We start from the raw sequence: 111,198 nt of genomic DNA, 5'->3' as shown, positions 1-111,198 counted from the left end.
CGCTGGCGGCGCTGAGGCCCGATGTGCCGCCGGAGGCGCCGGGTGCGCCGCCGATCCCGGGCAAGCGCTATGACATGGACGACCGGGGGCTGGTCGTCGCCACGCCGGACGGGGCCGAGACGCCTTCGGGCGTGCTCGTCTTCACCGGCGACCCGGACGTGGTGCCCCCGCCCCGCCCCGAAGAGGCCGGCGGCGGCGACCCGGTTCCCGGCGCGGCGGACGATGCGGCGCTGACGCCGGCCCCGGCCGCGGTGCCCGGTCGCGATGCGGAAGCCGAGGCGCAGCGCGCGGAGGTCGAGATCGTCAAACGCCCCCGCCCACGTCCCGCCGGGCCGGCCGCTGGCACCGAACTTGCCGTGGCCGGGCAGAGCACGGCCGATGCGGATGCAGCGGAGGATACCGTGGCCCTCGCGGCGGCCGAAGCCGCCGCGGAAGCCGTCGCGAGGGCCTCGGCCGCCCCGCGCCCGGCGGCGCTGGTCGAGGACGGGCCGCGCGGTTCGGTCGCCGCAGGTCTTGCGGGGGCGGGCGCAGCCCGGGAGGATACCGCGCGCGCCGAAGCCGCGGAGATCGACCGGCCCGAGCCGGAATTCGTCGCCCTGCGCCCGCTGCCGCGTCCGGGCAATATCGCGGAACTGGCGGCCGTGGCCCGCGCCACGCCGGAGCCTCCGCCGAGCGTGGTGCCGGCGGTGCCCTCGGTCGCGTCGGTGACGCGGCAGGCGACCCTGCGCAACGCCATCGACCTGAGCGAGATCAACCTGATCGGCGTCTACGGCCAGCCCGCCGACCGGCGGGCGCTGGTCCGTCTGGCCAACGGGCGCTATCGCAAGGTGAAGGTGGGGGACCGGATCGACGGCGGCCGGGTGCTGGCCATCGGCGACGCCACGCTGCGGTACCAGAAGAACGGGCGCAACATGACGCTCGACATGCCGAGCAGCTGACCGGGCCGTGATCCGGAATGCGCGCCTGCGGCGCATTCGATTCCCAAGGATCGCCGGAGGCGATCCGGGCCTCCGGCGGGAGTACTTCCGGCAAGATGAAGCAGGGGCCGCCTATTCGGCGGCGATCTCTCCGTTGTCGATCTGCTCCTGTTCAATGGATTCGAAGAGCGCCTTGAAGTTGCCCTCGCCGAAGCCGTCGTCGCCCTTGCGCTGGATGAATTCGAAGAAGATCGGGCCGATCACCGTCTTCGAAAAGATCTGCAGCAGGATGCGGGTCTCGCCGCCGTCCACCACGCCTTCGCCGTCGATCAGGATGCCGTGTTTCTTCATCCGGTCGATCGGCTCGCCATGGTCCTTCACCCGATCGTGCGACATGTCGTAATAGGCGTCGGGCGGTCCGGGCATGTAGGTCACGCCGTTTTCGGCGATGGCATCGGTGGCCGCGTAGATGTCGCGGGCGCCGACGGCGATGTGCTGGATCCCCTCGCCGTTGTACTTCTTGAGGTAGGCCACGATCTGGCCCGTCTCGCCCCGGTCCTCGTTGATGGGGATGCGGATGCGGCCGCAGGGCGAGGTCAGGGCGCGGGAAAAGAGGCCGGTGTACTTGCCCTGGATGTCGAAGAACCGGATCTCGCGGAAATTGAACAGGTCGCCGTAGAAGCGGAACCAGGTATCCATGTTGCCCTTGAAGACGTTGTGGGTGAGGTGGTCGAGATAGTAGAAGCCCACCCCGCGCGGCTTGGACTGGGCCAGCCAGTCGAATTCGGCGTTATAGGGCGAGGTCTCGTAGTAATCCTCGATGAAGTAGATGAGCGAGCCGCCGATGCCGAGGATCGCCGGGACGTCCATCACCTTGCCGTCGCCCTCGTAGGGGGTGGCGCCGTTCTTCACCGCGTGATCGAAGGCGTGCTGCGCATCGACCACCCGCCAGCCCATGGAGGGGGCGCAGGGGCCGTGTTCCTCGATGAACGTCGCGGCATGGGTGCCCGGCTCGGCGTTGATGATGTAGGTGATGTCGCCCTGCTGCCAGAGTTCGACATCCTTGGACTTGTGGCGGCCGACCAGTTCGTAGCCCATCTTCGAGAAGAGATCGCGCAGTTCCTGCGGATCGGGATGGGCGAATTCGACGAATTCGAACCCGTCGGTGCCGGCCGGGTTCTCGTCGGTGATCTCGGATTTCGGTGCGTCGTGGGGGAACGGTCCCATGGAAACCTCCTGTTTGCGCGCGATTTCCGCAATTCTACGCGCTCGCGCGCCGGAAATCTGCGCATTCTGATGGCTTCCTTGTGGTCGGGATGCGGATGTTTTACAAAAAAGGCCCGAGTTGTGCGAGTTCTCCGCAAATGCTGGATTCGACCGATCTGCGCCTTCTGGCAGTCCTGCAGAAGGACGCCCACCTGACGGCACAGGAACTGAGCGAGATGCTGAATCTCTCGCCCTCGCAGGCCGGGCGGCGGCGGCAGAGGCTGGAGGCAGAGGGCTACATCTCGTCCTATGTCGCGCGGCTCGATCCCGAACGGCTGGGGCTGGCGATCCAGGCTTTCGTCCAGGTGCAGCTGGGCACCCACGGATCGGACCAGGCGCGCGCCTTCGCCGAGCTGATCGGTTCGCGCAGCGAGATCACCAGCGCATGGACCCTGACCGGCGAGGCGGATTACCTGCTAAGGGTCTATTGTGCCGATCTGGCCGCGCTGCACGCCCTGATCCACGAGGTCCTGCTGCCGCACCCCACCGTCACGCGGGTGCAGAGCCAGATCGTCATGGACCAGTTCAAACAGGACGGGCCGCTGCCGACCGCGATATTCTAGACCCGAAGGACCGATGCCCCCATGGAAGGCTTTCTCTATCAGGCCACGATCTACCTTGCCGCAGCGGTGATCGCCGTGCCGATCGCCGCGCGGCTGGGTCTGGGATCGGTGCTGGGCTACCTCGCCGCCGGGATCCTGATCGGACCGGTGCTGGGACTGGTGGGGCACGAGACGCACGACCTGCAGCATTTCGCGGAATTCGGCGTCGTGATGATGCTGTTCCTGATCGGACTGGAACTCGAGCCCCGCGCCCTGTGGGACATGCGCCACCGGCTGATCGGGCTGGGCGGATTGCAGGTCGGGGTGACGACGCTGGCGGTCATGGCCGGGTTCATGGCGCTCGGATACGTCTGGCAGATCGCGCTGGCGGCGGGGATGACGTTGGCCCTGTCCTCGACCGCCATCGTGCTGCAGACCCTGTCGGAAAAGGGGCTGATACGGACGGCGGGCGGGCGGTCGGCCTTTTCGGTGCTGCTGACGCAGGATATCGCGGTGATCCCGATGTTGGCGGTCCTGCCGCTGCTGGCGCTGCCCTCGCTCGGGCTGGTGGCCAATCCCGACGGTTCGCTCACCCGGTCGAGCCTGGAGGAGGACGCGCATCACACCCTGTCGCTGGTCGAGGGGTTGCCCGGCTGGGGCGTCACGCTCGTCACGCTCGGCGCCGTCGCAGCCGTCATCCTGACCGGCGTCTACCTGACCGCCCCGGTCTTCCGGTTCATCCATTCCGCCAGGCTGCGCGAGATGTACACCGCGCTGGCTCTGGTGATCGTGGTGGGCATCGCTTTCCTGATGAACCTGGTGGGGCTTTCGCCGGCGCTCGGCACTTTCCTGGCAGGCGTGGTTCTGGCCAACAGCGAATTCCGGCACGAGCTGGAATCGGACATCGAGCCGTTCAAGGGACTGTTGCTGGGCCTCTTTTTCATCACCGTCGGCGCGGGGATAGATTTCGGCGTGCTGCTGCAGGCGCCGGGGACGATCCTCGGCATGGCGGCCACGCTGATCCTGATCAAGGGGGTGATCCTGTTCGTCATCGGCCGGGCGTTCGGGCTGCGGCGCCGGCGGCTGATGCTGTTCACCCTGTCGCTGGCGCAGGCGGGCGAATTCGGTTTCGTCCTGCTCTCCTTCTCGTCACAGCAGCAGGTGATCCCGCCGGTGCTGGCCGAACGGCTGCTGCTGGTGATCGCGCTCTCGATGCTGATCACGCCGCTGCTGTTCCTGCTGTACGAATGGCTGTCGAAGAAGATGGGCGATCCCGCGACCGAGGCGCAGGAGGCGGACGAGATCGACGAGGACGGGCCGGTCATCATCGCGGGCATCGGCCGTTTCGGGCAGATCGTGAACCGGCTGGCGCAGTCGTCAGGCGTCAGAACGGTGGTTCTGGACAATGACATGCGCACGATCGAGGTGATGCGCCGCTTCGGCTTCAAGGGGTATTTCGGCGATCCCACCCGGCCCGACATCCTGCGCGCCGCCGGGCTGGAGAAGGCGCGCGTTCTGGTGGCGGCAATGGACAGCCCGGCGGCGGTCACGCAGCTTGTCCACTATGCCCGCAAGAGCCGCCCGGACCTGCACATCATCGCCCGGGCGCATGACCGGCGCCATGTCTACGAGCTGTACCAGGCGGGGGCCGACGACATCGTGCGCGAAACCTTCGATGCCAGCCTGCGGGCGGGGCGCTACGTGCTCGAGAACGCGGGGTTCTCGGATTACGAGGCCGCGCGGCTGGAACAGGCCTTCTACCATCACGACCGCGAGGCGATCCGCGAACTGGCGGAGCTCTGGGATCCGGAGGTGCCGGCCGACCAGAACGCGGACTACGTTACGCGCGCCAAGGAACTGGAAAAGGACCTCGAGGCCGCCCTGCACGCGGTGCTCAGCGATGACGACGAGGCGGCCTAGCCGTCGCTGACACCGGCTTCGGCAAAGGTGGCCATGCCGGAATGGCAGGCGATGGCGCCCTTGAGGATGCCGATGGCCAGCGCCGCGCCCGAGCCCTCGCCCAGCCGGAGCCCCAGCGACAGGAGCGGGTCGAGCCCCAGCCTCTCGAGCATGGCGGGGTGGGCCGACTCGGCGCTGACATGGGCGGCCGCGCAATGATCCAGCGCATCCGCACGCAGGGCGTGCAGGCAGGCGGCGGCGGCACAGCAGATGAAACCGTCGAGAAGCACGGGAATCCGTTCGGTCCGGGCGCGCAGGATGGCGCCCGCCATGGCGGCGATCTCGCGGCCGCCGAGCCGGGCCAGGGTGTCCAGCCCGTCGCCGCCCGAATGGCGCGCGACCCCGGCCTCGACCACGGCCGTCTTGCGGTCCAGCCCCCCGGCATCGACGCCGGTGCCGCGCCCGACCCAGTCCGCCGCCGCGCCGCCGAAGAGCGCGTTGGCGATGGCCGCCGCAGAGGTCGTGTTGCCGATCCCCATCTCGCCGGTCACCAGCAGGTCGGCCTGCGGATCGACCGCGTCCCAGCCGGTGGCGAGCGCGGCGAGGCATTCGTCCTCGGACATGGCGGGGGCCTCGGTGAAGTCGGCCGTGGGGCGGTCGAGCTCGAGGGCGTGGACGTCCATCCGCGCGCCGAACGTCTCCGAAAGCTGGTTGATCGCCGCGCCCCCGGCCCGGAAGTTCGCGACCATCTGCACCGTCACCTCGGGCGGGAAGGCCGAGACGCCCCGCGCCGCGACGCCGTGATTTCCGGCGAAGACCACGACCTGCGGCCGATCCAGAACGGGCCGTCCGGTGCCGCGCCATCCGGCGTACCACTGCGCCAGCCCCTCCAGCCGGCCCAGTGCGGCGGGGGGTTTCGTCAGTTGGGCGTTGCGCTCCTGCGCGGCGGCGACGGCCCCGGCATCGGGGCCCGGCAACTCCGCCGTCAGTCTGCGGTATGCGTCGAAGGTGGAAGGCGCCTGCATCGTCTCGGTCCCCATTGTGCTGTCTGTTCGGCACGTGTCTAAAGAAGGCACCAGCAGGAGCAACCCATGGACCGACACGCGCGACGCATCCGCGACCACTTCCTGACCGCCGCCGGTCTGCTGACCCGCCTGCCCCTGCCCCGCCACGAGGCAAGCGGCACGGGCGCGGCCTGGGCCTGGCCGGTCGTGGGGCTGGGCCTGGGGGCCCTTGCCGGCCTCGCGGGCTGGGTGGCCCTGTCGCTCGGTCTGCCGGCCCCGGTCGCGGCGGTGGCGGTATTGGCCGTGCAGGTCGTGCTGACGGGGGGGCTGCACGAGGACGGCCTGGCGGATACGGCCGACGGGCTCTGGGGCGGCTGGACCCGTGAAAGGCGGCTCGAAATCATGCGCGACAGCCGGATCGGCAGTTACGGCGTCATCGCGCTGATCCTGGGCTTTTCCGCGCGCTGGACGGCGCTTGCGGTGATGCTGGACGAGGGGGGCTACTGGGGCGCCCTCATCGCCGCGGCGGCCCTGTCGCGCGGGGTCCTGCCGGCGATCATGGCGCTGGTGCCGAACGCCCGGACAGACGGGCTGTCGCGCGGCGTCGGCCGGCCCTCTGGCCAGATCGCGGCCCTGGCAGCGATGCTGGCGCTGGTTGTCGGGGTCCTCGCCGTCGGCACCGGCGTGATCGCCGCGGCGCTGGCGGCCGCCCTCGCCGCGCTCGGCCTCGCCGCCATGGCCAGCCGGCGCATCGGGGGACAGACGGGCGACATCCTTGGGGCGATCCAGGTCCTGGCGGAAATCGCCGTGCTCCTCACCCTCGTGTAGAGCGCCGCGCCGTGGGGTGCGTGCTCCGCCCGCACCGCCCGGAACGCAAAAAGGCCGCCCCGGTCCCCCGGAGCGGCCCCTGAATCACGTTCCGCCGGTCAGGCCGCGCGGGAGACCAGGACCTCGTCCACCTTGCGCGCGGCATCGACCTCGTCCGCGCCCGAGACGGCGGCGACTTCGCGGGTCAGCCGCTCGAGCGCGGCCTCATAGAGCTGACGCTCGGAATAGGACTGCTCGCGCTGGTCGTCGTTGCGGTGCAGGTCGCGGACCACTTCGGCGATGGCCACCAGATCGCCCGAGTTGATCTTCTGCTCGTACTCCTGCGCCCGGCGCGACCACATCGCGCGCTTGACCTTGGCCTTGCCCTTGAGCGTGGACATGGCCTTGGAGACGACATCGGGGGTCGAGAGGGACCGCATCCCCACCTCGGTCGCCTTGTTGGTCGGCACGCGCAGGGTCATCTTGTCCTTCTCGAAGGAAATCACGAAAAGCTCGAGGGAAATCCCGGCGATCTCCTGGCTCTCGATCGAGACGATCTGGCCGACGCCGTGCGCGGGATACACGACGTAGTCGTTCGGACGGAATTCGGCTTTTTTCGCTTTGGTCATGCTTTTTGATCCTCACATTGCCCGAGGATGACATTCGACACGAAATCGGGCGAGGCCATAAGCCCCGTCCGGCTGCAGGTTCTGATGTCTATGTTCGGCAGCGGGTGGCAGCATCCGCTACGATCGGGCAGGCAGTCTTCATCATACGTAAGACCTACCAATACCACAAAATCGCGCAAAATGGAAGCACCATGTCGCGATGCAGCGAAACCAGCGGCCAAAAACGGTGTTACGTTGCGTCAGCCGCCCTCGCCCGGCTTCTCGGAAAAGTACTTTTCCAGCTTCCCCGTCTCGCCGTCCCGTTCCTCGGCCTCGGGGAGAGGGTCCTTGCGCGTGATGATGACCGGCCACATCTCGGAGTACTTGCGGTTGAACTCGACCCATTTCTCGGTGTCCGGCTCGGTGTCGGGCCGGATGGCATCGGCAGGACATTCCGGCTCGCAGACACCGCAGTCGATGCATTCGTCCGGATGGATCACCAGCATGTTCTCGCCCTCGTAGAAACAGTCCACGGGGCAGACCTCGACGCAGTCGGTGTATTTGCAGGCGATGCAGTTGTCGTTGACGATATAGGTCATGGAGGACTCCGCTCGGGCCTTTGCGGCATTTCGGCTTAGCTAACTCGCGCTGCCGGATCATTCAAGCGCGTCATCGCCCATGCCCTTGCGATAAAGATCGAGTTTCCGGCGATCCCGCTTCGTGGGACGAGAATTGCCCTCGTTCCGGGCCCCTTGCGGGATTTGCGTCTTCTCCTCGGGGGGCGACATGTCCTCGTAAAGCGCCTGCGCCTCGGCTGCCGGTCCACGGCGCGCGGCGGGGGCGAGGATGCGCACGACGCGGATGCGGTCGCCCTGAGGAAAGGTCAGCACATCGCCCGGCTGGACCCCGTGCGAGGGCTTGGCCGCGCGCATACCGTTGACGCGGACGTGACCGCCGGTGACCAGCCCGGCGGCCAGGCTGCGCGATTTCACGAATCGCGCCTGCCATATCCACTTGTCGAGCCTGAACTTGGTCGGTTGCTCAGCCACCGGTCGGATCAATCGGTCTTGAGCCCCTTGAGCGCGGCGGCGAAGGGGTTGTCGGGGTCGATGGCCTTTTCCTTGCGCTTCGGACCCGACTGGAACGACTTGGGCCCGTCTTCGCGCCGGGGTTTGCCCTTGCCGCGCGGCTTGCCTCCCCCCTTCTTGCCCTGCGGCTTGCCGCCGCCGTCCTCGCGGCGGCCGCGGCCCTTGCCGTGCTGCTCGCCCGGGCGTTTCGACCGGCCCCCGCCCCAGGTGAAGGTGTAGTAGTGCTCCATTTCCGGCGCGGTCTCTTCGGCCGGGCGCAGCTCGGCCCCCGCGTCGGGCGTCGGCGTCTCCGGCGTCTCTCCGGTCTCGGGCCCGGCGTCGGGCGTCACCTGGGCGATCACCTCTTCCGAGGACAGGCCGGCGGTGGTTTCCTCGGATTCCAGCTTTTCCGGCGCGCCGTCGACCGAGACGCCCTCGACCGCCGGTTCGGCGGGCGTGGCGCTGATGGCGGTGTCGTCGTCGGGAGCGGCCTCTTCGGGGGCATGTTCCGGCGCGACCGGCGGCTCGGCCGAGGCCGCGCCCTCCTTGTGCGGGGTCTCGCCGGTGGCGGTGGCCTGCTGGCCGTCGGGCGTGGTCGCCACCGCCTGCGGGCGGACCTTTTCACGTTCGCCCCTGTCCGCCTTGTAGCCCAGCCCCTGCATGAGATCGGCGAACTGGTCCAGCGTCATACCGGTGATCGACAGCATGTCGGCCTTGGCCTCGAACCCGCCGCGGCTGTCCTCGGCCCGCAGCATGTCGGCGAGACGTTCCAGCATGTCGATACGGATCGAGCGTTCTCCGGCGGTGCGATAACCGGCCATCGCCGCATAGCCCTCGGGGGCGGAGGTGTCGGTGGGAACGGTGACCAGACCCGGTGGCGGGGCCTCGGGGAATTCGTCCAGCCCGGCGGCAAGCGACCACAGGACAAGGCGCAGCCGGGTCGGCGCCGGTTTCAACAACAGCGGCATGAAGACGGTGAACTGACCGAAGCGGACCCCGTGCTTGCGCAGCGCGCCGCGGGCGTCCTGGTCGAGTTGCTTGACCTCGTCGGCGACCTGCTGGCGTGGCAGAACGCCCAGTCCCTCGACCATGCGGTAGGCGAAGCCCCGGGCCAGGCCGGTCAGCGTCTCGTCCCGCGACATGTTCAGCAGCGGCTCGAACAGCGCGGCGATCTTGCGGTCGATGAAATGCTGCAACCGGCGCTGGACCTTCTCGGCCACGTCCTGGCCGGCCTCGTCATCGACGAAGACCTGGACCTGCGGCTTCAGCGGCTCCGCGCCGGCGACCAATTTGCCGACCGCCTGTTCGCCCCACATCAGGCCGCCCTGTTCGGTAAAGTCGATCTCGGTGTCCGGTGCATTGTAGAACCGGTCGGCCCGCAGATGGAAATGCGGTGTCAGCGCCTGCAGCGCCGCGCGGCTGATCGTCCTGGCCTCTTCCCCCGACGCCTTCGCGTCCTGTCGGAAACGGAAGCCCTCGAGACGGCCGACGTATTCGCCCTCGACCGTGACTTCCCCGGTATCGCTCACTTCGGCCAAGAGGGCCTCCTTCTGCTTGAGCCGCCGCAAGAGCACGCTGGTGCGCCGGTCCACAAATCTCTGCGTCAGACGCTCGTGAAGCGCATCCGACAGGCGGTCTTCTACCCCGCGCGTCTCGTCACGCCAATGACTTTCGTCGTCGACCCAACCGTGTCTCTGGGCGACATAGGTCCAGGTCCGGATGAAGGCCAGTCGTTTCGACAGGGTATCTATGTCGCCGTCCGTCCGGTCGATGCGCTTGATCTGGCGGGCCAGCCAGTCGTCGGGCACCCGCCCCTTCTCGTGCAGGAAGGCGAAAATCTGGGTCAGCAGGCTGGCATGTTCGGCATGGCTGATGCCGCGGAAGTCGGGAATGCGGCACACGTCCCAGAGCAGCTTGACCGCATCCGCCGTGCCCGCGCGCGCCCGGACCTCGGCATCCCCCGAGAGGGTCCGCAGGGCCGAGAGGTCGTCCGCCTCGCGGGCGCGGACCAGCCCGTCGCGGCCGGGCGGCTCCTCGAGCGAGGCGACGAGCGCCTCGGGCGAAGCGAAGTTGAGCCGGGGGTTGCGCCATTGCAGGTGGCTGATCGGCGTGAAGCGATGATCCATGATCGCCTCGGCCACCTCGTCCTCCAGCGGCGCGGCCTCGCCGGTGACGCCGAAGGTGCCGTCGGCCATGCCGCGCCCGGCCCGCCCGGCGATCTGGGCCAGTTCGTTCGGCGCCAGCGGGCGCATCCGCCGCCCGTCGAACTTGGAGAGTGCGGAAAAGGCGACGTGATTGATGTCGAGGTTCAGCCCCATCCCGATGGCGTCGGTGGCGACGAGATAATCGACGTCGCCGTTCTGGTAGAGCGCGACCTGCGCGTTCCGCGTCCGGGGCGAGAGCGCGCCCATCACCACCGCCGCCCCGCCCTTCTGCCGGCGGATCAATTCGGCCATGGCATAGACATTATCGACCGAAAACCCGACGATGGCGCTGCGCGGCGGCATCCGGCTTATCTTTTTCGAACCGGCATAGCTCAGGTGCGACATCCGCTCGCGGCGCATGAAGGTCGCCTCGGGGACCAGATCGGCGATCTTTCCCCGCATCGTGTCCGAGCCGAGAAAGAGCGTTTCGTGCTGGCCCCGCGCCCGCAGCAGCCGGTCGGTGAAGACATGGCCCCGCTCGGGATCGGCGCAGAGCTGGATCTCGTCTATGGCGAGGAAATCGGCCCCCATGCCCTCGGGCATGGCCTCGACTGTGCAGACCCAGTAGGCGGTGCGCGGCGGGACGATGCGTTCTTCGCCGGTGACCAGCGCCACGACCGAGGGGCCGCGCAGGGCGACGATCTTGTCATAGACCTCGCGTGCGAGCAGGCGCAGCGGCAGGCCGATGACGCCGGTGCGATAGCCCAGCATCCGCTCGATGGCATAATGTGTCTTGCCGGTATTGGTCGGTCCGAGGACCGCCGTGATCCTGCCCTGCGCGGCCATGCGCGGCCCTTCCCGTTCTCGGATCAGAGCGATATGCCCGTGACCTGCGCCTGCAGACGATCCACGGCCTCGAGCGCGCGTTCATGCGTCGGATAGAGTTCCAGGACCTGCGAATAGGCCCTGAAGGCCGGGTCCGGCCGGTCCAGCGACTCGAGGATCACGCCCAGGCCGTACATCGCGTTGAAGTGCTGCGGGTTGAGCGCCAGCGCCCGGCCCAGATCCGAAATGGCGAGACCGAATTCCTCCTGCCGATAGAAGGCCGTGGCGCGGCGGTGCCAGGCCTCGGCGAAATCCGGCGCATGGTCGATCAGGGCCGAGAAATGCCCGATGGCGGTCTCGACCTCGCCCGCCTCGAGCGCGTCCTGCCCGCGCGACATCAGCAGGTCCATCGCCGGCGAACCGGAGCGCCGCCAGACCAGGTCGAGCTCGCGCTCGATCGTCCGCGCGTCGGCGGGATCCGCATCATGCAGTTGTTGCAATAGCTCGTCACCGGCGTCACTCTGATCCTGTGCGGCAGCCAGCGGCGGGACCAGGACGAGAAGTGCCGTAACGACAGGTTTGAGAATTCGCATTGAGACGACCATAACACCTTTGAGTGCCGGTGCAGTATCGGCAATTGTGATACCCGATGTAACCCCCGTGGGCCAAAATTCCAGGAAAGGTGAACCATGAGTGAAGTCATCAACGGCGCCGTCGCGGCGCTGCGCGAAAAAATGAGCGGCAGCTTCGACGGCACCGCCAAGTTCGTGATCGAGGGCGAAGGCGCCATCATGATCGAGGGCGACGAGGTCCGGCCCGGCGACGAAGAGGCCGACGTGACCATGACCGCCGATACCGAGACGTTCCAGGAAATCCTCTCGGGCGAGCTGAACCCGACCTCGGCCTTCATGAGCGGCAAGCTCTCGGTCGACGGGGACATGGGCAAGGCGATGTCGCTCGGCTCGATGCTGAGCTGAGGGGCGGACGCGGCTGCATGGAACAGGCCCCCTTCTTCGCCGATATCGCCGAAGGCCCGCCGGGCGGCCGGGCGGTCTGGACGACCGCCTCGGACGGCGTGCGCATCCGCGTCGGCTGGTGGCCGGCGCGGGACGGCGGGACGGCGAAAGGCACGATCCTGATCTTTCCCGGCCGGACCGAGTATATCGAGAAATACGGCCGCGACGCCCGGACCCTGACCGAGGCCGGCTTTGCCGTGCTCGCAATCGACTGGCGCGGCCAGGGCATCGCCGACCGGCTGGTGGCCAATGCGCGCGTCGGTCACGTGGACCGGTTCCACGACTATCAGCTGGACGTCGCCGCCGCTCTGGCCGTGGCCGAAGAGGCCGGGCTGCCCAGGCCGTGGCACCTGCTGGGCCATTCGATGGGCGGCTGCATCGGCCTGCGCTCGGTGCTCGAGGGGGTGCCGGTGAACTCGGCCGTCTTCTCGGCGCCGATGTGGGGCATCCGGCTTGCCGCGCCGACCCGACCCGCCGCCTGGGTCCTGACCTGGGGCGGCTCGCGGCTGGGGCTGGGGCACCTGATGTCGCCCGGCACCAAGGAGGCCCCCTACCCGCTCGACGTGGCGTTCGGCGAGAACAAGCTGACCTCGGACCGCGACATGTTCGACTACATGCGGCGGCAGCTGACCGAACAGCCCGACCTCGGGCTGGGCGGCCCGTCGCTGCACTGGCTCAACCAGGCGCTGACCGAGACGCTGGCGCTGGCCCGGCGGCCCGCGCCCGACCTGCCCTGCCTGACATTCCTCGGCGCGGACGAAGCCATCGTGGACCCGGCCCGGATCCATGCCCGGATGGAAAACTGGCGCGAGGGCGACCTGGTGGTGCTGCCCGGCGCTCGACACGAAGTGCTGATGGAGACGCCCGAGACCCGTGCGCGCATCTTCGAACGGATGCTGCCCTTCCTCGACGCCCACGCCGCCATCGCCGCGCCGCCGGCGCGCAGCGCATAAGCCCCCTCGCGGGGCCCCTTTCACGGCGGGGCGCCGCGCTCGGGCCGCTGTTCGCCTGCCGCAGGGTTGTCCGATGCTCCCGCGCCGCATATCTCTGCCGCAATCAATTTCAGGAGAAACCATGACCGCACATCCGGCACCGCTATTCGACGCCAACGCCACTTCGGGGGGCAGAGACCTCGGGAAGTTGCCGGAATGGGATCTCACCGATCTCTACGCCTCGCCCGAGGATCCGGCGATCGAGAGGGACCTCGACTGGCTGCGGGAGGCCTGCGCCTCCTTCGCCGCGGATTACGAGGGCAAGCTCGACCAGCTCGACGCCGAAGGAATGCTGACCTGCATCCGGCGCGACGAAGAGCTGACGACCGTCTCGGGGCGGCTCATGTCCTATGCCGGGCTGCGCTACTACCAGGTCACCACCGACGGCGCGCGCGCCAAGTTCATGTCGGACATGCAGGACCGCATCACCACATACACCACGCCGCTGGTATTCTTCACGCTGGAACTGAACCGCCTGCCCGACGACCGGCTCGACAGCCTCTTCGCGGCCAGCGACGACCTCGCCCGCTACAAGCCGATCTTCGACCGCATCCGCGCGATGAAGCCCTACCAGCTCTCGGACGAGATGGAGAAGTTCCTGCACGACATGGGCGTGGTGGGCGATGCCTGGGAGAAGCTCTTCGACGAGACCGTCGCCGGGCTGACCTTCACCATCGACGGCGAGGAGCTGGGGCTCGAGGCCACGACCACCCTTCTGACCGAGCCCGACCGCGACAAGCGCGAGGCCGCCGCGCGCGAGATCGCCCGCGTCCTCGGCGCGAACATCCGCACCTTCGCCCGCGTTCACAACACGCAGGCCAAGGAGAAGGAGGTCATGGACCGGTGGCGCGGCATGCCGTCCGCGCAGACGGCCCGCCACCTGTCCAACCATGTCGAACCCGAGGTGGTCGAGGCGCTGCGCAATGCCGTCGTGGCCGCCTACCCGCGCCTGTCGCACCGCTATTACGAGCTGAAGCGCAAATGGCTGGGGCTGGACAGGATGCAGGTCTGGGACCGCAACGCGCCGCTGCCGATCGAGCCGCCCAGAACGGTGGACTGGGACACGGCGCAGGAGATGGTGATGTCCGCCTATGCGGGCTTCGATCCGCGCATGGCGAACCTGGCCGAGCCGTTCTTCACCCGGGGCTGGATCGACGCGGGCGTCAAGCCGGGCAAGGCCCCCGGCGCCTTCGCGCATCCCACGGTGACGACGGTGCATCCTTACGTGATGCTCAACTACCTCGGCAAACCGCGCGACGTGATGACCCTGGCGCATGAGCTGGGCCACGGCGTCCACCAGGTGCTGGCCGCCGATCAGGGAGAGCTTTTGTCCTCGACCCCGCTGACCCTGGCCGAAACGGCGAGCGTCTTCGGCGAGATGCTGACCTTCCGCAAGCTGCTGGACGAGGCGAAATCCGATGCCGAACGCAAGACCCTGCTGGCGGGCAAGGTCGAGGACATGATCAACACGGTCGTGCGGCAGATCGCCTTTTACGATTTCGAGTGCAAGCTGCACGCCGCCCGCCGCGAGGGCGAACTGACCCCCGAGGACATCAACGCCATCTGGATGTCGGTGCAGGCGGAATCGCTCGGGCCGGCCTTCGACTTCATGGACGGCTACGAAGTCTTCTGGTCCTACATCCCGCACTTCATCCACTCGCCCTTCTACGTCTATGCCTATGCCTTCGGCGACGGCTTGGTGAACGCGCTCTACGCCGCCTACCAGGAGGCGCCCGAGGGCTTCCAGGACAAGTATTTCGACATGCTCCGCGCGGGCGGGTCCAAGCACCACAAGGAGCTTCTGGCGCCCTTCGGCCTCGACGCCTCGGACCCGAAGTTCTGGGACAAGGGCCTGTCGATGATCGAAGGCTTCATCGACGAGCTCGAGGCGATGGAGGACTGACATGCCCGAGCGCGGACCGGAACCGCCGACCTGGCGCGACCGGCTGCGCCATGGGGTCGACCGGCTGAGGACCCGCGTCCCGCCGGGGCTGCGCACGGTGCTGGGCCTGCTGCTGATGGTCGGCGGCGTCTTCGGGATGCTGCCGATCCTCGGGTTCTGGATGCTGCCGCTCGGGGCGACGTTGATCTGGTTCGATGTGCGCGCGATCTGGCACTGGTTTCGCCGCGGCTGACACCGCGCGCGTGTGTCGCGCCCCCTCCGCCTCCGCGTCTGGCGGTCCTTGCCGGTGGCATGCCCGTCAGCGCCGTCCGAGGGGCGGTGTTGTCATGGTCGGGACGACCGCTGCCCACGTCATCGCAGGTTCGCACGACCCGGAAGGCGCCCCGGGCCGCGGGCCCGGTTCCCTATCGCAACTCTCCGGTCTGCGTGCCGTTCTTCCCGGTCAGGGTAAAGGTGCTGCCATCCACGGCCCATCTGAAGCAGTCGGTCCCTTGGTCGGTCTTGCCGACAATAAGCCGGCGGCACCAGCGCCCTTTGTCCCAGACCCAGTTGAGCGTCAGCCGATGACCATCGTCCGTCTTGCCCGCCGCTGTCCCGTCGGCCTTGATGACAACCTGGTAGCCCGGCCCATCCACCGTCTTGCCCACGACGTGTTGCGAGAATTCCGACGCTGTCCTTATCTGTTTCGGCGCAGCAACGGCCATTGCGGGGACCGCGGCCATTAAAATTCCGACTACAAGAAATTTTCCAGACATTTCCATCCTCCATGCAAATGTCCCATAAGCGTAGGCACGAATGATCAATCAGTCAAAACATTGCCCTTGCCGGCCTCGTTCCAATTCTTGCGCGACCAGCGCCCCAAGCGACGCGGCCGATCGGGACAGACGCATTATCTTGTTGATCTGGTTGACCGAAGTCACATCCCGACAAGCAAAAGCTCCGGCCTGACGCGACAGGACGGTTCCCCACCTGCGGAAAACAGGTTTAACTCTCGCCGAGAGGAGAATTTTCATCATGTACCGACTGCTTGTCTGGATCGTCCGCGGCCTGCTCGGGCTTGCGCTACTGGCGGTGCTTGCCGTCGTCGCCTTCTGGGCCTTCGCCCCGTCCTATGTCGGCTCGGCCCGGAACAACGTGATCGAGCATGAGCCCTATCCCGTCAGCGAAGAGGCCCGCGCGCTGCACCGCTCGCTGACCATCGGCGACTGGCACGCCGATCCGCTGCTGTGGAAGCGCGACCTGACGGAACGCGGGACATGGGGCCAGGTGGATTTTCCCCGCCTGATCGAGGGCAACGTGGCCCTGCAGGTCTTCACCGCCGTGACCAAGAGCCCGGCGGGCCAGAACTACGAGGAGAACTCGGCCGAGGCCTTCGACAACATCACCCTGCTCGCCTTCGGGCAGCGCTGGCCGATGCGCACCTGGCAGAGCCTCTACGAACGCGCCGTCCATCAGGCGCAGAAGCTGCACCGCTTTGCCGAAGAGGACGGCCGCGTGACCATCATCAAGGGCGCGGACGATCTCGAGGCGGTGCTCAGGGCCCGCGACAACGGCGAGAACCGGATCGGCGCCATCCTCGGGATCGAGGGGGCGCATGCGCTCGAGGGCGAGATGGCCCGGCTCGACGGTCTGGTGGACGAGGGCTACCGGCTGATCGGGCTGCACCATTTCTTCGACAACGAACTGGGCGGGTCGCTGCACGGTCTGGGCCAGGCCGGACTGACCGAATTCGGCCGAGCCGTCGTCCGCGAGGTGGCCGGACGGCCGCTGATCCTCGATCTCGCCCATTCCAGCCCACGCGTGGTGCGCGAGGTGCTGGAGATGACGGATATCCCGCTGGTGATCAGCCATACCGGCGTGAGCAGATTCTGCCAAACGCAGCGCAACCTGCCCGACGACCTGATGCAGGCGGTGGCCGAAACCGGCGGCGTGATCGGCATGGGCTATTGGGACGAGGTCGCCTGCGGCCGGATCGACCCCGCCGGCATCGCCGCGATGATCGCCGCTGCGGTGGACCTGGTGGGGGCCGAGCATGTTTCGCTCGGGTCCGATTTCGACGGATCGGTCGAGACGGCCTTCGACACGTCGGAGCTGGTCGCGCTGACCCACGCCCTGCTTGGGGCGGGGCTGTCCGAGGACCAGATCGCCGCGATCATGGGCGGCAACATGGTGCGCGTGCTGCGCGACCGGCTGGGCGGCTGAGGGCCGGTCGGAGGTCCACGGCGGAGCGGCGATCACGCTCTTTCCGAACGCGGCTTGTTCGACCGTGGTGCTCGCGCGCGCGTCCATCCTCCGCGAAGAAGATTAGGCGTTCTGCGTTCAACGCCACTTCGTCGAGGCGCCGGATCCGGTCCGGCGCCGGCGGCACCGACAATCATCGTGTGGCGATGAAAAGAACAACCCGGCGCGCCACTTGGCGGCCGGGTCATTGGGGACCGGTGGCGGGTCAATCGGCCGATCACGCGGCCGGCAACATGCCCTTTTCCTGCGCCAGTTCGCGCATCTGAAGCTGCAGCTTCTCGAAGGCGCGCACCTCGATCTGGCGGATACGCTCACGGCTGACGCCGTATTGCTCCGACAGATCCTCGAGCGTGATGGTCTCCTCGCTCAGGCGGCGCTGCGTAAGGATGTCCCTCTCGCGGTCGTTCAGCACGGCCATCGCCTCGGCCAGCAGTTCCCGGCGCGAATCCATCTCGTCGCGCTCGGCATAGTCGCCGGCCTGGTCCGCCTCTTCGTCCTCGAGCCAGTCCTGCCACTCCATGGCGCTTTCCGCATCCATGCCGACCGTCGCATTGAGCGAGGCATCGCCGCCCGACATCCGCCGGTTCATCGAGATCACCTCGGCCTCGGTCACGCCAAGATCGTTGGCGATCTGCTTGACGTTGTCTGGGTGAAGGTCGCCCTCCTCGAGCGCGCCGATTCGCGCCTTGGCCTTGCGCAGGTTGAAGAAAAGTTTCTTCTGGGCCGAGGTCGTGCCCAGTTTCACCAGGCTCCAGGACCGCAGGATATACTCCTGAATCGAGGCGCGGATCCACCACATGGCATAGGTCGCGAGGCGGAACCCCTTTTCGGGGTCGAAGCGCTTGACCGCCTGCATCAGGCCCACATTCGCCTCCGAGATCACCTCGGCCTGGGGCAGGCCGTAGCCGCGATAGCCCATGGCGATCTTGGCGGCGAGACGCAGATGCGAGGTGACCATCTTGTGGGCGGCCTCGGTATCCTGTTCCTCGACCCACCTCTTGGCGAGCATGTATTCCTCTTCCGGCTCCAGAAGCGGGAACTTCCGGATTTCCTGAAGATAGCGGTTCAGACCGCCTTCCGGCGACGGTGCCGGCAGATTTCCATAATTACCCATAACCCTGTCCTTCGTCTCCAGCCCAATGTTTATAGGCTTAACATGGCAGATAGGGACCGTGCTGATCGCGTTCAAGATCAGTACGCTCAGTTTACTAACGCACGGTGAAGGGTTTTCCGTTGCAACCGCATCCATATTTCGGCGATTTCACGCGGATGTGTCGGCGAGTGACCTGAGCAGAAACGCTTTTCTCCAGGCACCACGCCGCAGCACCGCCCTTGCTGACACATGCGAAAACGCATGGGATCGCTGCGGCAATGGCGAATTACGCGGAATTCCCGCATGGGTTATACAGGCCCCGACCTCAGCAAAGGACACGCCATGCACGCCCGTACCGCAACCCGCCTCGCCGGGGGCCTCTATCTCGGCATCATCATCCTCGGCCTGACGGCAGAGCTGGCCCTGCGCGGCCCGATCGCCTCGGCCGCCGACCAGGCCGCGGCGCTCGCGGGGGCTGTGCCGCTCTGGCGGGCGGCGCTGGCGGCCGACCTGCTGATGGCAAGCTTCGACATCGCGCTGGCCCTGCTGCTCTACCGGCTCTTCCGCCGCTTCGGCCCGGACCTCGCGCTCGCCGCGCTCGTCCTGCGCCTCGTGCAGATGGCGGTCATCGCGGCGCACCTGCCCCTCCTGCTCTCCGCCATCGGGGCAGCCGATCCGGCGCCCCTCATCGCCCGGCACGGGGCCGGCTATGACCTGGGCCTGTGGTTCTTCGGCCTCAACGCGCTGGTGATGGCGCTGCTCCTCCGCCGCACCGGCACGGCCTGGCTCGCCTGGCTGATCGCCGCGGCGGGGGCGGTCTATCTCTTCGGCAGCCTGACGCGCTTTGCCGCACCAGAGCTGAACGCGGCGATGCAGCCCGCCTACCTGGTTCCGGTCGTGGCCGAGCTCTCCTTCGCGATCTGGCTGCTCTTCGGGGCGAAAGCGCTGCGCTCAGCCGCGTAGCACCGCCAGCAGCCCCGCCATGTCCGCCGGCAGGTCCGCCTCGAACCTCAGCGGCCGGCCGTCCTCGGGATGGGCAAAGCCCAGAACCGCCGCATGCAGCGCCTGGCGCGGAAATCCGTTGAGGGCTTCGGCCGCCGCCGCGCCCATGGCCTTGCCGGCCCGGCGCCGCCCCCCATAGACCGCGTCGCCGATCAGCGCATGGCCCGCATGGGCCATGTGCACGCGGATCTGATGCGTGCGCCCGGTCTCGAGCCGGCATTCCAGCAGAGCCGCGCCGCCGAAGCCCTCGAGCACCCGCGCCCGGGTCACCGCATGCCGCCCGCCCTCGAAACAGACCGCCTGCCTCTGCCGGTCCGTGCGGTGCCGGGCCAGCTGCGTGGTCAGCTTCAGCACGCCGCCCGGCTCGAAACTCGCGCCCCGCACGCCGCGCAGACGTGGATCGGCGGCATCCGGCACGCCGTGACAGATGGCCAGATAGGCCCGCTCGGCGCTGTGCCTCTCGAACTGCGCCGCCAGCGCGTGATGGGCCCGATCGGTCTTGGCCGCCACCAGCAGGCCCGAGGTGTCCTTGTCGATCCGGTGCACGATCCCCGGCCGCCGCTCGCCGCCGATGCCCGAGAGGCTGTCGCCGCAATGGTGCAGCAGGGCGTTGACCAGCGTGCCCTCGGGCGTACCGGGCGCCGGATGCACGACCATGCCGACGGGCTTGTCGACCACGATCAGCGCGGCATCCTCGTAGACCACGTCGAGCGGGATGGCCTGGGGCCGCGTCTCGACCTCCGCCGCCGCGCCCAGCGTGATCTCGATCACATCCCCCTCGGCGACGCGGGCCTTGGGATCGGTCACCGCGGCCCCCGCCCGCGCCACCGCGCCCCCGGCGATCAGCCGCGCGATCCGGGTGCGCGACAGGGCCGCCGCCTCTGGCACATCCCGGGCCAAGGCCTTATCAAGGCGGGCGGGGGGATCGGCCCCGATGCGAACGGACAGGCAGTCAGTGGACACGAACACTCCTGAAGACGAACCGGACATTCCCCAGCTGCGCTTTCTGCGCGCCCTGGTGACTGTGCTGGCGGGCGTGATGATCGTGGGGCTTCTAGTCCTGATCGTGCTGATTGTCATCCGTTTCCGCGAGGACCGCACCGCGCCCGCCCTGCCCGCGCTCCCCGAGGCCATCGCCCTGCCCGCCGACGCGCGCCCCCTGGCCGTCACCGCCGGTCCCGGCTGGTACCTGATCGTCACCGAGGACCACCGCGCCCTCGTCTTCAGCCCCGACGGCACCCGCATCTCGGAAACCGCCCTCACCCTTCCCGAATGACCGCTTCTTTGGTCCGCCAAATATCCCGGGGGTGAATTGAGCCCGCAGGGCTCAAGAGGGGGCAGCGCCCCCTCTTGCCCCTAGGATCGCGCACCTCCGGTGCGACAGGGGGCAGCGCCCCCTCCTCGCCCTCTCCCGCGCATCTCCGGGCCGAACACAAGCCGAGCCTCCCGCGTGCGCCGCGCCCGGCGGCAATGCCCGGGAGCCACGCGCCCGGGCCGGGGGCGACGTCCTGGCGCACTCCGCGCGCAACCGGTGCGGAGCGCGGCGCCTGGGCGCAAGGTGGCAGGTACGAGAACTGTTGGGAGAGTGGTACCGCCTCCCTGGCTTGAACAGGGGACCTCTGGATCCACAATCCAGCGCTCTAACCAACTGAGCTAAGGCGGCACGTGCAGGGGCAATTACAGATACCGTGCGGCAATTGCAAGACCGCCCGCGCCGGAAAGACGCGCGACGAGGCGAGCGCCCGACGCGAGGCGCCGCGCGCGCCTTCGTCGGCGCCTCCTGCCCGCCGTCTTGAAGTTTCCCGACCCTTGCGCTAGCCAATCGCATCCCCAGACGGAGGGCCCCATGGGCATCGACACCGAACGCGATATCGAGGCGAACCTTCAGATCGGTCCGACCGACAAGGGCATGGTCCGGCTGTTCATCGAGGCGGGCGCAACCGAGATCCCGATGGACTTCGAACCGGACGAGGCGCGCGAGATCGCCGAGGAGATCATGGCCGCGGCGAAGACCGCCGAAGGGCTGGGCCGCAAGCGCCGCTAGAATCGTCAGAGCAGCGCCGAGGGCCCTGCCGGGTCCCGCAGGGCCTGAAGCCGGCGCGCCGTGTCGCGGGCCAGTTTCAGCGTCATCGCCTTGCGCCGCGCCCCCGCGAGGCGGGAGACATCGGGGTAGCGCAGGATCTCTCCGCCCCAGGCATCGGCGAGGATCAGACCGGACTGCGCGGGCAGCAGATCGACCGGGAATTCGGGGTCCACGGCCCAGAAGAACCGGTCGCAATAGTCCAGATAGCCCTGCCACTTGGTGTCCGACATGAAATCGGCGCGGCTCGACTTGCATTCGACGCACCAGAGCTCGCCCTTCGGGCCGATCGCCATGACATCCATCCGCAGTCCCCGGGCGGGCACGAATTCCTCGAGACACCAGAAATCATGGCTGGCCAGCAGGCGGCAGACGCCCCGGGCGATGAGCTGGCCGGGTTGCAGAAGGTTCGTTTCGGACGCTGTATCGGTCATGCCGCAATCATGAACATTTAGTGAACAAATGCAAGCGCCGGCGGCCGGGGCTGGTACAAACCCCTGTGCGCCCCTATTTTTTGCAGGATTGCCAGGCTGGGGGACCGATGTCGGAGAGAACGGATCGCGGCGCGCGGATGGCGCGCGAATTGGAAGGGCACCTGGGGTGGCTCGACAGTTTCACCGGCGCCGCGCTCGGGGTGCTGGCGGTGGCCTCGGGCATCTACACCTATCTCGGCGTGTCGTCGCTGCTGGACGGGGACGGCGCGATGAAGGCCTTTGCCGCCATCGCCTATTCCGTCGCGGTCTCGACCGGCATCTTCGTCTTCTGGTCCTACATGATGCGGCTGTTTCCGGCGATGCGGACGGCGCGCGCCAGAACGGGCCTTCTGGGCGCCATGGGGCTGGGGTCGCTGGCGATCGTCGCCATGTCGTCCTGGCTGAACGCGGCGGCGCTTGCGGGGGCGGCGGCGGTCGAACAGCACCTGGCCGAGACGGTGCAGGACTACCAGGGATCGCTGGAGCGGGCGCACGAGATCGCGCTGTCGGCCCAGGGGCTGGAACGGGACGTGGCGCGGGTGCGGCAGAGTTTCGAGGATCTGTCGGAACAGGAGGCCGCCGGGACCCTGTCGGGGCTGGCGGGGCGTGGCGCGGTCTTCCGGGTTCTGCGGCAGAAGAGCGCCGAGCTCGAGGCGCTGGAAGAGCAGATCGCCAGTCAGGGGCCGCTGGTCGCCTCGGCCTTTGCCGAGGGCAACGCGCTGCTGTCGCGGATGCGCGCGCTGACGGTCGAGCCGGGGCCGGTCGAGGCGCGGTCGGTCGAGTTCTCGGAGCAGGCAGTGCAGCTGGCGGGAATCATCACCCGGCTGCGGCAGCTCTCGGTGGCCACGCTGGTGGAACGGGCGGCGCAGGATCTGGCCGCATCGGTCGTGCTGCCGGAACTGGACGGGCGGACCGAGGCCAACCGGAGCGACCAGTCCGCCACCATCACATCGGTTCTGGACGTGCTGGGGCGGCGGGCCGAGACGCTGCGGCAGGCGGCGGCCGAGGTCTCGTCCATGCCGCCCCCGCCGGAAAGCAGCTATACGCCGATCTCGGCCGCGGATGCGGTGATCCTCTATGCGCGAAACTTCATCCCGTCCTGGGCGGGGGCCATCGCCATCGACCTGCTGCCGGCGGTGCTGGTGATGATCGTCGCGATCACCCAGGGGCTGATCCGGCAGGGGCGCGAGGGGGCGCCGGTCGAGGACACGATGACCATCGCCGAACTGCGCGCGGCCCTGCACGCCGCGCGAGACGTGGACCGGGCGCTGCTGGTGCCCGAGAGCGCGCGACCGGTGCCTCCGTCTCGGTCGGACAGGCCTTCCGAGGCTGGGGCCGAAACGGGGCGGAAGGACGGTGAGCCATGACCTCGGATCAGGAAAAGCTGCGCCCTATCCGGCGGATGCTGACGGGCGTGCTGGCCTTTCAGCTGGTGCTGGCGGGGGTGCTGTTCCTCGGGGATATCGGACGGGACTTCGCCCTGCCATCGACCGGGCCGCGGGCGCCGCGATTCGACATGCCGACACAGCCGGGCGACCAGACGCGGCGCTATGACCCGTCGCTGCCGACCGCGCCGGGCACGCAGATCGACGGGCCGATGCCGGAACGGCTGGTGCTGCAACCGCTGGACGACGGGCGGGCGCTGCTGACCGGACAGATCGAACGCGGCGACGGAGAGCGCATCGCCGCGCGCATCGCCGCCTCGGAGGCGAGCGAGATCGTGCTGCATTCGCCCGGCGGCGCGGTGGCCGACGCGCTGGAGGTCGGGCGCGCGCTGCGCACTGCCGGACTGACCACCCGGCTGCGGGCGCGGGACGTGTGCCTTTCGGCCTGCCCCTACATCCTCGCCGCGGGGACCGAACGGCAGGTGGACGAGGGCGGCCGCGTCGGCGTGCATCAGCACTACTACGGCGAGAACACGCTGCTGCCGGCCTTTCTTGCGGTGCAGGACATCCAGCGCGGCCAGGGCGAGGTGATGCGCTATCTCGACGAGATGGGGGTGGATCCGATGCTGCTGACGCATGGCCTGTCGACGCCGCCGCAGTCGATCTACCTGATGACGCGCGAAGAGCTGGAACGGTACGACCTGGTGACGCCGTGACGGCAGACCGGAAAGATCCTCATCTTTACAGCACCTTCGCAGAGTTCAGAACATAAATTCTGAAACCCTCGATCCGCGCCGGTCGGCCACCTCATAACTTAGCCCTTGCTATAAGTATCTGACTGTCATTAATTAGCCATATGGCTAAACGTGACGCCGACCTCGACCTGTTGTTCCAGGCCCTGTCCGATCCGACCCGCCGGGCAGTGCTGGACCGGCTGGCGCAGGGGCCCGCCTCGGTCGGCGAACTGGCCGCGCCGCATGACATGGCCCTGCCCTCGTTCACCAAGCATATCGGCGTGCTCGAGGCGGCCGGGCTGATCCGGACCGTCAAGAAAGGGCGGGTGCGGACCTGTCACCTCGTGCCGAAACGGTATCAGCCGGTGGACGACTGGCTGTCGCGTCACCGCAAACTGTGGGAGCGGCGGACGGATCGCCTCGGGTCGCTCGCGCAATCGCTTTATCGGAAGGATTAACAGAGATGACCCAAAATGACCTCGTGATCGACCGCACCATCGACGCCCCCGTCTCGTTGGTCTGGCGATGCTGGACGGAAAAGGACCTGTTGTCGCAATGGTGGTGCCCGGCCCCGTGGCGGGCCGAGGTCACGGCGCTGGAGCACGTGCCGGGCGGCGCCTTCGACACGGTGATGCACGGCCCCGATGGCGAGGAATTCGCGGGCGAAGGCTGCATCCTGGTGTCGGACCCGGAGCGGCGCGTGATCTTCACATCGGCGATGAAACGGGGGTTCCGGCCCCAGCCCTCGGATCTGCCTTTCACCGCGCGGATCGAGATGTCCGGCCGGGGCGAGCGGACGCACTATGTCGCGACGGTCATGCACATGACCGAAGAGCACCGCAAACAGCATGAGGACATGGGGTTTCTCGACGGCTGGGGCGCGGCGATCGGTCAACTGGAGAAACTTGCCGCCCGCCTATAACGGAGCGGTCGGCGGAATAGCGGCCCCTCCCCTTGCCGAAGCGGGGGCGACCGACTATGTGACGTCGAGGCGGGTGCTGCCCTTCTCGTGAACGGTAACATTCCGGTGGCCTTAAGCAAATCCGAGGGAGCTGGCTCTGTCCGGACCGTGGTCCGGTTACCCGGCGCCCACCTGTAGATACAGGTCCTCGGGAATGCGTCTACCAAACGGTCGCGTGCGGGCCCGCCGCTTTTCCTTTCCTTTCGCCGGTTACGGCACGATCCCCGCGTGCCGTGGCGCAGGTGCGGCCCCGCGCCGTCAGTGACGCCGCCCGGCCCGTCCGCCGCGGCGCTTCTGCGTCGACAGGCTCTGGCGCCCCTCGATCAGCAGGGCCGACATCGGGTGCCCGGGGTTCGGATCGGCGTACCGGGCGATGAGGCCGGTCAGGGCGTCGGGCTGGCTCACGTCGTCGGGCAGGCTCAGCGCCCAGTCCATCAGGATCGATCGGCATTCGGCGTCGGATATGCCCTCGATCCGGTAGGATTCGCGGATCAGCCCCTTTGGGTCATGGGGGTTCCTGGGTTCAGCCATCGTCGGGTTCCGTCTTCAGGGCCGCGTCGATCTGGTCGCCCGAGCGGGCCACCATGCCGTCGAGGCGTGTCTTCAGTTCGTCCAGCGTCTCCGCCCCGACCTCGCGCAGCAGAAAATCGCAGCCCCCCCGGCCGAGGTCGCCGGGGACAAGCTCTCTGTCGGTGAGCAGGCGGGCGGTCAGGGTGAGGTTGCGGAAGCTGCGCCAGGCCTCTGTCAGCTGGTCGGCCGCCACCTCGTCGATCCAGCCGGCATCGGCGGCATGGGCGAGGCCCCGGGCCATGTCCGACCCGGCCTCGCCCGCGGCGAGCGTGCCAGCCTGGGCCAGCAGTTCGATGTCCTGCGCCTTGCCGCGGCCGATCTTCATGTCCCAGGCGCCCCCCTGCCCCTTGGCCGAGGCGATCCGGGCGCGCATCTCGGCCAGGTCGCGGCGCAGCCGGTCGGGGTTTGGAGCCGCGGAAAGGGTCCGGCGGCGGAAGTCTTCGACATTTCGCATGAAGTCCGGCGGGCCGGCGACGGGGCGGGCGAGCGTCAGGGCAAGGTGCTCCCAGGTCCAGGCCTCGGTGTCCTGGTAGTTGCGGAAGGCCGACCACGAGGTCGCGACCGGCCCCTGGTTTCCCGAGGGGCGCAGCCGCATGTCGACCTCGTAAAGCCGCCCGGCGGCGGTCGGGGCGGACAGCGCGGTGACCAGCGCCTGTGTCAGCCGGGCATAGTAGGTGCGCGTGGCGAGGGGGCGGCGGCCGTCCGAACCCTCGGCCTCCTGCGGGTCGTAGATGATGATCAGGTCGAGGTCCGAGCGCGCGTTCAGCCGCCGCGCGCCCAGGGACCCCATGCCCAGGACCATGGCGCCGCGCCCCGGCGGCGCCCCGTGACGAAGCGCGAATTCCTCCTGCACCGCGGGCCAGAGCGCGCGCAGCGTGGCGTCGGCAATGTCGGTATAGTGCTGCGCGGCATCGGCGGCCCCGATCAGGCCGCGCAGGTGGTGGACGCCGACGCGGAAATGCCATTCCTTCTGCCAGCGGCGGGCGGCGTCCAGCCGTTTCTCGTAATCCTCCTCGGCTTTCAGCAGGGCGGAGAGGTCCTCGGCCAGGCTGTCGGCGTCGGGCCAGGGATCGAAGAACGACCCGCCGATCACCGCGTCGAAGACCGAGGCATTGCGCGACAGGTACCGCGCCAGTTCCGGCGCTGTGCCCGCGATGTCGGCCAGAAGATCGATCAGCTGGGGATTGGCCTCGAACAGGGAAAAAAGCTGCACCCCCGCCGGCAGGCCCGCCAGAAAGCCGTCGAAGGCCGAGAGCGCCTCGTCCGGGCGGGCCGAGCGCGACAGGGCGGCAAGGAGGCGCGGTTTCAGGCGCTGGAAGATGTTCTGCGCCCGCTGCGAGCGCAGGGCGGGGTAACCGCGCCAGCGGGCGATGGTTTCGGAATCGAAATCCGCCTCGGCCTCCGGGGCCTCGTCGCGGGCCTTGCCGGTGTCGCGGGCGAAGAACTGTTCGCAGATGCCGTGCACCTCTTCGAGCCGGGCGCGCAGGTCGCGGCGGAAATCGTCCGGATCCTGTGCCGAAAGCGCGGCGATGCGGTCGAGGCCCGGGTCTGTCTGCGGCAGGGCGTGGGTCTGAGCGTCGTTGACCATCTGGATCCGGTGTTCGACCTCGCGCAGGGCGCGGTAATGACCGACCAGCTTTTCGGTGATGTCTTCGGGGATCCAGTTGTGCACGGTCAGCAGGCGCAGAGCCTCGACCGTGCTGCGCACGCGCAGGTCCGGGTCGCGGCCGCCGGCGATGATCTGGTGAAACTGGGCGAAGAACTCGATCTCGCGGATTCCGCCGCGCCCCAGTTTCATGTCGTGCCCCGGCAGGGTGATGTCGCCGTGATGCCCCTTGTGGTCGCGGATGGCCTGCCGCATGTCATGCGCGTCCTGGATCGCGGCGTAATCGAGGTGCCGCCGCCAGACGAAGGGCCGCAGCGCGGTCAGGAAACGTTCGCCCGCCTCGAGGTCTCCGGCGCAGGGCCGCGCCTTGATGTAGGCCGCACGTTCCCATGTCCGGCCGAGGCTTTCGTAGTACCGTTCGGCCGCGTCGAGCGAGAGGCAGACCGGCGTCACCGAGGGATCGGGGCGCAGGCGCAGGTCGGTGCGGAAGACGTAGCCCTCGCCGGTCATCTCCGACAGGGTGGCCGCCACGGTGCGCGTCGCGCGGATGCAGGCGGCGCGGGCCTCGGCATAGTCGTCGGGATCGTAGCGCGTCTCGTCGAACAGGCTGATGAGGTCGATGTCGGAGGAATAGTTGAGCTCTCCGGCGCCCATCTTGCCCATCGCGAGAATAACCATTCCGCATCCTGTGGCGAGGCTTTCCTCGTCCATGCCGGGCAGCTTGCCCCGCCGGACCAGAGGCGCGAGCGCGGCCTGCAGGGCGAGGTCGCAGGCCAGATCGGCAAAGGCGGTCAGATGGCCCGTCACCTCTTCGAGCGGCCAGACCCCGCCGAGGTCGGCCAGCGCGATCAGCAGGGCGATCCGGCGCTTGCCCTGCCGCAGCGCCGAAGGCAGGTGGCCGCGCTCGACGCCGCGCAGGCGGGCGAATTCTGCCTTCAGCGCGGTCTCGGGATCCGAAAGCGCGTCGGGAAGCCAGTCGGCCTCCTTCTGCATGAGCGAGAGCAGATAGGGGCTGCTGCCCCCGGCCCCGGCCAGCAGGTCGCCGACCGGCCCCTTGCGGGTCAGGATGGCGCGGGCGTCCTCGGCCCGGTCGGGGTCATGCGGCCTGGGCAGGCGGGTCAGGCGGTCGGCGAAACTCATGCCGCGACATTCGCCGCGATGCGGGGTCTGGTCAATGCCGTGCGGCTGCGCTTATCTCGCGCCATGAGCAAGAGCATGAAACGCGTGAGGCAGGCCCTCGCCGAGGCGGGGATCGAGACCGAGATCCTCGAACTTGGCACCGCCCGCACGGCCCGGGAGGCGGCGGACGGGGTCGGCTGCCACGTAGACCAGATCGCCAAGTCGATCATCTTTGCCGGCGTCGAGAGCGGCGAGGCCCTGCTGTTCCTGACGGCCGGGGGCAACCGTGTCGACGATGCAAGGGCGAGCGCGGTGGCCGGGGAACCGCTGGCCAAGGCCGATGCGGCGCTGATCCGGGCGCAGACCGGGTTCGCCATCGGCGGCGTCGCACCGGTGGGGCATCTGAACCCGATCCGGGCCTGGATCGACCCGCGCCTGCTAGCCTTCGACCGTATATGGGCCGCGGCGGGCACGCCACATCATGTATTTGGCCTGGACCCGCGGGACCTGCCCCGAATTTCCAGCGCCCAACCCGCTGATTTCGTACAGTAAATCGGATAAATGTAAAAAACATTCACATCACCCCTTGCGGGACGGGGCCGCCATGCCAATCTATGCAATGTGAAAGACATTCACATTCAACCGAACGTAGGAGCACTGACATGACCCCCGCCACCGCCACTGCCTATCAGGGACAGGACCACCGCCACATGGGCTGGCTGTCCCGATCCGAGGCCTGGCTCGACAGCAAGGGCAAAGGGGCCTGGATCGCCGCCATGGTGCTGGGCTTTGTCTTCTTCTGGCCTGTCGGCCTCGCACTTCTCGCCTACATGATCTGGAGCAAACAGATGTTTCGCAAGTCCTGCCGCCGCAACTCCCGCAGCCTTCAAATGCGCAAGTCCGGAATGGTCGCAATGAAATCCAGCGGCAACACGGCCTTCGACGCCTACAAGTCCGAGACCCTGCGCCGTCTCGAAGAGGAACAGGAACAGTTCGAAAGCTTCCTGGAACGGCTGCGCGAAGCCAAGGACAAGGCCGAATTCGACCAGTTTATGGACGAACGGGCCCGCAAGACCCGGGACGAGGCCGAAACGCGCCAGGACGAAGACGCCTGATCCCGTATCGCGACTGCAGGGGGCCGCACCGGCCCCCTTCCCCCATCAGGAGACACCGACGATGACCGACACCTGGTCCATTCCCGATCCCGAGTTCCAGCCCGAGTTCTACGCGGACATCCCGGTCAAGCGGCTGCTGGCCTGGGTGGTGGACTGCGTGCTGATCGCGCTGGTCGTCCTGATCGTGCTGCCCTTCACCGCCTTCACGGGGCTTTTCTTCCTGCCGTTCCTGTACCTGGTGATCGGGTTCCTCTACCGCTGGATGACCCTGGCGGGCGGATCGGCGACATGGGGAATGCGGCTGATGGCGGTCGAGATGCGCGATGGCCACGGCCGCCGGTTCGATAGCATGACGGCCTTTCTGCACACCATGGGCTATTCGATCTCGCTGGCCTTCCCGATCCTGCAGGTCATTTCGGTCGTCATGATGCTGGCGGGGTCGCGGGCGCAGGGGCTGACGGACAATGTCCTCGGAACCGTCGCAATCAACCGCCGTGCCGGGCATTGACACCGATTCTGCAACAATGCCGCCGATGTGGACGCCCAATGCTGGTTCGGGCGTCCCTCGTTTCGCGCCTCGGTTGAAGGCGCGCCGCGACACGGGCCGGGAGGGCCTGCTCCGGTGCGACAATCCCACGCTTTCCCGGACAAGCCGAATGTTGCGCGTGCTCTTTCTTTGACAAGCGGGGCGTCCTATGTATCGTTTGCCGAAGTAAGCTGCCACCAACTCCGATTTCATGCGCCATACACTCCCGCTGACGCCGCAGTTCTACGTGACTGCTCCCCAGCCCTGCCCTTACCTCGAGGGCCGGATGGAGCGGAAGCTGTTCACCTCGCTCTCGGGCGACGGGGCGACGGCGCTGAACGATTCCCTATCCAAGCAGGGCTTCCGCCGGTCGCAGAACGTGCTCTACCGGCCGTCCTGCGCGGATTGCGCGGCCTGCCTGTCGGCACGGATCGACGTCGCCGCCTTTGCCCCGAGCAAGAGCCAGCGCCGGACCCTGAACCGCAACCGGGCGCTGCAGCGACAGGCGACCTCGCCCTGGGCGACCGAGGAACAGTACGACCTGTTCCGCGACTATCTGGACGAGCGGCACGCCGATGGCGGCATGGCCGACATGGACGTCTTCGAATTCGCCGCGATGATCGAGGAAACGCCGATCCGCAGCCGGGTCATCGAATATGTCCACCCCGAGCGGGGCCTGACGGCGGTGGCGCTGACCGACGTGCTCGATGACGGGCTGTCGATGGTCTATTCCTTCTACGATCCCGACCGGGCCCACGATTCCCTGGGCACCTACATGATCCTCGACCATATCGAGATCGCGCGGGAAGCCGGGCTGCCTTACGTCTACCTGGGCTACTGGGTGCCGGGATCGCCCAAGATGGGATACAAGGCCAATTTCAAGGGTGTCGAACTCTATGTCGGCGGGACATGGGCGCCGATGCGCGACCCCTCGGAATACGACAGCGAACGCCATCCCCTGAAGACCGACCCGATCGCGGAACAGGTGGCGAATATCTCGCTGCCGGACCTGCGCACCACGCGCCGCTGATCATCCTTGCAGTTCGACGTGCCGTGCCCCGGCCCCCGCGCCGGGGCCGCTGCGCCATCGCGTCGTGCCCGCGGGGCCCTGCGTTGCGGGGACCCGGCCTCATCGCGTCGTGCCTGCGGGGCCCCGGCGCAAGGCCGGGGCGCGGACATCAGTTGCCGATCAGGTCGGGCACGATGGTGACGATGCCCGGAGCGAACCAGAGAAGCGCCAGCCCCACCACCTGAATGATCACGAAGGGCATGATGCCGCGGTAGATATGGCCCGTCGTCACCGTCGGCGGCGCCACCCCGCGCAAATAGAAGAGCGCGAAGCCGAAGGGCGGCGTCAGGAACGAGGTCTGCAGGTTCACCGCGATCATGATCGTCACCCACTTGGGATCGAAGGAGCCGCCGTAGATCACGGGCCCGACGATGGGCACGACGATGTAGATGATCTCGAGAAAGTCGAGCACGAAGCCCAGCACGAAGAGCACCAGCATCACCAGCAGGAAGACGGTGAACTCGTTGTCGAAGGAGCGCAGGAACTGCTGGATGTAGTGTTCGCCCCCGAAGGAGATGACCACCAGGTTCAGAAGCTGCGAGCCGATCAGGATGGTGAAGACCATCGAGGTGACCTTGGCCGTCTCGCGCACGATCGGGGTCAGCACCCCGTTCCGGAACAGCACGATGCAGGCGTAGATCAGGGCGATGGCCGCGAGCGTGTACGCGGCATAGGCGATGACATAGCCGATGCGGTTCTCGAAGGTCACGACCGCCTGGTTCATCCGCAGGTCGAAGTTGATCCCGACCAGGATCAGCGCAACCAGCGCTATGGTGGCCCAGACGATGATCCTGCCGGAATTGCCCTCGTCCTTGAGCTTGCGGTAGGCGGCCAGCATGATCGCCCCGCCCGCGCCGAGCGCGGCGGCCGGCGTCGGATTGGTGACGCCGCCCAGGATCGAGCCCAGCACCGCGATGATCAGGACCAGCGGCGGAAAGACCACCCGGATCAGGTCGTTCTCGGCCATGCGCGCGGCAGCGTGGCGCAGCGACCAGAAGCACAGGGCCAGCGGGATCAGCAGGATCATCACCTTGGTGCCGCCGGTCATGCCGGGTCCGATGTAGACCGCGTCCAGCACGAAGGCCAGAACGACCCCCAGAAGCCCCACGACCAGAGGCGCCGCCGGGGCCGAGGGCTTGACCCCGCGCGCCACGGCCAGCGACAGCAGAACAAGGCCGAAGAGCGTGGCCACGCCCGAGCCGATGGGCGCCGTCGAGGCGAGCCGGTCGGCCACGGCCGCGTTCATCTCGTCCTCGGTCAGTTCGCGGGTTTCCTCGGCCCCGCCGGCGGCGGCGAGGGCTTCGCGCGCGGCGACGGACTCGTCCCATCTGGACTGTCCGTGCAGCTCGATCATGGCCTCCTGGCATTCGGGGCTGACATTGGTGCGCAGCGCGTCCAACCGATCGACCTGGGTATAGCTCGAGACGTTGAGGTCCTGCGGGCCGATCAGCCCCGCCTGCCCGGCGCCGATGAGGCCGCCGATGATCAGGACCGGCACCGCGAGGAACCACAGAAGGCCCTCGTTCCGGGTAATCACCTCGCCGTCGGGGTCGTCGATATGGACCGCCGGCGCCTTGGACGGGTTGAACAGCGCATAGCCGAAGGCATAGGCGGCATAGAGGCCGGCCAGCAGGATCCCCGGAAGAAGCGCGGCCTGAAAGAGCGTGCCGACCGACACCACGGCGGGCCGGCCGAGATAGGTCAGCGCATCGGTACAGCCGAAGTTCTGCGCGCGGGTCTCCTGCGCGGCGGAATAGAGATCCCCCGCCAGCGTGCCGAGCAGCACGATGACGATCGACGGCGGGATGATCTGGCCCAGGGTGCCGGAGGCGGCGATGACGCCGGTCGACAGCTCGGCGGAATACCCGTTCCGCAACATCGTCGGCAGCGAGAGCAGCCCCATGGTCACCACCGTCGCGCCGACGATCCCGGTCGAGGCGGCGAGAAAGGCGCCCACCACGACGACCGACACGGCCAGCCCGCCCGGCAGCGGTCCGAAGACGCGGGCCATGGTGGTCAGCAGGTCGTTGGCGATCTTGGAACGTTCCAGCGTGATGCCCATCAGGACGAACATCAGCACGGCCAGCAGCGTCTCGATCGACTGGCCCGCGAAGACACGTTCGTTCATCCGGTTCACGATGAACGACAGGTTGCGGTCCATCGCGGTTTCCCAGCCCCGCTCGAAGACCGGCTGAGCGACCCTTGGCAGGTCGGGGTATCGGAAGATGGATATGGTGTCGCGTCCGACGCCCGAATTCACGAGGTCCCTGTAGGCCTGCGACCCCTGGTCGATGGCCTGATGGATCAGCAGCCCGTTGGCATCGAGCCAGGCGATGACCGCGAAGGAGATCAGGCCCGCGCCCGGGATGGCGAAGGCCACCGGAAAGCCCGAGAGAATCCCCGCGAACAGGCTGAGGAATACGAAGATCAGGCCGATTTCGACGCCGTCTAGTCCGAACAACATGTCCCTGCCCCTACCCTAGTGCGTGCCTTCATAGGCTTCTTCCCCGGCGCCGAGCGTGTCGCGGTCGAGGTATTTGTCCCGGCTCCCCTCGCCCTCGATGAACTCCAGCAGCGAGCGGTAGAAAAATGCGATCCCGTGTATGAAGACCAGCGCCACGAAGGCCAGGATCAGGACCTTGAAGAGGAAATACGCGTTGAACCCGTCGGGGTTGAAGCCGGTGGTCTCGACGCTCCATCGCACGATCCGCGCCTTGCGCAGCATCAGCTCGAGCTGGTCGCTGGCCGAGACCTTCGGCGTGATCAGGTGGCGCCACAGGAAGTACCAGGAATACATCCAGGCGAGGACCGCGAAAGGAAGCATGAAAAAGAGCGACCCGAACATGTCGATCGCCTTCTTTGCCCGATGGCTGACACCGGCATAGATCAGGTCGACCCGCACATGGCTGCCCTGAACGAAAGCGTAGCTGACGCAGAGCCCGACGACGACCGCGTTCCACAGCTTGAGACTTTCGGAATACCAGGTGATCGACTGCGTGAACTCGATCCCGAAGGGCGAAAGGGTGATGCCGCCGAGCCGAAAGATCGACTGCAGGAAAATGATGATGATCTGCTGACCCACCATGATCAGCCCGGCCCAGGCGGCGGCGCGGCCGATGCCGTTCGCCATTGCCTCCAAGACCCGGACCACGCCCCACATGAACGGGCGCCACAGCAGGCCCGCGATCGTCAGGACGAGGAAGATATCAAGCAGGACGAAGAAGAACTCGACCGACGCGCCGTAATAGATGAAGCGGATCAGGCTTTCCTTGTCGGACCAGTCGAGCCAGAGGGAGGGATGGCTCACGGCGTAGCCCAGGTTGTAGAATCCCGCCGCGATGTTCTGCAGCACCCAGATCAGAGCATTCCCCATCGACAGAACCCTTTGTGTCCCCCGACAAACATATCCGCGCGCGGGGGGGCCGCGCGCGGACATTCATTCTTCAGGCCGACGCGATTACATCGACGACAGGACGCGGCCACGCTGACGCGTGTAGGCGCTTTCCGCCAGCGACAGCCAGGCGCCGGAGGCGCGCATGGAGTTCTGGGCGGATTCGTGGATCTTCGCGAACATCTCGTCGTCCTGGTACTGGCCCAGAACTTCGACCGAACCCTTGCCGAACGCATCCCAGATGTCGTCCGCGAACTCGTGCACCTGGGTGCCGCTGTCGCGCAGACGCTGCAGCGCGGGTCCGTTCTCGGCCGTGAACAGCGCATAGTTGGCCTGGTGACCTTCGGCCGCGGCGATCTCGATGATCTTCTGCTGTTCGGCGGACAGGCCGCTGAACGCCTCGAGGTTGACGCCGACCGACAGGGCGGGTCCGGCTTCGTGGAAGCCTGCGGGATAGTAGTGCTGACACACTTCCTGGAGGCCCAGCTTCTCGTCCGACCAGGGGCCGATCCACTCGGTCGCGTCCAGCGACCCGGTCGAGAGCGCCTGATAGATCTCGCCGCCCGGCAGAACCTGCACGGATGCGCCCATCTTGGAGAGGACTTCGCCGCCCAGGCCGGGCATGCGGAACTTGAGGCCGTTGAAGTCGTCGGCCGAGTTCACCTCGTTGCGGAACCAGCCGCCGCCCTGGGCGCCGGTCTGACCCGCGATGAAGGAGCGGACGCCGAAGATCTCGCCCAGCTCGTGGTGCAGGGCCATGCCGCCGTCGGCATAGTACCAGGTCATCATCTCGGCCGCGGTCATGCCGAAGGGCACGGCGCCGAAATAGGCCCACGCGGGGTGCTGGCCCATCCAGTAGTAGTCGACGCCATGATAGACGTCGGCCTGGCCGGCGACCACCGCATCGAAGCTTTCGAAGGCGCCGACAAGCTCACCCGCGCCCTTGGCGTCGATGGTCAGCGAGCCACCGGACATGGTGGCGACGTTGTTCGTGAAACGCTCGACCGAGTCCCACACACCGGCGAGGCCGCGCGGCCAGGTGGTGACCATGGTCAGCGTCGTGTTGCCCTGCGCGATCGCCGGAGCGGCGAGGGATGTCGCGGCCGCGGCGGTGCCGCCGAGCGCGGACGATTTCAGAAAAGAACGGCGATCCATCTTGTTTCCTCCCAACAGATCAATCTTGCCGGGTAAACGGTTGAGTGTCCCGGCGAATTTCGTGGCCCAAACCTACATATGCCGACCAATAGCGCAAACATTTTCTTGTACGATGCCGTACGGTCAGGGGGCGCCCGTCGGATGGAAACGTTTCGCCCCGCGCCGCCGGTCGGGGAGAGGTCTCGCTGCGGGAGAGACGGTACGTACGCTGTAAGTTTTTTTGCGCCTCGGGAGCGCGAGTCCCCCTCTGCCGCGGCACCTCTCCTGCCCTGCCGGAGAAATCGCAAATATGCGCTACGATCTGCGCAACAATTGAAAAGATTTTCCGTCCGACGCGACACTTTTGCCGCAGAAAGGCGGTTGACCTTGCCGTCCCGAGTCCATAATCCTCGGCCTACCGATAAAAGGAGCCCGCGGGAATGACCTCGCTAGTGATCGTAGTAGGAGCTTGGCGCATGGGCCGGTAACACCGGAACCCCAAGAGGACCCCATGCGCCCCCGGAAAACTCCCGGGGGCTTTTTTGTTGGTACGGTACGGCGATTGGCGCCGCAGAACGGAGACAGACGATGGCACGGCAGATGACTGGTGCGAAAATGGTGGTTCAGGCGCTCAAGGATCAGGGCGTCGACACGGTATTCGGGTATCCGGGCGGCGCCGTGCTACCGATCTACGACGAAATCTTTCAGCAGAACGACATTCGCCACATCCTTGTGCGTCACGAACAGGGCGCGGTGCATGCGGCCGAGGGCTATGCCCGCTCGACCGGGAAACCCGGCGTGGTGCTGGTGACCTCGGGGCCCGGGGCCACGAATGCCGTGACGGGGATGGCGGATGCGCTGCTCGATTCCATTCCGCTCGTCGTGCTGACCGGCCAGGTCCCCACCTTCATGATCGGCTCGGACGCGTTCCAGGAGGCCGATACCGTCGGCATCACGCGCCCCTGCACCAAACACAACTGGCTGGTCAGGGACACAGACGCCCTGTCCGGCGTCCTGCACGAGGCCTTTCACGTCGCGACCGCCGGCCGGCCCGGCCCGGTGCTGATCGACATTCCCAAGGATGTGCAGTTCGCCACGGGCAGCTATGCGCCGCCGGTCAAGGGCGGACCCAAGCGGTATCAGCCGCAGGTCAAGGGCGATATCGAGACGATCACCGAACTGGTCGAGGCGCTGGAAACGGCGAAGAAACCGATCCTCTACACCGGGGGCGGCGTCATCAACTCGGGCGATGCGGCAAGCCAGCTGCTGCGCGAACTGGTGGATGCGACCAACACGCCCATCACCTCGACCCTGATGGGACTGGGCGCCTACCCCGGTTCGGGGAAGAACTGGCTGGGCATGCTGGGGATGCACGGCCTCTACGAGGCGAACATGGCGATGCACGACTGCGATCTGATGATCTGCATCGGGGCGCGGTTCGACGACCGGATCACGGGGCGGATCGACGCCTTCAGCCCGCACTCGCGCAAGGCGCACATCGACATCGACCCCTCTTCGATCAACAAGGTCGTGCACACGGACATCCCGATCGTCGGGGACGTGGCGCATGTGCTCGAGGATCTGCTGAAGATCTGGAAAGCGCGCGGGCGCAAGACCGACCGCGAGGCGCTGGACAGGTGGTGGAAGCAGATCGACGAATGGCGCGCGGTCAACTGCCTGACCTACAAGACCTCCGATCAGGTCATCAAACCGCAGTATGCGCTGCAGCGGCTGGAAGAGCTGACCCGGGGCCACGACCGCTATATCACGACCGAGGTGGGCCAGCACCAGATGTGGGCGGCCCAGTTCCTGACCTTCGACGAACCCAAGCGCTGGATGACCTCGGGCGGGCTGGGAACCATGGGGTACGGCTTTCCCGCCTCGATCGGGGTGCAGATGGCGCATCGCGACAGCCTGGTGATCAATGTCGCGGGCGAGGCCTCGTGGCTGATGAACATGCAGGAGATGGGGACGGCGGTGCAGTTCCGCCTGCCGGTGAAGCAGTTCATCCTGAACAACGAGCGGCTCGGCATGGTGCGGCAATGGCAGGAATTGCTGCACGGCGAGCGCTATTCGCATTCCTGGTCCGAGGCTCTGCCCGATTTCGTCAAGCTGGCCGAGGCCTTCGGCGCCAAGGGCATTCTCTGCACCGATCCCAAGGACCTGGACGACGCGATCATGGAGATGATCGAATACGACGGGCCGGTGATCTTCGACTGCCTGGTGGAAAAGCACGAAAACTGCTTCCCGATGATCCCGTCGGGCGAACCGCACAACAAGATGCTTTTGGGCGAGGTCTCGACCAAGGACGCGATCAAGGAGGGCGGCGCGGTCTTGGTGTGACCGGTGGACCATTCCACCCGCACCGGTCGGTGGGGTGCCCCCGCCCTGCCCAGGTCATGACGCCGAGACGCACCGCCAGAAGGACTGAAAAAATGAGCGCATTGCAGATCAAGAAGGGCTCGACCAAGCATTCGGCCTACAATCTCCGTCCGACGTTCTCGGACGTGATCGAAACCCACACCCTCGCGGTGCTGGTCGACAACGAGGCCGGGGTTCTGGCCCGGGTCATCGGGCTGTTTTCCGGCCGTGGCTACAATATCGAGAGCCTGACCGTCGCCGAGGTGGACCATACCGGGCATCTGAGCCGCATCACCATCGTGACCCGCGGCACGCCGCAGGTGATCGAGCAGATCAAGGCGCAGCTGGGCCGGATCGTGCCGGTGCACCGGGTCCACGACCTCACGGTCGAGGGGCCGTCGGTAGAGCGCGAGTTGGCGCTTCTCAAGGTGACGGGGGCCGGCGACAAGCGTGTCGAGGCGCTGCGGCTGGCGGACATCTTCCGCGCCAACGTCGTGGACAGCACGCTGGACAGTTTCGTCTTCGAGATCACCGGCGCGCCGGAGAAGATCGACGCGTTCGCCGATCTCATGCGGCCGCTGGGCCTGCTGGAGATGGCGCGGACCGGCGTCGCGGCTCTGTCGCGGGGCGCCACGACCTGATCACTCCCTGCAGGCGGGTCAGCCGTGCAGGCGCGCGATCCGCCTCTCCCGGTCGCACCTGCGGCGCGAGAAGGCGCCCGGCAGGGCGACCACGTTGCCCCGTCCGGTCTGCGACTGCTCGTCCCGCGGGCGTTCCGCGCCCTCCGGCCGGCCGTCTGCTGCCCGGCCGAGCACGTTGGCGATGGCCGGGTAATGCTCGGCGACGACAAGACAGGCATTGCTCACGCGCCTGACCTTTTCATCCGCATGAAGTTCGAGCCGCAGGAGATCGCCCGGCGATGGCACGGGCGCGTCCGGCGCCATGGCCTCGGCCACGTCCAGCATAGCCAGATCCCCCTGATCCTCGCACCAGATCACCGCCTTTTCGCTGTTGCGATTGCTCCACAGAACGATGCCGAACATGCTTTGCTCCGGACAATTTCTCTCTTCATCCACAGTCTGAGAAAGGGAACGGCGTCCGGATATTCCCGATCCTGTGCAACCGCCAATGAAAATGTGTCGTGCAATTCAAGACGTGGCGCTATAGAGTTCACTCTGTGACGCCAATGTGCGTCACAACCCACGGTTTTAGACGCCAAATAGCGCCGAACCTGACAAATGATGAAGAAAAAGAAGCGGAGCCACGGCTTTTGTCCAGATCTGCCAGAACGACCCGACAGACCCCAACCGATCCCGCAGGGATAAGAAACATCTTTGGCGCGAATTTGCGTCAGCTCAGTTCCGACTTCCCGTCCATCGCCGGCCTGTGCCGCGAACTCGGGATCAACCGGACCCAATTCAATCGTTACTTGTCCGGCGAAAGTTTTCCCCGCCCCGACGTTCTCCACAGGATATGCGAGTTCTTCGGCAAGGATGCCCGCATCCTGCTGGAACCTGTGGACACCCTTCCCGACGGCAACAGCGAATTGCTGAACCATCCGGCGATCCGCGACTTTCTGGGGCAGAACTCGACCCATGTGCCGGAAGAGGCGGTGCCTTCCGGGATCTACCGCTTCACGCGCCGGTCCTTCGTCGATGACAGCATGGCCATGCTCGGCATGCTGCTGGTCTTCCGCGAGGATGGGTATACCTTCCTGCGCGGCTACGAGGCCAAGGACGCGATGGCGCAGCAGGGACTGCCCACAACCGGACCGGCCCGCGAATTCCGCGGCATCTTCCTTATGCAGGAGGAAGGGGTGGCCAATATCGCGGCACGGCGCGGGTCGATCACCTGCTCGTACCAGTTCCTGTCGCGCTACCCGTCGATGGACGGCCATTTCCTCGAAGGCTATTCCACCCGGTCGGTGCGGGAAACGGTGCGCAGCCGCCGGATCGAGCGCACGGTCTACGAGCACCTGGGCCGGAACCGCGACGCGATCCGCGCCACCGCGCGCGAGGGCGGGCTCATCCCCTTCGACAGGCTGCCGCGCTTTCACCAGCGCCTGCTCAGGCTGGACGAACCCTTCCGCTAGGCCCGGCGCGCCGCGAAACGGGCGATGCGGGCCATGCCCTCGGTCACGTCCTCGGTCGAGGCGGCGTAGGACAGCCGCCAGGTCGCCCCGCCCCGGTGCGGATCGAAATCGTGGCCCGGCGTCACGGCCACGCCTTCCTCGTCCAGCAGGGCGCGGGCCAGCGTCAGGCTGTCCTCGCCGAGGTGGCTGATGTCGGCATAGACGTAGAAGCCCCCGTCCGGCGGCGAAAACCGGGTGATCCCCGCCCGCCGCAGCCCGTCGCGCACGATGTCGCGGTTGCGGGCATAGGTGGCGCGGTTGGCCTCGAGCTCCTCACGCGCGTCCATGGCGCCGAGGGCGGCCACCTGCGAAGCGTGGGGGGCGCAGATGAACATGTGCTGGGCCAGTTTCTCGACCCGCTCGACATGGTCGGGCGGCACCACCATCCAGCCGACGCGCCAGCCGGTCATCGAATAGTATTTCGAGAAGGAGTTGATGACATAGACGTCATCCGAGATCTCGAGGGCCGAGACCGCGCGTTCGCTGTAGTGCAGGCCGTGATAGATCTCGTCCGATATGAAGGCGGTGCCTTCGGCCTCCGCGGCCTCGATGAGCGCGGCGAGCGAGGGCTTGTCCAGCATCGTCCCGGTCGGATTGGCCGGCGAGGCGACGAGCAACCCGGCGAGGCGGGCCGCGGCGATCTGGTCCGCGCGAGGCTGGAAGCCGTCCTGCAACTCGGTCTCGAGCAGCACCGTCTCGAGCGCCTGCGCCTTGAAGATCTGGCGGTAGGCCGGGTAGCCGGGGTTGGCAATCCCCACCCGGTCGCCCGGATCGAAGAGCGAGGTGAAGGCCAGCAGGAACCCGCCCGACGAGCCCGAGGTGACGATCACCCGCGCCGGATCGAGATCGACACCGTACCAGTCCCCGTACTGCCGCGCGATGCGGTCGCGCAGCGCGGGCAGACCCAGCGAGGGCGTATAGCCGAGCGCGCTCTCCTCCATCGCCGTCGTCAGCAGGTCGCGCGCGGCCTGCGGGGCGGAGGTGCCGGGCTGACCGATCTCCATGTGGATGACGTGCCGGCCCGTGGCCTCGAGCTCCGCCGCCAGTTCGAGAATGACCATCACAATGAAGGGATCCACATCCCCCCGCCTTGAAACCCGCATAAGCATCTCCGATTGTGTCGGTGTGTTTTCAACGGAGTCCGGTGTGAGGTCAATGTTCCGCCCCCTCTTGATGGCCGTGGTTCTGGTGCTCGCGCTCGGACCGCGTACGGTTGCGGCGGCCACGCTGGTTCGTGATGCGGATATCGAACACGGGCTGACGCAATTGGCCGCGCCGATCCTGCGCGCCGCCGGTCTCAGCCCCTCGACCGTGGGCATCTACGTGGTCAAGGACAGCCAGATGAACGCCTTCGTGCTGGACCGGACGGCGATCTACATCCATTCGGGGATGATCCTGCGGCTGACCAAGGCGTCGGAACTGCAGGCCGTCATCGCGCATGAGGCGGCGCATATCGCCAACGGCCACCTGACGCGCCGCTACGCCAACATGCAGGCCGCGCGCAACGTGATGGCGCTCGGCGCGGCTCTGTCGGTTGCGGCCGGGGCGCTGACCAACCAGGGCGAGGCGGCGGGCGGGGTCGCCCTCGGCGTCGCCTCCTCGGCGCAGCGGGTGTTCTTCGGCCATACGCGGGCCGAGGAGAGCGCGGCGGACCAGTCGGGCATGAGATACCTCGCGGCGGCGGGAATCGAGACCTCGGGCGCGGTGTCGCTGATGGAGCTTTTCGCCGGACAGGAAGCCCTGCCCGTGCGGCGCCAGGACATCTATGCCCGCTCGCATCCGCTGTCGCGGGACCGGCTGCGCCAGGTCAAGGCGCTGGCGGTAAGTTATGGCAAGCCGGGCAAGCCCGATCCGGTGGCGGACTACTGGTTCGACCGCCTCAAGGGCAAGCTTTCCGCCTTCGTGCGCAATCCAAAATGGACGTTCCAACGCTACAAGGAGAGCCCCTATCCCGATGTCCGCGCCATGCGCGAGGCCGTGGCATGGCACCGGCAGAACCGGACCGGGCGGGCGCTGGCGGCGATGGATCGCGCGCGGGCGGCCCGGCCGGGCGATCCCTACTACGACGAATTGCGCGGCCAGATCCTGCTGGAAAGCCGCAACTGGGCGGCCGCGGCCAACGCCTATGGCGCAGCCCTGAAACGCGCGCCGCGGAACACGCTGATCCTGGCGGGCTACGGCCGGTCGCTCGTCGCGCTCGGCGGCACGCAGCGGCTGAAACAGGCGGTCGGGTACCTGGAACGGTCGACCGCGCGCGACTGGCGCAACAACCTCGCCCTGCGCGACCTCGGCTCGGCCTATGCCAAGCTGGGCAATACCGGCATGGCCGCTCTCGTCACCGCCGAGCGGCACGCGATGCACGGCCGCACGCGAGAGGCCGAGATCCTAGCCAAGCGCGCCGCCGACCTCCTGCCGCGCGGATCTGCCGGTTGGCGGCGGGCGCAGGATGTGCTCAATGCGGTGGAACACGCCGAATGACCCCTTCACGAACCGGAGACCGATGATGAAACGCCTCGCCCCCCTCGCCCTTGCCGGGCTTCTGGCCGCCCCGGCCCATGCGCTGGACGTGACGACCATGTCCGATGCCGAGCGCGAGGCCTTTCGCGCGGAGGTGCGGGAGTACCTGATGGAAAATCCCGAGGTCATCATGGAGGCGGTCGCGGTTCTCGAAGAGCGACAGGCGGCGGCGCAGGAGAACGCGGACCTGTCGCTGGTGAAAGCGCATGAAGAGGCGATCTTCGACGACGGCTTTTCCTGGGTCGGCGGCAATCCCGAGGGCGACGTGACGGTGGTGGAATTCCTCGATTATCGCTGCGGCTATTGCCGGAAGGCCTTCGAAGAGGTCCAGCAGCTGATCGAACGGGACGGCAACATCCGCTTCATCGTCAAGGAGTTCCCGATCCTGGGCGAGGCATCGCTGGCCAGTTCGCGCTTTGCCATCGCGACCCGGCAGGTGGCGGGCGACGACGCCTACGCGGCAATGCATGACGCGCTGATGGCCTACAAGGGCTCGACCGAGCCCGCGGCCCTGTCGCGGCTGGCGCGCACCCTGGGCATCGCGCCGGAACCGATCGTCGCCCATCTGGACGATCCGGCCGTGGATGCCGAGATCCGCAAGACGCGCGAACTGGCGCAGAGGCTGCAGATCAGCGGGACACCGACCTTCGTGATGGGCGACCAGATGATCCGGGGCTACGTGCCCCTGCGGGCGATGGAGGATATCGTCGGCGCGCAGCGCGACGGGTGATCCGCGCGCTCGGAACAGTCGCTCTGGCGCTCTCGCCCGGCCTCGGGGCGGCGGCGGGGCTCGATCTGAGCGACGACGAACGGGCGGCCTTCGGGCAGGAGGTGCGCGCCGCGATCCTGGCCTTCCCCGAGGTGGTGGACCGCGCGCTGACCCCGCCGCCCGCCGGCTACGCGGATGAAGCGCAGGCCGACCTGGCGCGGCTGGCGCAGGAGGCAGACCTGGCCGAGGCAAGCGCACGGGGCATCGGCGCTGACGCGCCGCGCCTGACGATCGTCTTCTTCGAGAGCTTTCCCTGCACGACGTGCGGCGCGGCCTGGCGCGATCTGGTCGCTTTGGCCGAGGCGCATCCCGACATCCGGATCGAACCGCGTTTCGCGGCGGAGGACGGCACCGCTCAGCTGCTGCTGTCGCTGCTGGCGCGCCGGGGGCCGGAGGCGTATCACAACGCGCGCGCACTGCTGCACGAGGCCCGCACCGAAGAGGAGCTCGCCCGGATCGTGCAGGAGCGGGAATGGATGCAGGACCGGATGCTGCGGCCGACCCCGCGCGACGAGGCCCGCGCCTTTGCCCGGCTGGGTCTGGAGACCGTGCCGTCGCTGGTGTTCCCGCGCATGATGGTACAGGGGGCGGTTCCGCCGGGCGTGCTGGAAAGATACGTGACGGACTAGGCGTTCCGTATGGAGCTCATGTCACGCGAGAGCCTCGGGACGGGCCCGAGGAATACGGGGCGCGCCGCTGTACCGGGGGGGGCTTGTGGCCAAAGAACGTCGGGCCGGGCGCGAGAATGGCGGGACGGTTGCTGCTCCGTCGCTACTCCGCGGCCTGGGCCGGGCCTTGCGCCTCGATTTCGGCAGCGCGCTTTTCGACCTGTTCGACGATGTGATCGACCATCTGGTCGTTCGACATCTTGTGGCTCTGCGCCCCGGCCAGATAGACCATGCCGGACCCGGCCCCGCCCCCGGTGAAGCCCACGTCGGTCATCAGCGCCTCGCCGGGGCCGTTGACCACGCAGCCGATGATCGACAGGGACATGGGCGTCTTGATGTGCTCGAGCCGCTCTTCGAGGATTTCCACCGTTTTGATCACGTCGAATCCCTGCCGCGCGCAGGAGGGGCAGGAGATGATGTTGACGCCGCGATGCCGCAGGCCGAGGGACTTGAGGATTTCGAAGCCGACCTTGACCTCTTCGACCGGATCGGCGGAAAGCGAAACCCGCAGCGTGTCGCCGATGCCCATCCACAGAAGGTTGCCCAGGCCGATCGCGCTCTTGATCGTGCCGGACATCAGTCCGCCGGCCTCGGTGATGCCGAGGTGGATGGGGGCGTCGGTGGCCTCGGCCAGCTGCTGATAGGCGGCGGCGGCCATGAAGACGTCCGAGGCCTTCACGCTGATCTTGAACTCGTGAAAATCGTGGTCCTGCAGGATGCGGATGTGATCCAGCCCGGATTCGACCATCGCCTGGGGACAGGGCTCTCCGTATTTCTCGAGAAGGTGCTTTTCCAGCGAGCCTGCATTCACCCCGATCCGGATGGAACAACCGTGGTCGCGGGCGGCGCGGATGACCTCGGCCACGCGCTTTTCGTCGCCGATATTGCCCGGGTTGATGCGCAGGCAGGCGGCGCCGGCCTCGGCCGCCTCGATGGCGCGCTTGTAGTGGAAATGGATGTCGGCGACGATCGGCACCGGGCTTTCGCGCACGATCTCCTTCAGCGCGGCGGTTGCAGGCTGGTCGGGCGTCGAGACCCGGACGATGTCGGCGCCCGCCTCGGCGGCGCGCTGGATCTGCGCCACGGTCGCGGCCACGTCCGAGCTGTCGGTGTTCGTCATGGTCTGGACCGAAATCGGCGCATCGCCGCCGACCGGGACGTTGCCGACCATGATCCGGCGGCTCTTGCGGCGTTCGATATTGCGCCAGGGACGGACGGGGTTCATCGACATGGGATCCTCGCAGGTCGCTGCTGGCCGAGCCTTACAACGGCAAAGGGCCCGGGGCAATGCACCGGGCCGGGCGATATCGTCACGTGTGCGGGATCAGTCCTGCGGCGTCTCGACCTGCTGGGCCTTGGCGAGCATCACGCGCTCGGCCACCGGGTCCGACGACAGGTCGGCAACCGTGTATTTCTCGGTCACCGCGTCCGAGGACAGGGCCACGCTGCGGATCGTCGAGGTGCCGGGACCGAGCGGGCCGCGCAACTCTCCGTCGACCGAGGCGTAGAGCGAGCCGGACATGCCGGCGCGAAGGGTCGGCGGTTCCTCGGTCAGGGGCACCTGGTATTCCTCGCCGGCGTCGAGGATCTTCTCGAAGATGACCGTGCCGTCTGCCGCGCTGACACGCACCCAGGCGGGGCGGACGGCGACGAGGGTCACCCCCGGTTCGACATTCTCGGTGACGCGCGGGGTGGTGGTCGCGGGCTCGGCCGCGGGTGTCTCGCCGGTCAGCCCGGCCAGGGCTGCCGCCACGGCGCGATCCTCGGCCGACTCGCGGGGGGTGGGTTCCTTCTCGAGACCGGCGAAGGCCCCGACCTCGTTCGGGTTGAGCGTCGAGATCGGTGCGTCCCGGGCGACTAGGACGGGCACGTCCAGGGCCTCGGGGCGATAGAGCCGGTCGAGCCCCTCGTTCGCGCGCGGCGAGGTGGAGACGAGTTCGGGCGCCTTCGGCAGCGTGCCGCCGGGGACCGCCTGGATCGGGTCGAGGTCGCTGAGGACATCGGGCGCCTGTTCGACGGGGGCGAACTGAACGCGCTGCACCTCGGTCAGAATGGACCAGCCGCCGTATCCGATGGCGCCGATCAGCGCGATGAGGACGGCAACCGAGCCGAGCGCACCGGGTTCGACCTGGGCAAAGATGCTTTCGCGTTCGGGCAGGAAGGGCGTGGCCGAGGCGAGCGGATCGTGGCCCGGCAGTTTCGAGGCGGCCACCTTGGCTTCGCGCGCCTTGCGCGAGCCCGAGGCCTCCTCGGACATGCCATGGGCGGTTTCGAACCCGCTTTCGGCGCAGAACTGGGCGAAGGCGCGGTCCGGATCGAGGTCGAGATAGCGCGCGTAGGACCGCACGTAACCGGCGATGAAGCCCGGCGTCTCGAAAGCGTCGGGATCGCAGTTTTCGATGGCGGAGATATAGGCGGCCTTGATCCGCAGCTCGCGCTGCACGTCGAGCAGGGACTTGCCCATGGTGGCCCGTTCGCCACGCATGACATCCCCCAGTTTCAGCTCGTAATCGTCAAAACCCTTTGGCTGGATCTCATCGCTCTCCAGCGTGGGTTTCGCCTTGCGCCGCATCATACTGCTGCCCCGTCCGAGAAGTGCCGACCCGTTATCACCCCGATTCGAGTCCCGCTCTTTGTTTATAAGACCCTATCACGATTCAAGGAGTTTTCCAGTGAAACGGCGCCCGCCGGCGGGATTCAGCAGCATGCTGCCACTCGGATCGGCAGAACCTAACAATACAAGGGGTTGTGGATAGGCCTGCCGCCCACCACTAGGGGCGGCTCAAAGGACGGCCCGGGATCAGCCGGCGCGACTCAGCCCGCCAGCTCCTGCCGATTCAGTGCGCAATGGGACCAGAGCGAATCCATCGCACGGATCAGCTTGTCCATTTCGTCGGGTCCGTGGACCGGCGACGGGGTGAAGCGCAGTCGCTCGGTCCCGCGGGGAACGGTGGGGAAATTGATCGGCTGGACATAGATGCCGTGGTCGTCGAGCAGCATGTCCGAGAGCAGCTTGGTATGGACCGGGTTGCCGACGATGACGGGCACGATGTGGCTGCCGTGATCGATCAGCGGCATGCCGAACGCCTTGAACCGCGTCTTGAGAATCCGCGCGCGTTCCTGGTGCAGGTCGCGCAGCGCCTGGTCGGTCTTGAGGTGCCTGACCGAGGCCGCGGCGCCGGCGGCCACGGCGGGCGGCAGCGAGGTGGTGAAGATGAAGCCCGGCGCATAGGACCGGATGGCGTCGCACATCTTTTCCGAGGCGGCGATATAGCCCCCCATGACACCGTAGGCCTTGGCCAGCGTGCCGTTGATGATGTCGATGCGCTGCGCGAGGCGGTCGCGTTCGGTCACGCCGCCGCCGCGGGGGCCGTACATGCCGACGGCATGGACCTCGTCGATATAGGTCAGGGCGTTGAATTCGTCGGCCAGATCGCAGATCGCCTCGATCGGGCCGAAATCGCCATCCATCGAATAGACGGATTCGAAGGCGATCAGCTTGGGGGCGGCGGGGTCGTCGGCCTCGAGCAGCTCGCGCAGGTGCGCAACGTCATTGTGGCGGAAGATGCGCTTGGCGCCCCCGTTGCGGCGCACGCCCTCGATCATCGAGGCGTGGTTGAGCGCGTCGGAATAGATGATGAGACCGGGGAAGAGCTTGGGCAGGGTCGACAGGGTGGCGTCGTTGGCGATGTAGGCCGAGGTGAAGAGCAGGGCGGATTCCTTGCCGTGGAGGTCGGCGAGCTCGTCCTCGAGCGCCTTGTGATACAGCGTCGTGCCCGAGATGTTGCGCGTGCCGCCCGAACCGGCGCCGACGCTGTCCAGCGCGTCGTGCATCGCGGCGAGGACCACGGGGTGCTGGCCCATGCCGAGGTAATCGTTGCCGCACCACACCGTCACCGGCTGTTCGGACCCGTCGGGGCGCCGCCGGGTCGCGTGGGGAAACTGCCCCTTGTGACGCACGATGTCGATGAAGGTCCGGTACCGCCCTTCATCGTGCAGCTGGCCGATAGCCTGGTCCAGGTAAGCCTCGTAGGTCACGGGCGGTCCTCCTTGGTCAATGCCGGGTTCGCGCGGCCCCGGGCGGTTCGGTGCTAGCACCGTCGGTTCAGAATTGGAATGGTTTTAAGTCGGGCGGCCGTTCACGGCGAGGTTACAAATTGCCGCCCCCCCGCGTCCTTGATGTGAATCAATTCGTGAGACGGGAGCTGATCCTTTCTGCCGAAGGCTTTGGCGAGGTCCTCGCGCGGTCCTCGATGCGCGGACATCCGGGCGAAAGACCCGCGGGTCGAGCCCCGTTCCGACCTCGCGCCTGAGCGGACGCATGACCGCAAGTGCACCGGGCTATAGCGCATAAGCCCTGATCCGGCTGGACACCGGACGGGCCGCTGCTAGGGTCGCGCCGTTCCCCGAAAGGCCGCTCCCATGACAGCCCCCTCGCCCTCGACCGATACCGCGACCGTCCTGTCGCCGACCGTACGCGCCGCTTTCTGGATGGCCGGCGCCATCCTGTCCTTCCTGACCATGGCGGTGGCGGGCCGGGTCCTGGCCGCCGAACTGGACACGTTCGAGATCATGACGCTGCGCAGTCTGACCGGCGTCATCATCATCTGCATCGTGGCCACGGCAACCGCCAGCTGGCACCGGATCACGATGCATCGCTTCGGGCTTCAGGTGCTGCGCAACGTGGCGCATTTCACCGGGCAGAACCTGTGGTTCTACGCGATCACGCTGATCCCCCTCGCCCAGGTCTTCGCGCTGGAATTCACCGCGCCGCTCTGGGTGCTGGTCCTGTCGCCCCTCTTTCTGGGCGAACGGATGTCGAAGCGGCGCGCGCTGGCCGGGCTGACCGGTTTCGCCGGCATCCTGCTGATCGCGCGCCCCGGCTTCCAGGAGATCACGCCGGGCCTGATCGCGGCCGCCCTCTGCGCCATCGGCTTTGCCGGAACGATCATTTCGACCAAGAGCCTCACGCGGGACGTGCCGACGATCTGCATCCTGTTCTGGCTGACGGTCCTGCAGGCCATCTTCGGCCTGGTCTGCGGCGGCTACGACATGGACTTTGCCCTGCCCTCGCCCGCGCTGTGGCCGGCGGCCCTTCTGGTGGGGTTCGCCGGGCTCTTTGCGCATTACTGCGTGACATCCGCCCTGTCGATCGCGCCGGCCTCGGTCGTGTCGCCGATGGATTTCCTGCGGCTGCCCGCGGCGGCGGTCGTCGGCCTGCTGATCTATGGCGAGGCGCTCGACCCCTTTGTCCTGGTGGGCGCGGCGATCATCTTCGCCGCGAACTACGCCAACATCCGGGGGGAGCGCCGCGCATGAAGCCACACGATCCGGGTTGCCCGCCGCTGATCGTCGCGGGTTAATGGCGCCATGTCTCCACAGAAATCCATGTCGGGCGTCGCCTGGTTCCAGCTCATCCTCCTGGCCCTGATCTGGGGCGGCTCCTTCCTGTCGACACGCATCGCGCTGGACGAGATCGGCCCGCTGACGGCGGTGATGCACCGCTGCCTCTGGGCCATGCTCGTGCTCTGGATCGTGGTGCTGGCGACCGGCCAGCGGCCGCCGGCCTCGCCCCGGCTCTGGCTGATGTTCCTGATAATGGGCGTGCTGAACAACGTGCTGCCGTTCTTCTTCCTGGCCTGGGGGCAACTGCATATCGAAAGCGGGCTGACGGCGATCTTCAATTCCTTCACCGCCGTTTTCGGCGTGGTGATCGCGGCCATCGTCTTTGCCGACGAACGGCTGACGGCGCGCAAGGGCATCGGGGTGGTCTTCGGCGTGCTCGGCGTGGCCACGGCCATGGGGATGGGCACGCTGGGCGAGATCGACCTGCGGTCGCTGGCGCAGCTCTCGGTCCTGTGCGCGACGCTGTGCTATGCGCTTGGCGGCAGTTTCGGACGGGCCAAGCTGTCGCATCTGCCGCCGCTGATCGCCGCGGCCGGGATGCTGACCGGCTCGACCCTGGTGATGATCCCGCTGGCCTGGGCGGTGGAAGGCACGCCGAGCTTCGATCTCGCCGCCCGGACCTGGGGGGCCATCGCCTATTACAGCCTGATCGCGACCGGGGTGGCCTATCTGCTCTACTACTCGATCCTGGCCAAGGCCGGCAGCGGCAACCTCATGCTGGTGACGCTCCTGCTGGTGCCGGTCGCGATCCTGCTGGGGCACCTGGTGCTGGGCGAGGTCTTCCTGACACGGCACCTTGCCGGGTTCGGCATCATCGCCGTGGGACTGGTCGTTCTGGACGGCCGTGTCGTGCGGATGCTGCGGGGCCGGCCAATTGACGTTTGACCCCGCCCGGTCCGCCGCTTAGCAAAGGCGGACATTCGCCGGAGCCCCGAGATGATCTATGAAACGCCGGAAGACTGGGACCGGGCCACGCACAAGCGCGTGGTGCTCTTCGGCATGTCCGGACTGGGCAAGACCTTCCTGTCGAACGCGCTGCGCGACACGGGCGAGTGGTTCCACTACTCGATCGACTACCGCATCGGCACCCGCTACATGGGCGAGCTGATCGCCGACAATGCCAAGGCGCATGCGATGCAGGTGCCCTTCCTGCGCGACCTGCTCAAATCGGATTCGATCTACATCGGCTCGAACATCACCTTCAACAACCTCGCGCCGCTCTCGACCTATCTGGGCAAACCGGGCGATCCGACCCGGGGCGGCCTGCCCTTCGACCTCTACCGCGAACGGCAGGAACAGCACCGCATGGCCGAAATTTCGGCGCTGCTCGACACCGAGCGGTTCGCGGAACGCGCGGTCCGGCTCTATGGCTATCCGCATTTCGTCTGCGACAGCGGCGGTTCCATCTGCGAGGTGGTCGACCCCTGGGACGACGAAGACCCGGTGCTGGACACGCTGACGGACATGGCCCTGCTGGTCTGGATTCAGGGGGATGCCGCGCACCGCCAGGAACTGGTGCGCCGCTTCGACAGGGCGCCGAAGCCGATGTACTATCAGCCGGAGTTCCTGCGACAGGCCTGGACGGACTATCGTGACGAGACGGGCGAGGCCGAGGATGCGGTCGATCCCGACGCCTTCGTCCGCTGGACCTATGCCCGCGCACTCGACCATCGCCAGCCGCGGTACGAGGCGATGGCCCGCCGCGGCATCACCGTGACCGCGGACCAGGTGGCGCAGGTGACCGACGCGGCCTCTTTCGATGCGCTGATCATGCAGGCCCTTGAGACGCGCTGAGGCTCTGCCTATGTCACCCCGACCCGATATCCACGAGGCCCCATGCCCATAAAGCTCCCCTCCGACCTGCCCGCCTACGACGTCCTCAAGCGCGAGGGCGTCATGGTGATGGGAGAGGACCAGGCCGCCCGGCAGGATATCCGTCCGCTGCGCATCGCGCTGCTCAACCTCATGCCCAAGAAGATCCAGACCGAGAACCAGTTCGCGCGGCTGATCGGGGCGACCCCGCTGCAGATCGAATTCTCGCTGATCCGCATGTCCGAACACCGCACACGGAACACCGCGGCGGAACACATGGAAAGCTTTTACCGGCCGTTCTCCGAGATCCGGCGATCGGGCGAGAAATTCGACGGGCTGATCATCACCGGCGCCCCGATCGAGCATCTGCCCTTCGAGGAAGTCACCTACTGGGACGAGATGGTCGAGGTCATGGAATGGACCCAGACCCATGTGCATTCGACCTTCGGCGTCTGCTGGGGGGCGATGGCGATGATCCATCACTTTCACGGCGTGCCCAAGCACATCCTGCCGGAGAAGCTCTTCGGCTGCTTTCCGCAGAAGAACCTGAACCGGTCATCCATCTACCTCAACGGGTTCTCGGACATCTGCGTCGTGCCGGTCAGCCGCTGGACCGAGAACAAGCAGTCGGAAATCGACGCGGCCGAGGGGCTGGTGACCCTGCTGGGCGACGAGATCACCGGACCCTGCCTGATCGAGGATGCGGCGCACCGGGCGCTCTATGTCTTCAACCACTTCGAATACGACAGCGATACACTCAAGCAGGAATACGACCGTGACGTCGAGGGCGGCAGCCCGATCAACGTGCCGATGAACTACTATCCCGAGGACGACCCCTCGCGGCCGCCGCTGAACCGCTGGCGCAGCCATGCGCATCTGCTCTACGGCAACTGGATCAACGCCATCTATCAGACGACTCCCTTCGACACGGACCGTATCGGGATCGACGAACGGAACTGAGCCCGGGGCGGGTCGGCATGGAAAGAGTGAACCCTATAGGGTCCGCCTGCGTACCCCCGGAAGATACCGCCCCTTGCCGTTCCGGGACCTGCCCATGACCCTCTTTGCCCGCCCCGCCCTCGGCCTTGTCCTGCTGGCCCTTGCCTTTGCCGTCGTGACTTACTGGCGCGTCACGCAGCGACAGGCCGAGGCGCTGCGCGCCTATCCACCGCAGGGCCGGTTCGTCGACGTCGAGGGCCATCCGGTGCATTACATCCAGCGCGGCAGCGGGCCGGATCTGGTGCTGATCCACGGCGCCTCGGGCAATACGCGCGACTTCACCTTTTCGCTGATCGAACGGCTGGAGGACCGCTACCGTGTGACCGCCTTCGACAGGCCGGGCCTCGGGCATACCCCGCGCCTGGCCCGCCGGGGCGTGACGCTGGGGGATCAGGCGGATCTTCTGGTGGCCGCCGCCGACCGGCTCGGCCTCGAGAAACCGGTCGTTCTGGGTCACAGTTTCGGCGGCGCGGTGGCGATGGCCTGGGCCGTGCGCCACCCCGAGGCGGCGCGCGCGGTGGTGGACCTTTCCGGCGCAACCTATCCCTGGCCGGGCGAGCTGGACCGCTTCTACGCCACCCTGGCGCGGCCGGTCGTGGGCCCGGCGCTGGCGCATGTGATCGGCGCCTGGGTCGGCGAGGCCTATATCCGGGACGCGATCGAGGGGGTCTTCGCCCCGCAGGCCGCCCCCGAGGGATATGCCGGGCACATCGGCGCGGAACTCGTGATCCGGCCGGCCAGCCTGACGGCGAACGCGCAGCAGCGGACCGATCTGCGCGCGGATCTGCGCGCGTTGTCGGAGAGCTACCCCGCGCTCGACCTGCCCGTCGAGATCCTGCACGGCACGGCGGACGACACCGTCTCGCTCGCCATTCATTCGCAGGCGCTGGCGCGGGATGTGCCCTCGGCGCGGCTGACGCCCCTGCCCGGCGTCGGCCACATGCCGCATCACGTCGACGAGGAGGCCGTGGTGGCCGCCATCGACCGCGCCGCCGAGCGGGCCGGGCAGCGCTGAGCCGTTGCACCCCGAAGGCGCGATCTCCATATTGGGCAAAAAGGACGACGACCCATGGACTTGCCCTTCGACGGCGCGATCAGCGCCTTCCACGACAACGAGGCCCCGCGAGAGGTCCGCGATGCGATCGCACGGGCGGATGAGGACGACATCCTCAGCGCGAGCTATCCCTATACCGAAGAGATGAAGAAGAAGACCTACAAGAAGGAGCTCAAGGCGCTCCAGATCGAACTGGTCAAGATGCAGGCCTGGGCGCGGGAGACCGGGGCCCGTGTCGTCTGTCTCTTCGAAGGGCGCGATGCAGCGGGAAAAGGCGGCACGATCAAGCGGTTCCGCGAAAACCTCAATCCGCGGGGCGCGCGGGTCGTGGCCCTGGGGAAACCCTCGGAGACCGAACAGGGACAATGGTATTTCCAGCGCTACGCCCAGCATCTGCCGACCGCCGGCGAGATCGTCTTCTACGACCGCAGCTGGTACAACCGCGGCGTGGTCGAAAAGGTCTTCGACTTCTGCACCGAGGACCAGCGCGAACGCTTCTTCACCCAGGTTCCCGATTTCGAGAAGATGCTGGTCGATGACGGCATCCACCTCTTCAAGTTCTGGCTGAACGTCGGCCGGTCCGAGCAGCTGCGGCGGTTCATGGACCGTGAGAAGGACCCGCTCAAGCAGTGGAAACTCAGCTGGATAGATGTCGAGGGGCTGAAGAAATGGGACGCCTATTCCGAGGCGATCCGGGAAACCCTCTGGCGCAGCCATTCCGGACACGCGCCCTGGACGATCGTGCGGTCCGACGACAAGAAGCGCGCGCGCATCGCGGCGATGCGGCACGTGCTGAGCCAGCTCGACTATTCCCGCAAGACACCCAAGGCGGTCGGCACGCCCGATCCGCTGATCTGCGGCGGGCCGGACATCTGGGATGCCTAAGAAGCGCGGCTATCATCACGGCAATCTCCGCCAGGCGCTGGTGGAGGCGGCCCTCAAGCTGATCGAGGAAAAGGGGCCGACCGGCTTCACCCTCTCCGAGGCGGCGAAAGAGGCGGGCGTCACGCCGGCCGCGGTCTACCGTCATTTCGAGGGGCGCGACGACCTGATCGCCGAGGCCGCGCGACAGGGCTACGAGATCTTCGCCGATGTGATGCAGTTCGCCTACGACAAGGGCCAGCCCTCGGCGCTGGCGGCCTTCGAGGCGACGGGGCGGGCCTACCTGGCCTTCGCCCGCAAGTATCCCGGCCATTACATCGCGATGTTCGAAAGCGGGATTTCCGTGAACCGCACGCCGGAGCTCGCCGCCGTCGCGACCCGGGCGAGCGGTGTCCTGGAACGCGCGGCGAGCGACCTCTCCGAACATATTCCGCCCGAAAAGCGTCCCCCCGCCTCGATGTTCTCGGCGCATATCTGGGCTTTGTCGCACGGGGTCGTGGAACTCTTTGCCCGAAACTCGCCCGGGCGGCATTCGCCCTTCCCGCCCGAGGATCTGCTGGAAAGCGGAATCGGCGTCTATCTGCGCGGTCTGGGCCTGATCGAGGCGGACGACTGACGCTGCGCCGTGGTTCGGGTAGCAGTGCGCGGGCGACCCGCTCCGGATAATCTCCTGGATACGCGAGCCCCCCCGGAGGCGCGATCCGTCAGGGCGCCATGAAAAAGGGCCGCCCAGCTCGGGCGGCCCTTGAACGGGAATATGTGGCGCGGATCAGCGCTTGGAGAACTGGAAGCTCCGGCGCGCTTTCCGGCGGCCGTATTTCTTCCGTTCGACGACGCGGCTGTCGCGGGTCAGGAACCCGGCGGCCTTGAGCGCGCTGCGCAGCGACGGATCATAGAGCTGCAGCGCCTTGGAGATGCCGTGCTTGACCGCGCCGGCCTGCCCCGAGAGGCCGCCACCGGTCACGGTCGCCATGACGTCGAATTCGCCTTCGACACCGGCCACCTGGAAAGGCTGGCGCAGGATCATCTGCAGCACCGGACGGGCGAAATACTTGTCGAGGTCCTTGCCGTTGACAGAGACCTTGCCCGAGCCGGGCTTGATCCAGACGCGGGCCACCGCATCCTTCCGCTTGCCGGTCGCGTAGGAGCGGCCGAGTTCGTCACGCACGGGTTCACGCGGGGTTTCGGGTTCCGCAGCCGCGGCCACGCCGCCGATATCCTCGGTCACGGCGCCTTTCAGCTCTTCGAGCGAATTGATCTGGTCGGCCATTTATCAGCTCCGCGTGTTCTTGGAGTTCAGGGATTTGACATCCAGCACTTCCGGCGACTGCGCCTCGTGCGGATGATCGGCACCGGCGTAGACGCGCAGGTTGGTCATCTGCTTGCGCGACAGGCGGTTGCCCGGCAGCATCCGCTTGACGGCCGCGGTCACGACCCGCTCGGGGTAGGCGCCTTCGAGGATCTGGCCCGCGGTGCGGTGCTTGATCCCGCCGGGATGACCGGTGTGCCAGTAGTATTTCTTGTCCGAACGCTTCTTGCCGGTCATCTGCACCTTGTCGGCGTTGATGACGATGACATTGTCGCCCATGTCCTGGTTCGGGGTGAAGGTCGCCTTGTGCTTGCCGCGCAGGCGGGTGGCGACGATCGCGGCAAGACGGCCGAGGACCACGCCCTCGGCGTCGATCACGATCCATTTCTTGTCGATGTCTGCAGGTGTCGCAGAGAAGGTTTTCATGACGGGTGCCCTTTGAAAATGGCGACCCGGACGGCGGGGGCCGACCGGGCGAATTGATGGAGGGGTTATATCGCGGTCAAAGCGCCAGTCAAGAGGCGCGCGCTCGCAATAATCGTTGAAAAACAGCGCCTTGAAAAATAGGTATCATTATACCCCAGGCCGGGGCGAGTCCCGGCTGCAACAAGCGGGAAGAATATCGCCCGGGCCAATTGGTAAACTCGTTTATACGGGATAGAGCGGCGGCAGAGCAGAAGCACAGGCGCAGAATGCGTATCATCATCTTCCTTGCGGGTCTCGCCGCCCTTGCGGGCTGTGCCTATACCGGACCTTTCCACGTTCCGCCGCCCAACGGCCATGCGGCCCGTGTTCCGACCGAGCACGCCCGGAACCGTGTACAGACATACGTCTACGCGCAGGTCGTCACCACCCTCGACGGGGCACCGGTGCAGGGCGCCGCCTGCGGGCTGACCTCGGCCGAGATCGACCTCGGCTTTCAGACGCCCGCGCAGATCGACCTGCCCGTCTATCACCGCCCGCCCCCGCCGGCGCGGCTGACCTGCCGACACGGCGACCGGCAGGGGTCAATCCTGCTCCATCCCCGTCGGGTGGCCGAGATCCCCGGAGAACCCGGTCCGCGCAGCCTCGATGTCTTCGTGTCGCTGATGACGAACGCCGTGGCCGCCACGCTCGACCTGTGGACCTATGTGCGCAAGGGCGACCGGATCGTGATCGAGCTGGGCGGGGCGTAGCCCTATTGCCCGGGCGGGATCGAATAGGTCAGCGTGGCATGGGCGACCGGTGCCGCGACGCCCTCGGAATGAAGCAGGACATCCCCGACCGCCAGCACCTTGCCCAGCTTGAGCAGCGTGCAGTCCGCCACGAGATCCGTTCCGGAGGCCGGCTTGCGCATGAAGTCGATCGAACAGTTGGTGGTGACCGCCAGGGCCTTGGGTCCGATCATCGCGAGAATGGCGAGATAGACCGTGACGTCGGCCAGCGAGAACATCGTCGGCCCCGAAACGGTGCCGCCGGGCCGGAGATGCCGGTCCTCGACCTTCAGGCGCACGCGGATCCCCATGTCGCGCACCTCTTCGATCACGAAGTCGTTCTTCACCTGCGGAAATTCCCTCCCCAGGAAATCCTTCAGATCGTCGGTCGTCATCAACGGCATTCGCTTTCCTCCCTTCGCGGCGCGGCCTAGAGTTCGTCGAAACGGAGGAGAGGCACAAGATGGGAATTCTCGACCGCGAAGACCGGGGCCGCGTCGCGCATCTGCGGATGAACGCGCCCGAGAAACTCAATGCGCTCAGCGACGAGATGCTGGCGGCGCTGAAGGAGGCCTTCGAGACCCTGCGCGAGGACCGCGAGATCGGCGTCGTGGTCCTTTCGGGCGCGGGCAAGGCCTTCTGCGCCGGGCACGACCTCAAGGAGATGCAGGCCGGACGACAGGCCGAGGACGGGGGCGCGGCCTGGTTCGGCGACCTCTTCGCCCGGTGCTCCGCGGTGATGGAGGCGATCCGTACCCTGCCCCAGCCCGTCATCGCCATGCCGCACGGCATCGCGACGGCGGCGGGCTGCCAGCTGGTGGCGACCTGCGACATGGCCGTGGCGGCCGAAGGCACGCGGTTCGGCGTGAACGGCGTGAACATCGGTCTCTTCTGCTCGACCCCCATGGTGGCGCTGTCGCGGAACATCCCGCGCAAGCAGGCGTTCGAGATGCTCACGACAGGCGAATTCATCGGCACCGACAGGGCGGTCGAGCTCGGCCTGATCAACCGGGCGGTGCCGCAGGATCAGCTCGAGGCTGCGACAATGGACCTGGCCGAGAAGGTGGCGGGCAAGCTCTCGGCGGCGGTGCGCATCGGCAAGGCGGCGTTCTATGACCAGATCGAGATGCCGGTGCAGGATGCCTATGCCTATACCGGCGAGGTGATGGTCCGGAACATGATGCTCCGCGACACCGACGAAGGGATCCGCGCCTTCATCGAGAAACGCCCGCCGGACTGGTCGCAGTAGCGTCGCAGGCGGCGCCCGCGGGTGAACCGCCCGGTCCGTTCGGGTCGGCGCGCCCGACCGACGGATTTCGTCGTTCGCGACACCGATCCCGCTCTGCTCCACTTCGGATGCGGGGCCCCCTTGGCCGACCCGCGGCTCCTGCAACGCCGCCCCGGGCCCCTTCGGATCGGGCCGCGGCCCCGGCCCGCCGGCGGGTTTGTTTCCGAACAGGCGCCGGACTATTGCCCGATTGGCGGTTTTTCGGGGCCCGGTATCTCACGTATCACGGTGGCACGACCAGGGGCCGGTCACATGGCGCATCCGGGTCGCCGCCGTCCGGTGCCGTCTCTCCCGGCCAAGCTCTCTCTGGCCACGGATCGTCCATCGGCGGGGCCCGGGCCATGCGAGACGTACCGGCCGAAGGTCCCGCCCCTCCGACGGCCCTTCCCAAACGCGATCCGATGACTTAGATCGCGCGCATGTCCGATACACCCGAACTTCACATCGTCGGCGGCGGCATGGCCGGGTCCGAAGCCGCATGGCAGGCGGCCAATGCCGGCGTGCCCGTCGTCATCCACGAAATGCGCCCCCAGGTCGGGACCTTCGCCCACAAAACGGGCGACCTGGCCGAAATGGTCTGCTCGAACTCGTTCCGGTCGGACGACGACGAACAGAACGCCGTCGGCCTCCTGCACTGGGAGATGCGGCAGGCCGGCGGTCTGATCATGGAGATGGCCGACCGCAACGCCCTGCCCGCAGGCGGCGCGCTGGCCGTGGATCGCGACCGGTTCTCCGCCGGCGTGACGGAAAGGCTGCGGGCGCATCCGCTGGTCCGGGTCGAGGCGGGCGAAATCGCCGCCCTGCCCGAGGACGGCACCTGGATCATCGCCACCGGTCCGCTGACCTCGCAGGGGCTGGGGCAGGCCATCGCGCGGGAAACCGGGGCCGAGGCGCTCGCCTTCTTCGACGCGATCGCACCCATCGTCTATGCCGACAGTCTGGACATGGACGTCATCTGGGCGCAGTCCCGCTATGACAAGGGCGAGACCGAGGAAGAGCGCAGGGCCTATCTCAACTGTCCGATGGACAAGGCGCAGTACGAGGCATTCATCGACGCGCTTCTGGCCGCCGACAAGACCGAATTCCACGAGGGCGAGACCGCGGGTTACTTCGACGGCTGCCTGCCGATCGAGGTCATGGCCGAACGCGGGCGCGAAACGCTGCGACACGGGCCGATGAAGCCTGTCGGGTTGACCAATGCGCACAAGCCGGACGAGAAGGCTTACGCTGTAGTGCAGCTGAGACGGGACAATGCGCTCGGCACCCTGTTCAACATCGTGGGTTTCCAGACCAAGATGAAATACGGCGCGCAGACCGAGGTCTTCCGCCGCATTCCGGGTCTCGAGAATGCGCGCTTTGCCCGGCTCGGCGGCATTCACCGCAACACCTTTCTCAACTCGCCCACGTTGCTGGACGACCGGATGCGCCTGCGGTCGCGGCCGAACATCCGCTTCGCGGGCCAGATCACCGGGGTCGAGGGCTATGTCGAGAGCGCCGCGATGGGGCTCCTGGCGGGCCGCATGGCCGTGGCGGAGCTGCTGGGCCGCGATCTGCCGCCGCCGCCGCCCGAGACGGCCATGGGGGCGCTGGTGCATCACATCACCGGCGGGGCAGAAGCCAAGACCTTTCAGCCGATGAACGTGAACTTCGGCCTCTTCCCGCCGCTGGACGGCGTGCGGGGCGGACGCAAGGGACGGAAAGACCGGTACCGGGGCCATACCGACCGGGCCAAGACGCTCTGGAGCGAATGGCTGGCGCAGGCCAATGCTGGGCTGACCGCCGCCTGAGCGGCACCTGGTCGTCACCGCTTACAGTGTAAGATAATGGCGCTTCGGCGTGTCGTTCAATCGCGCGCCGAGCCGAGAACTTACGTTGTAAATCCAACTGCGTCTCGCGGCGACAAGGGCATTGCGAGAGAGTGGTCAATGCCTCGGAACGCCGTGTCCCCAGGGAATGGGGCCACAGACGACGCATGCGAACGGCCGGCGCTGGATGAACGACATGGTTTTCGATAAATCAACAAGATAGGCGCGCAAACTGAACCGATACAACTGATCGGCTTACTGCCTTTCTCAACCGGAGGCGCGTGACAACGACGGTCGGTTGCGGCATCACTCCAGCTAAGCGAATGCAGATCCTCAATTGACCCACAGGTCCGATCCAGCCCTTGACCCACCCCCCTGAGACCCAACCGGATTCCCGGCAGATCACCCGCTTCGCGCCCTCGCCGACCGGGCCGCTGCATCTGGGCCATGCCTATTCGGCGCTGATCGCAGCCGAGCGAGCCCGCGCCGGCACGTTTCACCTGCGGATCGAGGACATCGACACATCGCGCGCCCGGCCGGAGTGGGAGGAACGGATCTTCGACGACCTGCATTGGCTGGGGCTGCGTTGGCCGGTGCCGGTCATGCGCCAGTCCGAGCGCTTGGCCTCCTACCGAATGGCCTTGCGACGTCTGTGGGAGGACGGGCTGCTCTATCGCTGCACCTGCCGCCGCCGGGACATAGAGGCCGCGCTTTCGGCCCCGCAGGAGGGCGCGCCGCTGCACGGTCCGGACGGGCTGATCTATCCCGGCACCTGCCGCGAGAGCGGCGATCGCGGGCCTGCTCGGCCGATGCCGGAGGACGGGGTGCTGCGGCTCGACATGGGGCGGGCGGTGGCGCGGACGGGCGCGCTGACCTTCCGCGAGACCGGGTCCGGGCCGAATGGCGAGACTGGGGACATCGCGCTCGACCCGCAGGAGGTCCTCCGCACGACGGGCGACATCATTCTGGCGCGGCGCGACATGGGCACGTCGTATCACCTGTCGGTCGTGATCGACGATGCCGAACAGAACATCACCGAGGTCACGCGCGGCCAGGACCTGTTCGAGGCCACGCGGATTCACGTGGTGCTTCAGGCGCTGCTCGGGCTGCCGACGCCCGTCTTCCATCACCACCGGCTGATCCGCGACGACCATGGCAAGCGGCTGGCCAAACGGGACGACGCGCGGGCCATCGCGGCCTACCGCGCCGAGGGCGCGACCCCCGCGGACATCCGCCGGATCGTCGGGCTCTAGGTCATCGGCGCCATCAGTTCGACCTCTTCGCCGTCCCGCACCGCGGTGTAGAAGCAGCTGCGCCGGTTGGTGTGGCAGGCGGCGCCGGTCTGGCGAACCACCAGCAGCAGGCAGTCGCGGTCGCAATCCACCCGCAGATCGATCAATTCCTGGACATGGCCGCTCGTCTCGCCCTTGATCCAGTAGGCCTGGCGGGACCGGGACCAATAGGTCACGCGGCCGGTTTCGAGCGTCCGGGCCACCGCGTCGGCGTTCATCCACGCCATCATGAGCACGGTGCCGTCCTCATCCTGCGCGATCGCGGGGACCAGGCCCCTGTCGTCAAACTTGAGCGAGGCGGGGTCGAAGGGCATGGGGCGATCCTTTGCAAACCGTTTCGTCGGGGCTATCTAAGGGGGAACGGCGCGCAGCGCCACCGTGGAAAGGACGGCTCATGACCGCCGAAAACGATCTGGTCAAACTCTACTCTGACCGCATCCTCGCGCTGGCGACGGATATCCCGCACCAGACGCGGCTCGACACGCCCTGCGCCACGGTCAAGCGCCGGGCGCCGCTCTGCGGGTCTACCGTGACCGTCGACGTCGTCATGCGGGACGGGAAGGTCACGGAGTACGGGCAGGACGTCAAGGCCTGCGCCCTGGGCCAGGCGGCGGCCTCGATCGTCGGCCATGCCGTCATCGGGGCGACCCGCGAGCAGGTCATCGCCGGGCGCGACGGTCTGAAGTCCATGCTGAAAGAGGACGGTCCGACACCGCCCGCCCCCTTCGAGGGTCTCGAGGTGCTTCGGCCGGCGCGCGACTACAAGAATCGCCATGCCTCGATCCTGCTGAGCCTCGAGGCGCTGAGCGAGGCGATGGACGAGATCGCGCAAAGCGACTGCGCCTGAGCCCCACGCCGCACCCCTGCAAAAAGAAACCGCCGCACGCCCGGGGTGGGACGGCGGCGGCAGTAGGCAATTTCACGTGGGACACCGGCCTGTCGAACCGGGGATGAGGCAGCCCGGAAAAGGGGACAGGCAGTCGCAGCTTCCGCATCGGGGAATGCGGGACAGGCCGGACGCGAAACCGCAGGCAGAAACCGGTGGCCTCAGGCGAGGCCGGGCAGGTGCAGCGCGCCCAGAAGCAGAATTGTCAGCGCGGCGACTCCGGCCAGATCCTCGACAAGGGTTCCACGGGACCGGCGGGCGAGTGCGGCAATCTGGCGGATCATGGCGGGCTCCTGTTGGCGTTAACTGTGTTGCCTCTTTGTTCTCATATCGCGCCGCGCCTGTAAAGAACTTTTTAAGAACATTTGAGAACAAACCGCGTTATCCAACCGAAATCAGGCGGATAGCCTCGTCCTGACCCATCAGCCACAGGAGGGTGCGGGCCGCCCTGCCCCGGTCGCTCTCCAGCGTGGCGTCCCGCGAGAGCAGCGCGCGGGCATCGCTCTGCGCCAGCGCCATCAGCCCGGTGTCGCGTTCCAGATCGGCGATCCGGAACCGTGGCAGGCCGGATTGTGCCGTGCCGATCATGTCGCCCGCGCCGCGCATCTCGAGGTCGACCTCGGCGATACGGAACCCGTCCTCGGTTTCACGCATCAGGGTCAGGCGCTTTTCGGCCGGTTCGGACAGGGGCGCGCGGTACATCAGCAGGCAGGTGGCCTGCGCCTCACCCCGCCCGACCCGACCGCGCAGCTGGTGCAACTGGGCGAGGCCGAAGGTCTCGGCTCGCTCGATGACCATGATCGACGCCTCGGGAACGTTCACCCCCACCTCGATCACCGTGGTCGCCACCAGGACCTGGCGCCGCCCGGCCACGAAATCCGCCATGGCCGCATCCTTGTCGGCCGGCGGCATCTGCCCATGGACCAGCGCGACCACCTCGTCGCCCAGGGCCGCGCGCAGGTGCTTGAACCGGTCCTCGGCCGCAGTCAGATCGACCGTTTCGCTTTCCTCGACCAGCGGGCAGACCCAGTAGGCCCGGCGCCCCTCGGACACGGCCTGACGCAGGTGGTCCACCACCTCGTCCATGCGGGCGGTCGAGACCAGAGCCGTGCGGATCGGCTTGCGCCCCGGCGGCTTCTCGTCGAGCACGGAAACATCCATGTCGCCATACTGCGCGAGGGCCAGAGAGCGGGGAATCGGGGTCGCGGTCATCACCAGCACATCCGCCAGCGCCCCCTTGCGTCCCAACTCCAGCCGCTGGCGCACGCCGAACCGGTGCTGTTCGTCGACGATGGCGAGACGCAGATCGCGGAAGACCACATCTGACTGAAAGACCGCATGGGTGCCGAGCAGGATGTCGATGCGCCCCTCGGCCAGGTCGTCCAGCTTGGCGGCACGATCGGCCCCCCGGTCGCGGCCGGTCAGGATCGCGACGCGCACGCCGGCGGCCTCGGCCAGGGGCGTCACGCTTTCGAGATGCTGCCGCGCGAGGATCTCGGTCGGGGCCATCATGACGCCCTGCCCGCCCGCCTCGACCGCGATCAGAAGCGCCAGCACCGCGACCAGCGTCTTGCCCGCCCCCACGTCGCCCTGCAACAGCCGCGACATGCGCGTCTCTCCCGCCATGTCGGCCGAGATCTCGCCGAGGGCGCGGGTCTGGGCGCCCGTGGGGCGGTAGGGCAACGCGGCCAGCACGCGCTCGCGCAGGCCGCCGTCGCCCCGCGTCACACGGCCCTTGCCGCGCCGGGTCCGGGCGCGGGCCAGCGCCAGGGTCAGCTGATGCGCCAGCAGTTCGTCATAGGCCAGCCGCGTCCGCGCCGTATCCAGAACGGAGATTTCGTCACGCGGTTCATGGGCCGCCCGAAGGGCATCGGACCAGCCGGGCCAGCCACGCTGCGCCATGAGATCGGGATCGATCCATTCTGCCAGGTCGGGGGCGCGGCTCAGCGCCCCGGCGGCGGCCTTGCCCATCACCCGCTGCGTCACGCCCTGGGTCAGCGGATAGACCGGCTCGAACTCGGGCAGGTCCCCGGCCTCGTCGGGCGGCAGGACATGGTCGGGATGCACCATCTGGGCGATGCCGTCGAAGAGTTCCAGCTTGCCGGAGACGATCCGTCGGGCGCCCGTCGGCAGCAGTTTCCCGAGATAGTCGCCCCGGGCATGGAAGAAGACGAGCGGAAAGTCCTCCTGCGCGTCGCGCACCATGACCCGGTAGGCGCCGCCCTTCCGGGCCGCCGGGCGATGCGCGCCCACCTCGACCTCGACCGTGACGGTCCCGGGCAACGGGGCGCCGCGGATCGTGTCGCGCCGCCTGCGGTCGATCGTGCCGTTCGGCAGCAGGAACAGCAGATCGCGCGGCGTCTCGACACCGATCTGGGCCAGGTGCCTGGCCGTCTTCGGTCCGACACCCGGCAAGGTCTGCACATCGGCGAAGAGCGGAAAGAGGATCTCGGGCCGCCCCGCCATGTCAGCCGCCGATGAGGGCGAGCCACCCGTCCTCGTCCATCGTCTCGACCCCGAGCTCCGCCGCCTTCTTCGCCTTTGAGCCCGCTCCCGGCCCGGCCACCAGCAGATCGGTCTTGGCCGAGACCGAGCCCGAAACCTTGGCCCCGAGCGATTCCGCCCGCGCCTTGGCTTCGGCGCGGGTCATTTTTTCCAGCGTGCCGGTAAAGACGACCGTCTTGCCCGCCACGGGGCTGTCGGCCGCGACCGCGCGCCGGGATTCCTGCACGTCGAGATGCGCCACCAGCCGGTCCATCGAAGCGCGTTCCGCCGGGTTGGCGAAGGCCGAGGTGAGCGAGGTCGCCATGACCTCGCCGACCCCGTCGATACCGGTCAGGTCCTCGCGCGCCTGGCCCGGTTCGGCGGCGGCCACCATCGCCTCTTCCAGCGCGTCCCAGGTGCCGTAGTGGTTGGCGATCAGGGCCGAGGCGCTTTCGCCCACATGCCGGATGCCGAGCGCGAAGAGCAGGCGCGAGAGGGGGATCCGGCGCTTTTCGTCGATGGCGCGGAAGAGGTTCGTCGCGCTCTTCTCGCCCCAGCCCTCGCGGTTCTTGAGGGCCCGGAGGCCCCGGCCGTAACGCTCTTCCAGGGTGAAGATCTCGGCCGGTTCGGTGATCCAGCCGTCGGTGTAGAAGGCCTCGACCTGCCTGGCGCCGAGCCCCTCGATGTCGAAGGCCGCGCGCGACACGAAATGCTTGAGCTTTTCCACCGCCTGCGCGGGGCAGACCACGCCGCCGGTGCAGCGGCGCACCGCGTCGCCGGGCTCGCGCAGGGCGTCGCTGCCGCATTCGGGGCACTTGGTCGGGAAAACATAGGGCTCCGCATCGTCGGGCCGTTTCGAAAGATCGACGTCGGCCACCTTGGGGATGACGTCGCCGGCGCGGTAGACCTGCACCCAGTCGCCGATGCGGATATCCTTGCCCCCGCGGATCTCCTCGCCCCTGCTGTCGCGGCCGGCGATGTAATCCTCGTTGTGGAGCGTCGCGTTCGAAACGACCACCCCGCCGACCGTCACCGGCGTCAGCCGCGCCACGGGGCTGAGCGCGCCCGTCCGGCCCACCTGAATGTCGATGGCCTCGAGCCGCGTCCAGGCCAGCTCGGCCGGGAACTTGTGGGCCAGCGCCCATCTCGGCGTGGTTGAGCGGCTGCCGAGGCGGTTCTGCAGGGCCAGATCGTCGACCTTGTAGACCACGCCGTCGATGTCGTAGCCGAGCGTCGCGCGCTGTTCCTCGATGCTGCGGTAATGGTCGAGCATGTCCTGCGGGCCGTCGCAGCGGCGTGTCAGGGGGTTGGTCCGGAAGCCCAACCGTCGCAGCCGTTCGATCGCCTGGGTCTGGGTTGCGGCCAGCGGCGCGCTGAGGTCGCCCCAGGAATAGGCGAAGAAGCGCAGCGGCCGGGCGCGGGTGATTTGAGCATCGAGCTGGCGGAGCGACCCGGCAGCGGCGTTGCGCGGATTGGCGAAGGTCTTGCCGCCCCGTTCGGCCTGGCGGGCGTTCAGGGCGGCGAAATCGGCGTGGGACATGTAGACCTCGCCGCGCACCTCCATCACCTCGGGGGCGCCCGTCACCTCGACGGGGATGTCGTCGATGGTCCGGGCGTTGGCCGTGACATTCTCGCCGACCTCGCCGTCGCCGCGGGTGGCCGCCTGGACCAGCCGGCCGTTCTCGTAGCGCAGTGACAGGCTCAGCCCGTCGATCTTGGGTTCGGCCGTGTAGGCCAGCGGCGCGTCGGCGGCCAGGTTGAGGTAGGACCGGATGCGGGCGTCGAATTCCGCCACATCCGCGTCGTCGAAGGCGTTGGCGAGCGACATCATGCGCACGGCATGGGTGATCTTGCCGAAACCCAAGCTAGTCGGCGCGCCTATGGCTGTCAACTGAGTCGCAGCTGCTTCAAACTTCGGAAATAGATCGGTTAATTCGATGTACCGGCGTTTGGCTTCGTCGTATTGCGCATCCGATATCGAAGGCGAGTTTTCGCTGTGATACTCTCGGTTGGCAGCCCACAAGAGAAGCTGCAGTTCAAAAAACTCCTCTCGAGCTTCGTCTTCGTTTGGATCCAGAGGCTCATCCATAAATCCGCCCTCAACAAGATTCTTGTGCCGAGTGATAGGCCCAAGCAGCAATCCCGTCTAGGCAGGAGGCACTTATGATCACGTGCCCGCTCTACGTGGTCCCGCCATTCCGATGAACGTTGGATAGCAGTATCCTAGGCGTCTAGTTGTGGATGACTCGGACCTGAGCCCGTCATTGCAAAAACAATGAAGCTGAACACTTCAAAATTAATCTAACGCCCCCTTCACGGTTTCCGGCCAGTTCCAGGACCGAGAAAAGTGATAGGGGGCGCTCGGTTCGGGGTCCAGTCGCGAGTGGTGCCATGCCAGCGGATTCGCCGGCCAGTGGTCAGGCCCCGACGGCCAGCCGCTGGTCGTCCAGTTCCTCGGGCTGCGGATCGCGCAGGACATAGCCGCGGCCCCAGACGGTTTCGATATAGTTGTCGCCGCCCGTCGCGGTCGACAGCTTCTTGCGCAGCTTGCATATGAAGACGTCGATGATCTTGAGCTCGGGTTCGTCCATGCCGCCGTAGAGATGGTTGAGGAACATCTCCTTGGTGAGGGTCGTGCCCTTGCGCAGGCTGAGCAACTCGAGCATCTGGTATTCCTTGCCGGTCAGGTGGACCGGCTTGCCCTCGACCTCGACGGTCTTGGCATCCAGGTTCACCGACACCTTGCCGGTGCGGATGATCGACTGTGAATGCCCCTTGGACCGGCGGATGATGGCGTGGATCCGGGCGACCAGTTCCTCGCGGTGGAAGGGTTTGGTCATGTAGTCGTCGGCGCCGAAACCGAATCCCTTGATCTTGTTCTCGGTATCGTCGGCGCCCGACAGGATCAGGATCGGAGTCTCGATCCGCGAGACGCGCAGCTGGCGCAGCACCTCGTGACCATTCATGTCCGGCAGGCCGAGATCGAGCAGGATGAGATCGTAATCGTAGAGCTTGGCAAGATCGATCCCTTCCTCCCCCAGGTCGGTCGTGTAGACGTTCAGGTTGGCATGGGTCAGCATCAGTTCGATGCTTTTCGAGGTTGTCGGATCGTCTTCGACGAGCAGCACGCGCATAACCGATCTCTCCATCAGGTTCACAATACCGGATACATTGACTTTAAATGGTTAACGACCAATTACCGCGAATGGAAGAATTTCTCAACAACTCAAAGTTGTTCGATTCATGTCAATTCTGCCTGAATTTCTGCACAGCCGTTGCTTTCAGCGCCTGTTCGCCGTGCTTCGTCACGGCTTCGACCCACTCCATGAACTCTTCCGCGCTCAGCTTGTAGAGGTCCAGCGCCTCGTCCTGCGAGATCAGCCCATGCACCACGCCGCGCACCACGGCGGCCTTGCGCGAGGCGACCCATCGTCGGGTGTCGGCGGGCGGCAGGTCGGCCCGCGTCATGACAGTTCCGTCAGGCAGGGTTACGGCCCTTGGCCCGGAAATCTTCTTGAGGTACATCGCTCGCGATCCCTTTTGCCCGTGGCGCATCATTGCGCGTCGGGTTTAACGGGGGGTGAAATCGCGGGCTGTTATTCATTCGCATTTTCACTTATTCTCTCGCTCTTTCGCGCAAACGGGTCGGAGGCTCCATGGCGCTCGATCGCACATCAGACCTGAATTCCCTGGGATTCGCCAAACCACCCGCCGAGACCCGCGTGGTCGTGGCCATGTCGGGCGGCGTGGACAGCTCCGTCGTGGCGGCGATGCTGGCCGAGGAAGGCTATGACGTCGTAGGCGTGACGCTCCAGCTCTACGACCACGGCGCGGCGCTGGCCAAGAAGGGCGCCTGCTGCGCCGGACTCGACATCCACGACGCGCGGCGCGTGGCCGAGGAGATGGGCTTTCCGCACTACGTGCTGGATTACGAGAACATTTTCCGCGACGCGGTGATCGACGAATTCGCCGACAGCTATCTGGCGGGGGCGACGCCGGTGCCCTGCATCCGCTGCAACGAGCGGGTGAAGTTCAAGGACCTGCTGGAAACCGCGCGGGACCTGGACGCCGACTGCATGGCGACGGGCCATTACATCCAGCGCAAGATGGGCGCGGCGGGGGCGGAACTGCACAGTGCCGCCGATGCCGCCCGCGACCAGAGCTATTTCCTCTTCTCCACCACGCCGGAACAGCTCTCGTTCCTGCGCTTTCCGCTCGGGCACCTCGCCTCCAAGGCGGAAACGCGGGCGCTGGCGGCGAAATACGGACTGCCGGTGGCGGACAAGCCGGACAGCCAGGACATCTGCTTCGTGCCGAACGGCAATTACGCCAGCGTGATCGAGAAACTGCGCCCCGGCGCGGCCGAGCCGGGCGAGATCGTCGATACCAGTGGCCGCGTGCTGGGCCATCACGAGGGCGTCATCCACTACACGATCGGCCAGCGCCGCGGCCTGGGGATCGGCGGTCTGAGCGATCCGCTCTACGTGGTCAGGCTGGACGTCGACGCCCGCCGGGTCGTGGTCGGCCCCAAGGAACTGCTGGCGACCCGCCAGGTTCCCGTCCGCGAGATCAACTGGCTTGGCGAGGGCGCATTCACCGATCAACCGGAGCGCGAGATCTCGGTCAAGGTCCGCTCGACGCGCCCCCCGCGCGAGGCGATCCTGCGCCCGGTGTCCGACACCGAGGCGGTGGTCGAACTCCTGACGCCGGAAGAGGGCGTCTCGCCCGGGCAGGCCTGCGTCTTCTACGAGACCGGCGGCACGCGCATCCTGGGAGGCGGCTGGATCTGGAAGGGCGGCGCGTGACGCCCCGCGGTGGAGGGGGGCTGTCTGCCCCCCGCCGCTGACGCGGCCCCCCCGAGGATATTTGCCGGACCAAAGAAGGGGGGCGAGCGTCCTGCCGAGCGGGTCGCGAGCAGGCTGATTTTCATTCTTTGCGATGGGACGAGGGTCCGGGGGCAGCGCCGCGCCGCCTCGTGCGGGGGCGTCGGGCGAGCTGGCTCCGGCAATCGGGGCGGACGTAAGTTCGGGAAACTTGCAGCCGGAGCTTGAGACGCGGGCCCGCCTTGTTACAGGCGGGCGAGCACGGCCCGGGCCGCGCGCAGACCGGGGGGATCGCCGGTTCTTCCCAGCCGGTCCATCGTCAGATCCATGGCGCGAACCTGATCGGGCGCGCCCTGCAACAGGTCGAGGGCGGCCGGCGCGATAGTGTCGGCCCGGCAGGCGGGACCGAGGAACTCGGGAACGGTGCGGGTCTCGGAGACGAGGTTGACCAGGGTGACCGTGTCGGTCAGGGCCATGCGCCGCATGATCGCGAAGGTGACCGGATTCATGCGGTAGGCGATGACCATCGGCGTGCGGGCCGCCGCAAGCTCGAGCGAGACCGTGCCGGAGGCGGCGATGGCCACGTCCGCGGCGCGGAAGGCGGCGCGCTTGGCCAGCGGGCCGGCGCTGCGTGGATCGATCAGGCGCGGGCGGACCGGCCACTCCGCGACGATCCCGGCCACCCTATCGGCGACCGCGCCGGCCACGGGCAGGACGAAGGCGAGATCGGGCCGCGCCCTTGCCATCCGGGCCGCCGTTTCGCCCAGAACGGGGGCGATGCGGGCGACCTCGCCCTCGCGCGAGCCGGGCAGCAGCAGCACGAGCGGCGCCTCGCCCAGGCCGGTGTCGGCGCGGAAGGCGGCGGCCTCGGAGGCGCTGGCGACGGGCCGGGAGACGACCGGATGACCGACGAAGTCGCATTCCATGCCGGCGGCCTGCATCAGCGGTGGCTCGAAGGGAAAGAGGGCCAGGACATGGTCGATGACGCCGGCCATCTTCTGCGCACGGCCGGGACGCCAGGCCCAGACGGTGGGCGCGACGTAGTGGACGGTGCGGATGGTGCTCGCTTCCTTGACCAGCCGGGCGACGCGCAGGCAGAAGTCGGGGCTGTCGATGGTGATCAGAACGTCCGGTCCGGCATCGAGCACGGCGCGGGCGCTTTCGCGGATGCGGCGCTTGAGGTGACGGTATTTCGGCAGGATCTCGGCCAGGCCCATGACCGAGAGTTCCTCCATGGGAAAGAGGCTCTCCATGCCTTCGGCGCACATCAGCGGGCCGCCGACGCCCTCGAAGACGACATCCGGAACAAGCGATCTGAGACCTGCCATCAGGGCCTGCCCGAGCGCGTCGCCCGAGGGTTCCCCGGCGATCAGGAACACCCGCATCAAGGCCGCTCCGCCAGCAGGAAGAGGCCGCGCGCGTCGCATTCCGCGCAGAGCGCCGCGCGATCGATGAGAAGCGTCCGGCCGGCCGCCACGACGATGCCCGAGAGGCCGGCGGCGGCGGCCGCACGTGCGGTTTCGGGGCCGATGGCGGGCATGTCGACGCGCAGGTCCTGACCGGGCTTGGGCCGTTTGAGCAGGATCCCCCCGGGACGGCCGCGCAGTCCGTCGGGCGTCTCGGCGACGAAGCGCAGCATCGCGTCGGTGCCCTGCAGCGTCTCGATCCCCAGGCAGAGGCCGCCGGAGACCACGCAGCCCTGGCCCACGTCCACCGGACCGAGGGCGGCGAGGATCGCCTCGGCGCGGGCGATGTCGGCGCGGGTGGCTTCGGAGGGCCCGGGGCCGGCCAGAACGCCCGGTTCGCACGTCAGGTCCGGCAGGGCCTCGTGCGCGCCGATGACCGCGAAACCCTGTTCCTCGAAGATCCCGACGACGAGCCGCAGGAGCGCATCGTCCCCGCCCTGCATGGCCTGCAGGATCCGCGGGGCGAGGTCGCGCATCACCGGATCTAGCACGGCCGGATCGAGCGCGGGACGGCTCATGGCACCGGCGAGGACCACCCGGTCGACCCCGGCCGCGCGAAGATCGTCGAAAAGGGCGCCCAGGCGTTCGATCCGGTGGCGGCTCAGCCGGTGTTCCGGCACATCCGTCGCGGTGCCCTCGAAGGCGATGACCCGGGCCTCGGGCAGGCCGTCGGCCAGCAGGCGGGGCAGCCCGCCGCTGCCGGCGATGATGCCGGTGCGCGGCATGTCAGTCGCGCCCGGGGGTCAGGAAGGACCGGTCGCTTCCGGCGAGGACGAAGCGGACGATGTCACGGACATAATCGCTTTCGGTTTCGTCGCCGAGCCGGCGGGCGCGGTCCTGAAAGGCGCCCTCGCCCTGGGCGAGCATCTGGAACGCCGCGCGCAGGGCCGTGATGTCGGAGCGCGCCACACCGCGCCGCTTGAGCCCCACCAGGTTCAGCCCGTCCAGCACGCCGCGCGGCGCCTGCACCAGACCGTGGGGGATCACGTCGTTGGTGACCATGGTCACTGCCCCGATGATCGCGCCGCGGCCGATGCGGACGAACTGGTGCACGCCCGAGAGACCGCCGATGATGACCTCGTCCTCGATGATGCAATGCCCGGCCAGGGCGGCGTTGTTGACGATGATGACGTTGTTGCCGACCTGGCAGTCGTGGGCCACGTGACAGCCCGCCATGAAGAGCCCGTCATCGCCGACGCGGGTCACGCCGCCCCCGCCCTCGGTGCCGGTGTTCATGGTGACATGTTCGCGGATGCGGTTGCGCCTGCCGATGCGCAGCTCGGTCTCCTCGCCCTTGAACTTGAGGTCCTGCGGGATGCCGCCGAGCACGGCGAAGGGATGGACCAGCGTCTCCTCGCCGATGGAGCAGATGCCCTGCACGACCACGTGGCTCGTCAGGGTGACGCGCGGAGCGAGCGTGACCTTCGGCCCGACGTGGCAGAACGGACCGACGCGGACGCCGGCGGCGATCTGCGCGCCCTCCTCGATCACCGCCGAGGGGTGGATCTCGGCCTGCGGATCAATCGCCATCGGTCACTCCCTGGGCAGGTCCATCATGGCGGTGAACTCGGCCTCGCAGGCAAGTTCGCCCTCGACCTCGGCCACGCCCCGGAACTTCCAGACCTTGCCGCCGGGTTTGCCCCGGACGGTCGTCAGCCGCATTCTCAGCACGTCGCCGGGCACCACCATGCGGCGGAACTTGCAGCTTTCGATGGCCATGAAATAGACCAGCAGGTCGCGGTCGGCCATGTCCATGTCGACCCCCACCATGACGGCGGCGGTCTGGGCCATCGCCTCGACGATGGTGACACCGGGCATGATCGGCTTGCCGGGGAAATGGCCCTGGAAATGCGGTTCGTTCATGGTGACGTTCTTGATGCCGAGCGCCGAGGCATGGCCGTCGATCTCTTCGACGCGGTCCACCAGGAGGAAGGGATAGCGATGCGGGATGATCCGCTGGATCAGGCCGATATCGGCGGATTTCAAAGTGTCGCTCATGCTTGGTCCTCTTTGTCCTGGCACCGGCCGAAACTGGCGCGTGCCTAGCAACTGGGCGATCCCGCGGCAAGGTGCGCCATGCCGCCCGGGCCGTCAGGGATCGGTTCGGCCGGGGGCCCCCGGCTGGGGCGCCGGGGGCGCGGCGGGGTCGGACTGCGGCGCCGGTACGGCGGTCGGGTCCGGCGGCGGCGCGGTCGGGGCCGGGTCCGGGTTCGGGTCCGGGGGCGTCGCTTCCTGCGCGGCGTCGCGCCCAGGGATCGGGACGCCGAGATCGAAGCCACCGCTGTTGCCCGGCGGGTCGCTCATCGCCGCGTCGAGCCGGGAGATCGCGAGATCGGTGATGTCCGTGGCCTGGAGCGAGGCCAGGACATTGGCCTTTTCCATGATGATGGCGGCGCCCGCCTCCTGCATGAGGCCGACGAGCACGGGATCGGCCGCCCGCATGATGTCGCGCCGCGCTTCGTTCGCCTCTTCCTGCAGGGCGCGCAGCTTGGCGTCCTGTTCGGTGCGGATGGTCTGGACCTTCTCGTCGAAGGCGGTGGCCTCGGCGCGGAACTCCTCGGGCGTCAGGCTTGCCCGCCGTTCCGTCAGGTCTCTCTCCTCCGCCGTGAGCTCGGCCTCGATCCGGCGGTTTTCCGCCGCGAGTGCCGCGCTCTTGTCGGCCAGGTCGCGGTCGATCGCCTGGCCGGCGGCGCTTTCGGTGATCAGACGCTCGCTGTCCAGCGTCAGGATCGGGCTGTCCGGCGGTCCCGAATCCCTGGGCTGAGCCGGGGCGGCGAGCGGCAGGAGCGCGAGGCACAGCGCCGCCAGGCCATTGCGCAGGCGCGGCATCAGGACACGCAAGACGGCCTCAGAATTCCGATCGGATCGTGACGTTGAAGAACTGTTCCTGATCGAACTGTTCCTTCTTCAGCGCCTTGGCGAAGTTGAACCGCAGCGGGCCGATGGGCGTGTCCCAGAAGACCGAGAGACCCACGACATGGCGGTACGACCCGTTGTTGTAGAGCACGCCGGGCTGTCCGGCCGAGGCCCCCACATCCCAGATGTTCGAGATGTCGTAGAAGGCGCCGCCGGTGATGCCGTATTCCTCGGGCAGGCCGAGCGGGAATTCGGCCTCGACGCTGCCGACCACGAACATGTTGCCCGCGAGCGCGTTGTCGAAGGCGGCGCCGCTGCTGTTGGTGCCGCGTTGACGCGGACCGACGCCCGAGGGTTCGAAGCCGCGCAGGTAATCGCCCAGCAGGTTGACCCGGTCGATCGTGCGGCTCGAGCCCTTGGTGTAGTTCAGCATCCCGCCGCGCAAGCTGGCCCGGACCGTCACCTCTTCGTTGAGGATGCGCGCCTGGGCCACCGCCCGCGCCTTGGTCTCGATAAACTGGACATCGCCACCGAGGCCCGCGTAGTCCTGGCCGAATTCGAACAGGAAGCCACGGGTCGGGTCGAAGCCGTTCTCGCGGCTGTCGAACGTGTACTTGTAGCCGATCGAACTGGAGATCACGTCGCCCTGCCCGATCTCGTTCTGGATGATCGACCCGGCCGCGTCGCCGCTGGTCGAGGCCTTCATCTCGGAGGATTCGAGCGAGAAGGTCAGGCCCAGGCGCGACCGCTCGGCAAGCGGGAACTCCAGGCCGAGGCCGAATTCGCCGACCTCGGTGTCATAGGGCGCGTTGAAGCTTTCGGTTTCGGTCACGCCGAGGTCGAAGCTGAATGCCACGTCGCGCCCGAGGAAGGCAGGCTCGACGAAGGCGAGGGAGTAGTTCTTGTTCGAATCCGCCCCCGCGAGCGACAGGAACAGGCTCTGGCCCCGGCCGAGGAAGTTGGTTTCGCTGAACGAGATGGCCAGCCCGAAGCCCGAGTTGGTCGAATAGGTACCGCCGAAGGAAAGCGACCCGGTGGCCTTTTCCTCGACATCCACGTCCACCACGACGCGGTCGGGGCTGGACCCCTCGCGGGCGTTGACCTGGGTGTTCTCGAAGAAGTTCAGGGCGCGGATGCGTTCCGCGGCCTCGCGGATCTGGCGCGGGTTGAAGGGGTCGCCCTCGACGATGCGGAACTGCCGCCGGACGACGCGGTCCAGGGTGGTGGTGTTGCCCTCAACGTCGATGCGTTCGACGAAGACGCGCGGACCGCGGGACAGGACGAATTCCACATCCAGCGTGAGGTCGCGTTCGTTCCGGGTGATGCGCGGTTCGACGCGGAGGAAATCGAGCCCCTCGCGCACGGCGAGGTTTTCCATCCGGGCGATGGCGTTCTCGACATGGTTCGGCGAATAGACGATGCCGGGGCGCAGACGCACCACCTGTTCATAGGCCTCGGCATCGGCCGCTGGATAGTTGCTGACAACGGTGATGTCGCCGAAGCGGAATTGCTGGCCTTCCTGCACGTTGAAGGTCACGAAATAGGCGTCCCGCTCCCGCGCGAGTTCGGCATCGACGGCGGTGGTGCGGAAGTCGATGTAGCCGCGCGAAAGATAGAAGTCGCGCAGGACCTGCTGGTCGAACTGCAGCCGGTCCTCCTGGAAGGTGTCGCGGCGGATCAGCTGGCGCAGCAGGCCGGCCTGCTTGGTTTCCAGCACGCGGCGCAGGCGCCGGTCCGAATAGACGCGGTTGCCGACGAAGCCGATGCGGTTGATCTCGGTGTTGCGGCCCTCGAACACTTCGTAGACCAGATCGACGCGATTGTCCGACCGGCGGATGATCCGGGGCGTCACGCGGGCCGAGATCCGGCCCTCCTGGGAATAGGCCTCGGCGATGCGCGCCGCGTCGGATTCGGCACGGGTCGGCGAAAAGACCAGCCGGGGCTTGGACTGCACGACCGAGGCCAGCGCCTCGTCGTCGAGACGGCGGTTGCCTTCGAAGGTCACGCGATTGACCGTGGGATACTCGACGACGTTGATCACCAGCGTACCGCCACGGGGAACGATCTCGACGGTTTCGAACAGGCCGGAGGCGACAAGACGCTGGTAGGCGTCGTTGAGTTCGGCGGCCGAGATGGTCTCGCCCCGGGCGATCCCGGCATAGCTGAGGACCGTGCCGGTCTCGATCCTGGCGTTGCCGTCGACCTGCACGGAATTGAAACGGTAGCTCTGCGCGAAGGCCATTTCCGGCAGCGACGGCACGGCCGTGCTGAACAGAAGTGCGGCGATCAGAACCCTGCTCATCGGTTTCTTCAGCGACAGGTTGGCAGCCCTGTTCTGCTTGGTTTTCTTCATTGTTTCACCCGATCCGACGTCCCCTTTTGAACGTGACTAACCCGTGTATCTGGGCTTGTCAAAATCATCCGGGCGCAAATCGAAAAAGGTGCGCACACCGTGTGGTCTGCGCACCGTTCCAGTTTGACGAACCGGACCTGTGAAAGTCTGCCGTGATCCGGTTCGGAGGTCGGCCGCTGCCACGGCCTGGGGGGAAGTCGTCAGTGGATGAGCGAGGCGATCCAGTAGCCGCCCGCCAGCGCCATGCCCACCATGCCGAGCGTGTAGAGGCGGTCGCGGTTCAGATCGACCAGAAGCGTCATTCCGGAATAACCGGTTTGGATCAGTTGCATTCGATGCCTGTCTTTCGTCTACCCATTGCAGCCCCATGGGGGCCGCTCTCGGGCAGAAACTGCCTGCGGATTGGGGCGGAAACCCGACCGAGAATGCGGCGATTTCGGGGCGCGAGGCGGGTGCGCCGCGACATGCGCCGCGATCAGGGGCAGAGCACGTCGTTGGTCAGGGCGAAGACCATCACCGACAGGATCAGCATCAGCCCCGCCCCCATCAGCATCCGCAGAGCGAAATCCGACGGCGGTTTGCCGGCAACGGCCTCGTAGCCGAAGAACACCAGGTGTCCGCCGTCGAGCACGGGGATGGGAAAGAGGTTCAGCAGGCCGACGGCCGTGGACAGCGCCGCGACGAACCAGATGAAGCTGACCGCGCCCTGGCTGGCCATCGCCCCCGAGGTCTGCGCGATGCCGATGGGGCCGGTCATGTTGCAGGTACTGATCGCCCCGGTGATCATGTGCCACAGCCCCGAGATCGAGCTTTCGGCGATCCGCCAGGTCTGCTGCACGCCGTTGCCGACGGCAGTCAGGGGGCCAACGCCCTCCGTTGCGGGCTCGAAGGCCATGCCGCCGGCGATGCCGATGCGCCATTCGGTGCGGAACCCGCCCTCCGGGTCCGGCTCGTCCACCCGCCGGGGCGCCAGCGCGAAGTCGAGCGGCTCGCCCGCGCCCTCGCGCCAGACCTTCAGGGCCAGCGCGGCGCCCTCCGACCCCTCGACCCGGTCCTTGAGCTGCGCGAAGGCGAAGATGTCGTCACCGTCCACCGCCAGGATCACGTCGCCGGGTTTCATCCCGATGTCGTAGGCGGCGGAATTCGGGGCAAGCTGCGTGATCAGCGGCGGATAGGGATAGGGGCCCGCGACCGTGCGCGTCTCGCCCCCGCGGATCACCCGATAGTCCAGCGTCCGCTCGAGCGGCACCGCCTCGTCGAAATCGGCGAAGGCCTCGTCCTCGGCGCCCGGGAAGGGCACGCCGCCGATCTCGAGCACCTGGTCCCCCGGCTCGAGCATGGCGTAGCTCGGCGGGAGGGGGCGCATCTCGTCCACGGTCAGCGGATCGGCCACGTCGCCCCGGACCATGAACAGCCCGGCGAACACGATGATGGACAGAATGAAGTTGAACACCGGACCGGCGGCGACCGTGGCGGTCCGGGCCCAGAGGGGCGCGCCATGCATCGTCTTGCGGCGGTCGCTCTCGTCCAGATCGGTCATCGCCTCGGCACTGCGGCCCGAAGCCGCGTCGCTGTCGCCCAGGAACTTGACGTAGCCGCCGAAGGGCAGCGCGGCCAGTTGCCAGCGCGTGCCGTGCCGATCGACGCGGGAATAGAGGACGGGGCCGAACCCAAGCGAGAAGACCTCGGCCTTGATGCCCGAGAGGCGGCCGATGATGTAGTGGCCATATTCGTGGATCGCCACGATGATCGACAGCGCGACGACGAAGGCCACGAGTGTCTGAAAGATGCTGCCGAACTGTGGAAGAAGATCCATTAACCCGCCTGTTGCTGCCCCTGCGACATGACCCTGTCGGCTTCCCTCCGGGCGAGATGGTCCATTTGCAGGACGTTATCAAGGTCAAAGACCTCGCCCTCCCGCCCCATCTCGGGATCGAGACGATCAAGAACGCGTGCGACGACCGTGGCCATCTCGGTAAAGCCGATGCGACCGGCGATGAAGGCGTCGAGCGCGCGTTCCTTGGCCGCGTTGAAGGCCGCGCCGGCCAGCCCGCCCCGCTGCATCACCCGCTCTGCCAGCACCAGCGCCGGATAGCGGTCGGGATCGGGCGCGCGGAAGGTCAGCTGCCCCAGCCGCGCGAGGTCGAGCCTTTCGACCGGCAGATGCGCCCGCGCGGGCCAGTTCAGCGCATAGCCGATGGCGTGCCGCATGTCGGGGGCGCCCAGATGGGCCATCATGCCGCCGTCGACATGGCCGACAATGGCATGGATGATGCTCTCGGGATGGATCAGCACCTCGATCCGCTCGGGGTCGAGACCGAAGAATTCCCGCGCCTCGATAACCTCCAGCGCCTTGTTGAACATCGAGGCGCTGTCGATGGTGATGCGCTGTCCCATGTCCCAGTTGGGATGGGTGGCGGCCTGCTCGACGGTGGCAGAACGAAGCGTTTCGACCGGCCAGTCGCGGAAGGCGCCGCCGCTGGCAGTCAGGACCACACGCTCGACCGTGGCCGAGTCCTCGCCGGCCAGCGCCTGGAAAACGGCGGAATGTTCGCTGTCCACGGGCAGAATGCTGGTTCCGTGCGCCCCGGCCTGCCGCATGACGAGCGGCCCGGCGGCCACCAGCGTCTCCTTGTTGGCGAGGGCCAGGCAGGTCCCCTGCCCGATCGCCGCCAGCCCCGGCGGCAGGCCGGCGGCCCCGACGATGGCGGACATGATCCAGTCGGCCGGGCGCGCGGCGGCCTCGGCCAGGGCCGCGGGCCCGGCGGCGGCTTCCACCCCGGAGTTGCCGAGCGCGGCCCGGAGGTCCTCGAGGCAGTCTTCATGGGCGGTCACGGCCAGTTCGGCGCGCAGACGCACCGCGTCCTTGGCCAGGCGCGCCACGTTGCGCCCGCCGGTCAGCGCCACGACCCTGTAGGCATCCGGCGCGCGGTCGATCAGATCGATCGTGTTCTGCCCGATGGACTGGTCGCCCCGAGGATCGAGACCCGCCGCATCACGGCACTCCCACGGGCAGACGGCCCAGGGACCGATCAGCAGCAGAAGACCGCGCCGCCCAGCATCCCGTCGAACCGGTCCAGCAACCCGCCATGGCCGGGGATCAGGGACGAGCTGTCCTTGGCGCCGACCCTGCGTTTCATCGCGCTCTCGGCCATGTCGCCCATCTGCGAGGCCATGGCGACCGCGACGGAGAGCCCAATCAGCCCCGGCCCCATCTCGGTCCGCGCCGCAAAGGCCAGGCCGATCACGGCGGCGCCGACCCAACCCGCGACCGTGCCGGCCCAAGTCTTCTTGGGACTGACGCGAGGCCAGAACTTGGGTCCGCCGATGGCCCGCCCGGCGAAATAGCCGGCGATGTCGGTCACGACGACCACGAGGACGAGCCAGAGCAGCCAGACCACGCCCGAAATCTCGCGCAGCTGGACCATGCCGAAGGCGGCCACCAGGATCATCGCGGTGAAACTGAGATAGAGCACCCGGTGGCGCGGCACCCAGGCGAGACCCGCCATCGCCGGGGCCAGCAGCAGCGGCAGGGCCAGCAACAGCGGCAGGTAGATCGCCCCCAGCAAGGCTCCGCCGGCCGCCAGCGCCATGGCAAGGGCCGACTTCCCGGCCTCCGGCGCTAGCAGGCGGACCAGTTCCCAGACCATGCCCGCAGCCACGAGGGCGAAGCCGATCCGCAGCACATGCCCGCCGATCCAGATCACGACGAGACCGGCGGCGACCATGCCGAGGCCCGAGGTGACCCGCGCCGTCAGATCCTCCCAGGAGCGCGCCATGTCAGGCCCTCACCCCGCCGTACCGGCGGTCGCGCCCGGCATAGCTGGCGATGAGCCTGGCAAAGACCTCTTCGGAGAAATCCGGCCAGAGCGTGTCGATGAACTCGTATTCCGCATAGGCCGACTGCCAGAGCAGGAAGTTCGAGATCCGCGCCTCGCCGCTGGTGCGGATCACGAGATCGGGATCGGGCAGGACGCGGGTATCGAGGTATTTCGGCAGGGTTTCGACATCGACGTCGCCGGGGCAGAGCCGCCCCGCCGCGACATCCTCGGCCAGTCTGCGGGTCGCGCGCGCCACCTCGTCGCGGCCCCCGTAGTTCAGCGCGATGGTCAGGTTGGTGCCGTGGCATTGCGCCGTCAGTTCCTCGAGCTCGTCCATCAGGGCCTGCAACTTCGGATCGAGCCCGGGCCTGTCGCCGATGAAACGGACCCGCACGTCATGTGCCCTGAGGGCGCGGGCCTCCTTCTGGATGTAGCGGCGGAAGAGGCTCATGAGACCCGCCACCTCGATCTGGGTACGCTTCCAGTTCTCGGTCGAGAAGCCGAAGATGGTCAGGTACTCGACCCCGAGATCCGGACAGGCCTCGACGATCTCGCGCACGCGCTTGGCCCCGGCATGATGACCGAAGAGCCTCGGGCGTCCCCGCATGGTCGCCCACCGGCCGTTGCCGTCCATGATGATGGCGACGTGGCGGGGACCCCGCCGGATATCCTCGACCCTGCTGCTCATGAACCGCCCGCAGGATCAGACCTGCATGATCTCTTCCTGCTTGGCCTCCAGCGCCTCGTCGACCTTCTTGGTGTAGGTATCCGTCAGATCCTGCACCTCGCTTTCCCAGAACTTCTGATCGTCCTCCGAGAGGCCGTCGGCCTTGGCCTTCTTGATCTGGTCCATCCCGTCGCGGCGGACGTTGCGGATGGCGACGCGGGCGCTCTCGGCATATTGCGCGGCAACCTTGCCCAGCTCGCGGCGGCGCTCTTCGTTGAGTTCGGGAATGGGCAGCATGATGATGGTGCCGTTGAGCTGCGGGTTGATGCCCAGCCCGCTCTCGCGGATCGCCTTCTCGACCTTGCCGACCAGGTTCTTGTCCCAGACGTTGACGGTGACCATGCGCGGTTCGGGCACGTTGACGGTGCCGACCTGGTTGACGGGGGTCATCGAGCCGTAGGCATCCACCATCACGGGTTCCAGCATCGAGGCAGAGGCCCGCCCGGTCCGGAGCGAGGCGAATTCCGTCCTCAGGTTGCTCATGGTGCCTTCCATGCGGCGTTGCAGGTCATCGGTGTCCAGCTCGAAGTCGTCAGACATGGGTCTTCCCCGTATTCATTCGGTCAGGGCGGTAATACGGCAGGTGTTCCGCGATGTATAGGCGTCGCGTGGCCCCCCGCGGTTCCGCCCCCGTGGTCGGGCCCTTTCTGCGAAAGCGCCCGATGCCTCCGGCGGGGATATTTTTCGGACCAAAGAAGCATGGCCTCGGCGCCCCCTTTCTTTGGTCCGGAAAATATCCCGGGGGTGTCCGACAAAGCGCGCTTTGTCGGGAGGGGGCAGCGCCCCCTTTCGCGGGCCGGAGGGTTCGCGGTCGGGCGCCGGGACGAAGCACGGCGGCGGGACGGCGGGCGGGGCGTCGCGGGACGCGCGCGCCGCTCGGTCAGTCCCGCACGATCGTATAGGTGCCCTGCCCCGCGAGGATGCCCTTGAAGCCGCCCGGCTCGTCCAGCGAGAAGACGATGATCGGCTTGCGGTTGTCGCGCGCCAGGGCGATGGCAGAGGCGTCCATCACGTTCAGATGCCGCGCCAGGACCTCGTCGTAGGTGACGCTGTCGAAGCGCTGCGCCTCGGGAAACTCGATCGGGTCCCTGTCGTAGACCCCGTCGACCTTGGTACCCTTGAAGATCGCCTCGCAGGCCATCTCGTTGGCGCGCAGGGTGGCGGCCGTGTCGGTGGTGAAATAGGGATTGCCGGTGCCGGCGGCGAAGATGCAGACCCGGCCCTTCTCCAGGTGCCGGACGGCGCGGCGGCGGATGTAGGGTTCGCAGACCTGGTCCATCGGGATGGCGCTGATCACGCGGGTGTAGACGCCCAGCCCCTCGAGCGCGGACTGCATGGCCAGGGCGTTCATCACGGTGGCCAACATGCCCATGTAGTCGGCGGTCGTCCGCTCCATCCCCTGGGCCGAGCCGGCGAGGCCGCGGAAGATGTTGCCGCCGCCGATCACCATGCAGATCTCGACGCCGAGGTCGTGGACCGACTTGACCTCGCGGGCGATGCGTTCGACCGTCGGCGGGTTCAGGCCATAGCCCTGATCCCCCATCAGAGCCTCTCCGGATATCTTCAGCAGAACGCGCCTGTAGGTTGTCCTGGGCTGATCTTCGGCCATGTTGCGCTCCGTCTTGGCTGGGGGGTAGGCTGGCGGCAAAATGGTCGAAAAGCAGCGGCAGTTCAATGCACCAATCCGGCAATCCGAAAGCGGACCCGAGATGATCCCCCCGATGATCCTCCGCGGGCTCTCGCGCGAGCGGCCGGTGCTGATCGCCGGGCCGACCGCCTCGGGCAAGTCGGCGCTGGCGATGGAGATCGCGGCGCGCGACGGCGGGGTCGTCGTGAATGCCGATGCGATCCAGGTCTACGACAACTGGCGGGTGCTGACCGCGCGCCCCTCTCCCGAGGAGACGGCGGCGGTTCCGCACCGGCTCTATGGCCATGTCGATCGGCGGCATGTCTATTCCGTGGGGGAATGGCTGCGCGAGGTACGGCCGCTTCTCTCCGGCGCCCGACCGGTGATCGTCGGCGGGACGGGGCTCTATTTCTCGGCCCTGACCGAAGGGCTGGCCGAGATCCCCGCAACCCCGCCCGCGATCCGCGCGCAAGGCGACCGATTGCGGGCCGAGGCGGGGCTCGCCCCCCTGCTGGAGGCGCTCGACCCCGAGACGCTGTCGCGGATCGACCGGGCCAACCCGATGCGGGTGCAGCGGGCCTGGGAGGTGTTGAAGGCGACGGGCCGGCCCCTGGCCGACTGGCAGGACGACACGCCGGCGCCGCTGCTGCCCGCGGGGCGTGCGGAATGCCTGCTGATCGACGCGCCCCGGTCCTGGCTGACCCCGCGCATCGAGCGGCGGTTCGACCACATGCTGGCCGAGGGCGCGCTGGAGGAGGTGCGTGAGAACCTCGCCGGCTGGGATCCGGCCCTGCCCTCGTCGCGGGCGATCGGCGCGCCGGAGCTGGTGGCCAGCCTGCGCGGGGAGCTCCCGCTCGACGCCGCGCGCGACCAGGCGGTGATCGCCACGCGGCAGTTCGCCAAGCGCCAGCGGACATGGTTCCGCGGCCGGATGAAAACCTGGCAGGTTCTCTCAGCCGCAGGTTGATTCCCGCGGTCGCGCCGGGTTGTCCCAAAGCTATCCACAAAGCTTCCCCATTCTGCCCGCATTTCGGCGGATTTTCGAGGATAAGCTGTGGATAACCGCTTCGACGCTTTACCAATTGCAACCACGGCCGCTAGGCTTCACCCAAGCTCTGGGGGATCACATGCAGATACAGAACATTCTTGCGCAGTCGCCGCACGAGGCCTCGGTCGCGTCGCCGCGGGTCAGAAGCCTGGGTCAGCTGACGATGGGGGCGGCCTGGCGGCTCGACCTGCAGCATGCGCGGGCCTCGCACCTGTTTCTCTGGATCACGCGCGGCCAGGGGCGGGCGACCATCCTCGGCAAGCGGCGCGGCGTCGGGGCGCACAATGCGCTCTACGTTCCGGCCGGGTCGCTGATGTCGCTGGACCTGGGCAAGCAGTGCTACGGGATCGCAGTCGATCTTCCCGCCCACGAAACCGGCATCTGGCCCGAAACGCCGCGCCACCTTCGCATCCGGGACGTGATGGCCCAGAACGAGGTGACCGCGATCCTCGACAACATGCAGCGCGAGCAGTCGACGCATCGCGCCTTCGGCGACGAGGCCGCCCGCGCCCATGCCGGGCTGCTGGCGGTGTGGATGCGGCGGATGCTGGCCCTGCCCGACAACCAGCCCGCCCCCCGGATTCCGGCGGCCGAACGGTTGACGGCGGCCTTCTGCGCTCTGGTGGAGCGGGACTACCGCTCCGGCAAGCCGATGGCGGATTATGCCGCCGCGCTCGGCGTGACGCCGACCCATCTGAGCCGCGCCTGCCGGCAGGTGGCGGGGCTGACGGCGGCTGACATGATCACGCAGCGCGTGCTCTACGCGGCGCGCGACATGCTGGAGAGCGGCGACCTGCCGATCCGCCTGATCGCCGAGATGCTGGGCTTTTCCTCGGCCGCGTATTTCACACGCTTCATCCAGAACCAGACCGGGCGGACGCCTTCGGCCCTGCGCCAGGCCGCCCGGGGCTGATCTTCGGGTCAAAGACGCTTGCGGCCTGAACGCTTCGGTCTTTCCCGCGCAATTTTCCCATCGCGTCGCGCGCATCTGCTCGGCGCAGCGGGGGATGTCCCGGCGGGCGTCGCCGCGGAGGTTGGCGCCATCCTCCCGCCTAGGCTGCGCAGCCTTTTCCGAAAGGAAACAAGTTGCAATGGGGCGGTGTGTCGTCTTTCACTGAAAGCATGTCGAAAATCGTCCCCGATATGATGACCGCGCCCCCGGACCGCGGCGGACGTCCGCCTCGCGAGATCGGGGGCCGACAGACGATCAGCGCGGTCCCGTGCGCATTGCCGCCGGTCCGGGGCACTTCGCAAAAGAATAACCGTCTCACAGGGAGCTCACCATGACCCAGCACTTCACCCCCAGGGCGGCCGTCCATCCGGCGGCCGAAATGTATGCCGAGGAATTCCGGACCGGCAGGCTCAGCCGCCGCGAGTTCATCACCCGCGCCTCGGCGCTCGGCGTGGCCACGACGACGATCTACGGGCTGGGCGGGCTGGCTCCGGCGCGGGCGCAGAGCGACATGCAGCCCCAGTCGGGCGGCATCCTGCGCGTGCAGATGGAGACCAAGGCGCTGAAGGATCCGCGCAATTTCGACTGGTCGCAGATGGCGAACTTTGCCCGCGGCTGGCTGGAGTACCTGGTCGAATACCAGCGCGACGGGTCGTTCGAGGGCCGGCTGCTGGAAAGCTGGAGCGCAAACGAGGACGCGACCGAGTACACCCTGAACGTGCGCCAGGGCGTCAAGTGGAACAACGGCGACGACTTCACCGCCGACGACGTGATCTTCAACATCCGGCGCTGGTGCGAACAGAACGTCGAGGGCAACTCGATGGCCTCGCGCATGACCAGCCTGATCGACGAGGCCACCGGCGAGGCGCGCGAGGACGCGATCAGCAAGGTCGACGACCACACCGTGGTTCTCAGGACCTCGACCCCGGACATCACAATCATTCCCAGCATGGCGGATTACCCGGCGGCCATCGTGCATCCGTCCTACGACGGCGGCGATCCGGCGGCGAACCCCATCGGCACCGGGCCCTTTTATCCCGAACAGAACGAGGTCGGCGTCAAGCAGGTTCTGGTCCGGAACACCGATCACGAGTGGTGGGGCGAAGGGGCCTATCTCGACCGGATCGAGTTCATCGACTTCGGCACCGACATGGCCGCCTGGGTGGCCGCGGCCGACGCGGACGAGATCGACATGACCTACCAGTCCACCGGCGAGTTCATCGAGGTGCTGGACGCGATGGAATGGGTCAAGTCCGAAGCGGTCACCGCCGCGACGCTCTGCGTCCGCTTCAACCAGCAGCAGGCCCCCTATGACGACGCCAACGTGCGCAAGGCGCTGCAGATGGCCGTCGATCCGGCCGTCATCCTCGAGCTGGGCTATGCCGGCTACGGCACCGTGGCCGAACATCACCACGTCTGTCCGATCCACCCCGAATATGCCGAAATCCCCGGCGTGCCCGTCGATCCGGACAAGGCGCGCGCGATGATTGAAGAGGCGGGCCATGCCGACACCGTCTTCGAACTGATCTCGATCGACGATCAGTGGCAGACCGAAAGCTGCGACGCGGTCGCCGCCCAGGTGCGCGACGCGGGGATCAATATCGAGCGCAAGATCCTGCCCGGCTCGACCTTCTGGAACGACTGGCTGGTCTATCCGTGGTCCGCGACCGAATGGAACCAGCGTCCGCTCGGCGTTCAGGTCCTGGCGCTCGCCTACAAGACCGGGGCGGCCTGGAACGAGACCGCCATGGCGAACGACGAGTTCGACAGCCTGCTCGACGAGGCGATGGCGATCAACGACGCCGGACAGCGATCCGAGGTGATGGCCAAGCTCGAGCAGATCATGCTCGACGAGGGCGTGATGATCCAGCCCTACTGGCGCTCGCTCTTCCGGCACTACAAGCCCAAGGTGCACGGAGCCGAGATGCATCCCACCTTCGAGATGCACCATTACAAGTGGTGGGTGGACGCCTGATCCCGACCGGGGCGCCCGCACCGGCGCCCCCGTCGCGGCGGGAAACATCAGGCCGCAGGCGCTCCGCCCCATCACCCCGGGTCCCCCCGGGCCCAGGCACACGCACAGGCACAGGCACAGGCACAGGCACAGGGATAACCGATGCTCCTCTTCCTGCTGAAAAGGATCGGGACGATGCTGCTGACGGCGCTCTGCCTCAGCTTCGTCGTGTTCTTCCTGACCAACCAGCCCGCAATGCTGGAGAAGGTCGCCAAGTTCGAGGGCAACGCGCGCATGTCCGACGAGGAGGTCGCGCGCTATCTGCAAAACCACGGGTTCGGGCGACCGATGATCCTGCGCTACGGCGAATGGCTGGGCGTGATCCCGGGATGGACGCACGAGGACGACGGACGAACCAGCGGGCGCTGCATCGGCCCGCAGACCGCGGCCGCCGCGGCGCCCGTCTACTGCGGCGTGCTGCAGGGCAACTGGGGCGTCAGCCGGGTCTTCCGCGACGATGTCGCAACCATCGTGGGCACGCGGCTCTACATGACCGGAAAGCTGATGGTCTGGGTCATGCTGCTGATGGTGCCCGCGGCGCTGCTCATCGGCGTGCTCGCGGGGATGCGCGAGGGGTCGAGGACGGACCGGTCCCTCTCCACCCTCTCGATCGCCACGACCGCGACGCCGGAATATGTCTCGGGCGTGATCCTGATCGCGGTCTTCGCCTCCTCGGCCGTGGGGCTGAAATGGTTCAAGGGCACGGCCACCGCGGCGATGGAGAACGCCACCTTCGAGAATTTCTTCCTGCCGGTGCTGACCATCGCCCTCTTCGGCATGGGCTACATCGCCCGGATGACCCGTGCCTCGATGGCCGAGGTGATGACGGCGCAATACATCCGCACCGCGCGGCTCAAGGGCGTGACCTTCCGCAACATCGTGCTGAAGCACGCGCTCAGGAACGCGCTGATCGCGCCCTTCACGGTGATCATGCTGCAGTTCCCCTGGCTGCTGAACGGCGTGGTGATCGTCGAGACGCTCTTCAACTACAAGGGGCTGGGCTGGGCGCTGGTCCAGGCCGCCGGCAACAACGACATCGACCTGCTGATGGGTATCTCGGTGGTCTCGGTCATCGTCGTGCTGGTCACGCAGCTGATCTCGGACATCGGCTATGTCTACCTCAACCCCCGTATCCGGATTTCGTAAGGAGGCGCCGTGATGGATCCGCTGACCTGGACCGGCCTGCTCGGCCCCGTGCTCAATCCGGTTCTCCTCGCCGCGCTGGCCGTCCTTGTCCTGGCGGCTCTCGCCTCGATCCTGCTGTCCTTCCTGCCCGCCCCCGACCCGGTGACCGGCGGCGGCGGCACCCTGGCGATGTGCCGCAGCCCCGCCGACTGGGCGCGGCTGGCGGTACAGGCGGCCATGGGGGTGATCATCGCCATCGCCGCGATCTATCTCGTCGGCGGATGGGTCATCCCCGGCGTCGAGAACAAGGGCATCATCGGCGCACTCTCCGCCCGGCTCCTGCCGGTCTGGGCCGCCCTCGCGGTGACCTTCGCGGTCTCGATCACCTACAAGCGGCGGCTCGGCCTCTACGGCAAGCTCTTCGACAACATGATCGGCATGATCGGCTTCGGCATCGTCATGTTCTGGATCTTCACGGCGCTCTTCGCCGGTCTCTTCGACTGGATCGTGACCCATGATCCGCTGACCGCCGTCTCGGGAATGAAGAACAAGGTGCCGGGCACGCCCCTGCGCGGCGCGGGCGAGGGCGATTATCCCTACTACCTGCTGGGCGGCGACACGCTGGCCCGCGACATCTTCTCCCGCATGGTCCAGGGGGCCTGGGTGGTGATCCGGGTCGCGCCGCTGGCCACGCTCTTCGCCTTCATGGCCGGGATCACCCTCGGCCTTCCGGCGGGCTATTTCGGCGGGCGGCTGGACACGGGTCTGTCGTTCCTGGCGAACCTGATCCTCGCCTTCCCGGTGATCCTGCTCTTCTATCTGCTGGTCACGCCCGAGATGGTGGCCTCCGGCATCCCCTCCTACATGGCGATCGTCCTCTTCATCCTGCCGATCCTCTTTCTCTGCGTGATGATCAACGCACGGTTCCACACGCAACCCGCGCGCCGGAACACGCTGATCGCGGCGATCCTCCTCGTCCTGGGCTGGCTCTATCTCTCGCTGATCAACGACGGCGGCACGCCGGTGGCCTTCCTGCCCGCACAGCTCGACCTCTTCGACATTCCCGGCGGCATCCTGGTGGTCTTCGTCTCGGTGGTCTTCGTCAACGCACCCACGGTCTTCCGCATCGTGCGCGGCCTGACGCTCGACATCCAGACCCGCGACTACGTGGCCGCCGCCCAGACCCGGGGCGAAGGCCCCTGGTACATCATGTTGTGGGAAATACTGCCGAACGCCCGCGGACCGCTGATCGTCGATTTCTGCCTGCGCATCGGCTACACCACGATCCTGCTCGGCACGCTCGGATTCTTCGGCCTCGGCCTGCCCTCGGACAGCCCCGACTGGGGCACGACGATCAACCAGGGGCGCAAGCTGCTGTCGATCTACCCCCATCCCGCCATCGTCCCCGCCGTCGCACTGCTCAGCCTCGTGCTCGGCCTCAACCTCCTCGCCGACGGCCTGCGCGAGGAAAGCCTCAAGGACTGACCCCATGCTTCTTTGGTCCCGAAATATCCCGGGGGAGCTTGAGGGGGCAGCGCCCCCTCATTCCCCGCAGGTCGCGTGCGCCGCAGGCGCGCCGCCGGATCGCGCCCGCCCGGGGAGAACGCCATGACATCCCCCGATCACACCGGCCCCATCCTCGAGATCGACAACCTCTCGATCTCCTTCTTCACGCGCCTGCGCGAGATCCCGGCGGTGATGGACTTCTCGGTCACGGTCCAGCCGGGAGAGGCCGTCGGGCTGGTGGGCGAATCCGGCTGCGGCAAGTCCACCGTCGCGCTCGGCGTGATGCAGGATCTCGGGGTCAACGGCCGGATCACCGGCGGCTCGATCCGCTTCCGCGGCCGCGACCTCGCCACCCTCGGCGACGCCGCGCTGCGCGACATCCGCGGCAACGAGATCGCGATGATCTATCAGGAGTCCATGGCCTCGCTGAACCCGGCGATGAAGATCGGCAAACAACTGATGGAAGTGCCCCGCATCCACGAGGGCGTGTCCGAGAAAGAGGCCTACGACCGCGCCCTGCAGGTGGTGACCGACGTGAAGCTGCCCGATCCGAAACGGATGCTCGACAGTTTCCCGCACCAGTTGTCCGGCGGGCAGCAGCAGCGCATCGTCATCGCCATGGCGCTGATGTCGAAGCCCGCCCTGCTGATCCTGGACGAGCCGACCACCGCGCTCGACGTGACCGTCGAGGCGGCCATCGTCGATCTGGTCAAGGATCTCGGCAAGAAATACGGCACCTCGATGCTCTTCATCTCCCACAACCTCGGCCTGGTGCTGGAGACCTGCGACCGGATCTGCGTGATGTACTCCGGCGAGGCGGTCGAGCGCGGCTCGATCGGGGACGTCTTCGACCGGATGCGCCACCCCTATACCCAGGCGCTCTTCCGCTCGATTCCCCTGCCCGGCGCCGACAAGAACACGCGCCCGCTCAAGGCCATCCCCGGCAACTTCCCCCTGCCTCACGAACGGCCCCCGGGCTGCAATTTCGGGCCGCGCTGCGACTATTTCCAGAAGGGCCGCTGCGATGCCCGAGAGATCCCGATGTTCGATATTAAGGGCTACGACCGGCACACCACCCGCTGCCTGCGCCATGACGAGATCGACTGGGACGCGCCGCTCGCCGCGCATGACCGCAAGGAAAGGTCCGAGGCCGGCGATGTCGTGCTGCGAATGGACGAGTTGAAGAAATACTACGAGGTCTCGGCCAACGCGCTCTTCGGCGGCGGCGCGAGGAAGGTGGTCAGGGCCAACGAGACGCTCAGCTTCGAGGCGCGCGAGGGCGAGACGCTCGCCATCGTGGGCGAATCGGGCTGTGGCAAGTCGACCTTCGCCAAGGTGCTGATGGGGCTGGAGACCGCGACCGAGGGAAAGATCCTGCTCGACAACCGCGAGATCCAGGACACGCCGATCGACAAGCGCGGGGCCGGCACCGTGGCCGACGTGCAGATGGTCTTCCAGAACCCGTTCGACACGCTCAACCCCTCGATGACCGTGGGGCGGCAGATCATCCGGGCGCTCGAGGTCTTCGGCCATGGCGCGACCGACGCCGAGCGGCGGGACAAGATGCTCGACCTGCTCGATCTCGTGAAGCTGCCCCGCGCCTTCGCCGACCGGATGCCGCGGCAGCTCTCTGGCGGTCAGAAGCAGCGCGTCGGCATCGCGCGGGCCTTTGCCGGCGGCGCGCGGATCGTGGTGGCGGACGAGCCGGTCTCGGCCCTCGACGTCTCGGTGCAGGCTGCCGTGACCGACCTGCTGATGGAGATCCAGCGGGAGGAGAAGGCGACACTTCTCTTCATCTCGCACGATCTCGGCATCGTGCGGTATCTCTCGGACCGGGTGCTGGTGATGTATCTGGGCCACGTGGTCGAGATGGGCACCACCGACCAGGTCTTCAGCCCACCCTATCATCCCTATACCGAGGCGCTGCTTTCCGCCGTGCCGATCGCCGATACCGCGGTCGAGAAAAAGCACATCGTGCTCGAGGGCGACGTTCCCTCGGCCATGAACCCGCCGTCGGGCTGCCCGTTCCAGACGCGGTGCCGCTGGAAATCCGAAGTGCCCGGCAACCTCTGCGAGACCGAGGTGCCGCCGATGCGGGTCCGGGAGGGCCACCAGATCAAGTGCCACCTGAGCGAGGAGAAATTCGCCGCGATGGAGCCGGTGATCAAGCACGCGGCCGAATAGGCGTGCAAGGGACCCCCGGTCGGCCCGGGGGTCCCTGTATCTGCTTTTTCCATCTGCGTTCCCCGGCCCCGTCGGGGCCGGCAATCACGGGATCAGTTGCGCACTTCGCCCTCGTCCGGGAGCGTGTCCACGCTCTCGGCAAGCGCGACCGCGCGCTCCGCGAAGGCCGCGACCATCGCATTGTAGAAGGCGTTGTTGTCCGGAGAGAAGGCGGGATAGGAAACCGCCGCCTCTTCCGCCCGCAGAACGACCGGTTCGCTGATCACGGGATCGGCTTCCGTCTCGGCGGTGTCGCGGATGTTGACGATGCCCTCGAGGATGTTGAACTCGCCCTCGTCGGTCAGCACCGGGCTGTCGTTGAGCCGCAGCGCGGTCACCACGATGTCGATGTTGATCGGGCGATAGTCCTCGTCATCGGCCATGTCGGCGCGGGCGCGCACGGCGCTCTCGATGTCCTCGGCTATGTTGGGATAGTAATCCAGCGCGTTGGGGTTCTCCATCGCCTCGAAATAGGTGTCGGCATCCACCTCCTTGACGGCGAAGGGGCCCTCGACGGCGAAGACGGGGGTCGCGGCGAACAGGGCGAGCCCTGCGGCGGTGACGGTTTTCTTGAACATTTCCAGTTCCTTTCACGCCTGCGCGACGGCCATCGGGGACCGGCAGCCCTGGCACAGGCATTCGCTTTGCGTTGTGGAACTTAAACCCCGGCCCGGGTCGAAGGTTCCGGCCCCGGGCGGGGGGCCGGCCGGCCGTGTCCGGAAAGCCTCAGCTGCCCCAGATGATCCGGACGTAGTTGCGGGTTTCCTTGTAGGGCGGCACGCCGTCGTATTTCTGCACGGCCATCGGCCCCGCGTTGTAGGCGGCGAGGGCCAGCCGCCAGGACTTGAACTTGCGGTACTGCTGCGCGAGATACCGCGCCCCGCCTTCGAGGTTCTCGCCCGGGTCGTGCGGGTTGACGCCGAGGAAGCGGGCCGTCGCCGGCATCAGCTGCGCCAGACCGATCGCGCCCTTGTGCGACCGCGCCTTGTCGTTCCAGCCGCTTTCCTGCTGGACGAGGCGCAGGAACAGGTCCTCGGGGATGCCGTGGCGGCGCGCGGCGGCGCGGGCCGTCGCGAGGTGCGGACCGCGATACCGGCCGCGCCATGCCTTCACGGTTTCGTCGCCCCATTTCGAAGGCGTGACCACGCGGGTCGGCTGCAGCCGGACCGAGTTGTTGTATTGCTGGGAGGCCCGGTTATCCAGAACGCTCGTCTGGGTGCCGAAGAGCTGGCTGCGGTTTCGCGACGACAGCACATCCGCCAGCCCGATTTCGGGCATGGCCACGCCTGCGGTCAGGATCGCCATGATGAGCGCACGTCTGGCCTGTCGCAAAAGAACCGTCCCCCGTTGTCCCGCGTCCGTCCTTCGCAGGGCACCATACAGAACCCGGCCCCCGGTTGGCCACAGCAAACTTGGCGGGTTCCGGGGCCCCGGCACCGTCGGCGGAGGGCCGCGCATCGGCCCTGACGGGTGCCATTCCGGGCGGACCGTTCCCATTCTCCGAAAACTTTACCTTTTGGCGACACTCTGGTGTAACCGTCGAAACCTGTAGAATCTGCATAGGGGGCAGCCATGGCCGGATCGGTGAACAAGGTGATTATCGTGGGCAATCTGGGGCGCGACCCCGAGGTCCGGTCGTTCCAGAACGGCGGCAAGGTCTGCAACCTGCGGATCGCCACGTCGGAGAACTGGAAGGATCGCAACACCGGCGAACGTCGGGAGCGGACGGAATGGCACTCGGTCGCCATCTTCTCGGAACCCCTCGCCCGGATCGCCGAGCAGTACCTGCGCAAGGGCTCGAAGGTCTATATCGAGGGCCAGCTGGAAACCCGGAAATGGCAGGACCAGTCCGGGCAGGACCGCTATTCCACCGAAGTGGTGCTGCGCCCCTATCGCAGTGAACTCACCCTGCTCGACGGCCGCGGCGAAGGCGGCGGCGGTGGTGGTGGCGGCAGCTATGGCGGCGGCTCCTCGGGCGGCTACGACGACCGCGACGGCGGCTATGGCGGCAGCTCCTCGGGCGGCGGCGGTGGCGGATCGAACCGCGATCTGGACGACGAAATCCCGTTCTGATCCTCGCAACGGCGGGCCGCGGCCCCGCGTCATCCCATGACCGGCCCGAAACCGCGGGCCGGACGCTGTGGCCCGCCGACGGGCCCGGGCCGGCGGCCGCCTGCCGCCGCGTTTCCCCCTAGCCTTTTCTGCAGATGCATTGTACGCGGGCGCCATTCAATCCGAAGGACGCCCCATGGATCTGCGAAACATCGCCATCATCGCCCACGTCGACCACGGCAAGACAACGCTCGTGGACGAACTGCTCAAGCAATCGGGCGTGTTCCGCGAGAACCAGGCCGTGGCCGAACGGGCGATGGATTCGAACGATCTCGAGCGCGAGCGCGGGATCACCATCCTCGCCAAGGCCACCAGCGTCGAGTGGAAGGGCACGCGGATCAACATCGTCGACACCCCCGGCCACGCGGATTTCGGCGGCGAGGTCGAGCGCATCCTGTCGATGGTGGACGGCGTGGTGCTGCTGGTCGACGCCGCCGAGGGGCCGATGCCGCAGACGAAGTTCGTGACCTCGAAGGCGCTGGCGCTCGGCCTGCGTCCGATCGTGGTGCTGAACAAGGTGGACAAGCCCGACGCCGAACCGGACCGCGCGCTGGACGAGTGCTTCGATCTCTTCGCCTCGCTCGATGCCGACGAGGACCAGCTGGATTTCCCGCATCTCTACGCCTCGGGCCGGTCCGGCTGGGCGGATGCCGAACTTGACGGGCCGCGCAAGAACCTGGACGCGCTCTTCAACCTGGTCGTCAACCACGTGCCCGCGCCTCGGCAGATCAAGCGGCAGGACGAGGATTTCCGGATGCTGGCCACGACGCTCGGCTCGGACCCGTTCGTGGGCCGGATGCTGACCGGGCGGGTCGAGAGCGGCAAGCTGAAGGTCGGGGCGACGGTGCAGGCGATCAGCCGCATCGGGCAGAAGATCGAACAGTTCCGCGTCACCAAGATCCAGGCGTTCCGCGGGCTCTCGCTTCAGGATATCGACGAAGCCCAGGCCGGCGACATCGTCTCGCTCGCCGGGATGGGCAAGGCGACCGTGGCCGACACGATCTGCGCCCTGGCGGTGGACGAGCCGCTGGATGCGCAGCCGATCGACCCGCCGACGATCACCGTCACCTTCGGGATCAACGACAGCCCCCTGGCAGGCCGCGACGGCAAGAAGGTACAGAGCCGCGTGATCCGCGACCGCCTGATGAAGGAGGCCGAATCCAACGTCGCCATCAAGGTCGCAGACACGCCGGGCGGCGAGGCTTTCGAGGTCTCGGGCCGGGGCGAGCTTCAGATGGGCGTGCTGATCGAGAACATGCGCCGCGAGGGGTTCGAACTCTCGATCTCGCGCCCGCAGGTGATCATGCGCGAACTGGACGGTCAGCGGGTCGAGCCGATCGAAGAGGTCACCATCGACGTCGACGACGAATATTCCGGCGCCGTGATCGAGAAGGTGACCGGCGCGCGCAAGGGCGAGTTGGTCGAGATGCGCCAGGCCGGGGCAGGTAAGACGCGGATCATCGCGCATGTCCCCTCGCGCGGGCTGATCGGCTATCACGGCGAATTCCTCACCGATACGCGCGGAACGGGCGTTCTGAACCGCGTATTCCACAGCTGGGCCCCCTTCAAGGGCGCGATCCCGGGCCGCCGTGCCGGCGTTCTGATCTCGATGGAGGCCGGCGAGGCGGTGGCCTATGCGCTGTGGAACCTCGAAGAGCGCGGCCGGATGTTCCTCGGCCCGCAGGCCAAGGTCTATCAGGGGATGATCATCGGCGAGCATTCGCGCGACAATGATCTCGAGGTGAACCCGCTCAAGGGCAAGAAGCTGACGAACGTCCGCGCCTCGGGCTCGGATGACGCGGTCCGGCTGACACCTCATGTCCAGTTTTCGCTGGAAGAGGCCATCGCCTACATCAACGACGACGAGCTTGTCGAGGTGACGCCGAACGCCATCCGGCTGCGCAAGCGGTACCTCGACCCGCATGAACGCAAGCGCATGGCCAAGGCGGGCTGAGGCAGGCAGGGCACGGCGATCAGGCGTCGCACGGCTCTTCCGGCTCGATCCGGCCGCGACGCGCCAGGTGACGGGCGAGCAGCCAGAGGCCGAGCGCCCAGGCGGCGCCGAGCGTCCAGCCCGCCAGCACGTCCGAGGGCCAGTGGACGCCCATGTAGACCCGGCTGGCCCCGATGAGGATGGTGACGAGCGCCGCCACCGCGACATAGAGCGCCCGCACCGCGCTCTGGCGTTCGATGCGGGTCAGCATGACCGCCAGGGTCAGGTAGGTGACCGCCGCCATCATGGAATGCCCCGAGGGAAACGAGGCCGTCGCCGCGTCGACCCCATGGGGCACCAGGTCCGGCCGCGGCCGCGAAAAGGTCGACTTGGCGACGGTGGACACCGCCAGCCCGCCCGAAATCGCCGCGCTCAGCAGAAGCGCCGAGGCGCTCTGACGTTTCAGCAGGAGGACCGAGAGAACCGTCAGCGATATGAGGGCCAGGACCGTCACGCCGCCCAATGCGGTCAGGTCCCGCATCGCGATCTCGACGGCCCCGCCGCCGATCGGATCGGCCGGATCGTCGGGGTTGCGCAGGGCCAGAAGGATGGCCTCGTCGAACGCGTGAAGATCGCCTTCGAGCATTTCGGACGCCAGGGCCACGAAGGCCCAGAGCGCCCCGGCCGTCACGATGATCACCGCCAGCGTGACGGCCTCGACGCGCCGGATGAGACGGGTGGCAAGGGGGTGCCGGATCATGAAACCTCCGCTACTGCATCTGGGGCATAGGTGGCGCCCGCGCCGCCGCCGGCAAGCGTGATTGCCCGCAAACACTCATCGCGCGCGGCCGCACAGAGTACGCGGGTGGCAAAAGCGGGGCGAATGCCTATCCTTGAACGCGGACCAAGGAGGACGACGCCATGCGCAAGCTTCAGACCCAGGGCGTGCATCACATCACGCTGACCGGTGCGGACCGGCAGACCTCGATCGACTTCTGGGAAGGGGTGCTGGGCATGCCCTTCATCTTCGACCAGCCGAACCTAGACGATCCGAACGAGGGACATCTCTATTTCGATCCCGGCGACGGGCGGCTGATCACGGTCTTCACCAACGAGAACCGCGAGCCCGACCCGCGGCGGACGCCGACGGATGCGGGGTGCGTCCATCACCTCGCGTTCAACGTCTCCAAGGCGACGTGGAGCCAGGCGGTCGAAAGGCTGGACGAACGCGGCATCCGGCATTCCGGGCCCAAGGACCGCGGGTTCATGGATTCGATCTACTTCACCGATCCCATGGGCCTGCTGATCGAGCTGGCCTGCTACCGGTTCGAACCGCCGGTCGGCTGCACCCATGCGGACGTGATGATCGAGGCGCACCGCATTCGCGTGGCGCGCGGCGACTACAACATCGCCGAGGTGCACCTGGCCGATGCCATCGAGCTGCTGGTGGAACGGCGCCAGAATACGCTGTCGTCGGACCGCAGCCCGAAAGACCCGTACTGACACCGGGATCTGCCCCGGCCTCCGCGCCGGGGCCTCCTTCGCCTTCTCCGCGCCCCGATGGTCCGCGATGATCCTGCGGGGCCCCGGCGCGGTGGCCGGGGCGCGGGCGCCTTCTCCGCCCCCCCAATGGTCCGCGATGATCCCGCGGGGCCCCGGCGCGGTGGCCGGGGCGCGGGCGCCTTCTCCGCCCCCCAATAGTCCGCGATGATCCCGCGGGGCCCCGGCGCGGTGGCCGGGGCGCGGGCGCGCTACTCCGAGGTTTCGACCACCATCAGCTCGCGCTCGCTCGCGCCGCGGGCATGGTCGAGCGCGGCCTGGTAGTCGGACGAATTGTAGCATTCGACCGCCGCCTCGACGCTCGGAAACCGGGCGACCACGTTGCGCGGGCGCTCCTTGCCTTCGAGTTGCACGAAACGGCCGCCGCGGGCGACGAATTCACCGCCGTGCTTGGCGATGGCCGGTCCGGCAAGTTCCGCATATTTCCCGTATGCCTCGGCATCGGTGACGGTGACATGGGCAATCCAGAGTGCAGGCATGGTTCAATCTCCTCCCAATACGGCCTCGGCGGCCTTGATCGCGGCCTCGGCCTTCGACGCATCCGCGCCGCCGCCCTGGGCCATGTCGGGGCGTCCGCCGCCGCCCTTGCCGCCCAGTTCCGGGACGGCCGCGCGGACGAGGTCGACGGCCGACAGCCGGTCGGTCAGGTCCGGGGTCACGCCGGCCGCCACGGCCGCCTTGCCGCCGGTATCGGCGATCAGCAGGACCGCCCCCGAGCCGATCTGGTCCTTGAACTGGTCGATCAGCGCCGGCAGATCCTTGCCGGAGACGCCCGAGAGGCTCTGAGCGAGGAATTTCACGCCGTTGATCTCGCGCGTCTCGGCACCGCCGCCCTGCCCCGCCCCACCGGACATGGCGAGGTCGCGGCGCAGCTGCGCGACTTCGTTCTGCAGGGCACGGCGTTCGTCCATCATGGCCTTCACGCGGCTCACCACCTCGGGGCCGGTCGCCTTGAGCATCCCTTCGATCTGCGCCAGCGCCGTGTCGCGGCCGCGCAACTCGGCCAGTGCCGCCTCGCCGGTCAGTGCCTCGATCCGGCGCACGCCGGCCGAAGAGGCGGTTTCCGAGGTCAGGGCAAAGGCGCCGATGTCGCCGGTGCGGGCCACATGGGTGCCGCCGCAGAGCTCGATCGAATAGGTGTTGCCCCCGGCGCCCTTCCCGGTCGCCTTTTGGCCCATCGAGACCACCCGCACCTCGTCGCCGTACTTTTCGCCGAAGAGCGCCTGCGCCCCCAGGCCGCGCGCATCGTCAGGCGTCATGATGCGCGTCTCGACCGGCGTGTTCTGCCGGATGAAGGCGTTCACGTCGCGTTCGATCCGGGCCAGCTCCTCGGGTGAGAGCGCGGCGGAATGGCTGAAGTCGAACCGCAGCCGGTCGGGCGCGTTCAGCGAACCCCGCTGCGCCACATGATCGCCGAGCGCTTCGCGCAGGGCTTCGTGCAGCAGGTGCGTCGCGGAGTGGTTGGCGCGGATCGTGGCGCGGCGGCCATGATCGACCTCGAGCGCGACGGCGTCGGAGGCGCGGAAGCTGCCTTGGTCGATGGTGACATTGTGGGCATAGATCCGCCCCGCCCCCATCTTCTGGGTATCGGTGACCGTGGCGATCTCGTCCTCGTTCTCCAGCCGGCGGATCCAGCCCGTATCCCCGACCTGACCGCCGGCCTCGCCGTAGAAGGGGGTCTGGTTGGTGACGATCCAGCCCTGTTCGCCGCTTTTCAGTTCCTCGACCTGCTCACCGTCCCGGATCAGCGCGAGGATCTGGCCCTCGGCGGTTTCGGTGTCGTAGCCCAGGAAATCCGTGGCGCCATGCTGGTCGGCCAGGTCGAACCAGACGCTCAGGTCGGCGCTTTCGCCCGACCCCGCCCAGGCGGCGCGCGCCTTGGCCTTCTGTTCGGCCATGGCGCTGTCGAAGCCTTCGGTATCGACCGTGCGGCCCTTTTCGCGCAGGGCGTCCTGGGTGAGGTCGAGCGGGAAGCCGTAGGTGTCATACAGCTTGAACGCGGCCTCGCCCGGCAGCGCCGCATCCTCGGGCAGGCCGGAAAGCTCGTCGTCCAACAGCTTGAGCCCGCGGTCCAGCGTCTGGCGAAAGCGCGTCTCCTCGAGCTTCAGCGTCTCTTCGATCAGGGCCTGGGCCTGGCGCAGTTCGGGATAGGCCTCGCCCATCTGCCGGACGAGTTCCGGCACCAGCCGGTGCATCAGCGGATCCTGCGCGCCCAGCAGATGCGCGTGGCGCATGGCGCGGCGCATGATCCGGCGCAGGACATAGCCGCGCCCGTCGTTCGACGGCATCACGCCGTCCGCGATCAGGAAGGAGGTCGACCGCAGATGGTCCGCGATCACCCGGTGATGGGTCTTGCCCGGCCCGTCCGGCTCCGAGGAGGTCTGATGCGCCGACGCCTCGATCAGCGCGCGCATCAGGTCGGTGGCATAGTTGTCGTTGGTGCCCTGCAGCAACGCGGCCACCCGTTCGATGCCCATGCCGGTGTCGATGCTCTGCGCGTCCAGTTCGCGGCGGGTGCCATCCTCGAACTGCTCGTACTGCATGAAGACGAGGTTCCAGATCTCGATGAACCGGTCGCCGTCTTCCTCCGGGCTTCCCGGAGGGCCACCCCAGAACTTGTCGCCGTGGTCGAAGAAGATCTCGGTGCAGGGACCGCAGGGGCCGGTCGGGCCCATCTGCCAGAAGTTGTCGGCGGTCGGGATGCGGATGATCCGGTCGTCCGGGAGGCCGGCGACCTTTTTCCAGATATCGGCCGCCTCGTCATCCGTGTGATAGACAGTGACCAGAAGCCTGTCCTTGGGAATGCCGAGTTCCTTCGTCACCAGTTCCCAGGCAAAGGGGATGGCCTCGGACTTGAAATAGTCGCCGAAGCTGAAATTTCCCAGCATTTCAAAGAAGGTATGGTGCCGGGCGGTATAGCCCACATTGTCGAGGTCGTTGTGCTTGCCGCCGGCGCGGACGCATTTCTGGGCGGTGGTGGCGCGAGAATAGTCGCGGGTCTCGACCCCGGTGAAAAGGTTCTTGAACTGCACCATGCCGGAGTTCGCGAACATCAGGGTGGGGTCGTTGCGGGGGACGAGCGGGCTCGACGGGACGATCTCGTGTCCCTGCCTCTTGAAATAGTTCAGAAAGGTCGAACGGATGTCGTTCAGGCTCTGCATGTCGGGCACCTTGGCAGACGGGAAGGACGGGCAAGCGTCCGCCCGATTTAGCCGTGCCGGGCCTTGGTGTCCACAGCCTCTGGCTTATCGTGCCTGTCCTCGGGCTTTTCCCCCTCGGGATCCGGGGTCGCCGCCTGCGGTCCGGGCTCTTCCTCGGCGGCCTCGGGCTTGGGATGAAGCTGGACGAGCCGCAGGGCTAGCGCCAGCAGGACGACGCTGACCGGCAGGACCAGAAGGGTCGCGATCTGGTTGATTTCCAGCGATATTCCGGGGCTGTGAAAGGCCTGGAGCGCCACCCGCAGGAACAGCACGAAGAGCACGACGATGATCACCTCGGCCACCACCTGCTTGAGCTGGCCGATCTGGCGGACCCGGAGCCAATCCGGCAGCGCCAGTTCCTCGCGCGAGCGCTCGGGATGCAGGAAGAGCGTGTAGACCCCGTAGGCGAAATAGAGCAGCACGATGCCGATGAGGAAACGGTCCAGCGCCTCGATCACGCTGATCACGGATTGCGCGCCATAGCTTTCGCCCTCGTCCGGCAGTTCGAGACCGCCGGCGAAGGCCAGATAGATGTTGAAGAGCCCGAGTCCGAACATCAGGACCGACCCGGCGAGCGAACCGATGACCGCCGCGCCCGTCAGGTAGCGCGAGCCGACGACGATGCGCCGTTCCACTGAGTTGAACTTCGACATGTTCCTCCGGCCGTGAGTCCCCGCCCGCCGGGGCGGCGGGGTCCTAGGTCAATTCCTCGCGCCGCCTTCGGTTCCTGCCGGGGTCGGCGGCAGGGCTTGGCTGCCGACCGGCGCTGCGGTCCGGACGGTGGCGCAGAGGGGCGCGAAAACGGCAGAGGCGGCCCGCCTGGGCCGCCCGCCGTGATCCGGGGCCGCTGGTCTCAGGCGTCCAGCACGTCGTCCGCGCTGTCGCCGCCCTCGCCCTCGATGCCGAAGTCCAGGCCATGCGCGGCGCGGATCTTGTCTTCGATGGCATAGGCGATTTCGCCGTTTTCCCTGAGGAAGACCTTGGCGTTCTCGCGGCCCTGTCCGATGCGCTCGTCGCCGTAAGAATACCAGGAGCCGGATTTCTCGACCACCCCGGCTTTGACGCCGAGGTCCAGCAATTCGCCGGTCTTGGAGATGCCCTCGCCGTACATGATGTCGAATTCCACCTGCTTGAAGGGCGGTGCGACCTTGTTCTTGACGACCTTGACGCGTGTCTGGTTACCCACGACCTCGTCGCGTTCCTTGATCGCGCCGATGCGGCGGATGTCGAGGCGGACCGAGGAATAGAACTTGAGCGCATTGCCGCCGGTGGTGGTCTCGGGCGAGCCGAACATGACGCCGATCTTCATGCGAATCTGGTTGATGAAGATCACCATGCAGTTCGAGCGCGCGATGGACCCGGTCAGCTTGCGCATGGCCTGGGACATCAGCCGGGCATGGACGCCGACGGAACTGTCGCCCATGTCGCCCTCGAGCTCGGATTTCGGGGTCAGGGCGGCGACGGAATCTACGATCACCATCGACACGGCGCCGGACCGGACCAGCGTGTCGGTGATTTCCAGCGCCTGTTCGCCGGTATCGGGCTGCGAGATCAGCAGCTCGTCGAGATCGACGCCCAGTTTCCTTGCGTATTGCGGGTCGAGCGCGTGTTCGGCGTCGACGAAGGCGCAGACGCCGCCCTTTTTCTGTTCCTCGGCCACGCAATGCAGGGTGAGCGTCGTCTTGCCCGAGGATTCGGGGCCGTAGATCTCGATGATCCGGCCCTTGGGCAGGCCGCCGATCCCGAGGGCGATGTCGAGCCCGAGCGAGCCGGTCGAGGTCGCCTCGATGTCCCGGAACGGGTTGTCGCCGCCCAGTTTCATGATCGAGCCCTTGCCGAACTGGCGTTCGATCTGGGCCAGCGCACTGTCGAGCGCCTTCTGCTTGTTCGCGTCGCGCTTGCTATCCATGGAGAGAAGATCTGCCGTTGCCATCTGGTTCAGCCCCTTATTTCATACCCGATTTCCGGCAGCAATCACCGCCGTTTGTTCGCCTCTTGTTCCGATATGAGACCAAAAGAAGAACATTTCAATATAAATCTTTCCGACTGACACTCTTCCCGAGTCTGGTTAAGGAGTGGTTGACGCAGCTTCGGAGGTTGATTTGCTGGTATTTGCCAAGGCCCGGCTGGTGTTCCTCTCGGTGCCGAAGACCGGGACGACGGCCTGGGAAAAGGCGCTCGGGCCGGTGGCGGATATCGTGGTGAACGACCCGCCCGAGCTCAAGCACGCGCCGGTTTTCCGCTACAACCGGTTCTTCCGTCCGATGCTGGAAAAATTCGTTTCGGACGAGATGGATGTGATGGCCGTGATCCGCGAACCCGTCTCCTGGCTGGGAAGCTGGTACCGTTACCGGCGACGGCCGTTCATGGCGGGCCGGCCGAACAATACATACGATGTAAGTTTTGACGAGTTCGTTGCCGCCTACTGCCGCGGGGACCGTCCGGGATTCGCCAATGTGGGCAGCCAGGCCAAGTTCGTCGAGCCGGCGGGCAACGGCACCCGCGTGACCCGGTTCTTCCGCTATGACGATCAGGCCGGTCTGCACCGATTCCTGGAAGAGCGGCTGGAGCGCGGGATCACGCTCACCCGCGAGAACGTCTCGCCGGACATGCCGCTCGTCCTGTCGCCGGAGACCGAAGACCGGCTGCGGCGAAAACGCGCGGCGGAGTTCGCGCTTTACGACAGCATCTAACGGGGCAGTCCCTGCACCGTCCGCGTCAGTTCGCTGAGCGAGAAGGGTTTGGGCAGGAAGACCGAGTTGGGGATCTTCGACTGGGCGTCGCCGAAATGCTCCTCGGCATAGCCCGAGACGAAGATCACGCTGGCCTCGGGACGGGTTTCCAGCGCCTCGCGGACCCAGGTGGGGCCGTCCATCCCTGGCATGACGACGTCGGTGACGAAGATGTCGACGGTGAGATCGCCGTCTTCGAGAATCTCGAGCGCCTCCTCGCCGCTCTCGGCCTCGAGAACCGTGTAGCCGCGCAGGCGCAGGGCGCGCGAGGCGAAGGCGCGCACCGGTGCCTCGTCCTCGACCAGCAGGACCACGCCGTCGGCATGGCGGGCCGCCGTCTGCACGCTCTGCTTGAGTTCGTCCATCACCGCGCGGTCGCTCTTGAAGGCGCGGAAGAGAAGCGTGAAGCATGTCCCCTGCCCCGGCGCGCTGTCGGCGAAGATGTAGCCGCCGGTCTGCTTGATGATCCCGTAGGCGGTGGACAGGCCGAGCCCGGTGCCCTCGCCGACGCGCTTGGTGGTGTAGAAGGGTTCGAAGACCTTCGAGAGCTTGTCGGGGGGGATGCCGCAGCCGGTGTCGATCACCTTGACCGAGACATAATCGCCGGGCGGGATGGTCGCCCTGTCGCGGACCTGGGCGGCGTCCAGGGCGACCCCTTCCGTCACGATGCGGATCTCGCCGGTGCCGCTGATGGCGTCGCGGGCGTTGACGACGAGGTTCATCAGCACCTGTTCGAGCTGGCGCTTGTCGGCCCGGATCGCGTTCAGGACGGGGTCGTGGCTGAATGAGAGGGTCACCTTCTCGCCCACGAGGCGGTTGAGGAGGTGCGTCAGATCCGAGATCGTCTCGCGCAGGTCGACCTCTTCGGGGCGTAGCGTCTGCTTGCGCGAAAAGGCCAGCAGCTGATTGACCAGAGCGGCGGCACGGTTGGCGTTCTGGTTGATCTGCATGAGATCGGCATATTCCGGGTCGCCCTGGTCGTGGCGCAGCAGGAGCAGGTCGCAATGGCCCGAGATCGCCGTCAGCAGGTTGTTGAAATCATGCGCCACGCCGCCGGCGAGCTGGCCAATGGCCTGCATTTTCTGGCTCTGCACGAACTGCGCCTCGAGGGTCTTGAGTTCGGTGGCATCGTTCAGCACCGCCAGGAGCGAGGTCTCTTCGCCGTCGGCGAGGGGCTTGAGGGTGATCTGCACGAAGGTCTCGCTGTCCGAACCGGTGACGCGCAGGAATTCGGGGCTGTTGGCCCGGTGACCCGACTTCGCCTCGTCCAGCCAGTCCGAAATCGGACGGCCCAGCCCCTCGGTCAGATCGCGGAGATGGGCGCCGGACCGGCAGCCGGGACCGATGAGGTGCACGGCATTGCGGTTGGCCCGCTGAACCCGGCCTTCGGGGCTGATCCAGAGCAGCGGCACGGGCAGGTTCTCGAAGTGATCCCAATGCGTTCCGCCGCCGTCTGTCTCGGGTCCGGGTGCGAGCGGGATCAGGGCGACGGCCTTGCCCTCGTCTGTCGGCCATTCCGTCAGCAGCACCGGCCGCTCGCCCGAAGGCGTGCGAACGCGGCCGCTCCGCCCCGGAGAGGGCACGGAGCCCAGGAAGAGGTCGGCAAGGGCCGTGGCGCCCCCCGCACCGAACAGCCTGCGCGCCGGGTCGTTCTCCTCGAGGATCGCGCCCCTCGGATCGAGGGTCAGGATGGGCGGCTCCCCGGCCGGGCCCGTCGCGTCTTCGGCCGGGGCGAACTGCCAGAGCAGCCGGTTCTCTCCGAGACGGCGCGACATGAGCGTCCAGGTCTTGCCGGCGGCCGTTACCTCGCGGCTCCGGCTCGGGTGGTGCCTTGCCGCGGGATCCGCCATGTCGGCCATGGCCGCGGCAAGTTCGGCGGGGATGTCCGGCCGCCCCGCCTGCGTGCCGGGACCCGGCGCGAGGATGCTGTCACGCGCGGCGGCATTGGCTTCGACGAGGTCGAGCTCTCGGGTCGTGACCAGCGCCGGCCCGGGCAGGGCGTCGAGTATGCCGTCCATCGCCTCCTCGTCCTTGTCGGCGGCCGCCACGCCGGATCGCCAGACGACCCGGAGCGCGATTCCGCCGGATATGACGAGCAGGGTCGCCGCGGCGGCCACGAAAAACAAGGTCCAGGCCCGCGAAAGGGGATCGCTGGGCGCGAATTGCGCCACCGCCAGCAGCGGGAGGGCCGCCAGCAGGAGAGCCATCGAGACCCGCCGTCGCGCCAGCACGTCCGGCCAGGAGGGACCGGCCTCCGGCCCCGCGGAGGCCGGTCTTCGTCCGTGCGCTTGGTGTGTCGACCCGTGCAATTCGATGCCCCCCGGCTGCAGTTCCCGCGTCCTTTGTGGCGCAGGCCGGGTTAACCAATGGTTAACGCGCCGGTCCGATCGACGGAGATGCCGCCGCTCAGCCGGTCCTGGAGAGACAGGCGAGATAGAAGCCGTCGCCCCCCTCGTCCGGGAGAAACTGCCGTTCCGCGGCGATGCGCCAGCCGGGGTCGGTCGCGCGGAAGGCCGCCACCCTCTCCTGGTTCTCGGCCCGCAGGAGCGAGCAGGTGACATAGGCGAGCGTACCCCCCGGGGCGACGAGGCCGGCGGCCCTCTTCAGGATATCCAGCTGCGTCGCGTTGAGCCGGTCGAGCGTCTCTTGCGACAGCGCCCATTTGCCCGAGGGCGAGCGGCGCCAGGCCCCGCTGCCGGAACACGGCACGTCGCAGAGCACGAGGTCGAAGGGACCGCGGGGGCGGTCGGTGAGAGTGACCGCGATCCCGGCGCGCCGGGCGCGTTCGGGAAGATCCGCCATCCGCCCTGCGTCGGCGTCGTGCGCGGTGAAGGTGCCGTCGATCCGGCCGGCGATGGCCAGCGTCTTGCCCCCGCCCCCGGCGCAGTAGTCCAGCACCGAAAGCCCCTCGCGCAGGGGCAGTGCTGCGGCGACGGCCTGGCTGGCCGCGTCCTGAAGCTCGACCAGCCCCTCGTCATAGGCGCGGCTCATGGCGACGCGCCGGGCGCCGTCGGTCACTTCCAGCGCGGTCTCGGCAAGGGCATGAGGCCGGGTGACGATCTCCTCGGCGGCCAGCGCGGCGCGGGCGGCGGCGCGGTCCGTCTTTCGCAGGTTGACCCGCAGGAAAACCGGCGCGCGGCGGCGCAGGATCGCGGCGATGGTCTCGGTCCGGTCGCCCAGCGACGTCTCGAGCTGCGGCCAGAGCCAGTCGGGCATGTCGCAGGCCACGGGACGCGGTGCCGCGCGCAGGGCCTCTGCCGGGGTCTCGGCAAGGGCCGCGGCTTCGGCGCCGGTCAGAGGGGCGGGACCATAGCCCTGCCCGGTGAAGACATCGCGCGGGTCGCGCCCTTCGGACAGCAGATAGCCCAGCATCAGGCCGCGCCCCGTCTCGCCCCCGCCGAGCAGGGCGAAGCTGCGGCGGCAGCGCAGGGCGTCATAGACGTGATCGCGGATGGCGGCACGGTCCCGGGACCCGGCATAGCGGTTGCGGCGGGCCCAGTCCGTCAGGGCACGTTCCGCCGGGTCGCCGGCCAGGATGACGTCGAGAAGATCGGCGGCGGTGGCGATACGGGCTTCGGGGGTCACGGGGGCACTCCTTCCGGGCGTTCGCATAACGGTCGGGCGTGGAAAGCGAAAGCGGAATGCTTGTGTGTCGGTCCGGATCCGGTCCCGAACGGGGTGGAGCAGCGCTCGGGCATCGGCCCGGGTCGGGTTCGATCGGAAGATCGGTTTCGGTGGGGGGTGCCCGTCCCGGCCCGCTGAGGACCTGCAAGAATAGTTCGCGGTCGAGCGTCGCCATGCAGAACGGCGCGTTTGCGGGGTCTCTCTCGCCGCGCGCGCCGCATGTCTCGTGGTCGATCTTGTAGAACCGCAGGTCGCCGGGACTTGCCGGGATCACCGTGGCGCATGCGGGGACGCCGGCTGGTCGGCGCTGCTCCCGTACCCGAAGGAATAAAGCGTCTCGGATCGGTAGACCGACCCGGGCCTGAGGATGCAATCGGGAAAATTGGCATGGTTGGGGCTGTCAGGCCAGGCCTGCGCCTCGAGCGCGATGGCCGGGTTCGCCCCCAGCGGCGTGCCGTTTCTCGGCAGCCCGCGCAGATGGGCGCCGTCATAGAGTTGCAGGCCCGGTTCGGTCGTCGAAACCTCCATGCAAAGCCCGCTGGCGGGACTGTCCGCCCGGGCCACCCGCCGCAGCGCGCCGCCGCCGGGCGAAAGGCAGAAGTTGTGGTCGTAGCCCGACGTGCCGATCGGCCGCCGGGTGCGGAAGTCGAACGGCGTACCGGCGACCCCGGCGATCTCTCCGGTCGGGATGAGGTCGTCATCGACCGGAAGATAGCGTTCGGCGTCGATCTGCAGGGCGTAGCGGGTGCCGGTGCCGCTGTCGTCGAGAACGAAGTATCCGTGATGGGCGAAGCTGCAGGGCGTCGCGCGGGTCGTTCGCGCCTCGATCACGACCCGCAAGGTGGCGGGCGGTTCGAGGCTGTAGGTGGCCATGACGTCGAGTGCGCCGGGAAAGCCCATGTCCCCGTCCGGAAGATGCAGCGACAGGCGCACGCTGTCGTCGCGCAGCTCTTCCATGCGCCACGGCCTTTCGCCTGCGCCCCTGCCGCCGCCGTGCAGCGTGTGGCGTCCGCGGAAGTTGGGATCGGTCCGGTAGGTGGTGCCGTTCAGGTCGAACCGCGCGCCCCCGATCCTGTTCGCAAAGCGGCCCACGATGGCGCCGGCATATTGCAGGTCGTCGAAATAGGGCTCGAGCCGGTCCGCCCCGAGAACGACGCCGCGGCCGCGGTAGCGCAGGTCCTGGACGGTCGCGCCCCAGGTGATCACGGCCGCCTCGAGTTCTCCGGCCTCGATGTGCCAGCGGCGGATCTCCTCGCCGGTGGCGAGACGGCCGAAGGGTGCGCCGCCGCTCATGCCGGGCTCCGGAGAGGAAGGCCGGTGCAGCCGGAACGCCGCGGCAAAGCCCGGCCCGACATCCCGGCCCCCTGCGCCCGACCTGCGTTAAACGCGGTCGAACGGTCGAGCGACGGCGCCACGCCGGGCGGGCCAGCCACCGGGCACGGGCGGTCCGCCGGTCGGGTCCGCGGGATGCGGCCGCTCCTCCGGCGGGGGTCGGCGTGGTTCGCGGCCCCATGGCAGGTGCGGCCCGGCCCAGTCGCGGCCAAGCCTCCGGGCGCGCGACCGGGCGCCAGCGCAAGGGGTCGGCGCGCCTGCGGCACCTCCGGCCGGGGCTTGGGGGCGGCAAACGCGGCCGAACCGTTCCCGCGGGCCTCATCGGTACTGCCGCGCCCGAAAGTGGCGGTGAACTGTTTCATGCGGCCCCTTCGTCGTGCCTGTGGTCTGCGGTCAATGGGCCGTCGCACCTCGGCGCGGCACCTTCGCCCCTGCCCGTCCGCGCCAATTCCTGCGGCCGAGCCCCGCGAAAACCGGGGCGAGGGTCGCCGCCACGGGCGATCCTGCCACCGGCACCCCCTGTCGGCAAGGTTCCGCGCGCCCGTCCTGCAACGGGCCGGGAACGTCCTCGGGGCGCGACTGTTGAGCCCCTGACGGCAACCAGGAGATCCGCAATGACTTACCCCAAGCCCCCCTTCCCCGAACAACCGCAGCCGCTTCCCGGCCAGACCGACCGCATGGACCCGCGCCCCGATCACGGCGAGGAGAGCTATCGCGGCTCCGGCAAGCTCGAGGGCATGGCGGCGCTCATCACCGGGGCCGACAGCGGCATCGGTCGTGCCGTGGCGCTGGCCTATGCGCGCGAAGGCGCCGACGTGATGATCTCGTATCTCGAGGAACACGATGAAGCGGACGTGACCCGTGCCCTGGTCGAAGAGGCCGGACGGCGCGCCTTTGTCATGCCCGGCGATATCCAGGACGGCGATCACTGCCGCACGCTGGTGCGCGACACGCGCGAGGCCTTCGGACGGATCGACATCCTGGTGAACAACGCGGCGCACCAGATGCATTTCGACAATCTCGAGGACATCACGGACGAGGAGTGGGACATGACCTTCCGCACCAACATCCATTCGATGTTCTACTTGTGCAAGGCGGCCGTGCCGATCATGGAGAAGGGCGGCTCGATCATCAACACCGCCTCGATCAACTCGGACAAGCCGAACCCCGGCCTGCTGGCCTATGCCGCCACCAAGGGGGCCATCCAGAATTTCACCGTGGGTCTGGCGCAGATGCTCGCGCCGCGGGGGATCCGCGCCAATTGCGTGGCGCCCGGGCCGGTCTGGACCCCGCTGATCCCCGCCACCCTGCCGCCGGATTCGGTGGCGCATTTCGGCGAGAACAAGCCGATCGGCCGCCCCGCGCAGCCGGCCGAGCTGGCCACCGCCTACGTGATGCTTGCCGATCCGCTGTCAAGCTACACCACCGGCGCGACGGTGGAGGTCATCGGCGGCATCCCCATGATCTGAAAGGGCATTTACCCGCCCGCCACCCGGCGCGGCGGGTGCCGGCGGCGGCACCGGCAGGGCGGAAAAATCCCCCCTTGCGGCGCCCCGCCGCGCCGGCCCCGCGCTGGAACAAAACCTGCCGCGGTCTGTTCCAGCCCACAGACCCGCCGGCCCCACTGCCGGCGGACGGATTGGAGGATAATCATGGCTCGACCGTTTGAAGACATGACCGAAGAAGAAGCGCGCGAGGAAATGGCCCGGCGCCACCGCGAGAGCGGCCGGTCCCCGTATACGCGGGGCGGACGGCGGTCCTGGATGGACCAGATGGCCTATGGCCAGGCGCCGATGTTCGGCAGCTACGGCTGGCCCTTCATGCCGCCGGCCTACCCCGAGGAGGCCTATGGCGCCTATGCCGGCCCCTTCCCCGCCGGACACCCGCGCGAGCAGATGGCCTTTCGGAACGACCCGGGTTCCCGGGGGCGGGACTTCTTCGACAAGGCCGGCGACGAGGTCGCATCCTGGTTCGGCGACGACGCGGCGGAGGCGCGGCGGGAAGCCGACCACCGTGGCCGGGGTCCCAAGGGCTATATCCGCTCGGACGCGCGGATCGAGGAGGACATCCACGACCGCCTGACCGACGATCCCTATATCGACGCGCGCGAGATCAGCGTCAGCGTCAAGGACCGCGAGATCACTCTGGACGGCACCGTCGACTCGCGCCGCGCCAAGCGGCACGCCGAGGATTGCGCCGACAGCGTCTCGGGCGTGACCCACGTCCAGAACAACCTGCGCGTCCAGCCGGCCGCGTGATCGCCGGCGGGGGCGGCGACGGCGGCCCCCGGTGCAACCAGACATTCAGGAGGACCACATGACCCATTCACGCACTGCCCTGCCCCGCGCTCTCGGCGCGGCCGCCCTGCTCGCGATCGCGGGCGCGGCGACGGCGCAGGACGGCCAGCAAACCGAACAGGAGACGACCTTCATCAATGCGGACGGCGCCGAAATCGGCACGGCCACGCTGACCGGCACCCCGGCGGGGCTGCTGATCGAGCTCGATCTCAGGGATCTGCCGCCGGAAACCTGGCACGGATTCCATATCCACGAGACCGGCGAATGCGATGCAGAAGGCGGATTCGACTCGGCCGGCGGACACTTCACCATTTCGGACACGGAACACGGCTTCTTCCGCGAAGGCGGCTTTCACGCCGGCGACATGCCGAACCAGTATGTCTCGGCCGATGGCACGCTGAAGGCGCAGGTGCTCAACCGCCAGGTGTTTCTCGGCGGTGAGCAGGGCAACGCCTCGGGTCGGGCCCTGATGATCCACGGCGGCGCCGACGACTACGAGAGCCAGCCCTCGGGCGACGCCGGCGACCGCATCGCCTGTGCGGTCATCGAGTAGCACCCGGACCGCCCCCGGCACCGGCCCGACACCGGGCCCAGGCCAGTCTGGGCCTGCCCCGCCAGGCCCGAGGCGGCGGGAACAATGATGGGCAGGGCCAGTTTCCGGGCACAGATGCGGCCGGATGGCCGTGCCACGAACCCAAAGGAGGATGAAATGCAAGTCAGAGAAGTGATGAACCAGCACGCGGTGACACTGACCCCGCAGCAGACACTCGGCGAGGCGGCCGAGGTCATGCGACGCATCGACACCGGCTTTGTCCCCGTGGGCGAGAACGACCGGCTGGTCGGCACGATCACGGACCGGGACATCGTCGTCAACGGGATGGCACGGGGCAAGTCGGCCGATGACGCCGTGCGCGAGGTGATGGGCCAGGAGGTACTCTATTGCTTCGACGACCAGGAGGTCGCCGAGGTGGCCCGCAACATGGGCGAGCGCCAGGTGCGCCGGATGCCCGTGGTGGATCGCGACAAGCGGCTCGTCGGGATTGTCTCCCTGGGCGATCTTTCGACCGATGGGGATCCCTCGGCCGCCGGTGTCGCGCTGGAGCAGATATCCCAGTGACAGTCAATGGGTGCGCCATACGGTTCCGTGCGGATGACGTGCGGGTCTTCAACTCGCGCAGTTCCGTCGGTGTGCGGGGCGTGCGGCTGAACGAGAAGGACGAGGTCGCCTCGATGTTCGTGCTGCCGACGTTCCCGGCTGAATCGGACGAACGCGCCTCGTATCTCAAGATGCGCCGCGCGATGGCGGGCGACGTGGAACAGACCACGGACGAGGAAGAGGGCAACGCCGACATGCCCCTGCCGCAAGACCGCTATGCCGAGATGTCGGCGGCCGAGACGCTGATCCTGACGATAACGGCGGGCGGCGCGGGCCATATCAGCTCCTCGCACGACTATCCCCTGCGCGGGCGCGGCGGCATGGGCGTGACCGCCTGGGAAAAGACCATGCGCACCGGCGAGATCA

106 protein-coding genes, 1 tRNA gene and 2 pseudogenes (1 of these 109 only partly in view) are annotated in these 111,198 nt (G+C 67.5%); 54 read left to right on the top strand and 55 right to left on the bottom strand.

All coding sequences use genetic code 11. The features are described 5' to 3' along the window. Positions 1 to 938 carry the 3' portion of a hypothetical protein gene (locus OB2597_RS22055; RefSeq protein WP_009804686.1) on the top strand. 1,822 nt of this gene lie to the left of the window's left edge, so 938 of the gene's 2,760 nt are visible here — the last part of the coding sequence; its start codon lies beyond the left edge, outside the window; its stop codon occupies positions 936 to 938. A gap of 111 nt (positions 939 to 1,049) precedes the next feature. Here the strand turns inward: OB2597_RS22055 and hppD are convergent, their stop codons facing one another. After that, positions 1,050 to 2,144, bottom strand: coding sequence for a 4-hydroxyphenylpyruvate dioxygenase (hppD, locus tag OB2597_RS06235; RefSeq protein WP_009804685.1), 1,095 nt, complete (start codon positions 2,142 to 2,144; stop codon positions 1,050 to 1,052). 137 nt (positions 2,145 to 2,281) lie between these two features. Between hppD and OB2597_RS06230 the strand changes: the two genes are divergently transcribed. Both OB2597_RS06230 and OB2597_RS06225 read left to right on the top strand, forming a co-directional pair. Next, positions 2,282 to 2,746, top strand: a complete 465-nt coding sequence (locus OB2597_RS06230) for an Lrp/AsnC family transcriptional regulator (protein WP_009804684.1) — start codon at positions 2,282 to 2,284, stop codon at positions 2,744 to 2,746. 21 nt (positions 2,747 to 2,767) lie between these two features. Beyond that, positions 2,768 to 4,645: a monovalent cation:proton antiporter-2 (CPA2) family protein gene (locus OB2597_RS06225; RefSeq protein ID WP_009804683.1), complete on the top strand. Its 1,878-nt coding sequence runs from the start codon at positions 2,768 to 2,770 to the stop codon at positions 4,643 to 4,645. Here the strand turns inward: OB2597_RS06225 and cobT are convergent. Continuing rightward, complete coding sequence (gene cobT, locus OB2597_RS06220) at positions 4,642 to 5,649, bottom strand: nicotinate-nucleotide--dimethylbenzimidazole phosphoribosyltransferase (protein ID WP_040609538.1); 1,008 nt, start codon at positions 5,647 to 5,649, stop codon at positions 4,642 to 4,644. The two genes, OB2597_RS06225 and cobT, sit on opposite strands and share 4 nt — an antisense overlap. Before the next feature lie 66 nt (positions 5,650 to 5,715). Here cobT and cobS point away from each other — a divergent pair, with 66 nt between their 5' ends. Continuing rightward, positions 5,716 to 6,456, top strand: a complete 741-nt coding sequence (gene cobS / locus OB2597_RS06215; protein ID WP_009804681.1) for an adenosylcobinamide-GDP ribazoletransferase — start codon at positions 5,716 to 5,718, stop codon at positions 6,454 to 6,456. A 98-nt stretch (positions 6,457 to 6,554) separates the two neighbouring features. Here cobS and OB2597_RS06210 read toward each other — a convergent pair whose 3' ends face one another. The 5 genes from OB2597_RS06210 to OB2597_RS06190 all read right to left on the bottom strand — a co-directional run bounded on the left by OB2597_RS06210 (position 6,555) and on the right by OB2597_RS06190 (position 11,672). Beyond that, positions 6,555 to 7,064 carry a CarD family transcriptional regulator gene (locus OB2597_RS06210; protein ID WP_009804680.1) on the bottom strand — a complete coding sequence of 170 codons (510 nt, stop codon included), beginning with the start codon at positions 7,062 to 7,064 and terminating at the stop codon, positions 6,555 to 6,557. Positions 7,065 to 7,303: 239 nt separating this feature from the next. Continuing rightward, positions 7,304 to 7,642, bottom strand: coding sequence for a ferredoxin FdxA (fdxA, locus tag OB2597_RS06205; RefSeq protein ID WP_009804679.1), 339 nt, complete (start codon positions 7,640 to 7,642; stop codon positions 7,304 to 7,306). 57 nt (positions 7,643 to 7,699) lie between these two features. Next, the gene (locus OB2597_RS06200; protein WP_009804678.1) at positions 7,700 to 8,092 is read right to left on the bottom strand and encodes an RNA-binding S4 domain-containing protein; all 393 of its coding nucleotides are present in this window, start codon (positions 8,090 to 8,092) and stop codon (positions 7,700 to 7,702) included. An 8-nt stretch (positions 8,093 to 8,100) separates the two neighbouring features. Next, complete coding sequence (locus OB2597_RS06195; protein ID WP_009804677.1) at positions 8,101 to 11,100, bottom strand: DEAD/DEAH box helicase; 3,000 nt, start codon at positions 11,098 to 11,100, stop codon at positions 8,101 to 8,103. Positions 11,101 to 11,123: 23 nt separating this feature from the next. Then, entirely contained in the window at positions 11,124 to 11,672 is a 549-nt protein-coding gene (locus OB2597_RS06190) for a tetratricopeptide repeat protein (RefSeq protein ID WP_084658908.1), read from the bottom strand. Positions 11,673 to 11,768: 96 nt separating this feature from the next. Between OB2597_RS06190 and OB2597_RS06185 the strand changes: the two genes are divergently transcribed. The 4 genes from OB2597_RS06185 (at position 11,769) to OB2597_RS06170 (ending at position 15,222) form a co-directional block, all read left to right on the top strand. After that, positions 11,769 to 12,056, top strand: coding sequence for an SCP2 sterol-binding domain-containing protein (locus OB2597_RS06185; protein WP_009804675.1), 288 nt, complete (start codon positions 11,769 to 11,771; stop codon positions 12,054 to 12,056). Between the two features lie 17 nt (positions 12,057 to 12,073). Continuing rightward, a complete protein-coding gene (locus OB2597_RS06180; RefSeq protein ID WP_009804674.1) occupies positions 12,074 to 13,048 on the top strand; it encodes an alpha/beta fold hydrolase in 975 nt (324 codons plus the stop codon). 121 nt (positions 13,049 to 13,169) lie between these two features. Continuing rightward, positions 13,170 to 14,990: a M3 family oligoendopeptidase gene (locus OB2597_RS06175; protein WP_009804673.1), complete on the top strand. Its 1,821-nt coding sequence runs from the start codon at positions 13,170 to 13,172 to the stop codon at positions 14,988 to 14,990. Between the two features lies 1 nt (position 14,991). After that, complete coding sequence (locus tag OB2597_RS06170; RefSeq protein ID WP_009804672.1) at positions 14,992 to 15,222, top strand: hypothetical protein; 231 nt, start codon at positions 14,992 to 14,994, stop codon at positions 15,220 to 15,222. 172 nt (positions 15,223 to 15,394) lie between these two features. On the opposite strand, the gene OB2597_RS06165 is transcribed toward OB2597_RS06170, so the two are convergent. Together OB2597_RS06165 and OB2597_RS21780 are read right to left on the bottom strand one after the other, a co-directional pair. Beyond that, positions 15,395 to 15,712, bottom strand: a complete 318-nt coding sequence (locus OB2597_RS06165; protein ID WP_009804671.1) for a hypothetical protein — start codon at positions 15,710 to 15,712, stop codon at positions 15,395 to 15,397. An 81-nt stretch (positions 15,713 to 15,793) separates the two neighbouring features. After that, the gene (locus tag OB2597_RS21780; protein WP_148234684.1) at positions 15,794 to 16,006 is read right to left on the bottom strand and encodes a hypothetical protein; all 213 of its coding nucleotides are present in this window, start codon (positions 16,004 to 16,006) and stop codon (positions 15,794 to 15,796) included. Here OB2597_RS21780 and OB2597_RS06160 point away from each other — a divergent pair. Then, entirely contained in the window at positions 16,005 to 17,192 is a 1,188-nt protein-coding gene (locus OB2597_RS06160; RefSeq protein WP_009804670.1) for a dipeptidase, read from the top strand. The genes OB2597_RS21780 and OB2597_RS06160 overlap by 2 nt on opposite strands. A gap of 256 nt (positions 17,193 to 17,448) precedes the next feature. Here the strand turns inward: OB2597_RS06160 and rpoH are convergent, their stop codons facing one another. Next, a complete protein-coding gene (gene rpoH, locus OB2597_RS06155; RefSeq protein ID WP_009804669.1) occupies positions 17,449 to 18,345 on the bottom strand; it encodes an RNA polymerase sigma factor RpoH in 897 nt (298 codons plus the stop codon). Positions 18,346 to 18,666: 321 nt separating this feature from the next. On the opposite strand from rpoH, the gene OB2597_RS06150 reads away from it, so the two are divergent. Continuing rightward, on the top strand, positions 18,667 to 19,287 hold the full coding sequence (locus OB2597_RS06150) for a DUF4386 domain-containing protein (RefSeq protein ID WP_009804668.1): 621 nt from the start codon (positions 18,667 to 18,669) through the stop codon (positions 19,285 to 19,287). Here the strand turns inward: OB2597_RS06150 and OB2597_RS06145 are convergent. Next, complete coding sequence (locus OB2597_RS06145) at positions 19,276 to 20,316, bottom strand: RluA family pseudouridine synthase (RefSeq protein ID WP_050759214.1); 1,041 nt, start codon at positions 20,314 to 20,316, stop codon at positions 19,276 to 19,278. The two genes, OB2597_RS06150 and OB2597_RS06145, sit on opposite strands and share 12 nt — an antisense overlap. Here OB2597_RS06145 and OB2597_RS06140 point away from each other — a divergent pair. Further along, positions 20,282 to 20,602 (top strand): DUF6476 family protein, encoded by a 321-nt coding sequence (locus tag OB2597_RS06140; protein ID WP_009804666.1) that lies wholly within the window; start codon positions 20,282 to 20,284, stop codon positions 20,600 to 20,602. The two genes, OB2597_RS06145 and OB2597_RS06140, sit on opposite strands and share 35 nt — an antisense overlap. Before the next feature lie 310 nt (positions 20,603 to 20,912). Here the strand turns inward: OB2597_RS06140 and OB2597_RS06135 are convergent. Continuing rightward, positions 20,913 to 20,989 (bottom strand) — tRNA-His (locus tag OB2597_RS06135). 183 nt (positions 20,990 to 21,172) lie between these two features. On the opposite strand from OB2597_RS06135, the gene OB2597_RS06130 reads away from it, so the two are divergent. Continuing rightward, entirely contained in the window at positions 21,173 to 21,370 is a 198-nt protein-coding gene (locus OB2597_RS06130; RefSeq protein WP_009804665.1) for a DUF6324 family protein, read from the top strand. Between the two features lie 5 nt (positions 21,371 to 21,375). Here OB2597_RS06130 and OB2597_RS06125 read toward each other — a convergent pair whose 3' ends face one another. Further along, positions 21,376 to 21,840: an MmcB family DNA repair protein gene (locus OB2597_RS06125; RefSeq protein ID WP_009804664.1), complete on the bottom strand. Its 465-nt coding sequence runs from the start codon at positions 21,838 to 21,840 to the stop codon at positions 21,376 to 21,378. Between the two features lie 107 nt (positions 21,841 to 21,947). Here OB2597_RS06125 and OB2597_RS06120 point away from each other — a divergent pair, with 107 nt between their 5' ends. The 4 genes from OB2597_RS06120 to OB2597_RS06105 all read left to right on the top strand — a co-directional run bounded on the left by OB2597_RS06120 (position 21,948) and on the right by OB2597_RS06105 (position 24,920). After that, positions 21,948 to 23,246 carry an AAA family ATPase gene (locus OB2597_RS06120; protein WP_040609168.1) on the top strand — a complete coding sequence of 433 codons (1,299 nt, stop codon included), beginning with the start codon at positions 21,948 to 21,950 and terminating at the stop codon, positions 23,244 to 23,246. Further along, positions 23,243 to 23,980: a COG3904 family protein gene (locus tag OB2597_RS06115; RefSeq protein ID WP_009804662.1), complete on the top strand. Its 738-nt coding sequence runs from the start codon at positions 23,243 to 23,245 to the stop codon at positions 23,978 to 23,980. The genes OB2597_RS06120 and OB2597_RS06115 overlap by 4 nt, the downstream gene beginning before the upstream one ends. Before the next feature lie 140 nt (positions 23,981 to 24,120). After that, on the top strand, positions 24,121 to 24,456 hold the full coding sequence (locus tag OB2597_RS06110) for an ArsR/SmtB family transcription factor (RefSeq protein WP_009804661.1): 336 nt from the start codon (positions 24,121 to 24,123) through the stop codon (positions 24,454 to 24,456). Positions 24,457 to 24,461: 5 nt separating this feature from the next. Further along, positions 24,462 to 24,920, top strand: coding sequence for an SRPBCC family protein (locus tag OB2597_RS06105; protein ID WP_009804660.1), 459 nt, complete (start codon positions 24,462 to 24,464; stop codon positions 24,918 to 24,920). A gap of 297 nt (positions 24,921 to 25,217) precedes the next feature. Here OB2597_RS06105 and OB2597_RS06100 read toward each other — a convergent pair whose 3' ends face one another. Together OB2597_RS06100 and OB2597_RS06095 are read right to left on the bottom strand one after the other, a co-directional pair. Continuing rightward, positions 25,218 to 25,490: a hypothetical protein gene (locus OB2597_RS06100; RefSeq protein ID WP_009804659.1), complete on the bottom strand. Its 273-nt coding sequence runs from the start codon at positions 25,488 to 25,490 to the stop codon at positions 25,218 to 25,220. Next, positions 25,483 to 28,275 (bottom strand): bifunctional [glutamine synthetase] adenylyltransferase/[glutamine synthetase]-adenylyl-L-tyrosine phosphorylase, encoded by a 2,793-nt coding sequence (locus OB2597_RS06095; protein WP_009804658.1) that lies wholly within the window; start codon positions 28,273 to 28,275, stop codon positions 25,483 to 25,485. The genes OB2597_RS06100 and OB2597_RS06095 overlap by 8 nt, the downstream gene beginning before the upstream one ends. Before the next feature lie 63 nt (positions 28,276 to 28,338). Here OB2597_RS06095 and OB2597_RS06090 point away from each other — a divergent pair, with 63 nt between their 5' ends. From OB2597_RS06090 to OB2597_RS06075, 4 genes are all read left to right on the top strand, one after another. Further along, a complete protein-coding gene (locus tag OB2597_RS06090) occupies positions 28,339 to 28,806 on the top strand; it encodes a YbaK/EbsC family protein (RefSeq protein ID WP_040609535.1) in 468 nt (155 codons plus the stop codon). Between the two features lie 110 nt (positions 28,807 to 28,916). After that, on the top strand, positions 28,917 to 29,369 hold the full coding sequence (locus OB2597_RS06085) for a DUF2852 domain-containing protein (protein WP_009804656.1): 453 nt from the start codon (positions 28,917 to 28,919) through the stop codon (positions 29,367 to 29,369). 61 nt (positions 29,370 to 29,430) lie between these two features. Then, positions 29,431 to 29,877 carry an RDD family protein gene (locus OB2597_RS06080; RefSeq protein ID WP_009804655.1) on the top strand — a complete coding sequence of 149 codons (447 nt, stop codon included), beginning with the start codon at positions 29,431 to 29,433 and terminating at the stop codon, positions 29,875 to 29,877. A 229-nt stretch (positions 29,878 to 30,106) separates the two neighbouring features. Next, positions 30,107 to 30,925 carry an arginyltransferase gene (locus tag OB2597_RS06075; RefSeq protein ID WP_009804654.1) on the top strand — a complete coding sequence of 273 codons (819 nt, stop codon included), beginning with the start codon at positions 30,107 to 30,109 and terminating at the stop codon, positions 30,923 to 30,925. Positions 30,926 to 31,073: 148 nt separating this feature from the next. Here the strand turns inward: OB2597_RS06075 and OB2597_RS06070 are convergent, their stop codons facing one another. The 3 genes from OB2597_RS06070 to OB2597_RS06060 all read right to left on the bottom strand — a co-directional run bounded on the left by OB2597_RS06070 (position 31,074) and on the right by OB2597_RS06060 (position 35,510). After that, entirely contained in the window at positions 31,074 to 33,428 is a 2,355-nt protein-coding gene (locus tag OB2597_RS06070; protein WP_009804653.1) for a TRAP transporter large permease, read from the bottom strand. Between the two features lie 15 nt (positions 33,429 to 33,443). Then, positions 33,444 to 34,337 carry a TRAP transporter small permease subunit gene (locus OB2597_RS06065; RefSeq protein WP_009804652.1) on the bottom strand — a complete coding sequence of 298 codons (894 nt, stop codon included), beginning with the start codon at positions 34,335 to 34,337 and terminating at the stop codon, positions 33,444 to 33,446. An 84-nt stretch (positions 34,338 to 34,421) separates the two neighbouring features. After that, the gene (locus OB2597_RS06060; RefSeq protein WP_009804651.1) at positions 34,422 to 35,510 is read right to left on the bottom strand and encodes a TRAP transporter substrate-binding protein; all 1,089 of its coding nucleotides are present in this window, start codon (positions 35,508 to 35,510) and stop codon (positions 34,422 to 34,424) included. 567 nt (positions 35,511 to 36,077) lie between these two features. Between OB2597_RS06060 and OB2597_RS06055 the strand changes: the two genes are divergently transcribed. Together OB2597_RS06055 and ilvN are read left to right on the top strand one after the other, a co-directional pair. Next, positions 36,078 to 37,832: an acetolactate synthase 3 large subunit gene (locus tag OB2597_RS06055; RefSeq protein WP_009804650.1), complete on the top strand. Its 1,755-nt coding sequence runs from the start codon at positions 36,078 to 36,080 to the stop codon at positions 37,830 to 37,832. Between the two features lie 92 nt (positions 37,833 to 37,924). Next, on the top strand, positions 37,925 to 38,491 hold the full coding sequence (gene ilvN / locus OB2597_RS06050) for an acetolactate synthase small subunit (RefSeq protein WP_009804649.1): 567 nt from the start codon (positions 37,925 to 37,927) through the stop codon (positions 38,489 to 38,491). 18 nt (positions 38,492 to 38,509) lie between these two features. Here ilvN and OB2597_RS06045 read toward each other — a convergent pair whose 3' ends face one another. Next, a complete protein-coding gene (locus OB2597_RS06045; protein WP_009804648.1) occupies positions 38,510 to 38,893 on the bottom strand; it encodes a hypothetical protein in 384 nt (127 codons plus the stop codon). 302 nt (positions 38,894 to 39,195) lie between these two features. On the opposite strand from OB2597_RS06045, the gene OB2597_RS06040 reads away from it, so the two are divergent. Further along, positions 39,196 to 39,942 carry a helix-turn-helix domain-containing protein gene (locus OB2597_RS06040; protein WP_009804647.1) on the top strand — a complete coding sequence of 249 codons (747 nt, stop codon included), beginning with the start codon at positions 39,196 to 39,198 and terminating at the stop codon, positions 39,940 to 39,942. On the opposite strand, the gene OB2597_RS06035 is transcribed toward OB2597_RS06040, so the two are convergent. Continuing rightward, positions 39,939 to 41,084: a pyridoxal phosphate-dependent aminotransferase gene (locus tag OB2597_RS06035; protein ID WP_040609530.1), complete on the bottom strand. Its 1,146-nt coding sequence runs from the start codon at positions 41,082 to 41,084 to the stop codon at positions 39,939 to 39,941. The two genes, OB2597_RS06040 and OB2597_RS06035, sit on opposite strands and share 4 nt — an antisense overlap. Positions 41,085 to 41,136: 52 nt before the next feature. On the opposite strand from OB2597_RS06035, the gene OB2597_RS06030 reads away from it, so the two are divergent. From OB2597_RS06030 to OB2597_RS06020, 3 genes are read left to right on the top strand one after another with little or no spacing between them, the layout of a single operon-like run. Next, a complete protein-coding gene (locus OB2597_RS06030) occupies positions 41,137 to 42,459 on the top strand; it encodes a M48 family metalloprotease (protein ID WP_009804645.1) in 1,323 nt (440 codons plus the stop codon). 22 nt (positions 42,460 to 42,481) lie between these two features. Further along, the gene (locus OB2597_RS06025) at positions 42,482 to 43,228 is read left to right on the top strand and encodes a DsbA family protein (RefSeq protein WP_040609529.1); all 747 of its coding nucleotides are present in this window, start codon (positions 42,482 to 42,484) and stop codon (positions 43,226 to 43,228) included. Beyond that, the gene (locus OB2597_RS06020) at positions 43,225 to 43,896 is read left to right on the top strand and encodes a thioredoxin domain-containing protein (protein ID WP_009804643.1); all 672 of its coding nucleotides are present in this window, start codon (positions 43,225 to 43,227) and stop codon (positions 43,894 to 43,896) included. The genes OB2597_RS06025 and OB2597_RS06020 overlap by 4 nt, the downstream gene beginning before the upstream one ends. 142 nt (positions 43,897 to 44,038) lie before the next feature. Here the strand turns inward: OB2597_RS06020 and ispG are convergent, their stop codons facing one another. The 3 genes from ispG to hemA all read right to left on the bottom strand — a co-directional run bounded on the left by ispG (position 44,039) and on the right by hemA (position 47,973). Beyond that, positions 44,039 to 45,166: a flavodoxin-dependent (E)-4-hydroxy-3-methylbut-2-enyl-diphosphate synthase gene (gene ispG, locus OB2597_RS06015; protein ID WP_009804642.1), complete on the bottom strand. Its 1,128-nt coding sequence runs from the start codon at positions 45,164 to 45,166 to the stop codon at positions 44,039 to 44,041. A 93-nt stretch (positions 45,167 to 45,259) separates the two neighbouring features. Next, positions 45,260 to 46,510, bottom strand: coding sequence for a helix-turn-helix domain-containing protein (locus tag OB2597_RS06010; protein ID WP_009804641.1), 1,251 nt, complete (start codon positions 46,508 to 46,510; stop codon positions 45,260 to 45,262). Between the two features lie 239 nt (positions 46,511 to 46,749). Continuing rightward, a complete protein-coding gene (hemA, locus tag OB2597_RS06005; RefSeq protein WP_009804640.1) occupies positions 46,750 to 47,973 on the bottom strand; it encodes a 5-aminolevulinate synthase in 1,224 nt (407 codons plus the stop codon). 384 nt (positions 47,974 to 48,357) lie between these two features. Here hemA and OB2597_RS06000 point away from each other — a divergent pair, with 384 nt between their 5' ends. The 7 genes from OB2597_RS06000 to OB2597_RS05970 all read left to right on the top strand — a co-directional run bounded on the left by OB2597_RS06000 (position 48,358) and on the right by OB2597_RS05970 (position 54,704). After that, positions 48,358 to 49,254 carry a DMT family transporter gene (locus tag OB2597_RS06000; protein ID WP_009804639.1) on the top strand — a complete coding sequence of 299 codons (897 nt, stop codon included), beginning with the start codon at positions 48,358 to 48,360 and terminating at the stop codon, positions 49,252 to 49,254. Positions 49,255 to 49,305: 51 nt separating this feature from the next. Beyond that, a complete protein-coding gene (locus OB2597_RS05995) occupies positions 49,306 to 50,226 on the top strand; it encodes a DMT family transporter (protein ID WP_040609166.1) in 921 nt (306 codons plus the stop codon). Between the two features lie 51 nt (positions 50,227 to 50,277). Then, the gene (locus tag OB2597_RS05990) at positions 50,278 to 51,135 is read left to right on the top strand and encodes a hypothetical protein (protein ID WP_009804637.1); all 858 of its coding nucleotides are present in this window, start codon (positions 50,278 to 50,280) and stop codon (positions 51,133 to 51,135) included. Between the two features lie 42 nt (positions 51,136 to 51,177). After that, entirely contained in the window at positions 51,178 to 52,113 is a 936-nt protein-coding gene (locus tag OB2597_RS05985; RefSeq protein WP_009804636.1) for a homoserine O-succinyltransferase, read from the top strand. 94 nt (positions 52,114 to 52,207) lie between these two features. Continuing rightward, positions 52,208 to 53,167 (top strand): alpha/beta fold hydrolase, encoded by a 960-nt coding sequence (locus tag OB2597_RS05980; RefSeq protein WP_040609164.1) that lies wholly within the window; start codon positions 52,208 to 52,210, stop codon positions 53,165 to 53,167. A 54-nt stretch (positions 53,168 to 53,221) separates the two neighbouring features. Further along, the gene (gene ppk2, locus OB2597_RS05975) at positions 53,222 to 54,091 is read left to right on the top strand and encodes a polyphosphate kinase 2 (protein WP_009804634.1); all 870 of its coding nucleotides are present in this window, start codon (positions 53,222 to 53,224) and stop codon (positions 54,089 to 54,091) included. Then, positions 54,084 to 54,704, top strand: a complete 621-nt coding sequence (locus OB2597_RS05970) for a TetR/AcrR family transcriptional regulator (RefSeq protein ID WP_009804633.1) — start codon at positions 54,084 to 54,086, stop codon at positions 54,702 to 54,704. The genes ppk2 and OB2597_RS05970 overlap by 8 nt, the downstream gene beginning before the upstream one ends. Before the next feature lie 153 nt (positions 54,705 to 54,857). On the opposite strand, the gene rpsI is transcribed toward OB2597_RS05970, so the two are convergent. Both rpsI and rplM read right to left on the bottom strand, forming a co-directional pair. Beyond that, a complete protein-coding gene (gene rpsI, locus OB2597_RS05965) occupies positions 54,858 to 55,358 on the bottom strand; it encodes a 30S ribosomal protein S9 (protein WP_009804632.1) in 501 nt (166 codons plus the stop codon). A 3-nt stretch (positions 55,359 to 55,361) separates the two neighbouring features. Beyond that, the gene (gene rplM, locus OB2597_RS05960; protein WP_009804631.1) at positions 55,362 to 55,823 is read right to left on the bottom strand and encodes a 50S ribosomal protein L13; all 462 of its coding nucleotides are present in this window, start codon (positions 55,821 to 55,823) and stop codon (positions 55,362 to 55,364) included. Positions 55,824 to 56,089: 266 nt separating this feature from the next. Here rplM and OB2597_RS05955 point away from each other — a divergent pair, with 266 nt between their 5' ends. Beyond that, positions 56,090 to 56,572, top strand: coding sequence for a hypothetical protein (locus tag OB2597_RS05955; RefSeq protein WP_009804630.1), 483 nt, complete (start codon positions 56,090 to 56,092; stop codon positions 56,570 to 56,572). A gap of 2 nt (positions 56,573 to 56,574) precedes the next feature. Here the strand turns inward: OB2597_RS05955 and OB2597_RS05950 are convergent, their stop codons facing one another. Beyond that, positions 56,575 to 56,994 (bottom strand): PaaI family thioesterase, encoded by a 420-nt coding sequence (locus OB2597_RS05950; RefSeq protein WP_009804629.1) that lies wholly within the window; start codon positions 56,992 to 56,994, stop codon positions 56,575 to 56,577. Here OB2597_RS05950 and OB2597_RS05945 point away from each other — a divergent pair. The 3 genes from OB2597_RS05945 to gluQRS all read left to right on the top strand — a co-directional run bounded on the left by OB2597_RS05945 (position 56,946) and on the right by gluQRS (position 60,936). Continuing rightward, the gene (locus OB2597_RS05945; RefSeq protein ID WP_274377793.1) at positions 56,946 to 57,839 is read left to right on the top strand and encodes an enoyl-CoA hydratase; all 894 of its coding nucleotides are present in this window, start codon (positions 56,946 to 56,948) and stop codon (positions 57,837 to 57,839) included. The genes OB2597_RS05950 and OB2597_RS05945 overlap by 49 nt on opposite strands. A 458-nt stretch (positions 57,840 to 58,297) precedes the next feature. Next, complete coding sequence (gene trmFO / locus OB2597_RS05940) at positions 58,298 to 59,665, top strand: methylenetetrahydrofolate--tRNA-(uracil(54)-C(5))-methyltransferase (FADH(2)-oxidizing) TrmFO (protein WP_009804627.1); 1,368 nt, start codon at positions 58,298 to 58,300, stop codon at positions 59,663 to 59,665. Positions 59,666 to 60,045: 380 nt separating this feature from the next. Continuing rightward, the gene (gene gluQRS, locus OB2597_RS05935; protein ID WP_009804626.1) at positions 60,046 to 60,936 is read left to right on the top strand and encodes a tRNA glutamyl-Q(34) synthetase GluQRS; all 891 of its coding nucleotides are present in this window, start codon (positions 60,046 to 60,048) and stop codon (positions 60,934 to 60,936) included. On the opposite strand, the gene hisI is transcribed toward gluQRS, so the two are convergent. Then, complete coding sequence (hisI, locus tag OB2597_RS05930) at positions 60,933 to 61,289, bottom strand: phosphoribosyl-AMP cyclohydrolase (RefSeq protein WP_009804625.1); 357 nt, start codon at positions 61,287 to 61,289, stop codon at positions 60,933 to 60,935. The two genes, gluQRS and hisI, sit on opposite strands and share 4 nt — an antisense overlap. Before the next feature lie 80 nt (positions 61,290 to 61,369). On the opposite strand from hisI, the gene OB2597_RS05925 reads away from it, so the two are divergent. Further along, positions 61,370 to 61,822 (top strand): iron-sulfur cluster assembly scaffold protein, encoded by a 453-nt coding sequence (locus OB2597_RS05925; RefSeq protein ID WP_009804624.1) that lies wholly within the window; start codon positions 61,370 to 61,372, stop codon positions 61,820 to 61,822. 200 nt (positions 61,823 to 62,022) lie between these two features. Here OB2597_RS05925 and OB2597_RS22630 read toward each other — a convergent pair whose 3' ends face one another. The 5 genes from OB2597_RS22630 to sciP all read right to left on the bottom strand — a co-directional run bounded on the left by OB2597_RS22630 (position 62,023) and on the right by sciP (position 67,870). Then, positions 62,023 to 62,145 (bottom strand): hypothetical protein, encoded by a 123-nt coding sequence (locus OB2597_RS22630; protein ID WP_009804623.1) that lies wholly within the window; start codon positions 62,143 to 62,145, stop codon positions 62,023 to 62,025. 97 nt (positions 62,146 to 62,242) lie between these two features. Then, positions 62,243 to 64,327, bottom strand: coding sequence for an ATP-dependent DNA helicase RecG (recG, locus tag OB2597_RS05920; protein ID WP_009804622.1), 2,085 nt, complete (start codon positions 64,325 to 64,327; stop codon positions 62,243 to 62,245). Between the two features lies 1 nt (position 64,328). Continuing rightward, on the bottom strand, positions 64,329 to 66,434 hold the full coding sequence (gene ligA, locus OB2597_RS05915) for an NAD-dependent DNA ligase LigA (protein ID WP_040609161.1): 2,106 nt from the start codon (positions 66,432 to 66,434) through the stop codon (positions 64,329 to 64,331). A gap of 328 nt (positions 66,435 to 66,762) precedes the next feature. Beyond that, on the bottom strand, positions 66,763 to 67,479 hold the full coding sequence (ctrA, locus tag OB2597_RS05910; RefSeq protein ID WP_009804620.1) for a response regulator transcription factor CtrA: 717 nt from the start codon (positions 67,477 to 67,479) through the stop codon (positions 66,763 to 66,765). Positions 67,480 to 67,591: 112 nt separating this feature from the next. After that, entirely contained in the window at positions 67,592 to 67,870 is a 279-nt protein-coding gene (gene sciP / locus OB2597_RS05905) for a CtrA inhibitor SciP (RefSeq protein ID WP_040609159.1), read from the bottom strand. Between the two features lie 131 nt (positions 67,871 to 68,001). On the opposite strand from sciP, the gene mnmA reads away from it, so the two are divergent. Then, positions 68,002 to 69,150, top strand: coding sequence for a tRNA 2-thiouridine(34) synthase MnmA (mnmA, locus tag OB2597_RS05900; RefSeq protein ID WP_009804618.1), 1,149 nt, complete (start codon positions 68,002 to 68,004; stop codon positions 69,148 to 69,150). Between the two features lie 263 nt (positions 69,151 to 69,413). On the opposite strand, the gene lpxB is transcribed toward mnmA, so the two are convergent. The 13 genes and pseudogenes from lpxB to pyrH all read right to left on the bottom strand — a co-directional run bounded on the left by lpxB (position 69,414) and on the right by pyrH (position 82,000). Next, on the bottom strand, positions 69,414 to 70,553 hold the full coding sequence (lpxB, locus tag OB2597_RS05895) for a lipid-A-disaccharide synthase (protein ID WP_009804617.1): 1,140 nt from the start codon (positions 70,551 to 70,553) through the stop codon (positions 69,414 to 69,416). Continuing rightward, positions 70,553 to 71,359: an LpxI family protein gene (locus OB2597_RS05890; RefSeq protein WP_009804616.1), complete on the bottom strand. Its 807-nt coding sequence runs from the start codon at positions 71,357 to 71,359 to the stop codon at positions 70,553 to 70,555. The genes lpxB and OB2597_RS05890 overlap by 1 nt, the downstream gene beginning before the upstream one ends. Position 71,360: 1 nt before the next feature. Next, a complete protein-coding gene (lpxA, locus tag OB2597_RS05885; protein WP_009804615.1) occupies positions 71,361 to 72,164 on the bottom strand; it encodes an acyl-ACP--UDP-N-acetylglucosamine O-acyltransferase in 804 nt (267 codons plus the stop codon). Between the two features lie 3 nt (positions 72,165 to 72,167). Then, on the bottom strand, positions 72,168 to 72,632 hold the full coding sequence (gene fabZ, locus OB2597_RS05880) for a 3-hydroxyacyl-ACP dehydratase FabZ (RefSeq protein WP_009804614.1): 465 nt from the start codon (positions 72,630 to 72,632) through the stop codon (positions 72,168 to 72,170). Positions 72,633 to 72,725: 93 nt separating this feature from the next. Next, complete coding sequence (locus OB2597_RS05875; protein WP_009804613.1) at positions 72,726 to 73,475, bottom strand: OmpH family outer membrane protein; 750 nt, start codon at positions 73,473 to 73,475, stop codon at positions 72,726 to 72,728. A 7-nt stretch (positions 73,476 to 73,482) separates the two neighbouring features. Beyond that, entirely contained in the window at positions 73,483 to 75,843 is a 2,361-nt protein-coding gene (bamA, locus tag OB2597_RS05870; RefSeq protein ID WP_009804612.1) for an outer membrane protein assembly factor BamA, read from the bottom strand. Between the two features lie 200 nt (positions 75,844 to 76,043). Next, positions 76,044 to 76,175, bottom strand: coding sequence for a hypothetical protein (locus OB2597_RS22625; protein WP_009804611.1), 132 nt, complete (start codon positions 76,173 to 76,175; stop codon positions 76,044 to 76,046). 143 nt (positions 76,176 to 76,318) lie between these two features. Further along, positions 76,319 to 77,659 (bottom strand): RIP metalloprotease RseP, encoded by a 1,341-nt coding sequence (gene rseP, locus OB2597_RS05865; RefSeq protein ID WP_009804610.1) that lies wholly within the window; start codon positions 77,657 to 77,659, stop codon positions 76,319 to 76,321. Continuing rightward, positions 77,659 to 78,839: pseudogene (gene dxr / locus OB2597_RS05860) on the bottom strand (1-deoxy-D-xylulose-5-phosphate reductoisomerase). The gene rseP and the pseudogene dxr overlap by 1 nt, the downstream one beginning before the upstream one ends. 36 nt (positions 78,840 to 78,875) lie before the next feature. Continuing rightward, entirely contained in the window at positions 78,876 to 79,622 is a 747-nt protein-coding gene (locus OB2597_RS05855; protein WP_009804608.1) for a phosphatidate cytidylyltransferase, read from the bottom strand. Between the two features lies 1 nt (position 79,623). Continuing rightward, complete coding sequence (gene uppS / locus OB2597_RS05850) at positions 79,624 to 80,352, bottom strand: polyprenyl diphosphate synthase (protein ID WP_009804607.1); 729 nt, start codon at positions 80,350 to 80,352, stop codon at positions 79,624 to 79,626. 15 nt (positions 80,353 to 80,367) lie between these two features. Next, positions 80,368 to 80,931 (bottom strand): ribosome recycling factor, encoded by a 564-nt coding sequence (gene frr, locus OB2597_RS05845; RefSeq protein WP_009804606.1) that lies wholly within the window; start codon positions 80,929 to 80,931, stop codon positions 80,368 to 80,370. A 340-nt stretch (positions 80,932 to 81,271) separates the two neighbouring features. Then, the gene (pyrH, locus tag OB2597_RS05840) at positions 81,272 to 82,000 is read right to left on the bottom strand and encodes a UMP kinase (protein ID WP_009804605.1); all 729 of its coding nucleotides are present in this window, start codon (positions 81,998 to 82,000) and stop codon (positions 81,272 to 81,274) included. 100 nt (positions 82,001 to 82,100) lie between these two features. Between pyrH and miaA the strand changes: the two genes are divergently transcribed. The 6 genes from miaA (at position 82,101) to OB2597_RS05810 (ending at position 90,847) form a co-directional block, all read left to right on the top strand. After that, entirely contained in the window at positions 82,101 to 82,985 is an 885-nt protein-coding gene (gene miaA / locus OB2597_RS05835; RefSeq protein WP_040609156.1) for a tRNA (adenosine(37)-N6)-dimethylallyltransferase MiaA, read from the top strand. A 160-nt stretch (positions 82,986 to 83,145) separates the two neighbouring features. Further along, the gene (locus OB2597_RS05830) at positions 83,146 to 83,979 is read left to right on the top strand and encodes a helix-turn-helix transcriptional regulator (RefSeq protein WP_009804603.1); all 834 of its coding nucleotides are present in this window, start codon (positions 83,146 to 83,148) and stop codon (positions 83,977 to 83,979) included. A 370-nt stretch (positions 83,980 to 84,349) separates the two neighbouring features. Further along, a complete protein-coding gene (locus OB2597_RS05825; protein ID WP_009804602.1) occupies positions 84,350 to 85,993 on the top strand; it encodes an ABC transporter substrate-binding protein in 1,644 nt (547 codons plus the stop codon). Positions 85,994 to 86,134: 141 nt separating this feature from the next. After that, positions 86,135 to 87,178 (top strand): ABC transporter permease, encoded by a 1,044-nt coding sequence (locus OB2597_RS05820; protein WP_009804601.1) that lies wholly within the window; start codon positions 86,135 to 86,137, stop codon positions 87,176 to 87,178. A 12-nt stretch (positions 87,179 to 87,190) separates the two neighbouring features. Continuing rightward, positions 87,191 to 88,642: an ABC transporter permease gene (locus OB2597_RS05815; protein WP_009804600.1), complete on the top strand. Its 1,452-nt coding sequence runs from the start codon at positions 87,191 to 87,193 to the stop codon at positions 88,640 to 88,642. A 123-nt stretch (positions 88,643 to 88,765) separates the two neighbouring features. After that, a complete protein-coding gene (locus OB2597_RS05810; RefSeq protein WP_009804599.1) occupies positions 88,766 to 90,847 on the top strand; it encodes a dipeptide ABC transporter ATP-binding protein in 2,082 nt (693 codons plus the stop codon). Positions 90,848 to 90,939: 92 nt separating this feature from the next. Here OB2597_RS05810 and OB2597_RS05805 read toward each other — a convergent pair whose 3' ends face one another. Together OB2597_RS05805 and OB2597_RS05800 are read right to left on the bottom strand one after the other, a co-directional pair. Further along, entirely contained in the window at positions 90,940 to 91,464 is a 525-nt protein-coding gene (locus OB2597_RS05805; RefSeq protein WP_009804598.1) for a hypothetical protein, read from the bottom strand. A 148-nt stretch (positions 91,465 to 91,612) separates the two neighbouring features. After that, a complete protein-coding gene (locus OB2597_RS05800) occupies positions 91,613 to 92,191 on the bottom strand; it encodes a lytic transglycosylase domain-containing protein (RefSeq protein ID WP_040609154.1) in 579 nt (192 codons plus the stop codon). 267 nt (positions 92,192 to 92,458) lie between these two features. Here OB2597_RS05800 and ssb point away from each other — a divergent pair, with 267 nt between their 5' ends. Continuing rightward, positions 92,459 to 92,959 carry a single-stranded DNA-binding protein gene (gene ssb, locus OB2597_RS05795; protein WP_009804596.1) on the top strand — a complete coding sequence of 167 codons (501 nt, stop codon included), beginning with the start codon at positions 92,459 to 92,461 and terminating at the stop codon, positions 92,957 to 92,959. A 175-nt stretch (positions 92,960 to 93,134) separates the two neighbouring features. Then, positions 93,135 to 94,952: a translational GTPase TypA gene (gene typA, locus OB2597_RS05790; RefSeq protein ID WP_009804595.1), complete on the top strand. Its 1,818-nt coding sequence runs from the start codon at positions 93,135 to 93,137 to the stop codon at positions 94,950 to 94,952. Between the two features lie 19 nt (positions 94,953 to 94,971). Here the strand turns inward: typA and OB2597_RS05785 are convergent, their stop codons facing one another. Next, a complete protein-coding gene (locus OB2597_RS05785; protein WP_009804594.1) occupies positions 94,972 to 95,691 on the bottom strand; it encodes a phosphatase PAP2 family protein in 720 nt (239 codons plus the stop codon). A 161-nt stretch (positions 95,692 to 95,852) separates the two neighbouring features. On the opposite strand from OB2597_RS05785, the gene OB2597_RS05780 reads away from it, so the two are divergent. Further along, positions 95,853 to 96,434, top strand: coding sequence for a VOC family protein (locus OB2597_RS05780; protein WP_009804593.1), 582 nt, complete (start codon positions 95,853 to 95,855; stop codon positions 96,432 to 96,434). Between the two features lie 248 nt (positions 96,435 to 96,682). Here OB2597_RS05780 and OB2597_RS05775 read toward each other — a convergent pair whose 3' ends face one another. The 4 genes from OB2597_RS05775 to recA form a co-directional block, all read right to left on the bottom strand. Next, the gene (locus tag OB2597_RS05775) at positions 96,683 to 96,970 is read right to left on the bottom strand and encodes a DUF1330 domain-containing protein (protein WP_009804592.1); all 288 of its coding nucleotides are present in this window, start codon (positions 96,968 to 96,970) and stop codon (positions 96,683 to 96,685) included. Positions 96,971 to 96,973: 3 nt separating this feature from the next. Next, on the bottom strand, positions 96,974 to 99,652 hold the full coding sequence (alaS, locus tag OB2597_RS05770) for an alanine--tRNA ligase (RefSeq protein WP_009804591.1): 2,679 nt from the start codon (positions 99,650 to 99,652) through the stop codon (positions 96,974 to 96,976). A gap of 47 nt (positions 99,653 to 99,699) precedes the next feature. After that, positions 99,700 to 100,344, bottom strand: coding sequence for a YqhA family protein (locus OB2597_RS05765; RefSeq protein ID WP_009804589.1), 645 nt, complete (start codon positions 100,342 to 100,344; stop codon positions 99,700 to 99,702). 200 nt (positions 100,345 to 100,544) lie between these two features. Then, entirely contained in the window at positions 100,545 to 101,624 is a 1,080-nt protein-coding gene (gene recA, locus OB2597_RS05760; protein ID WP_009804588.1) for a recombinase RecA, read from the bottom strand. 169 nt (positions 101,625 to 101,793) lie between these two features. Between recA and OB2597_RS05755 the strand changes: the two genes are divergently transcribed. Further along, positions 101,794 to 102,384: a hypothetical protein gene (locus tag OB2597_RS05755; RefSeq protein WP_009804587.1), complete on the top strand. Its 591-nt coding sequence runs from the start codon at positions 101,794 to 101,796 to the stop codon at positions 102,382 to 102,384. Here OB2597_RS05755 and OB2597_RS05750 read toward each other — a convergent pair. The 3 genes from OB2597_RS05750 to OB2597_RS05740 all read right to left on the bottom strand — a co-directional run bounded on the left by OB2597_RS05750 (position 102,381) and on the right by OB2597_RS05740 (position 107,340). After that, the gene (locus OB2597_RS05750; RefSeq protein ID WP_084658627.1) at positions 102,381 to 104,630 is read right to left on the bottom strand and encodes an ATP-binding protein; all 2,250 of its coding nucleotides are present in this window, start codon (positions 104,628 to 104,630) and stop codon (positions 102,381 to 102,383) included. The two genes, OB2597_RS05755 and OB2597_RS05750, sit on opposite strands and share 4 nt — an antisense overlap. 199 nt (positions 104,631 to 104,829) lie before the next feature. Next, on the bottom strand, positions 104,830 to 106,008 hold the full coding sequence (locus OB2597_RS05745) for an RsmB/NOP family class I SAM-dependent RNA methyltransferase (protein WP_009804585.1): 1,179 nt from the start codon (positions 106,006 to 106,008) through the stop codon (positions 104,830 to 104,832). A gap of 309 nt (positions 106,009 to 106,317) precedes the next feature. Continuing rightward, the gene (locus OB2597_RS05740) at positions 106,318 to 107,340 is read right to left on the bottom strand and encodes an aldose epimerase family protein (protein ID WP_009804584.1); all 1,023 of its coding nucleotides are present in this window, start codon (positions 107,338 to 107,340) and stop codon (positions 106,318 to 106,320) included. 653 nt (positions 107,341 to 107,993) lie between these two features. Between OB2597_RS05740 and OB2597_RS05735 the strand changes: the two genes are divergently transcribed. The 5 genes and pseudogenes from OB2597_RS05735 to OB2597_RS05715 all read left to right on the top strand — a co-directional run. Further along, a complete protein-coding gene (locus OB2597_RS05735) occupies positions 107,994 to 108,848 on the top strand; it encodes an SDR family oxidoreductase (RefSeq protein ID WP_009804583.1) in 855 nt (284 codons plus the stop codon). A gap of 183 nt (positions 108,849 to 109,031) precedes the next feature. Beyond that, a complete protein-coding gene (locus OB2597_RS05730; RefSeq protein ID WP_084658624.1) occupies positions 109,032 to 109,637 on the top strand; it encodes a BON domain-containing protein in 606 nt (201 codons plus the stop codon). Positions 109,638 to 109,695: 58 nt separating this feature from the next. Next, the gene (locus tag OB2597_RS05725) at positions 109,696 to 110,229 is read left to right on the top strand and encodes a superoxide dismutase family protein (protein WP_009804581.1); all 534 of its coding nucleotides are present in this window, start codon (positions 109,696 to 109,698) and stop codon (positions 110,227 to 110,229) included. Between the two features lie 156 nt (positions 110,230 to 110,385). After that, on the top strand, positions 110,386 to 110,793 hold the full coding sequence (locus OB2597_RS05720) for a CBS domain-containing protein (protein WP_050759213.1): 408 nt from the start codon (positions 110,386 to 110,388) through the stop codon (positions 110,791 to 110,793). Further along, a pseudogene (locus tag OB2597_RS05715) lies at positions 110,790 to 111,198 on the top strand (DNA gyrase C-terminal beta-propeller domain-containing protein); the annotation flags it as partial. The gene OB2597_RS05720 and the pseudogene OB2597_RS05715, both read left to right, overlap by 4 nt.

This window comes from Pseudooceanicola batsensis HTCC2597 (genome assembly GCF_000152725.1).
Classification (GTDB): Bacteria; Pseudomonadota; Alphaproteobacteria; order Rhodobacterales; family Rhodobacteraceae; genus Pseudooceanicola; species Pseudooceanicola batsensis.
This window is presented reverse-complemented; position numbering and strand designations above follow the sequence as displayed.

Excerpts from the sequence above, each read along its gene's own strand:
- OB2597_RS05775 (WP_009804592.1), bottom strand. The coding sequence starts at position 96,970 with ATGCCTGCACTCTGGATTGCCCATGTCACCGTCACCGATGCCGAGGCA.
- OB2597_RS06035 (WP_040609530.1), bottom strand. The coding sequence starts at position 41,084 with ATGCGGGTTTCAAGGCGGGGGGATGTGGATCCCTTCATTGTGATGGTC.
- OB2597_RS06125 (WP_009804664.1), bottom strand. The coding sequence starts at position 21,840 with ATGACCGATACAGCGTCCGAAACGAACCTTCTGCAACCCGGCCAGCTC.
- OB2597_RS06010 (WP_009804641.1), bottom strand. The coding sequence starts at position 46,510 with ATGATGCGGCGCAAGGCGAAACCCACGCTGGAGAGCGATGAGATCCAG.
- OB2597_RS06080 (WP_009804655.1), top strand. The coding sequence starts at position 29,431 with ATGACCGACACCTGGTCCATTCCCGATCCCGAGTTCCAGCCCGAGTTC.
- OB2597_RS06060 (WP_009804651.1), bottom strand. The coding sequence starts at position 35,510 with ATGGATCGCCGTTCTTTTCTGAAATCGTCCGCGCTCGGCGGCACCGCC.
- trmFO (WP_009804627.1), top strand. The coding sequence starts at position 58,298 with ATGTCCGATACACCCGAACTTCACATCGTCGGCGGCGGCATGGCCGGG.
- ppk2 (WP_009804634.1), top strand. The coding sequence starts at position 53,222 with ATGGACTTGCCCTTCGACGGCGCGATCAGCGCCTTCCACGACAACGAG.
- ligA (WP_040609161.1), bottom strand. The coding sequence starts at position 66,434 with ATGGATGAGCCTCTGGATCCAAACGAAGACGAAGCTCGAGAGGAGTTT.
- OB2597_RS06225 (WP_009804683.1), top strand. The coding sequence starts at position 2,768 with ATGGAAGGCTTTCTCTATCAGGCCACGATCTACCTTGCCGCAGCGGTG.
- OB2597_RS06160 (WP_009804670.1), top strand. The coding sequence starts at position 16,005 with ATGTACCGACTGCTTGTCTGGATCGTCCGCGGCCTGCTCGGGCTTGCG.
- uppS (WP_009804607.1), bottom strand. The coding sequence starts at position 80,352 with ATGAGCAGCAGGGTCGAGGATATCCGGCGGGGTCCCCGCCACGTCGCC.
- OB2597_RS06150 (WP_009804668.1), top strand. The coding sequence starts at position 18,667 with ATGCACGCCCGTACCGCAACCCGCCTCGCCGGGGGCCTCTATCTCGGC.
- OB2597_RS06090 (WP_040609535.1), top strand. The coding sequence starts at position 28,339 with ATGAGCAAGAGCATGAAACGCGTGAGGCAGGCCCTCGCCGAGGCGGGG.
- OB2597_RS05805 (WP_009804598.1), bottom strand. The coding sequence starts at position 91,464 with ATGTTCAAGAAAACCGTCACCGCCGCAGGGCTCGCCCTGTTCGCCGCG.
- bamA (WP_009804612.1), bottom strand. The coding sequence starts at position 75,843 with ATGAAGAAAACCAAGCAGAACAGGGCTGCCAACCTGTCGCTGAAGAAA.
- OB2597_RS06055 (WP_009804650.1), top strand. The coding sequence starts at position 36,078 with ATGGCACGGCAGATGACTGGTGCGAAAATGGTGGTTCAGGCGCTCAAG.
- OB2597_RS05720 (WP_050759213.1), top strand. The coding sequence starts at position 110,386 with ATGCAAGTCAGAGAAGTGATGAACCAGCACGCGGTGACACTGACCCCG.
- OB2597_RS05730 (WP_084658624.1), top strand. The coding sequence starts at position 109,032 with ATGGCTCGACCGTTTGAAGACATGACCGAAGAAGAAGCGCGCGAGGAA.
- OB2597_RS05925 (WP_009804624.1), top strand. The coding sequence starts at position 61,370 with ATGACCGCCGAAAACGATCTGGTCAAACTCTACTCTGACCGCATCCTC.
- OB2597_RS05815 (WP_009804600.1), top strand. The coding sequence starts at position 87,191 with ATGGATCCGCTGACCTGGACCGGCCTGCTCGGCCCCGTGCTCAATCCG.
- ilvN (WP_009804649.1), top strand. The coding sequence starts at position 37,925 with ATGAGCGCATTGCAGATCAAGAAGGGCTCGACCAAGCATTCGGCCTAC.
- OB2597_RS22630 (WP_009804623.1), bottom strand. The coding sequence starts at position 62,145 with ATGATCCGCCAGATTGCCGCACTCGCCCGCCGGTCCCGTGGAACCCTT.
- fabZ (WP_009804614.1), bottom strand. The coding sequence starts at position 72,632 with ATGAGCGACACTTTGAAATCCGCCGATATCGGCCTGATCCAGCGGATC.
- recG (WP_009804622.1), bottom strand. The coding sequence starts at position 64,327 with ATGGCGGGGCGGCCCGAGATCCTCTTTCCGCTCTTCGCCGATGTGCAG.
- OB2597_RS05995 (WP_040609166.1), top strand. The coding sequence starts at position 49,306 with ATGTCTCCACAGAAATCCATGTCGGGCGTCGCCTGGTTCCAGCTCATC.
- OB2597_RS06075 (WP_009804654.1), top strand. The coding sequence starts at position 30,107 with ATGCGCCATACACTCCCGCTGACGCCGCAGTTCTACGTGACTGCTCCC.
- ispG (WP_009804642.1), bottom strand. The coding sequence starts at position 45,166 with ATGTCGATGAACCCCGTCCGTCCCTGGCGCAATATCGAACGCCGCAAG.
- OB2597_RS06105 (WP_009804660.1), top strand. The coding sequence starts at position 24,462 with ATGACCCAAAATGACCTCGTGATCGACCGCACCATCGACGCCCCCGTC.
- OB2597_RS06030 (WP_009804645.1), top strand. The coding sequence starts at position 41,137 with ATGTTCCGCCCCCTCTTGATGGCCGTGGTTCTGGTGCTCGCGCTCGGA.
- OB2597_RS05825 (WP_009804602.1), top strand. The coding sequence starts at position 84,350 with ATGACCCAGCACTTCACCCCCAGGGCGGCCGTCCATCCGGCGGCCGAA.
- OB2597_RS06100 (WP_009804659.1), bottom strand. The coding sequence starts at position 25,490 with ATGGCTGAACCCAGGAACCCCCATGACCCAAAGGGGCTGATCCGCGAA.
- OB2597_RS05950 (WP_009804629.1), bottom strand. The coding sequence starts at position 56,994 with ATGCCGTTGATGACGACCGACGATCTGAAGGATTTCCTGGGGAGGGAA.
- OB2597_RS05780 (WP_009804593.1), top strand. The coding sequence starts at position 95,853 with ATGCGCAAGCTTCAGACCCAGGGCGTGCATCACATCACGCTGACCGGT.
- OB2597_RS05970 (WP_009804633.1), top strand. The coding sequence starts at position 54,084 with ATGCCTAAGAAGCGCGGCTATCATCACGGCAATCTCCGCCAGGCGCTG.
- OB2597_RS05955 (WP_009804630.1), top strand. The coding sequence starts at position 56,090 with ATGCGTATCATCATCTTCCTTGCGGGTCTCGCCGCCCTTGCGGGCTGT.
- rseP (WP_009804610.1), bottom strand. The coding sequence starts at position 77,659 with ATGGATCTTCTTCCACAGTTCGGCAGCATCTTTCAGACACTCGTGGCC.
- OB2597_RS05800 (WP_040609154.1), bottom strand. The coding sequence starts at position 92,191 with ATGGCGATCCTGACCGCAGGCGTGGCCATGCCCGAAATCGGGCTGGCG.
- OB2597_RS06185 (WP_009804675.1), top strand. The coding sequence starts at position 11,769 with ATGAGTGAAGTCATCAACGGCGCCGTCGCGGCGCTGCGCGAAAAAATG.
- miaA (WP_040609156.1), top strand. The coding sequence starts at position 82,101 with ATGATCCCCCCGATGATCCTCCGCGGGCTCTCGCGCGAGCGGCCGGTG.
- OB2597_RS06025 (WP_040609529.1), top strand. The coding sequence starts at position 42,482 with ATGATGAAACGCCTCGCCCCCCTCGCCCTTGCCGGGCTTCTGGCCGCC.
- OB2597_RS06070 (WP_009804653.1), bottom strand. The coding sequence starts at position 33,428 with ATGTTGTTCGGACTAGACGGCGTCGAAATCGGCCTGATCTTCGTATTC.
- OB2597_RS05810 (WP_009804599.1), top strand. The coding sequence starts at position 88,766 with ATGACATCCCCCGATCACACCGGCCCCATCCTCGAGATCGACAACCTC.
- recA (WP_009804588.1), bottom strand. The coding sequence starts at position 101,624 with ATGGCAACGGCAGATCTTCTCTCCATGGATAGCAAGCGCGACGCGAAC.
- OB2597_RS05990 (WP_009804637.1), top strand. The coding sequence starts at position 50,278 with ATGATCTATGAAACGCCGGAAGACTGGGACCGGGCCACGCACAAGCGC.
- OB2597_RS05820 (WP_009804601.1), top strand. The coding sequence starts at position 86,135 with ATGCTCCTCTTCCTGCTGAAAAGGATCGGGACGATGCTGCTGACGGCG.
- lpxA (WP_009804615.1), bottom strand. The coding sequence starts at position 72,164 with ATGGCGATTGATCCGCAGGCCGAGATCCACCCCTCGGCGGTGATCGAG.
- OB2597_RS06045 (WP_009804648.1), bottom strand. The coding sequence starts at position 38,893 with ATGTTCGGCATCGTTCTGTGGAGCAATCGCAACAGCGAAAAGGCGGTG.
- OB2597_RS22625 (WP_009804611.1), bottom strand. The coding sequence starts at position 76,175 with ATGCAACTGATCCAAACCGGTTATTCCGGAATGACGCTTCTGGTCGAT.
- OB2597_RS06170 (WP_009804672.1), top strand. The coding sequence starts at position 14,992 with ATGCCCGAGCGCGGACCGGAACCGCCGACCTGGCGCGACCGGCTGCGC.
- OB2597_RS06165 (WP_009804671.1), bottom strand. The coding sequence starts at position 15,712 with ATGGCCGCGGTCCCCGCAATGGCCGTTGCTGCGCCGAAACAGATAAGG.
- OB2597_RS05830 (WP_009804603.1), top strand. The coding sequence starts at position 83,146 with ATGCAGATACAGAACATTCTTGCGCAGTCGCCGCACGAGGCCTCGGTC.
- OB2597_RS05740 (WP_009804584.1), bottom strand. The coding sequence starts at position 107,340 with ATGAGCGGCGGCGCACCCTTCGGCCGTCTCGCCACCGGCGAGGAGATC.
- OB2597_RS05855 (WP_009804608.1), bottom strand. The coding sequence starts at position 79,622 with ATGGCGCGCTCCTGGGAGGATCTGACGGCGCGGGTCACCTCGGGCCTC.
- OB2597_RS05725 (WP_009804581.1), top strand. The coding sequence starts at position 109,696 with ATGACCCATTCACGCACTGCCCTGCCCCGCGCTCTCGGCGCGGCCGCC.
- OB2597_RS06095 (WP_009804658.1), bottom strand. The coding sequence starts at position 28,275 with ATGAGTTTCGCCGACCGCCTGACCCGCCTGCCCAGGCCGCATGACCCC.
- typA (WP_009804595.1), top strand. The coding sequence starts at position 93,135 with ATGGATCTGCGAAACATCGCCATCATCGCCCACGTCGACCACGGCAAG.
- ssb (WP_009804596.1), top strand. The coding sequence starts at position 92,459 with ATGGCCGGATCGGTGAACAAGGTGATTATCGTGGGCAATCTGGGGCGC.
- alaS (WP_009804591.1), bottom strand. The coding sequence starts at position 99,652 with ATGCAGAGCCTGAACGACATCCGTTCGACCTTTCTGAACTATTTCAAG.
- OB2597_RS06145 (WP_050759214.1), bottom strand. The coding sequence starts at position 20,316 with ATGTCCGGTTCGTCTTCAGGAGTGTTCGTGTCCACTGACTGCCTGTCC.
- cobS (WP_009804681.1), top strand. The coding sequence starts at position 5,716 with ATGGACCGACACGCGCGACGCATCCGCGACCACTTCCTGACCGCCGCC.
- OB2597_RS06000 (WP_009804639.1), top strand. The coding sequence starts at position 48,358 with ATGACAGCCCCCTCGCCCTCGACCGATACCGCGACCGTCCTGTCGCCG.
- OB2597_RS06230 (WP_009804684.1), top strand. The coding sequence starts at position 2,282 with ATGCTGGATTCGACCGATCTGCGCCTTCTGGCAGTCCTGCAGAAGGAC.
- OB2597_RS05785 (WP_009804594.1), bottom strand. The coding sequence starts at position 95,691 with ATGATCCGGCACCCCCTTGCCACCCGTCTCATCCGGCGCGTCGAGGCC.
- OB2597_RS21780 (WP_148234684.1), bottom strand. The coding sequence starts at position 16,006 with ATGATGAAAATTCTCCTCTCGGCGAGAGTTAAACCTGTTTTCCGCAGG.
- cobT (WP_040609538.1), bottom strand. The coding sequence starts at position 5,649 with ATGCAGGCGCCTTCCACCTTCGACGCATACCGCAGACTGACGGCGGAG.
- rpsI (WP_009804632.1), bottom strand. The coding sequence starts at position 55,358 with ATGGCCGACCAGATCAATTCGCTCGAAGAGCTGAAAGGCGCCGTGACC.
- OB2597_RS06120 (WP_040609168.1), top strand. The coding sequence starts at position 21,948 with ATGTCGGAGAGAACGGATCGCGGCGCGCGGATGGCGCGCGAATTGGAA.
- hppD (WP_009804685.1), bottom strand. The coding sequence starts at position 2,144 with ATGGGACCGTTCCCCCACGACGCACCGAAATCCGAGATCACCGACGAG.
- sciP (WP_040609159.1), bottom strand. The coding sequence starts at position 67,870 with ATGTACCTCAAGAAGATTTCCGGGCCAAGGGCCGTAACCCTGCCTGAC.
- OB2597_RS06115 (WP_009804662.1), top strand. The coding sequence starts at position 23,243 with ATGACCTCGGATCAGGAAAAGCTGCGCCCTATCCGGCGGATGCTGACG.
- mnmA (WP_009804618.1), top strand. The coding sequence starts at position 68,002 with ATGGCGCTCGATCGCACATCAGACCTGAATTCCCTGGGATTCGCCAAA.
- OB2597_RS05765 (WP_009804589.1), bottom strand. The coding sequence starts at position 100,344 with ATGTCGAAGTTCAACTCAGTGGAACGGCGCATCGTCGTCGGCTCGCGC.
- OB2597_RS05890 (WP_009804616.1), bottom strand. The coding sequence starts at position 71,359 with ATGCCGCGCACCGGCATCATCGCCGGCAGCGGCGGGCTGCCCCGCCTG.
- OB2597_RS05985 (WP_009804636.1), top strand. The coding sequence starts at position 51,178 with ATGCCCATAAAGCTCCCCTCCGACCTGCCCGCCTACGACGTCCTCAAG.
- OB2597_RS05750 (WP_084658627.1), bottom strand. The coding sequence starts at position 104,630 with ATGGCTCTCCTGCTGGCGGCCCTCCCGCTGCTGGCGGTGGCGCAATTC.
- OB2597_RS05980 (WP_040609164.1), top strand. The coding sequence starts at position 52,208 with ATGACCCTCTTTGCCCGCCCCGCCCTCGGCCTTGTCCTGCTGGCCCTT.
- lpxB (WP_009804617.1), bottom strand. The coding sequence starts at position 70,553 with ATGCGGGTGTTCCTGATCGCCGGGGAACCCTCGGGCGACGCGCTCGGG.
- OB2597_RS06210 (WP_009804680.1), bottom strand. The coding sequence starts at position 7,064 with ATGACCAAAGCGAAAAAAGCCGAATTCCGTCCGAACGACTACGTCGTG.
- OB2597_RS06180 (WP_009804674.1), top strand. The coding sequence starts at position 12,074 with ATGGAACAGGCCCCCTTCTTCGCCGATATCGCCGAAGGCCCGCCGGGC.
- frr (WP_009804606.1), bottom strand. The coding sequence starts at position 80,931 with ATGTCTGACGACTTCGAGCTGGACACCGATGACCTGCAACGCCGCATG.
- OB2597_RS06195 (WP_009804677.1), bottom strand. The coding sequence starts at position 11,100 with ATGGCCGCGCAGGGCAGGATCACGGCGGTCCTCGGACCGACCAATACC.
- OB2597_RS06130 (WP_009804665.1), top strand. The coding sequence starts at position 21,173 with ATGGGCATCGACACCGAACGCGATATCGAGGCGAACCTTCAGATCGGT.
- rplM (WP_009804631.1), bottom strand. The coding sequence starts at position 55,823 with ATGAAAACCTTCTCTGCGACACCTGCAGACATCGACAAGAAATGGATC.
- OB2597_RS06065 (WP_009804652.1), bottom strand. The coding sequence starts at position 34,337 with ATGGGGAATGCTCTGATCTGGGTGCTGCAGAACATCGCGGCGGGATTC.
- OB2597_RS06110 (WP_009804661.1), top strand. The coding sequence starts at position 24,121 with ATGGCTAAACGTGACGCCGACCTCGACCTGTTGTTCCAGGCCCTGTCC.
- ctrA (WP_009804620.1), bottom strand. The coding sequence starts at position 67,479 with ATGCGCGTGCTGCTCGTCGAAGACGATCCGACAACCTCGAAAAGCATC.
- OB2597_RS06175 (WP_009804673.1), top strand. The coding sequence starts at position 13,170 with ATGACCGCACATCCGGCACCGCTATTCGACGCCAACGCCACTTCGGGG.
- OB2597_RS06085 (WP_009804656.1), top strand. The coding sequence starts at position 28,917 with ATGACCCCCGCCACCGCCACTGCCTATCAGGGACAGGACCACCGCCAC.
- fdxA (WP_009804679.1), bottom strand. The coding sequence starts at position 7,642 with ATGACCTATATCGTCAACGACAACTGCATCGCCTGCAAATACACCGAC.
- OB2597_RS06190 (WP_084658908.1), bottom strand. The coding sequence starts at position 11,672 with ATGCGAATTCTCAAACCTGTCGTTACGGCACTTCTCGTCCTGGTCCCG.
- OB2597_RS05735 (WP_009804583.1), top strand. The coding sequence starts at position 107,994 with ATGACTTACCCCAAGCCCCCCTTCCCCGAACAACCGCAGCCGCTTCCC.
- hisI (WP_009804625.1), bottom strand. The coding sequence starts at position 61,289 with ATGCCCTTCGACCCCGCCTCGCTCAAGTTTGACGACAGGGGCCTGGTC.
- pyrH (WP_009804605.1), bottom strand. The coding sequence starts at position 82,000 with ATGGCCGAAGATCAGCCCAGGACAACCTACAGGCGCGTTCTGCTGAAG.
- rpoH (WP_009804669.1), bottom strand. The coding sequence starts at position 18,345 with ATGGGTAATTATGGAAATCTGCCGGCACCGTCGCCGGAAGGCGGTCTG.